The sequence below is a fragment of the Stenotrophomonas sp. YJH_SMC_101-4 genome (genome assembly GCF_059370395.1).
Genome location: NZ_JCAFTP010000005.1, coordinates 1 through 111,756, shown reverse-complemented (window position 1 = coordinate 111,756; position 111,756 = coordinate 1). Strand labels below are relative to the sequence as shown.

Annotated in this window: 100 protein-coding genes, 1 rRNA gene and 2 pseudogenes (1 of these 103 only partly in view); 45 read left to right on the top strand and 58 right to left on the bottom strand. The window is 66.1% G+C overall.

What is annotated here, in order from left to right; translation table 11 throughout:
• Positions 1–1,678, bottom strand: the 5' portion of a protein-coding gene (locus AC5P8D_RS17050) for an NHL repeat-containing protein (protein WP_495203517.1). 404 nt of this gene lie to the left of the window's left edge; the window shows 1,678 of its 2,082 coding nt (coding positions 1–1,678); it begins with the start codon at positions 1,676–1,678; its stop codon lies beyond the left edge, outside the window.
• A gap of 165 nt (positions 1,679–1,843) precedes the next feature.
• Between AC5P8D_RS17050 and AC5P8D_RS17045 the strand changes: the two genes are divergently transcribed.
• Positions 1,844–3,364 carry a tetratricopeptide repeat protein gene (locus AC5P8D_RS17045; RefSeq protein WP_049454409.1) on the top strand — a complete coding sequence of 507 codons (1,521 nt, stop codon included), beginning with the start codon at positions 1,844–1,846 and terminating at the stop codon, positions 3,362–3,364.
• Between the two features lie 25 nt (positions 3,365–3,389).
• Here the strand turns inward: AC5P8D_RS17045 and AC5P8D_RS17040 are convergent, their stop codons facing one another.
• Together AC5P8D_RS17040 and cycA are read right to left on the bottom strand one after the other, a co-directional pair.
• Positions 3,390–4,166 (bottom strand): lytic transglycosylase domain-containing protein, encoded by a 777-nt coding sequence (locus AC5P8D_RS17040; RefSeq protein ID WP_495203516.1) that lies wholly within the window; start codon positions 4,164–4,166, stop codon positions 3,390–3,392.
• A 465-nt stretch (positions 4,167–4,631) separates the two neighbouring features.
• The gene (gene cycA, locus AC5P8D_RS17035) at positions 4,632–6,005 is read right to left on the bottom strand and encodes a D-serine/D-alanine/glycine transporter (RefSeq protein ID WP_019336286.1); all 1,374 of its coding nucleotides are present in this window, start codon (positions 6,003–6,005) and stop codon (positions 4,632–4,634) included.
• Between the two features lie 230 nt (positions 6,006–6,235).
• On the opposite strand from cycA, the gene AC5P8D_RS17030 reads away from it, so the two are divergent.
• Positions 6,236–7,852 carry an EAL domain-containing protein gene (locus AC5P8D_RS17030; RefSeq protein WP_010484153.1) on the top strand — a complete coding sequence of 539 codons (1,617 nt, stop codon included), beginning with the start codon at positions 6,236–6,238 and terminating at the stop codon, positions 7,850–7,852.
• A 320-nt stretch (positions 7,853–8,172) separates the two neighbouring features.
• On the opposite strand, the gene AC5P8D_RS17025 is transcribed toward AC5P8D_RS17030, so the two are convergent.
• Together AC5P8D_RS17025 and AC5P8D_RS17020 are read right to left on the bottom strand one after the other, a co-directional pair.
• Positions 8,173–9,357, bottom strand: coding sequence for an MFS transporter (locus AC5P8D_RS17025; RefSeq protein WP_260363981.1), 1,185 nt, complete (start codon positions 9,355–9,357; stop codon positions 8,173–8,175).
• Positions 9,354–10,532: a serine hydrolase domain-containing protein gene (locus AC5P8D_RS17020; protein ID WP_414614715.1), complete on the bottom strand. Its 1,179-nt coding sequence runs from the start codon at positions 10,530–10,532 to the stop codon at positions 9,354–9,356. Before AC5P8D_RS17020 ends, AC5P8D_RS17025 begins: the two co-directional genes overlap by 4 nt.
• 228 nt (positions 10,533–10,760) lie before the next feature.
• Here AC5P8D_RS17020 and AC5P8D_RS17015 point away from each other — a divergent pair, with 228 nt between their 5' ends.
• Complete coding sequence (locus AC5P8D_RS17015) at positions 10,761–11,660, top strand: LysR family transcriptional regulator (RefSeq protein WP_010484156.1); 900 nt, start codon at positions 10,761–10,763, stop codon at positions 11,658–11,660.
• Positions 11,661–11,958: 298 nt separating this feature from the next.
• Positions 11,959–13,566, top strand: a complete 1,608-nt coding sequence (locus AC5P8D_RS17010) for an ATP-binding cassette domain-containing protein (RefSeq protein WP_159359731.1) — start codon at positions 11,959–11,961, stop codon at positions 13,564–13,566.
• Positions 13,567–13,750: 184 nt separating this feature from the next.
• Here the strand turns inward: AC5P8D_RS17010 and AC5P8D_RS17005 are convergent, their stop codons facing one another.
• Positions 13,751–15,076 carry a GTP-binding protein gene (locus tag AC5P8D_RS17005; RefSeq protein ID WP_159359730.1) on the bottom strand — a complete coding sequence of 442 codons (1,326 nt, stop codon included), beginning with the start codon at positions 15,074–15,076 and terminating at the stop codon, positions 13,751–13,753.
• 69 nt (positions 15,077–15,145) lie between these two features.
• Between AC5P8D_RS17005 and AC5P8D_RS17000 the strand changes: the two genes are divergently transcribed.
• Entirely contained in the window at positions 15,146–15,520 is a 375-nt protein-coding gene (locus tag AC5P8D_RS17000; RefSeq protein WP_241875267.1) for a MerC domain-containing protein, read from the top strand.
• A 95-nt stretch (positions 15,521–15,615) separates the two neighbouring features.
• On the opposite strand, the gene AC5P8D_RS16995 is transcribed toward AC5P8D_RS17000, so the two are convergent.
• Positions 15,616–15,900 carry a metal-sensing transcriptional repressor gene (locus AC5P8D_RS16995; RefSeq protein ID WP_010484160.1) on the bottom strand — a complete coding sequence of 95 codons (285 nt, stop codon included), beginning with the start codon at positions 15,898–15,900 and terminating at the stop codon, positions 15,616–15,618.
• A 53-nt stretch (positions 15,901–15,953) separates the two neighbouring features.
• Between AC5P8D_RS16995 and dmeF the strand changes: the two genes are divergently transcribed.
• Positions 15,954–16,928: a CDF family Co(II)/Ni(II) efflux transporter DmeF gene (dmeF, locus tag AC5P8D_RS16990; RefSeq protein WP_049480246.1), complete on the top strand. Its 975-nt coding sequence runs from the start codon at positions 15,954–15,956 to the stop codon at positions 16,926–16,928.
• A 123-nt stretch (positions 16,929–17,051) separates the two neighbouring features.
• Here dmeF and AC5P8D_RS16985 read toward each other — a convergent pair whose 3' ends face one another.
• Complete coding sequence (locus AC5P8D_RS16985) at positions 17,052–17,336, bottom strand: hypothetical protein (RefSeq protein ID WP_495203515.1); 285 nt, start codon at positions 17,334–17,336, stop codon at positions 17,052–17,054.
• Positions 17,337–17,426: 90 nt separating this feature from the next.
• On the opposite strand from AC5P8D_RS16985, the gene AC5P8D_RS16980 reads away from it, so the two are divergent.
• From AC5P8D_RS16980 to AC5P8D_RS16970, 3 genes are all read left to right on the top strand, one after another.
• On the top strand, positions 17,427–17,843 hold the full coding sequence (locus AC5P8D_RS16980; protein WP_159359727.1) for a hypothetical protein: 417 nt from the start codon (positions 17,427–17,429) through the stop codon (positions 17,841–17,843).
• A 69-nt stretch (positions 17,844–17,912) separates the two neighbouring features.
• Positions 17,913–18,293, top strand: a complete 381-nt coding sequence (locus AC5P8D_RS16975) for a hypothetical protein (RefSeq protein WP_100447538.1) — start codon at positions 17,913–17,915, stop codon at positions 18,291–18,293.
• Positions 18,274–19,200: a class I SAM-dependent methyltransferase gene (locus AC5P8D_RS16970; protein ID WP_425541603.1), complete on the top strand. Its 927-nt coding sequence runs from the start codon at positions 18,274–18,276 to the stop codon at positions 19,198–19,200. The genes AC5P8D_RS16975 and AC5P8D_RS16970 overlap by 20 nt, the downstream gene beginning before the upstream one ends.
• 3 nt (positions 19,201–19,203) lie before the next feature.
• Here the strand turns inward: AC5P8D_RS16970 and AC5P8D_RS16965 are convergent, their stop codons facing one another.
• Positions 19,204–20,172: a polysaccharide deacetylase family protein gene (locus AC5P8D_RS16965; RefSeq protein WP_164193595.1), complete on the bottom strand. Its 969-nt coding sequence runs from the start codon at positions 20,170–20,172 to the stop codon at positions 19,204–19,206.
• Between the two features lie 70 nt (positions 20,173–20,242).
• A complete protein-coding gene (locus AC5P8D_RS16960) occupies positions 20,243–20,902 on the bottom strand; it encodes a hypothetical protein (RefSeq protein WP_043399894.1) in 660 nt (219 codons plus the stop codon).
• Between the two features lie 133 nt (positions 20,903–21,035).
• On the opposite strand from AC5P8D_RS16960, the gene AC5P8D_RS16955 reads away from it, so the two are divergent.
• Entirely contained in the window at positions 21,036–21,716 is a 681-nt protein-coding gene (locus AC5P8D_RS16955) for a hypothetical protein (RefSeq protein ID WP_433897236.1), read from the top strand.
• A 91-nt stretch (positions 21,717–21,807) separates the two neighbouring features.
• Here AC5P8D_RS16955 and AC5P8D_RS16950 read toward each other — a convergent pair whose 3' ends face one another.
• Together AC5P8D_RS16950 and AC5P8D_RS16945 are read right to left on the bottom strand one after the other, a co-directional pair.
• Complete coding sequence (locus AC5P8D_RS16950; protein WP_005412082.1) at positions 21,808–21,981, bottom strand: hypothetical protein; 174 nt, start codon at positions 21,979–21,981, stop codon at positions 21,808–21,810.
• Positions 21,982–21,990: 9 nt separating this feature from the next.
• Positions 21,991–22,803: an alpha/beta fold hydrolase gene (locus AC5P8D_RS16945; protein WP_495203514.1), complete on the bottom strand. Its 813-nt coding sequence runs from the start codon at positions 22,801–22,803 to the stop codon at positions 21,991–21,993.
• 221 nt (positions 22,804–23,024) lie between these two features.
• On the opposite strand from AC5P8D_RS16945, the gene AC5P8D_RS16940 reads away from it, so the two are divergent.
• Positions 23,025–23,504 (top strand): nuclear transport factor 2 family protein, encoded by a 480-nt coding sequence (locus AC5P8D_RS16940; RefSeq protein WP_495203513.1) that lies wholly within the window; start codon positions 23,025–23,027, stop codon positions 23,502–23,504.
• A 76-nt stretch (positions 23,505–23,580) separates the two neighbouring features.
• Positions 23,581–23,997 (top strand): XVIPCD domain-containing protein, encoded by a 417-nt coding sequence (locus AC5P8D_RS16935; protein ID WP_495203512.1) that lies wholly within the window; start codon positions 23,581–23,583, stop codon positions 23,995–23,997.
• Between the two features lie 62 nt (positions 23,998–24,059).
• Here AC5P8D_RS16935 and AC5P8D_RS16930 read toward each other — a convergent pair whose 3' ends face one another.
• From AC5P8D_RS16930 to AC5P8D_RS16915, 4 genes are all read right to left on the bottom strand, one after another.
• On the bottom strand, positions 24,060–25,130 hold the full coding sequence (locus tag AC5P8D_RS16930; RefSeq protein WP_495203511.1) for an XVIPCD domain-containing protein: 1,071 nt from the start codon (positions 25,128–25,130) through the stop codon (positions 24,060–24,062).
• A gap of 35 nt (positions 25,131–25,165) precedes the next feature.
• Positions 25,166–25,741 carry a hypothetical protein gene (locus AC5P8D_RS16925; protein ID WP_010484173.1) on the bottom strand — a complete coding sequence of 192 codons (576 nt, stop codon included), beginning with the start codon at positions 25,739–25,741 and terminating at the stop codon, positions 25,166–25,168.
• Positions 25,742–25,884: 143 nt separating this feature from the next.
• Positions 25,885–27,030, bottom strand: coding sequence for a YncE family protein (locus tag AC5P8D_RS16920; RefSeq protein ID WP_171953760.1), 1,146 nt, complete (start codon positions 27,028–27,030; stop codon positions 25,885–25,887).
• A gap of 168 nt (positions 27,031–27,198) precedes the next feature.
• Entirely contained in the window at positions 27,199–28,125 is a 927-nt protein-coding gene (locus AC5P8D_RS16915) for an XVIPCD domain-containing protein (RefSeq protein WP_043399915.1), read from the bottom strand.
• Between the two features lie 215 nt (positions 28,126–28,340).
• Here AC5P8D_RS16915 and AC5P8D_RS16910 point away from each other — a divergent pair, with 215 nt between their 5' ends.
• A complete protein-coding gene (locus tag AC5P8D_RS16910; RefSeq protein WP_043399917.1) occupies positions 28,341–29,210 on the top strand; it encodes a hypothetical protein in 870 nt (289 codons plus the stop codon).
• 218 nt (positions 29,211–29,428) lie between these two features.
• Here AC5P8D_RS16910 and AC5P8D_RS16905 read toward each other — a convergent pair whose 3' ends face one another.
• The 4 genes from AC5P8D_RS16905 to AC5P8D_RS16890 all read right to left on the bottom strand — a co-directional run bounded on the left by AC5P8D_RS16905 (position 29,429) and on the right by AC5P8D_RS16890 (position 34,699).
• Positions 29,429–30,067, bottom strand: coding sequence for a hypothetical protein (locus AC5P8D_RS16905; protein ID WP_152609496.1), 639 nt, complete (start codon positions 30,065–30,067; stop codon positions 29,429–29,431).
• Positions 30,068–30,111: 44 nt separating this feature from the next.
• Entirely contained in the window at positions 30,112–33,456 is a 3,345-nt protein-coding gene (locus AC5P8D_RS16900) for an XVIPCD domain-containing protein (protein ID WP_495203510.1), read from the bottom strand.
• Positions 33,457–33,490: 34 nt separating this feature from the next.
• Positions 33,491–34,135, bottom strand: a complete 645-nt coding sequence (locus AC5P8D_RS16895; protein ID WP_080112533.1) for a DUF1629 domain-containing protein — start codon at positions 34,133–34,135, stop codon at positions 33,491–33,493.
• Between the two features lie 186 nt (positions 34,136–34,321).
• Positions 34,322–34,699, bottom strand: coding sequence for a hypothetical protein (locus tag AC5P8D_RS16890; protein WP_180880364.1), 378 nt, complete (start codon positions 34,697–34,699; stop codon positions 34,322–34,324).
• A gap of 167 nt (positions 34,700–34,866) precedes the next feature.
• Between AC5P8D_RS16890 and AC5P8D_RS16885 the strand changes: the two genes are divergently transcribed.
• The 3 genes from AC5P8D_RS16885 to AC5P8D_RS16875 all read left to right on the top strand — a co-directional run bounded on the left by AC5P8D_RS16885 (position 34,867) and on the right by AC5P8D_RS16875 (position 36,415).
• Positions 34,867–35,076: a hypothetical protein gene (locus AC5P8D_RS16885; RefSeq protein ID WP_313208592.1), complete on the top strand. Its 210-nt coding sequence runs from the start codon at positions 34,867–34,869 to the stop codon at positions 35,074–35,076.
• Positions 35,077–35,167: 91 nt separating this feature from the next.
• Positions 35,168–35,593, top strand: a complete 426-nt coding sequence (locus AC5P8D_RS16880; protein WP_019660859.1) for an energy transducer TonB — start codon at positions 35,168–35,170, stop codon at positions 35,591–35,593.
• 453 nt (positions 35,594–36,046) lie between these two features.
• Positions 36,047–36,415 carry a hypothetical protein gene (locus tag AC5P8D_RS16875; protein WP_019660858.1) on the top strand — a complete coding sequence of 123 codons (369 nt, stop codon included), beginning with the start codon at positions 36,047–36,049 and terminating at the stop codon, positions 36,413–36,415.
• Positions 36,416–36,446: 31 nt separating this feature from the next.
• Here the strand turns inward: AC5P8D_RS16875 and AC5P8D_RS16870 are convergent, their stop codons facing one another.
• From AC5P8D_RS16870 to aceE, 4 genes are all read right to left on the bottom strand, one after another.
• Entirely contained in the window at positions 36,447–37,784 is a 1,338-nt protein-coding gene (locus tag AC5P8D_RS16870) for an McrC family protein (RefSeq protein ID WP_109814305.1), read from the bottom strand.
• A gap of 3 nt (positions 37,785–37,787) precedes the next feature.
• Positions 37,788–40,427 (bottom strand): AAA family ATPase, encoded by a 2,640-nt coding sequence (locus tag AC5P8D_RS16865; protein WP_019660856.1) that lies wholly within the window; start codon positions 40,425–40,427, stop codon positions 37,788–37,790.
• Between the two features lie 269 nt (positions 40,428–40,696).
• Entirely contained in the window at positions 40,697–42,247 is a 1,551-nt protein-coding gene (locus AC5P8D_RS16860; RefSeq protein WP_026347113.1) for an SIR2 family protein, read from the bottom strand.
• 62 nt (positions 42,248–42,309) lie between these two features.
• Positions 42,310–44,997: a pyruvate dehydrogenase (acetyl-transferring), homodimeric type gene (aceE, locus tag AC5P8D_RS16855; RefSeq protein WP_495203509.1), complete on the bottom strand. Its 2,688-nt coding sequence runs from the start codon at positions 44,995–44,997 to the stop codon at positions 42,310–42,312.
• A gap of 545 nt (positions 44,998–45,542) precedes the next feature.
• On the opposite strand from aceE, the gene AC5P8D_RS16850 reads away from it, so the two are divergent.
• Both AC5P8D_RS16850 and AC5P8D_RS16845 read left to right on the top strand, forming a co-directional pair.
• Positions 45,543–46,103, top strand: coding sequence for a PadR family transcriptional regulator (locus tag AC5P8D_RS16850; protein WP_049437044.1), 561 nt, complete (start codon positions 45,543–45,545; stop codon positions 46,101–46,103).
• Between the two features lie 59 nt (positions 46,104–46,162).
• A complete protein-coding gene (locus AC5P8D_RS16845; RefSeq protein WP_049454464.1) occupies positions 46,163–46,960 on the top strand; it encodes a siderophore-interacting protein in 798 nt (265 codons plus the stop codon).
• 159 nt (positions 46,961–47,119) lie between these two features.
• On the opposite strand, the pseudogene AC5P8D_RS16840 reads toward AC5P8D_RS16845, so the two are convergent.
• Positions 47,120–47,446 (bottom strand): annotated as a pseudogene (locus AC5P8D_RS16840) (hypothetical protein); the annotation flags it as partial.
• Positions 47,447–47,643: 197 nt separating this feature from the next.
• On the opposite strand from AC5P8D_RS16840, the gene AC5P8D_RS16835 reads away from it, so the two are divergent.
• The gene (locus AC5P8D_RS16835) at positions 47,644–48,045 is read left to right on the top strand and encodes a hypothetical protein (protein WP_159359705.1); all 402 of its coding nucleotides are present in this window, start codon (positions 47,644–47,646) and stop codon (positions 48,043–48,045) included.
• A gap of 260 nt (positions 48,046–48,305) precedes the next feature.
• Here AC5P8D_RS16835 and AC5P8D_RS16830 read toward each other — a convergent pair whose 3' ends face one another.
• Both AC5P8D_RS16830 and AC5P8D_RS16825 read right to left on the bottom strand, forming a co-directional pair.
• On the bottom strand, positions 48,306–49,013 hold the full coding sequence (locus AC5P8D_RS16830) for a YceI family protein (RefSeq protein ID WP_005407837.1): 708 nt from the start codon (positions 49,011–49,013) through the stop codon (positions 48,306–48,308).
• 86 nt (positions 49,014–49,099) lie between these two features.
• Positions 49,100–49,690 carry a malonic semialdehyde reductase gene (locus AC5P8D_RS16825; RefSeq protein ID WP_010484192.1) on the bottom strand — a complete coding sequence of 197 codons (591 nt, stop codon included), beginning with the start codon at positions 49,688–49,690 and terminating at the stop codon, positions 49,100–49,102.
• Between the two features lie 126 nt (positions 49,691–49,816).
• Between AC5P8D_RS16825 and AC5P8D_RS16820 the strand changes: the two genes are divergently transcribed.
• The 6 genes from AC5P8D_RS16820 (at position 49,817) to AC5P8D_RS16795 (ending at position 53,742) form a co-directional block, all read left to right on the top strand.
• Positions 49,817–50,776: a mitochondrial fission ELM1 family protein gene (locus AC5P8D_RS16820; RefSeq protein WP_010484193.1), complete on the top strand. Its 960-nt coding sequence runs from the start codon at positions 49,817–49,819 to the stop codon at positions 50,774–50,776.
• A 128-nt stretch (positions 50,777–50,904) separates the two neighbouring features.
• Positions 50,905–51,135 (top strand): hypothetical protein, encoded by a 231-nt coding sequence (locus AC5P8D_RS16815; RefSeq protein WP_010484194.1) that lies wholly within the window; start codon positions 50,905–50,907, stop codon positions 51,133–51,135.
• Positions 51,136–51,183: 48 nt separating this feature from the next.
• Positions 51,184–52,035, top strand: a complete 852-nt coding sequence (locus AC5P8D_RS16810) for a DUF2145 domain-containing protein (RefSeq protein WP_071306533.1) — start codon at positions 51,184–51,186, stop codon at positions 52,033–52,035.
• 19 nt (positions 52,036–52,054) lie between these two features.
• A complete protein-coding gene (locus AC5P8D_RS16805) occupies positions 52,055–52,558 on the top strand; it encodes a hypothetical protein (protein WP_029379931.1) in 504 nt (167 codons plus the stop codon).
• Positions 52,559–52,590: 32 nt separating this feature from the next.
• On the top strand, positions 52,591–53,106 hold the full coding sequence (locus tag AC5P8D_RS16800; RefSeq protein ID WP_049412249.1) for a hypothetical protein: 516 nt from the start codon (positions 52,591–52,593) through the stop codon (positions 53,104–53,106).
• A gap of 75 nt (positions 53,107–53,181) precedes the next feature.
• Complete coding sequence (locus AC5P8D_RS16795; protein ID WP_010484198.1) at positions 53,182–53,742, top strand: queuosine precursor transporter; 561 nt, start codon at positions 53,182–53,184, stop codon at positions 53,740–53,742.
• 142 nt (positions 53,743–53,884) lie between these two features.
• On the opposite strand, the gene glnE is transcribed toward AC5P8D_RS16795, so the two are convergent.
• The gene (gene glnE, locus AC5P8D_RS16790) at positions 53,885–56,680 is read right to left on the bottom strand and encodes a bifunctional [glutamate--ammonia ligase]-adenylyl-L-tyrosine phosphorylase/[glutamate--ammonia-ligase] adenylyltransferase (protein ID WP_495203508.1); all 2,796 of its coding nucleotides are present in this window, start codon (positions 56,678–56,680) and stop codon (positions 53,885–53,887) included.
• A 387-nt stretch (positions 56,681–57,067) separates the two neighbouring features.
• Between glnE and scpC the strand changes: the two are divergent.
• A pseudogene (gene scpC, locus AC5P8D_RS16785) lies at positions 57,068–58,579 on the top strand (succinyl-CoA:acetate CoA-transferase ScpC); the annotation flags it as partial.
• 98 nt (positions 58,580–58,677) lie between these two features.
• On the opposite strand, the gene hglS reads toward scpC, so the two are convergent.
• The 9 genes from hglS to AC5P8D_RS16740 all read right to left on the bottom strand — a co-directional run bounded on the left by hglS (position 58,678) and on the right by AC5P8D_RS16740 (position 69,908).
• Complete coding sequence (gene hglS, locus AC5P8D_RS16780) at positions 58,678–60,039, bottom strand: 2-oxoadipate dioxygenase/decarboxylase HglS (protein WP_010484201.1); 1,362 nt, start codon at positions 60,037–60,039, stop codon at positions 58,678–58,680.
• A gap of 160 nt (positions 60,040–60,199) precedes the next feature.
• Positions 60,200–60,688, bottom strand: a complete 489-nt coding sequence (locus AC5P8D_RS16775) for a hypothetical protein (protein ID WP_495203507.1) — start codon at positions 60,686–60,688, stop codon at positions 60,200–60,202.
• Positions 60,689–60,719: 31 nt separating this feature from the next.
• Complete coding sequence (locus tag AC5P8D_RS16770) at positions 60,720–61,472, bottom strand: HAD family hydrolase (RefSeq protein ID WP_010484203.1); 753 nt, start codon at positions 61,470–61,472, stop codon at positions 60,720–60,722.
• Positions 61,473–61,567: 95 nt separating this feature from the next.
• Complete coding sequence (locus AC5P8D_RS16765) at positions 61,568–61,978, bottom strand: EF-hand domain-containing protein (protein WP_004139214.1); 411 nt, start codon at positions 61,976–61,978, stop codon at positions 61,568–61,570.
• 232 nt (positions 61,979–62,210) lie between these two features.
• Positions 62,211–62,582, bottom strand: a complete 372-nt coding sequence (locus AC5P8D_RS16760; RefSeq protein ID WP_010484205.1) for a hypothetical protein — start codon at positions 62,580–62,582, stop codon at positions 62,211–62,213.
• Between the two features lie 520 nt (positions 62,583–63,102).
• Complete coding sequence (locus AC5P8D_RS16755) at positions 63,103–63,816, bottom strand: M15 family metallopeptidase (protein ID WP_032952565.1); 714 nt, start codon at positions 63,814–63,816, stop codon at positions 63,103–63,105.
• Positions 63,749–65,305, bottom strand: coding sequence for a serine hydrolase domain-containing protein (locus AC5P8D_RS16750; RefSeq protein ID WP_197654663.1), 1,557 nt, complete (start codon positions 65,303–65,305; stop codon positions 63,749–63,751). Before AC5P8D_RS16750 ends, AC5P8D_RS16755 begins: the two co-directional genes overlap by 68 nt.
• 55 nt (positions 65,306–65,360) lie before the next feature.
• Complete coding sequence (locus AC5P8D_RS16745) at positions 65,361–68,384, bottom strand: TonB-dependent receptor (protein ID WP_043399995.1); 3,024 nt, start codon at positions 68,382–68,384, stop codon at positions 65,361–65,363.
• Between the two features lie 51 nt (positions 68,385–68,435).
• Positions 68,436–69,908 (bottom strand): transglutaminase-like domain-containing protein, encoded by a 1,473-nt coding sequence (locus AC5P8D_RS16740; protein ID WP_191850523.1) that lies wholly within the window; start codon positions 69,906–69,908, stop codon positions 68,436–68,438.
• 132 nt (positions 69,909–70,040) lie between these two features.
• Here AC5P8D_RS16740 and AC5P8D_RS16735 point away from each other — a divergent pair, with 132 nt between their 5' ends.
• The 6 genes from AC5P8D_RS16735 to AC5P8D_RS16710 all read left to right on the top strand — a co-directional run bounded on the left by AC5P8D_RS16735 (position 70,041) and on the right by AC5P8D_RS16710 (position 76,542).
• Positions 70,041–71,480 carry an SH3 domain-containing protein gene (locus tag AC5P8D_RS16735; RefSeq protein ID WP_191850521.1) on the top strand — a complete coding sequence of 480 codons (1,440 nt, stop codon included), beginning with the start codon at positions 70,041–70,043 and terminating at the stop codon, positions 71,478–71,480.
• On the top strand, positions 71,477–72,571 hold the full coding sequence (locus tag AC5P8D_RS16730; protein ID WP_012478950.1) for a dipeptide epimerase: 1,095 nt from the start codon (positions 71,477–71,479) through the stop codon (positions 72,569–72,571). The genes AC5P8D_RS16735 and AC5P8D_RS16730 overlap by 4 nt, the downstream gene beginning before the upstream one ends.
• Before the next feature lie 613 nt (positions 72,572–73,184).
• Positions 73,185–74,033, top strand: a complete 849-nt coding sequence (locus tag AC5P8D_RS16725; RefSeq protein ID WP_010484212.1) for a MurR/RpiR family transcriptional regulator — start codon at positions 73,185–73,187, stop codon at positions 74,031–74,033.
• A gap of 15 nt (positions 74,034–74,048) precedes the next feature.
• Positions 74,049–74,810: a L,D-transpeptidase family protein gene (locus AC5P8D_RS16720; protein ID WP_197579477.1), complete on the top strand. Its 762-nt coding sequence runs from the start codon at positions 74,049–74,051 to the stop codon at positions 74,808–74,810.
• The gene (locus tag AC5P8D_RS16715) at positions 74,807–76,108 is read left to right on the top strand and encodes an APC family permease (protein ID WP_495203506.1); all 1,302 of its coding nucleotides are present in this window, start codon (positions 74,807–74,809) and stop codon (positions 76,106–76,108) included. The genes AC5P8D_RS16720 and AC5P8D_RS16715 overlap by 4 nt, the downstream gene beginning before the upstream one ends.
• A gap of 110 nt (positions 76,109–76,218) precedes the next feature.
• Positions 76,219–76,542 (top strand): hypothetical protein, encoded by a 324-nt coding sequence (locus tag AC5P8D_RS16710; RefSeq protein ID WP_019336755.1) that lies wholly within the window; start codon positions 76,219–76,221, stop codon positions 76,540–76,542.
• Between the two features lie 107 nt (positions 76,543–76,649).
• On the opposite strand, the gene yiaA is transcribed toward AC5P8D_RS16710, so the two are convergent.
• Entirely contained in the window at positions 76,650–77,105 is a 456-nt protein-coding gene (gene yiaA, locus AC5P8D_RS16705; RefSeq protein WP_010484216.1) for an inner membrane protein YiaA, read from the bottom strand.
• A 170-nt stretch (positions 77,106–77,275) separates the two neighbouring features.
• Here yiaA and AC5P8D_RS16700 point away from each other — a divergent pair, with 170 nt between their 5' ends.
• On the top strand, positions 77,276–78,436 hold the full coding sequence (locus AC5P8D_RS16700) for a PQQ-dependent sugar dehydrogenase (protein WP_197645755.1): 1,161 nt from the start codon (positions 77,276–77,278) through the stop codon (positions 78,434–78,436).
• 46 nt (positions 78,437–78,482) lie between these two features.
• Here AC5P8D_RS16700 and AC5P8D_RS16695 read toward each other — a convergent pair whose 3' ends face one another.
• From AC5P8D_RS16695 to folB, 4 genes are all read right to left on the bottom strand, one after another.
• Positions 78,483–79,025 carry a hypothetical protein gene (locus tag AC5P8D_RS16695; RefSeq protein ID WP_197579474.1) on the bottom strand — a complete coding sequence of 181 codons (543 nt, stop codon included), beginning with the start codon at positions 79,023–79,025 and terminating at the stop codon, positions 78,483–78,485.
• Between the two features lie 128 nt (positions 79,026–79,153).
• Positions 79,154–81,328: a glycoside hydrolase family 3 N-terminal domain-containing protein gene (locus tag AC5P8D_RS16690; protein ID WP_495203505.1), complete on the bottom strand. Its 2,175-nt coding sequence runs from the start codon at positions 81,326–81,328 to the stop codon at positions 79,154–79,156.
• 128 nt (positions 81,329–81,456) lie between these two features.
• A complete protein-coding gene (locus AC5P8D_RS16685) occupies positions 81,457–82,728 on the bottom strand; it encodes a mechanosensitive ion channel family protein (protein ID WP_495203504.1) in 1,272 nt (423 codons plus the stop codon).
• 59 nt (positions 82,729–82,787) lie between these two features.
• Entirely contained in the window at positions 82,788–83,141 is a 354-nt protein-coding gene (gene folB, locus AC5P8D_RS16680; protein WP_010484221.1) for a dihydroneopterin aldolase, read from the bottom strand.
• Between the two features lie 359 nt (positions 83,142–83,500).
• Here folB and AC5P8D_RS16675 point away from each other — a divergent pair, with 359 nt between their 5' ends.
• Positions 83,501–84,154, top strand: coding sequence for a hypothetical protein (locus tag AC5P8D_RS16675; RefSeq protein WP_197579472.1), 654 nt, complete (start codon positions 83,501–83,503; stop codon positions 84,152–84,154).
• A 33-nt stretch (positions 84,155–84,187) separates the two neighbouring features.
• On the opposite strand, the gene tsaD is transcribed toward AC5P8D_RS16675, so the two are convergent.
• Positions 84,188–85,213 (bottom strand): tRNA (adenosine(37)-N6)-threonylcarbamoyltransferase complex transferase subunit TsaD, encoded by a 1,026-nt coding sequence (tsaD, locus tag AC5P8D_RS16670; protein ID WP_021202939.1) that lies wholly within the window; start codon positions 85,211–85,213, stop codon positions 84,188–84,190.
• Positions 85,214–85,379: 166 nt separating this feature from the next.
• Between tsaD and rpsU the strand changes: the two genes are divergently transcribed.
• The 6 genes from rpsU to AC5P8D_RS16640 all read left to right on the top strand — a co-directional run bounded on the left by rpsU (position 85,380) and on the right by AC5P8D_RS16640 (position 90,549).
• On the top strand, positions 85,380–85,595 hold the full coding sequence (rpsU, locus tag AC5P8D_RS16665; protein ID WP_002808376.1) for a 30S ribosomal protein S21: 216 nt from the start codon (positions 85,380–85,382) through the stop codon (positions 85,593–85,595).
• Positions 85,596–85,728: 133 nt separating this feature from the next.
• Positions 85,729–86,172, top strand: coding sequence for a GatB/YqeY domain-containing protein (locus AC5P8D_RS16660; protein WP_043400028.1), 444 nt, complete (start codon positions 85,729–85,731; stop codon positions 86,170–86,172).
• Between the two features lie 103 nt (positions 86,173–86,275).
• A complete protein-coding gene (locus AC5P8D_RS16655) occupies positions 86,276–87,220 on the top strand; it encodes a YihY/virulence factor BrkB family protein (RefSeq protein ID WP_495203503.1) in 945 nt (314 codons plus the stop codon).
• Positions 87,221–87,280: 60 nt separating this feature from the next.
• Positions 87,281–89,020, top strand: a complete 1,740-nt coding sequence (dnaG, locus tag AC5P8D_RS16650; protein ID WP_043400033.1) for a DNA primase — start codon at positions 87,281–87,283, stop codon at positions 89,018–89,020.
• A 28-nt stretch (positions 89,021–89,048) separates the two neighbouring features.
• Positions 89,049–89,549 (top strand): protein tyrosine phosphatase family protein, encoded by a 501-nt coding sequence (locus tag AC5P8D_RS16645; protein ID WP_329766237.1) that lies wholly within the window; start codon positions 89,049–89,051, stop codon positions 89,547–89,549.
• 28 nt (positions 89,550–89,577) lie between these two features.
• On the top strand, positions 89,578–90,549 hold the full coding sequence (locus AC5P8D_RS16640) for a bile acid:sodium symporter family protein (RefSeq protein ID WP_043400036.1): 972 nt from the start codon (positions 89,578–89,580) through the stop codon (positions 90,547–90,549).
• A 116-nt stretch (positions 90,550–90,665) separates the two neighbouring features.
• Here the strand turns inward: AC5P8D_RS16640 and cyoE are convergent, their stop codons facing one another.
• From cyoE to AC5P8D_RS16620, 4 genes are read right to left on the bottom strand one after another with little or no spacing between them, the layout of a single operon-like run.
• Positions 90,666–91,559 carry a heme o synthase gene (gene cyoE / locus AC5P8D_RS16635; RefSeq protein WP_241874456.1) on the bottom strand — a complete coding sequence of 298 codons (894 nt, stop codon included), beginning with the start codon at positions 91,557–91,559 and terminating at the stop codon, positions 90,666–90,668.
• A 4-nt stretch (positions 91,560–91,563) separates the two neighbouring features.
• The gene (locus tag AC5P8D_RS16630; protein ID WP_019336365.1) at positions 91,564–92,727 is read right to left on the bottom strand and encodes a COX15/CtaA family protein; all 1,164 of its coding nucleotides are present in this window, start codon (positions 92,725–92,727) and stop codon (positions 91,564–91,566) included.
• Between the two features lie 10 nt (positions 92,728–92,737).
• Entirely contained in the window at positions 92,738–93,307 is a 570-nt protein-coding gene (locus tag AC5P8D_RS16625; protein ID WP_197579468.1) for a redox-active disulfide-containing membrane protein, read from the bottom strand.
• Between the two features lie 13 nt (positions 93,308–93,320).
• Positions 93,321–94,058 (bottom strand): SURF1 family protein, encoded by a 738-nt coding sequence (locus tag AC5P8D_RS16620; protein ID WP_414614859.1) that lies wholly within the window; start codon positions 94,056–94,058, stop codon positions 93,321–93,323.
• A 57-nt stretch (positions 94,059–94,115) separates the two neighbouring features.
• Here AC5P8D_RS16620 and AC5P8D_RS16615 point away from each other — a divergent pair, with 57 nt between their 5' ends.
• Positions 94,116–94,334 (top strand): twin transmembrane helix small protein, encoded by a 219-nt coding sequence (locus tag AC5P8D_RS16615; protein ID WP_010484233.1) that lies wholly within the window; start codon positions 94,116–94,118, stop codon positions 94,332–94,334.
• A gap of 20 nt (positions 94,335–94,354) precedes the next feature.
• Here AC5P8D_RS16615 and AC5P8D_RS16610 read toward each other — a convergent pair whose 3' ends face one another.
• From AC5P8D_RS16610 to AC5P8D_RS16585, 6 genes are read right to left on the bottom strand one after another with little or no spacing between them, the layout of a single operon-like run.
• The gene (locus tag AC5P8D_RS16610) at positions 94,355–95,230 is read right to left on the bottom strand and encodes a cytochrome c oxidase subunit 3 (protein ID WP_005412024.1); all 876 of its coding nucleotides are present in this window, start codon (positions 95,228–95,230) and stop codon (positions 94,355–94,357) included.
• A 13-nt stretch (positions 95,231–95,243) separates the two neighbouring features.
• Positions 95,244–95,834, bottom strand: a complete 591-nt coding sequence (locus AC5P8D_RS16605) for a cytochrome c oxidase assembly protein (protein WP_019336368.1) — start codon at positions 95,832–95,834, stop codon at positions 95,244–95,246.
• On the bottom strand, positions 95,831–96,082 hold the full coding sequence (locus tag AC5P8D_RS16600) for a hypothetical protein (RefSeq protein ID WP_414614860.1): 252 nt from the start codon (positions 96,080–96,082) through the stop codon (positions 95,831–95,833). Before AC5P8D_RS16600 ends, AC5P8D_RS16605 begins: the two co-directional genes overlap by 4 nt.
• A gap of 8 nt (positions 96,083–96,090) precedes the next feature.
• Entirely contained in the window at positions 96,091–97,698 is a 1,608-nt protein-coding gene (gene ctaD, locus AC5P8D_RS16595) for a cytochrome c oxidase subunit I (protein WP_005407790.1), read from the bottom strand.
• 59 nt (positions 97,699–97,757) lie between these two features.
• Positions 97,758–98,714: a cytochrome c oxidase subunit II gene (coxB, locus tag AC5P8D_RS16590; RefSeq protein ID WP_029379934.1), complete on the bottom strand. Its 957-nt coding sequence runs from the start codon at positions 98,712–98,714 to the stop codon at positions 97,758–97,760.
• Between the two features lie 11 nt (positions 98,715–98,725).
• Positions 98,726–99,202, bottom strand: a complete 477-nt coding sequence (locus tag AC5P8D_RS16585) for a DUF2244 domain-containing protein (RefSeq protein ID WP_004153894.1) — start codon at positions 99,200–99,202, stop codon at positions 98,726–98,728.
• Positions 99,203–99,476: 274 nt separating this feature from the next.
• On the opposite strand from AC5P8D_RS16585, the gene putA reads away from it, so the two are divergent.
• Entirely contained in the window at positions 99,477–102,695 is a 3,219-nt protein-coding gene (gene putA / locus AC5P8D_RS16580) for a bifunctional proline dehydrogenase/L-glutamate gamma-semialdehyde dehydrogenase PutA (RefSeq protein WP_019338980.1), read from the top strand.
• Between the two features lie 88 nt (positions 102,696–102,783).
• On the opposite strand, the gene pnuC is transcribed toward putA, so the two are convergent.
• Both pnuC and AC5P8D_RS16570 read right to left on the bottom strand, forming a co-directional pair.
• Positions 102,784–103,356, bottom strand: coding sequence for a nicotinamide riboside transporter PnuC (pnuC, locus tag AC5P8D_RS16575; protein ID WP_019338979.1), 573 nt, complete (start codon positions 103,354–103,356; stop codon positions 102,784–102,786).
• A 112-nt stretch (positions 103,357–103,468) separates the two neighbouring features.
• On the bottom strand, positions 103,469–104,836 hold the full coding sequence (locus AC5P8D_RS16570; protein ID WP_171953720.1) for an outer membrane protein transport protein: 1,368 nt from the start codon (positions 104,834–104,836) through the stop codon (positions 103,469–103,471).
• Positions 104,837–105,064: 228 nt separating this feature from the next.
• On the opposite strand from AC5P8D_RS16570, the gene AC5P8D_RS16565 reads away from it, so the two are divergent.
• Complete coding sequence (locus tag AC5P8D_RS16565; protein WP_010484241.1) at positions 105,065–105,757, top strand: rhomboid family intramembrane serine protease; 693 nt, start codon at positions 105,065–105,067, stop codon at positions 105,755–105,757.
• Positions 105,758–105,841: 84 nt separating this feature from the next.
• Here the strand turns inward: AC5P8D_RS16565 and AC5P8D_RS16560 are convergent, their stop codons facing one another.
• Complete coding sequence (locus AC5P8D_RS16560; protein WP_495203502.1) at positions 105,842–107,416, bottom strand: S41 family peptidase; 1,575 nt, start codon at positions 107,414–107,416, stop codon at positions 105,842–105,844.
• A 108-nt stretch (positions 107,417–107,524) separates the two neighbouring features.
• Positions 107,525–108,823 carry a murein hydrolase activator EnvC family protein gene (locus AC5P8D_RS16555; RefSeq protein ID WP_197654676.1) on the bottom strand — a complete coding sequence of 433 codons (1,299 nt, stop codon included), beginning with the start codon at positions 108,821–108,823 and terminating at the stop codon, positions 107,525–107,527.
• Between the two features lie 95 nt (positions 108,824–108,918).
• Between AC5P8D_RS16555 and AC5P8D_RS16550 the strand changes: the two genes are divergently transcribed.
• Together AC5P8D_RS16550 and AC5P8D_RS16545 are read left to right on the top strand one after the other, a co-directional pair.
• Positions 108,919–109,581, top strand: coding sequence for a DUF4097 family beta strand repeat-containing protein (locus tag AC5P8D_RS16550; protein ID WP_019338882.1), 663 nt, complete (start codon positions 108,919–108,921; stop codon positions 109,579–109,581).
• An 86-nt stretch (positions 109,582–109,667) separates the two neighbouring features.
• Positions 109,668–111,377: a M28 family metallopeptidase gene (locus AC5P8D_RS16545; protein ID WP_317613867.1), complete on the top strand. Its 1,710-nt coding sequence runs from the start codon at positions 109,668–109,670 to the stop codon at positions 111,375–111,377.
• Between the two features lie 280 nt (positions 111,378–111,657).
• Here the strand turns inward: AC5P8D_RS16545 and rrf are convergent.
• Positions 111,658–111,756 (bottom strand): 5S ribosomal RNA (rrf, locus tag AC5P8D_RS16540); the annotation flags it as partial.

The following is a 111,756-nucleotide window of genomic DNA, read 5'->3' as shown; positions in this document are numbered from 1 at the left end:
CACGCCCCTGCCGCGCCACCATCACCACGCCGTCGCTGCCGGCGGCCATGGGCTGGTCGGTGTCGTCCAGCAGCGCCACATCGGTGATGCGCGGTGCGAAGTGGTCGGCGTAGTTCTGGAAGCCCAGTGCCACGGCGTTGGTCTCGAAACCACCGGTACCCACGGCCAGGTGCACATGCGCCTGGTTGTTGATGCTGCCCAGGCGATCGCCGACGTGGATACGCATGCCGCGGCGTACGCGCATCCGCTCCAGCTTGCCCTGCTCGTCGTACAACGCCTGCCAGCGCGCGTCGTAGGGTTCGTCACGCGGGGTGCGGCCGACCCGCATGTGGATGTACTTGAGGCGATCCACGGCCAGGCCCTCGGCCTGCTCGCCCAGGCTCCAGGCCGCCATCGGGCTGCTGATCTTGCCATCGGCGATCGCCAGCACGGTCTGGCCCACATCACCGCGCACGTCGAAGCCACCGTGCAGGTGATGGCGACTCTCGCCCTTGAAGTTGCCGCGCACTTCACCCAGTGTGCCGACTACTTCGTGCCAGCCATCCTGCGGCGCCAACGGCCAGCGCCCGCCGGTATCGGGCAGGGCGGCATCGGCGGCCGGGCCGACCAGTGCCGGCGCGGGCAGGTCGCCTACCGGCAGTGGGCGCAGGCGATGCAGACGGTAGCTGGCGGCGTCGGCCACCAGCACGCTGCCATCGGCATCCATCGCCAATCCGCTGGGGCGGGCCAGGCGCGGCAGACGACCATTGCCGACCAGCGCGATCTGGTGGCCCTGCGGCGTCACCTGCACGATGCGGCCATCAAGATCACCCACGTACAGCACGCCGTCGTGGGTGGTGGCCAGCGACAGCGGCCCATTGATCACGCCACCGGCGGCGACCACGGTGCTGACCGTGCCATCAGCGCCTATGCGGCGTACCGCGTTGTTGAACAGATCGGCCACCAGCAGCGCGCCGTGCGCATCGAAGGCCAGTGCCACCGGCGTATCGAAGCGCGCCGCAGCGCCCACGCCATCGGCCATTCCCGGGCGCTCACCACCGGCCAGGGTGCGCACCGTGCCGTCGGTGCCGATCACCCGGATACGGTCGTTGTAGGTATCGGCCACGTAGACCTGGCCCTGCGCGTCCACCGCGATGCCCATCGGCGCATCAAAGCGCGCCTGCGCGGCCGGCCCATCGGCATAGCCCTGTTCACCACCCGCCAGCGTGGTCACCTGCCCATCGGTGCCGATCCGGCGGATCGCATGGTTGCCGGTGTCGGCCACATACAGGTTGCCCTGCGCGTCGGCGGCAATGCCCGAGGGCGTATTGAAACTGGCCTGCAGTGCCGGGCCGTCAACGCGCCCCTCGCCGTGCCCGGCCACCGTTTCAACACGGCCATCGGGAAGGCGGCGACGGATCCGGTTGTTGTCGCCGGCATCGGTGAAATAGACGCTGCCATCGGCACTGCGCAGCAACGCGTACGGATCGGCGAAACGTGCCTGCGCGGCGGCGCCGTCGCGGTTACCCGGGTGGCCATCGCCGGCCAGCGGTTCGATCTGCGCGGTCCACGCCAGCGGCGTTGGAACCGGACCCACCGTTTCAGCCAGCGTATGCAGCGGTGTCTCCCACCAGGTCGCAGCCAATGCCACCACCGTCGCCAACGCTACGCCTGCCGCCATCCATTGCCACCGTGCCATCGTGCTGCGCTGCCTGCCTGCTGCCTGAAGAGGCACCGACAATAGACGCTGAACGCACGATCCGCCATGGCCAATCGTACGGCCAAACGCCAGAGTTCCATCCATCGCGCTTGTTCTCGCTGGCTGCAGCGGGTTCAATGCGGTTCCCACGGATGGAGATCCTCCATGCCCCGCATCCTCCCCCTCGCCGCCCTGCTGATTGCCGCATTGGCCAGTTCATCCGCCACCGCCTCGATCACGGTGGTGCCACAGAAGCCGTCCGTCACCGCCGATGCAATGCACCAGGCCTATGCCACGCGATGGGATGAGGCCATCCAGCAGTCGCGCAGTGGCAACACGCTGGGCGCGCTGATCGCGATGGAACGGCTGATGGAAGATCCGATGCTGGATGACTTCGATGCCGAACATCGCGGCCGCGCCGCGCAGGTGGCCGGCTGGACCGCGATGGTGCAGAAGAAGCCGGATCAGGCCCGCCGCTACCTGCAGCGCGCTCAGGAAGCACTGCCGGACGATGCGCAGATCCTGCTGACCCTGGTCTCGGTGGAACTGTCCGAGAACCAACCAGCGCCCGCCACGAAGCACCTGGTGCAGGCACTGAAGCATGCCGACGCGCCGTTGCCGGTGGACCGCCACGCGATCAACTACCTGCAGTTCCGCCTGCGGGACCAGCCGCAGCAGCGCATGGAACTGCTGCAGGCGCTGTTCGACAACGGCTGGAAGAGCGGCGGCCTGGAACCCACCGGACTGTGGCTGGCACTGGCCACGCTGCAGGCCGACAACGGTCGTGGCGACGATATTCCCGCCACGCTGGCGCGCATCACCGGTCCCGCCGAAATCATCCGCCTGCGCAGTGACAAGCGGTTTGACCGCTATGTCGACCGCGCCGATGCCCGCTTCGATCCGGTGCAGGCCGCACAGAAGCACCTCGACGAACTGCGGGTTTCCGGCCTGCTCGACCGGGCGCTGGATGCACGCATGGCCGAGTTCAGCAGCACGCTGCTGATGCTGGACCGCAACGAGGAAGTGCTGGCACTGACCGATGGCATGGCCAGTGCGGCGGCCGAGGGCGAGTCGCCCTCGGCGGCGGAAGCCGAATGGGTGGCGTGGCTGCTCAACAGCCGGCTTACGGCGCTGCGCCGGCTGGGCCGTACCGATGATGCGCTGGCGGCAGCCAAACTGGCCGCACGCATCGGCGCACTGGGCCCGGATGGTGCCGAGCACCAGTTCAACGTCGGCTTCGTGTTCAGTTCGCTGGGCCGCATGCAGGATGCCGCCACCGCGGTGAATGACATGCCGGGCCTGGCCGGATACGGCAAGGCGGCCCAGGCACTGCTGCAGTTCGTTGCCGCCCGTGAACGTGGCGATGCCAAGGCCGAACAGGCCGCGCGTGCAGCGATCCTGGCCCAGGGCGATGACGCGCGCCTGTTCCAGCGCGAGATGCTGCTGGACGAGGGCAATCTCGACGGCGCCGCTGCCGTGCTGATCGAACAGCTGCGCTCACCCGTCGAGCGCGGCGAGACACTGGCCTCCCTGCAGGACATGCGCACCTATCCGTCGCTGCCCGGTGACGTGAAGATCGATGCGGCCTGGCGTGCGCTGAAGCAACGCGCCGACGTGCAGGCCGAGGTTGCCCGCCTGGGCCGCATCGAACGCTACGAACTGGTCAGCACCTCCACCTCGCGCTGAGGAGCTTTTGTGTAGCGCCACTGGCCTAGCGCGCCGGCACCTCGGTACGGATGCCCATCGCCTCGCGGTAGCGCGCGTACAGCGCCATCACCTTGTCCACATAGGCCAGGGTTTCGGCATAGGGCGGCACGCCCTTGTAGCGGGTGACCGCGCCGATGCCGGCGTTGTACGCAGCCGCCGCCAGCGGCCGATCACCGTTGTAGCGACGCAGCAGCGCGCGCATGTAGCGGGCGCCGCCATCGATCGACTGCTGGGGCGAGAACGGATCATTCACGCCGTACTCCTGCGCGGTGTCCGGCATCAACTGCATCACGCCCTGTGCGCCCTTGCTGGACACCGCCAGCGCATCGAAGTTGCTTTCAGCATGGGCAATCGCGCGCAGCCACGCGTCATCGACGCCCGTAGCCTTGGCCGCGGCCCTGAACTGTTTGGCGTGCTGCGCCAGCTGCGGCTTGCCGACCTTGCCCAGGCCTTCGTGGGCCGGCTCGCCCGGCGGCGTGGCCATGGTGAACTTCAGGAACACCCGCGAGCCGGGCAGGTTGCGGGTGGAGTAGACCAGCGCGCCATCCTGCTCGCGCTCGTACAGCACGCCGCTGAACACGCCCATGTTGCCCCACAGGTTCGGGGTCTGGATGGCGTTGTCGTCGATTTCCTTCGGGGTACAGCGTGAACCGGGTTCCGGCGCGGTGGCCAGGCTGACGGTGTTGCCCTGCACGCAGCGGTAGACGGTGCGCGCGGCAGCCAGCCCGGGCCACAGGCTGGGCAGCAGCAACAGCGCTAGCAGGAGAGGGAGACGGGGCATGGCGGCCGGATCATCCGGCCGCGCCCGCTAATGTCGGGTGAATGGGGGCCGGCAGGGCTGCGCCCTGCACCTGCAGAGGCCAGATCAAGAGCAACAGCAGTTGAAGGATGGCGGGGTGGGTCCGGCTGTGGGGGACGCTGCAAGTCCCCCTCCGGGGCCCGGCCCAGCCGCTGGCGGCTGTGCGTTCGGGCGCTTGCGAAGCGGTGCTTCGCAAGCAAAGCGCCCTCACCCATGTAAGCTCGGTCGCCGCTTGCTCGTGTGCGCAATCCTGCGCACACGGCAAGACCGGGGTTGGGCGTCCTGCCCAACCCGCCCGAGGCATGCCTCGGGCCCATGCGGCTCACGCCCCCACAACCGGACCCACCCCGCCTTCGACAGTTCCCAGCAGCGGGCGGTAGATCCACGCCATGCGTGGATGAAGCTCTCTGGAGACGATGGGTCAATGGATGGAACGAAGACGTTGGATCACTTCGCGGTCTTCCGACGCACCCAATACCCCACGCCAAGCAGCACGAACCACACCGGGCTGGCGATCAATGCCTGGCGGGTGTCGGGCTGCAGGCTCAACAGCACCAGCACGGCCGCGAAGAACACCAGGCAGGCCCAGCACATGGCAACCCCGCCGGGCATCTTGAAGATCGACGCAGCGTGGCGTTCCGGGTAGCGGCGGCGATAGGCCATGTAGGCCACCAGGATCAGCGACCACACGAAGATGAACAGCACCGTCGCCAGCGTCGTGACCAGGGTGAAGGCGGTCACCAGGTTCGGAATCAGGTAGATCAGCAGCGTGCCACCGAGCAGGCACAGGCACGAGAACAGCAGGCCACGGGCCGGCACGGCGGCGCGTGACAGTTTCGACAACCCGCGCGGGGCGTGGCCCTCTTCGGCCAGGCCGTACAGCATGCGGCTGGTGGAGAAGATGCCGCTGTTGGCCGAGGACGTGGCAGAGGTCAGCACCACGAAGTTGATCAGGCTGGCCGCGGCCGGAATACCGGCCAGCACGAACAGCTGCACGAACGGGCTCTTGTCCGGCACCACCTGGCGCCACGGGGTGACGGCCATGATCGCGATCAGCGCCAGTACGTAGAAGATGATGATGCGCACCGGAATCGAATTGATCGCCTTGGGCAGGTTGCGCTCGGGGTCGGCGGTTTCGGCGGCGGTGGTGCCGACCAGCTCGATGCCGACGAAAGCGAACACTGCAATCTGGAAGCCGGCGAAGAAGCCGACCAGGCCCATCGGGAACATGCCGCCGTCATTCCACAGGTTCGACAGCGCCGCGGTATGGCCACTGGGCGAGGTGAAGCCCCAGGCCACCAGCCCGGCGCCGGTAATGATCAGCGCGCAGATCGCCACGATCTTGATCAGCGCGAACCAGAATTCCATCTCGCCAAACAGCTTCACCGTCACCAGGTTCAACGACAGCAGCAGCATCACGCAGGCCAGCGCCGGCTTCCAGGCTTCAAGCCCGGGGAACCAGAATTGTGCGTAGGCAGCGATCGCGATCACATCGGCGATGGCGGTGACGATCCAGCAGAACCAGTAGGTCCATCCACAGAAGAAGCCGGCCCAGGGGCCGAGCAGATCGGTGGAAAAATCGATGAAGGATTTGTACTGCAGGTTGGACAGCAACAGTTCGCCCATCGCGCGCATCACGAAGAACAGCATCGCGCCGATGATCAGGTAGACGAAGACGATGGACGGGCCGGCCAGGCTGATGGTCTTGCCCGACCCCATGAACAGGCCGGTGCCGATGGCACCGCCAATGGCGATCAACTGCAGGTGGCGGTTGGACAGGCTGCGGCGCAGGTGCTCGGGGGGCGTTGCGGGCTCGGTCATGGGCGCGGGCAAAAGGGCGGGCGAAGCGTTCGACGGTAGTCCTCCTCAGGCAGGAGCGCCAGCGCCGGATGAGCCAATCCCGTCAAACTTGGCCGCTTTCATCACAATGTGACCAAATACCGGATTCATCCCATTCCGCCCGGCCCGGCGCCATGCTCAGATAGCCGCACCTGCCCAAGGATCGGCCCGACCATGCGCCCTGCCCTGCCCGCCCCGCTGGAGCCCCGGCCATGAGCCGGCTGCGCGTCATCATTGGTGGCACCGCACTGGCGCTGCTGGCCGCGGCCGTGCCGATCGCGGTGATGGCCTATGCCACCTGGGACCGTGCGGTCAGCGTCGAGCAGCAACGCCTGCGCGACATTGCCGGCCGTGCCCTGCGCCGCGCCGACCAGTCCTACCAGGAAGCACTGGCGGCACTGCAGTCGGCCGAGGTCGGCGCCCACAACGCCTGCGGGCCCGACCATATCCGGCGCATGCAGACGCTGGTGATGACCTCGCCGTCGGTCGACCAGATGGGCTACTTCGAGGGTGGCAAGCTACGCTGTACGTCGTGGGGGCCGTTCCTGTCCGACGTCAACCAGCCCAAGTCCGACCACGTCACCAGTGATGGCGCCGGCATCGCCGTGGATGTGCGCCCCGAGGCAAGCGGACGGCGCCAGGTCCTGTCGATCCTGTACGGCAACTACGACGTGCTGGTCGATCCGCGCCGCTTCGTCGATGTCATCGCCGACCCGAACGTGCGCCTTGCCCTGGCCAGCCCGGACGGCCGCCTCCTGGCCAGGCAGGACGGCATGGATCCGGCATTGCTGGAGACCCTGCTGCGCGCGCCTGGTGAAGGCCTGGACCACAACACCCTGTACGCCACCGCCCGCAACGAAGAGTGGCTGGCGATCGCGACCACACCGCGTACCGCGCTCGCCGCGACCTTCCGCCAGCAGGCGTGGCTGTTCGTGCCCATCGGCGTTCTGCTGGCCGCTGTCGGTGCCGGCCTGGTGATCTGGCTGTCGCGTCGCCGCCTGTCGCTGCGCGGCGAGCTGGCCACGGCGATCCGCCGCCGCGAGCTGTACCTGCACTACCAGCCCATCATCGAACTGGATACCGGCATCTGCGTCGGCGCCGAAGCGCTGGTGCGCTGGCAGCGCCCGGATGGCACCCAGGTGCGGCCGGACCTGTTCATTCCGCTGGCCGAAGAGGCCGGCATGATCGGCGCGGTCACCGATCTGGTGATCGAGAACGTGGTGCGCGACATGCGCGAGCTGCTGGTGGCCGACCGCAGCGCGCACATCGCGATCAACCTGGCCGCCGAAGACATCAGCAGCGGCCGCGCGCTGAAGATGATCTCCAAGCACATGGCCGGCAGCGGCATCCTGCCGCAGCAGATCTGGATGGAGGCCACCGAGCGCGGCTTCCTCGACCTGGACCGCGCCCGCACGATGCTGGCACAGGCACGTCGGGCCGGGCACAGCGTGGCCATTGACGATTTCGGCGTCGGCTTCTCCAGCCTGCAGTACCTGGAACAGCTGCCGCTGGACGCGCTGAAGATCGACAAGTCGTTCATCGATGCGATCGGCACCGAGAGTGCGACCAGCCCGGTGACGCCGCACATCATCGACATGGCCAAGGAGCTGGGCCTGTGGGTGGTGGCCGAGGGCGTTGAAACCGAGGCACAGCTGGCGTATCTGCATACCCGCAAGGTCGAGTTCGCGCAGGGCTGGCTGTTCTCGCGGCCGCTGCCACGGGATGAGTTCGTGGTGTTCCATCACAAGCGGCAGCAGCGCTATGGCGCGGCGCGGGAGCACATGCAGAATCCGCGCAGCGTGCCGATCGAGCGTGAGGGAGTGGAGTAGGACGGCGAACGGCGGAGCCCCTCGTGGTGGGTCGCGTACTGCTATCCCCGGGGCGGCCGGGACGGTCGGGTTCGCGGGGGACGCCGTAAACCCGTCCATGGGGGCTTGGCCGCGGCATCCATGCCGCGGACACCCCCGCGAACCCGACCGCCCCGGCCTCTGACAGGTTCCGGCGGCGTCCCGCCACGGAATCAACGGAAGAAGGCAAAAGCAAAGGCAGACGCAGGTCGCTGCGCTCGGTAGATCCACGCCATCCGTCGATGGTGTGGACCACGGTAGTGCCGGCCGCTGGCCGGCACCGCGCCATCACTGGTCGCCGCCTACGCCCAGGCCTTCGGCCGTGCCAGCAGCCACGCCACGCTCACCGACAGCAGCAGCAGCGGCAGCCATCCCAACTGGTTCGGGCCGCCCGCCTGCAGCAGCACACCCCCTGCAACACCTCCGGCGGCGATGGCCAGGTTCCAACCGGTCACCAGCATCGACTGCGCCAGATCCGCGGCGGCACCGGCACGCCGCGCCAATGCGGTCTGGAACAACGTAGGTACCGCGCCGAAGGCAACGCCCCACAGGATCGTCGCCAGCAGCAGCGCGATCGCGTCGCCCGGCCACAACAGCAGGGTCAGCACCGGCACGATGAAACCGATCACCGCGGCCCACACCAGCGTGCGCAGATGACGGTCCACACCCCAGCCGGCAATGCCAATGCCGGCGATGGCGGCCAGGCCGAAGGCCAGCAGCAGGCGGTCCAGCCACGGGCCGGCACCGGCCTCCACCGCCAGTGGTTCGATGTAGGTGTAGAGCACGTTGTGCGCCAGCACGTACAGCACCATCACCGCCAACGCACTGCGCACGCCCGGCATGCGCCACACCGTAGCCAACGACGTACGCTGACCGGCCGCCGCCGCCGGCAACGCGGGCAATGCCCAGCGCGCGTAGGCCAGCAGCACGACTGCCAGCACGCTCATCAGCGCGAATGCCCAGCGCCAGCCGATCTGCTGGCCCAGCAACGTGCCGGCCGGTACGCCCAGCGACAGCGCCAACGGCGATCCGACCATCGCCACCGCAATCGCCCGGCCCTGCAGCGAGGGCACCACCATGCGCGCGGCGTAGCCGGCCACCAGCGACCACAGCAGGCCACCACACACGCCGGCCAGGAAGCGCGCGGCCAGGATCAGCGGGTAGCTGCTGCTCAATGCGGTCAGCGTATTGACCACCACGAAGCCGGCAATCGCGGCGAGCAGCAAGGGACGTCGCGGCAGGCGCTGGGTCAGTGCGGTCATCGGCAGTGCGGCCATCACCGAGCCGAGCGCGTACACGCTGACCAGCTGGCCAACCGCCGCGTCGCTCACACCGAGGCTTTCGCCCATCGGCCGCAGGACGCCGGCCGGCAGGGTCTCGGTCAGCAGAGTGATGAAGCCGCCACCGGCCAGCGCCAGCAGTCCCGCCCACGGCAGGCGCGTGGCTTCACCGGCCGGGCCAGCCGCATCGATGGCATGGCCGCTCATCGCGCGGTCTCCAGATCGGCATAGACCGCATCGCGCAGCTCATTGACGAAGGCACCGTCCATGCCTTCGTACAGGGTGTTGGTCAGCGCCACCACGCTCAGCCCGCGCGCAGGATCGACAAACCAGCTGTGCCCGTAGGCACCGCCCCAACGCCATGTACCTGCGCTCTGCGGCGTACCGCTGGCGGCCGCATCGCGCAGCACCGCAAAGCCAAGGCCAAAGCCCCAGCCGGCCGGTTCCGGCGGCCCCTGTTCGCCCATCTGCGGGCTGGCCATCTCCGCTGCCAGTGCGGGCGGCAACAGGCCTGAACGCTGCACATCACGCAAGGCTTCCAGCACCGCCATCACTTCATCGGCGCTACCGACCAGGCCTGCCCCGGCCGAGGGGAAACGGCTGGCATCGGTGGCACGCGCGAGGCTGTACTCGATACCGACGGTACCCTCGAACGGAGCGACCACCTCGCCTTCGCGCAGGCGGTGCGGCTGCGGTGTGTCGCTCACATAGGGCGTGGCCAGCCGTGCCGCGTTGCGCGCAGCGAAGGCGGTGTCCCGCAGGCCCAGGGGTGCGGCCAGCAAGCGCTCGAACAGTGCCTGCAGGGATTCACCGGTCGCTGCTTCAGCCACGGCACCGGCAACGTCCACGCCCAGCGAGTACAGCCACTGGCTGCCCGGCGCGAACAGCAGGGGGGCCTGCGCGATGCGGCGCACGTTGTCGGCCAGAGAGAGCGGGTTCGCGTCCATGCCATCGCTGACGCCAGCGCGTGCGTAGGGACCCTTCGCATCGGCTTCGAGAAAGCGATAGCCCAGCCCGCTGCTGTGGCTGAGCAGCTGGCGCAGGCTGATCGCTGGCGTGCTGCCATCAGCCAGCGCCGGGCGGAAGTCCCGCAGCCAGCGCTGCACCGGTGCATCCAGGTCGAGCACGCCCTCGGCCACCAGGCCCAGGATCACCGTGCTCAGCAGCGGCTTGCTCACCGAGGCCAGCCGGAACAGCTGGTCGCGCTGCATCGGCGTGGCCGACTCGCGATCCGCCAGGCCCGTGGCGCTGGCATGGCGCAGCGCGCCGTGCTCGCGCACCAGCACCACCGCACCGACCAGGCGCTGCGGGTGGACCTGCTGCAGCAGCTGCTGCACCGAAGGCAGTGTCGGCGCAGGTTCGAAGGAAGGAGCGGCATTCATCGCGGTGATCCGTGGGGGAGAGGCCGCCACGTTAGGCAGCGGGCGTCCGCGCAAAAAGCCGGTTGCCGCTCCGGGCATCATGGACCGTGTAGTCCGCAATCGGCATGATGGCCGGAACCGCAAGGCCGCAACGGTCTCCACGCCACCCCGCACCACAGTGTTGCGATGGCGGAGCCGCCCGCTACAGCCGCGCCGGCCTACCCTGCCGCTTTCATTGCCCGCACGCCCATGTCAGTCCTGGACAACCTCGCCAACCTGCAGACCTTCGTGCATGCCGCCGACACCCGCAGCTTTGTCGAGACCGGGCGCCTGCAGGGCATATCCGCCTCGGCAGCGGGCAAGTGCGTGGCGCGGCTGGAGCACGCACTGGGCGTGCGCCTGTTCCACCGCAGCACGCGCAGCATCACGCTCACCGCCGAGGGTCAGCTGTTCCTGGCGCGTTGCCGGCGCATCCTCGACGAGCGCGATGCCGCCCGCACCGAACTGGCACAGCCGCACGCCTCGCCCCGTGGCACCCTGCGCATCAGCCTGCCGCTGGTGGGCGACCTCACCCTGCCGTTGATGGCCGAATTCATGGCCGCGTATCCGGATATCCGCCTGGACCTGGACTTCAGTGACCGCCTGGTTGATGTCATCGAGGAGGGCTTCGATGCGGTGCTGCGCGTCGGCGAACCCAGCGACTCGCGGATGAACGCACGCCGGCTGGGGGTATTCCCGCGGCGTGTCGTTGCCTCGCCGGGCTACCTGCAGCGCTGCGGCGTTCCGCGCACGCCGGCAGGCTTGATGCAGCACACGCTGCTGCACTATCGCTTCCCCACCACCGGCAAGCTGGAACCGTGGCCGATCCACTGGCCCGACGATGAAACGCCGCAGGAGCTTCCGGTGCACATGGTGGCCAACACCATCGAAGCGCGGGTAGCGCTCGCACTGCGCGATATCGGCCTGGCCTTCGTGCCGGTGCACTCGGTGCGCGATGCCCTGGCCGACGGCCGCCTGGTCACGGTGCTGGACGAACACGTGCATTCCTGCGGCACCTTCCATCTGCTGTGGCCGTCGGGCCGACACGTACTGCCGAAGCTGCGGGTGTTCATCGACTTCGTCGGCGCCCGCCTGGGTACCGTGCCGTAGCCGCGAGCAATCCACCCATGCCCGGCCCACAGTAGATCCACGCCATGCGTGGATGCTTCTCGCGGCGAAAGGAAGCCGAGCATCGGCTCGGCTCTACAGAACCGCCCGACCATCGGTAGCGCCGGGCCATGCCCGGCGGCCGCGCACCCGACCATTCAGCCACTGCCGCTATACTGGCCGCTCATTCCTCCAAGAGGCTCGCGACCAATGCGCCATTGATGCCGCCGTCTTCCCACTAGACGGCCTGACTCTTCCCGCCCCTGCGCGCAGGGGAGAACCCGGCATCCATGGAGGTCGCATGACCCCGCATTCCCTCACGCTCGATCGCGTGTCGTATCGATTGGCCGACGGCCGCCCGCTGTTTTCCGATCTGACGTTTTCCTTCGAACCGGTCGCCACCGGCCTCGTCGGTGCCAATGGCGCCGGCAAGAGCGTGCTCGCACGCCTGCTGGCCGGCCGGCTGCTGCCCGACAACGGCCAGGTTCGCGGCAGTGGCCGCGTGTTCCTGTTGCCGACGCCCGGCTATCCACCCGCCGGCACGGTCGGTGAACTGGCCGGTGTCGGCGCGGAACTGGCCGCACTGCAACGCATCGAAGCCGGCAGCGTGGACGAGGCCGACTTCGCCCGCGTCGGCGACCGCTGGGATCTGCGCGAACGCCTGCAGCAGCAATGGCGTACGCTGCAGCTACCCGACGACCTCGATCCGGCCCAGCCGGCCGCGCGCCTCAGTGGTGGCCAGGCCATGCAGGTGGCGCTGTCCGGTGCCTGGGCCAGCGGGGCCGACTGGCTGATCCTGGACGAACCCAGCAACCACCTCGACGCACGCCATCGCCAACAGTTGTATGAACAGCTGCAGCAATGGCGTGGCGGCCTGCTGGCGATCAGCCATGATCGCGAGCTGCTTGGGCACATGCAGCAGATCGTCGAACTGGACGTGCGCGGGCTGCATCGCTATGGCGGACCGTGGCAGCACTACGCCGACGCGCGCGCCGCCGAACGTGAAGCCGCCGCCGCCCAGCTTGACCATGCACGTGCACAGCACCGGCAGCAGCAACGCAGCGCGCGCGAACAACACGAACGCCAGCAGCAGCGCCAGGCACGTGGCAACCGTGATGCGAAGCAGGCCAACCAGGCCCCGATCCTGCTCGGCCGGCAGAAGCAGCGCGCCGAGGCCAGCCACGGCCGCGCACAGCAGGTGCAGGCCGTGCGCCTGCACGCCAGCGCAGAGCAGCTGCGCGCAGCGGCATCCGCGGTGCATGCGGCGCCGGAACTGGCGCTGTTTGCCGGTGCGGGCGAGCGTGGCAGCGCGCGTCTGCTGGAGGCCGAGGCGCTGGTGCTGCCACATGGCTGCAGCGCCCCGCTGCAGCTGGAGATCCGCCGGGGGCAGCGCATCGCCGTGGTCGGTGACAACGGCAGCGGCAAATCGACCCTGCTGCGTGTGTTGGCCGGCCAGCTGCCTGCATGCAGTGGCACCGTGCAACGGCATGCACCACTGGCCCTGCTCGACCAGCAGTTGCTGGGGCTGTCCGGCGCGCGCAGCATCCTTGACACCGTGCAGGCCGCCAACCCGCGCGCGGACCCAGGCGAGCTGCGCACGCGGCTGGCCCTGCTCGGGCTGGATGCACAGCGCATCCAGCGGGCGGCCCACAGCCTCAGTGATGGCGAGCGGGTGAAGGGTGCGCTGGCCAGCGTGCTGTATGCCGATCCCGCGCCCCAACTGTTGCTGCTGGACGAACCCGGTAATGCGCTGGATCTGAGCGCATTGCAGGCGCTGGAGGAACTGCTTGCGGCGTGGCCGGGCGCGCTGGTGATGGTCAGCCACGACCGGCACCTGCTGCAGGCATTGCGACCGACCCACGTGCTGCAGGTGAACCCCGAGGGTTGGCAGTGGCGAGATGCCTTGTAGATCCACGCCATGCGTGGATTCGATTTTGTAGAGCCGAGCCCACGCTCGGCTGCAATTGCAGTAGATCCACGCCATGCGCGGATGGAATGATCCGCCAGCCGAGCGTGGGCTCGGCTCTACAAGGCGGGCAAAGACCGGTTGAACCGCCATCCACGCATGGCGTGGATCTACAGGAGCCGTCAGCTCAGCGCTTCCACACCGGGAATGCCTGCGGCAACTGCTGCCACAGCAATGGCCCCGCACGCAGCTCCTGGTCGTTGAGCAGGCACGCATCCAGCTCCGCACGCACCGCGCGCTCATCCATGTGCACGCCAATCACCACCAGTTCCTGGCGACGGTCGCCCCACAAGGGATGCCACAGCCGTTGCATCGCCGCGTGCGCGACCGAATCCGGGAATTCTTCCGGTCCCGGCAACGGCGCGCTCCAGCAGTCGGCCTGCTGGCGCGCCCATCCGAGGTCGCTGTACGGCAGCGGTGTCGGCGGCAACAGCGGTGTGGTGTCCTCGATGCCCGCACGCACGCGATCGCGCGCGGCGTACCAGAAGCCCGCCGCCTGCGTCCGCGTCGCGGCACCCACGGTGTTCAGCTCGCCCACCCAGTCCATGCGGTTGGCCAGCCAGAACCAGCCCTTGCTGCGGATCACGCCAGGCATCCCCGACTGCAGCGCGCGTGCGAATCGCGCGGGATGGAACGGACGTCGCGAGCGGTAGACGAAGCTACCGATGCCGTACTCCTCGGTTTCCGGTGTGTGCTCGCCCCGCAGTTCCTTCACCCAGCCCGGCGCACGTTGCGCACGCTCCATGTCGAAGCGACCGGTATCCAGCAGCTCGGCCAGCGGCACATTGCCGAAGCTGGACAGCAGCAGCTTCGCGTCGCGGTTCAGGCCACGCAGCACGGCCAGCGTGTCCTGCAGCACTTCGTCATCCACCTGGTCCACCTTGCTGACCACGATCACGTCGGCAAACTCCACCTGCTCGCACAGCAGGTCAACCACGCCGCGATCGTCCTCCGGGCCGGCCTGCTGGCCGCGCTCGGCCAGTCGCGACGTCGAGCCGAAGTCGGCAAGGAACGCGCTGCCGTCGACCACCGTCACCATCGTGTCCAGCCGCGCGATGTCACTCAGGCTGAAGCCGTGCTCGTCGCGCACCGCGAAGGTGGCCGCCACCGGCATCGGCTCGCCGATGCCCGTCGATTCGATCAGCAGATAGTCATAGCGGCCCGCATCGGCCAGGCGCCGCACTTCCTGCAGCAGGTCATCGCGCAGTGTGCAGCAGATGCAGCCGTTGCTGAACTCCACCAGCGTCTCTTCGGTGCGGCGCAGTTCGGCCCCACCTTCGCGCACCAGCTGCGCATCGATGTTGACCTCGCTCATGTCGTTGACGATGACCGCCACGCGCAGGCCCTCGCGGTTGCGCAGGATCTGGTTGAGCAGGGTGGTCTTGCCGGCCCCCAGGAAGCCGGACAGCACGGTGACCGGAAGGCGACGGTCGGCGCGGGAAACAGTGTTCATGTCGGAGCGGGTTGGCTGCGGAACGGAAATGTTACTGTATAACAATTGTTGCGCAAGGAAACTCCCCCGATGAAGTCGCCTTCTGCCGCCCTGCTTGATGCCGGCGCGGTCGCCCTGTCCAGCCTGTGCCTGCTGCACTGCCTGGCGCTGCCCCTGCTTGCCGCCGCGCTGCCGCTGTTCGGCACCTGGGCCGAAGCGGAATGGGTCCATCTGCTGTTCGTGGCCATCGCCCTGCCGTTGACCGGCTATGCACTGTGGCGGGCCGAGCGCCGTCACCCGCTGCCGGTGCTGGCCTGGGCTACCGCCGGCGTCGGTCTGGGCCTGTTGCTGGCCGGCGCGCTGGCGCTGCCCACGCATGATTGGGAAACGCCGATGACCGTCGCCGGCAGCCTGCTGCTGGCCGCCACGCACATCTGGAACGCACGGCACCGGCACGCAGGGTAGAGTCGACTGTTAGTCGACTCTCGCGCGAAGCGCGGGATCTCATGCCGCCTGGGCGAAGAGCAGTCGACTAACAGTCGACTCTACCGCCCCTCGGCCTATTTGCCGTAGCGGCGAAGCAGCTCGACCAGCACCGCGGCCTCGTCCGCCCGCTGCTGCGGGTCGTCGGCAGCCACCACATGTTCCTGCAGGTGCTCGTGCAGCAGCTCCATCAACAGGCTGTGGGCTGCACCGCGCACGGCGGCGACCTGCACCAGCACGTCCGCGCAGTCGCCCGCCTCGCCCTCGGGCTTGTCCAGCGCCTGCTCCAACGCCGCCACCTGACCCGCGATACGGCGCACCCGGGTCAGCAGCTGCTTTCGATTCTTGTGTACATGGGCCATGACTGGATCCTATACCCTATGGGGGTATCCACTCTACCCCCCTTGGTCCCCCCATGCACCTGGACGCCCTCGCCGCCGCCCGCCGCCACGAACACCGCTTCGACGACGGCAATCCGCTGGCCGAACGCAATACCCGCCGCGCCCTGTGGCTCACCGTCGGCATGATGCTGGTGGAGATCATCGGCGGCTGGTGGTTCAACTCCATGGCCGTGCTCGCCGATGGCTGGCACATGAGTTCGCACGCGCTGGCGCTGGGCCTGGCGGTGTTCGCGTACCGCTGCGCGCGCCGCTACGCGCACGATCCGCGCTTCGCCTTTGGCACCTGGAAGATCGAGATCCTGGCCGGCTACACCAGCGCCATCGCCCTGCTCGGCGTCGCCGCGCTGATGGCCGTGCAGTCATTGGAGCGGCTGTGGGTACCGGCACCGATCCACTACAACGAAGCCATCGCCATCGCTGCGGTGGGCCTGGGCGTGAACCTGCTCTGCGCATGGTGGCTGCACGACAGCCCGGGCCACGCGCATCACCACCACGGGCATGACCATGGCCATCATCACGGGCATGACCATGACCATGACCACGATCACGGCCACGCGCACGGTCACGACCTCAATCTGCGCTCGGCCTACGTGCACGTGCTGGCCGACGCCGCCACTTCGGTGCTTGCCATCGTCGCCCTGCTCGGCGGCAAGCTGCTGGGCCTGACCTGGCTGGACCCGGTGATGGGCCTGGTCGGCGCCGTGCTGGTCACGGTGTGGGCAATGGGCCTGCTGCGCGACAGCGGCCGCATCCTGCTCGACGCGCAGATGGACGCGCCGGTGGTGGCCGAAGTGCGCGAGGTGATCGAACAAGGCCCGTGGCCGGCGCGCCTGGCCGACCTGCACGTCTGGCAGGTCGGCCGCGGCAAGTACGCGGTCAGTGCCAGCGTGGTCACCAGCGACGCAGGTCTGGATGCCGATACCGTGCGCAACGCGCTGGCGATCCATGAGGAGCTGGTGCATGTAACGGTGGAGATCCACCGCAGCTGATCCTGCGCGACTGCGGTCGAATCTGTAGAGCCGAGCCCATGCTCGGCTTGCCGTTGCCTTTGCAGCGCCGAGCCATGCTCGGCTGTCGCAGGCCATCAGCCGAGCACGGGCTCGGCTCTACAGTCAGAGCTTCAGCATCATCCGCAGCAGGTACATCAGCAGCGGCAGCGCACTCAGCACCGCACCACCGATGCCGATCCACGGCCAGCGCTCGCCGCGCACGCGCGACGCCACCGCCAGACCGCCGCCCACCAGTGCCGCACCCAGCACGCCCACGCCCAGCCCGGCGGCCATGCCATTGCCGCCTGCGGCCACCGCCGCCTGCGCAGCCAACGTGCCCGCGCCCCAACCCACAGCGATCCCCAGCCAACTGACCATGCCGCACCACGGTGCCTTGCCTTGCGCCATCCGAAAACCCCTTTGTTCTTGCCGAATTTCTGTACGGGCGACGCCCGAATGCTGCCTACACTAGCCGCACCTGCCCCGTAGGGACATCCCATGCGCACGCTCCGCCTGCTGCTGCCCGGTGCCCTCCTGCTGCTCACCGCCTGCAGTGGCGACGCCGGGCTTCCTTTCAGCGCCGACCCGTTGCAGGGCTGCTTCGCCACCGGCGCGCGCAAACCGGCCGATTTCCGCATCGACAGGGAAGGCGGCCAGTACTTCGTCTCCTTCAGCCGCGGCGACCAGTGGCAGCGCGAGCCGAATGCTCTGCACAAGGCCACCCGCAGCGAGATCAGCCGCTACTTCCGCGATGACGCCGAGCAGATCGACAGCGCGCTGATCCGCATGGCCGGCGGCTTCGGCATCTTCCACTTCAACAAGGGCGCGACGCTGAAGGGCAAGGCCAGTGATAGTGACTACATGGCGCTGATGCTGATCGGGGCTGGGCCGGTGTATGCGGTGAAGTGCCCGTAAGACGCAATGATTCTGATGGCGACTCAGGGCACTATGGGCGCATCCTGTCTTCTTTAAGGAGCGATGCCAATGCTGCTGTTTCTGCTGCTTGCGGTAAGCGCGCCGAAGACCCAGGGTGCCTATGACGAAGTCCGGCAGCTGCCCGATGGCCAGATCCTGATAATGCGCACTCTGGATTGGGACCTCGGCGATGGCACGAAGGAGCGCGTCATCGTGCACTGGCTGCTGCAGGAGGACGGCCGCATGCGCTACGACTTCGATCGGCAGCCACCGCAAACCCAGGAGGCCCATCGTCGATCGTGCGCGCGGCAGGGCATGCAGCCGTCGCGTGGCGTCGGCATGATCGCGGGGGAAGGGACCACACACGGTTACAGCTGCACCAGCGCTAGCGTCGGGCCCACGCCCGACTCCTCCCTGCCTGCATCCACGCATGGCGTGGACCTACTTTGACATCGGCTTGGCTCTACAACAGCTGCGGTACCATGCCCTCCCCCGAACCGCCCCGGTACCCGCCGTGCCCCATTACACCGGCCCCCTGCTGACCCGCGACAGCGCTGACACCCTGCGCCGTGCCCATGACAAGGGCGCTGCCGACTGGCAGGGTTCGCTCGACCTCGGCCGCAGCGAGGACAGCGTGGCGCTGGATGCCGACGGCTTCCGCTTCCGTGGCCAGCCCTACCCGTGGCCGGGCAAGCTGAAGGACCGCACGCTGTACTACTGGGACGGCGAGGAATTCGCGCCGATCTCGCGTTACAGCGGTTCGCTGATCAAGCTGGTGCCGACCGAATGGGGCGCACCGACCTTCGAGATCGACGGCATCAAGATGCTGCCGACCTCCAAGCTGTCACCCTTCGAGGATGCGCGCCGCAAGGTGGAGCTGGTCGCCCCGGCCGGCAAGGTCATCCTCGATACCTGCGGCGGCCTGGGCTACTTCGCCGCCTGCGCGCTGGAGGCCGGCGTCGGCCAGATCCGCTCGTTCGAGAAGAATGCCGACGTGATGTGGATGCGCACGCTCAACCCGTGGTCGCCGGATCCAGACTCGGCTGCCGCAGGTGGCCGCCTGCAGTTCAGCCACGGCGATGTCTCGCAGCAGATCGAACAGGTGGCCAGCAACAGTGTCGACGCGATCCTGCACGACCCGCCGCGCTTTGGCATCGCCGGCGAGTTGTACTCGCAGGTGTTCTACGACCACCTCGCCCGCGTCATCCGCAAGGGTGGCCGCCTGTTCCACTACACCGGTGCGCCGAACAAGCTGACCAGCGGCCGCGATGTGCCGCGTGAAGTGGCCAAGCGCCTGGAAAAGGCCGGTTTCAAGGCCGAGCTGGCGCTTGACGGCGTGCTGGCCGTCAAACGCTGAGCCTCACTCCGAATCCACCTTGGCCAGCTTCATCACCCACGCCGGCACCTCGGGTTCACCGGCGTAGAACTCCTTCGGTTTCTTCTCCGCCATCGCCCAGCGGTGCAACCAGCTCGGGCCGTAACGGCCGCTGTAGCCTTCGGCACCACGTGCATAGGCCGGGTCACGCATCGCTTCATCCAGTGAGATGAAGCGATAGCCGCGGCGCTTCGTCGCCGCCACCAGTTCGGCAAACGTGGCTGCATTGAGTTCGTTGGCGTGCATCAGCCAGACCTGTGGCAGCGCGTAGCCCAGCAGTGCCTGCGACTGCTTCTCGTAGTAGTCCAGCTTGTTCAGCATGTACGGCACGTAGCCCTTGCGCAGCTGTGCCAGCGTCGCCTCGCGCGCCGGTGAATCCGGCTGCTCGTTCATCACGTTGGCGTAGGCGAACGCCCACACCCACTCGCCGTTGTCGACCGTCACCGGTGCCACGCGGTAGCCATGCTGCTTGAAGAACGCGTCCATCTCCGCGCGTTCTTCCGGCGTGCGCCCGGCACGCAGATAGGGGTGACGCATCCACTGCGGCTTCAGCCCACGCTCGGCCAGCAACGGCCGCAGCACCGTCTCGCCACGCAGGAAATCCTGCTGGAACGCAGGCACGCCCTTGGCATTCAGGTCCATGTGCGAGTAGGTGTGGTTGCCCAGCGCATAACCGGCGTCCAGCCAGTCGCGCAGCATCTGCGCCCGCGCCGGCTGCACCTGCCCGTCGATCTCAAGCTTGTTCCCGTTGACGAAGCCGACTACCGGCACACCCGCCTGGTGCAGCTGCGCCATCAGCGCTTCATGCCGCGACTGCAGGTCCGGCGGAACGATCTGGTCCACCCGCGCCCACGGCAGGTCGTCGATGGTCACCGCAATCCGGCGATCCACTTCGGCGGCGTGCACCGCCAACGAACACAGCAGCAATGGCACAGCACGCAGCAACCAACGCATCAGCACATCCTTGCAGGAGCGAAGTGCTGACTTTAGCGCGATTGTGGATGCATGGTCGGCCACGCACCCGCTATGGGCTGCGCGACTGCACCTGACGCTCGCGCACGATCGCCCGCCACAGCATGAATCCCGCAGCCATCGCCATCAGCATCAACGCGACCAGCACCAGGGCAAGGTCATCGGGATTGCGCAGCAGCGGCGCGTGCTCGCGGGTGAGGATGCCGAATACCACCTGTTGCGCCTGTGCCAGCGGCAGCCGGCCCTGCTCGCCCAGTTCCACCAGGCACGCCGCTGGGGACAGTTTGGCTACGCTGATCCACGCCATGTCGTACAGATGCAATGCCCTGACGGCCAGCGCCAGGATCGCGGCGTGCAGCGCCATCACGCCCCAGTTGGCGCGTCGCAGGCGTTCCGACAAGCGGCCCAGGCGGTAGACACTGATCGACATCGCGCCCAGCAGCGCCAGTGCCACGCCTGCCATCGGAATCCACTGCAACGGTTGCCATGGTGCAAGCGCAGTGGACCGCGCCAGCAGCTGTTCGGCCACCTGCATGCGCGCGACCGGGTCAGGCCCACCGCATGCGTCATCCACCGGCTCCAGCAGCAGTCCCACGCGGTAGTGGAAGAAGCCGGCTGCAAGCGCTACCGCCAGCAGCGCCACCACCTGCAGTGCCAGCAGGATCGGGCCAGGACCACAGATACGAGAGAAGCGGGTAGCAGCAGAGACCATCGGTTCATCCGTGACAACAAAGGACCATCCTAACCAAGCGCCCTGTGCTTGTCGGCTGGCGGATACGACAACCGTCGCGTGGTCCCGGTAGGATGTGGATGAGCATGGATGGTCGTATGTAGAGGTGTTGTGGATGGTCACGCTGTATCTGTGGGTGAGAACGCTGCTTCCGCTGCTGGCATTCGTGATCGCGTGGATGCTGCTGTCGCGCCTGATCAAGGCCCGCGTGGCGCGCCTTCCACGGGTTCCCTTGAACCTGCCCGAGCACAGCACCAGCCCGCGCCGGAAGGACCGGCGCATCTACGCACGCAAACTGCGGCGCAGACCCAGCCTGCGCACCGCAACGCGCCCGGCCACCGCGCCACGCAGCTGGAACCTCGCGGCGGTGTTCGTCTCGTTCTCCGCATTGATCGCCACCGTGCTGGTCATGCCGGATGGCGCGCGCTTCCAGGTCATGGTCGAGAGCCTCACTGGCTACCCGGCCACGATTGCAGAAGTACAGGTTCCCGCTGCCGGGCAGCCTCTCGTGCTGCAGGCGTGGCAGCCCGCACTGGCGCAGCTGTCGCGGCCGGTAGCGATGCGCTACCCGATCGGGCGCACCGGCGGCGAGCATGAGGCACGCGCCACGCTACCGGTACAGGTGAGGCATCAGGGTGATCGGCTGCAGGTGGCTACGGCCGTGCCGGTGGATTCCGATGTGCTGCATACAGAGCTTGCGCGCCTGGCGGGGCTTCCGGTTGAGGCCATCACCGTCCGCCAGAAAAAGATCGCGCCCTGGCTGGAACCCGGCTGGACGCCGCTGGCCAACCTGTAGAGCCGAGCCCACGCTCGGCTGCTTTTGCAGTAGATCCACGCCATGCGTGGATGGATGCAGAGCGGAGTCGAGCATGGCTCAACTCTACAGATCACGATCCGCGCGGCAGCTTCGCCGCCCACATGTTGTCCACCAGATTCGGGTAACGCCGTCCATTCTCTTCCGCCCGCTGTCGCGCCGCCTCTTTCTGCGCAGGCGACAGCGGCTGCGAGGTCTGGCCCTTGGGGTTGGGCTTCTTCCACGGGGGTGTCTTGGTCTGGCGCATGGCCGCAGCTTACCGCTTCAGGAAGTTCAGCAGCGCCAGATTGAAGTGGTCCGCATGGCTGGTATTGCACCCATGTGGTGCGCCTTCCAGGATCACCACTTCGCTGCCCGGAATGGTCCGGTGCGTGCGCTGCCCGGAACCTTCGAACGGCACGATCGCGTCGCTGTCACCGTGCAGGATCAGGGTTGGCACCGTGATCTTCTTCAGATCGTCGCGGAAGTCGGTAGTCGCGAACGCGTGCATGCAACCCAGCGCCGCCGTCTGATCGGATTGATGGCACAGCGCGATGGCCGCCTGACGCGTCTCTTCGGTCACCATCAGCTGGCCATTGGCACTGAAGAAATCGCGGGTGAAGCCATCGAAGAAGGCTTCGCGGTCCTTCTCCAGACCGCTGCGCATTTCATCGGCCTTCTCCTGGGTGAGTGGACCTTCCGGATTGTCCTCGCCGCGCAGCAGATACGGCGGCACGGCGGCTGCAAACACCACGCTGTGCAGGCGCTCCTGCCCGTGATTGGCCACATAGCGCGCCACCTCACCGCCGCCCATCGAGAAGCCGACCAGGGTGACGTCGCGCAGGTCACGTTCCTCGATCACCCCGGCCAGATCCGCCGCCAGCGTGTCGTAGTCGTAACCTTCTGCCGGCTTGTCAGAACGGCCGAAGCCACGACGGTCGTAGCTGAGCACCCGGTGCTGGGCGTCGCGCAGGATCGACACCTGCGTCTTCCAGGCATCGGCGGACAGCGGCCAACCGTGAATCAGAATGACCGGGCGGCCATCGCCACCGGTGTCTTCAACGTGCAGGCGGACGCGGGAAGCAGGCATGGGAGCTCCTGTGGAAGGGGAGGCTTTCAGGCTATGGGTCGGCTCCTATCGCGACTGTGATGGAATCGCCGGCCGCCATGACACCACCTGCACAGGCCACGCCACCCGGCCAATCCATAGATGCGGGCATTCACTCCCTGGAAATCCCGTTTCGTCGCAGGGCGGCTGCGGCCCCCGGAGCGCCGTGCGAGCCTGCGTGAATCCCGTCCTGGAGCCTCGCCATGCTGCTGCTCACCCTGCCCCTGCTTGCTGCCGGCCTGGCCGCCGCCCCGAGCGCTAACGAAACCCTGCGCGAGCAGATCCGCCAGGCCGACGCGCAGCTGTTCGCCGCCGCGTTCGACGACTGCGACCCCGACAAGGCCGCGACCATGACCACTGAAGACATGGAGTTCTTCCATGACAAGGCGGGCAAGTCCGCCAGCAAGCGTGACGACTTCCGCCGCAGCGTGGTCGCCCTGTGCGAGAGCACCCGCGCCAACCACATCCATCTGCGCCGCGAACTGGTGGAAAGCTCGCTGCAGGTGTTTCCGCTGCACGACGATCGCGCCCTGGAGATCGGCGACCACCGCTTCCACGAGCGCGATGCAAACAGCATCGAGCACTGGACCGGCCAGGCCCGCTTCATCCAGGTCTGGCGCCGCGTGGACGGGCGCTGGCTGGCCGAGCGGGTGATCAGCTACGATCATCGGCCGGCGGACTGATCACCGCGATGCGGTGGTTCACGGACCGGTTCTATACTGCCCAGGTCCATCACGACCTACCGCTGCAGATCGCCCCATGGCAGAGATCACCCCCAACCATCCCGAGTACGGCCTCAACCAACAGATCCGCCAGGGCGTGGCCGCCCTGGACGCGCAGCATGGCCGCCCGTTCGATCAGACCAGCGAGCGTCTGGCCGCCAGCCTGACCGTGCTCGCCCGCGAGCAGGGCCTGCAGCAGGTCGACCACGTGCTGGTCAGCAACGCCACGGCCAACCAGCCGGCGGGACACAACATCTTCGTGGTACAGGGCGACCCGGCCAATCCGGCGCACCTGCGGGCGATGATGCCGACCGCAGTGGCCGCGCAGACGCCGGTGGAGCAGTCGATGCAGAAGCTCGGCATTGCCCCGCAGCAGCCGGCCATCGGGCAGCTGCCCGAGCAGCAGGTCCGTGAGCAGGAACAACAGCAGAACCCGGCACACCGCCTGGGCTGAGCCGCCTCCAGCGTTACCGGCGGCCCACCGCGAGAACGTCGACTCGCCGTGCGCTTGCTGCCCTAGGCCATGCGCGGCCCGGACTGCTCCTGCACCTGGCGCTGCTGCAGTTCATCCTGCGTGCGCGCCTGCCCAGACTGCGACAGCTGCTCAGCGCGCTCGAACGAGGTTTCTGCCGGTGTCTGCGCGGCCACCGCCGTTGGCATGCTGGCCCGCAACTGTGCCGGGTCGTTGCGCTCCCCCTGGACGATGAAGATGCTCTGCGCCACATCGGCCTGCGCGGTGCGATCGCTCAACAGCACATGGTCGACCTGGGTCAGGCCATTGGCCTTGGCCAGCGCGTACAGGCTGGCACTGATGTTCTCGCTGGTGGCATCGAAGGCACGGCCCCGCTCTGCATCGAGCCGGGCCACGCCCTGGTGGATCTGCGAGAGCAGCGGGTCGTTGCTGTGCCAGCCCAGACGATCACCGCTTCGTTCGCCCATGCCCTCGGCATCACTCAGCATGTGTTGCTTGAGACTGCGCTCCGGCAGGGGATTGGTTTTCCTCTGGTTGAGCTCGCTGTCCGGAAACGGCGGATCAATGCTGTCCACACCGTGGATGTTGCGCAGCGGTCGGAATGCATCCTTGCCTGCCCCCTTGATGTCAAGAGGAATGCGAACATCCGGAAGAAGCTGGCCGGCGGGACCACCCAACGCGTTCACGTCGATGCTGCTTTTCCGCTGGATGCCCGCGTGATTCAGCGCTTCCCAAGTGAAGTCCACGCAGTTGTGGCGAACATCCTGATAGTGCTTGCTGAAACCGAATTTCTCCGGGTCCGAGCCGAACTGCTGGAGCTTCCTGTACTGATCTTCGCTGATCTCGAGGGTACGGGTGTAGCGCGGGTCTCTATAGACCGTTGCGTCATCCTCCATGATGGCGCCAGGACCATTCATGCTTCCGTGCTCCTTGGGAGCAAATCCATAGCTCTTCGCAGGCACGCCGGGTGCATGCAGGACGTAGAACATATGTCCTGGGGCGGACGTCTGCGGAACACCCTCAGTGTCGACGGCCGGCTTGTGCGTCCTGGGGTCGATCAGCGGTGTGCCAGGTGCAGCAATAACGATCTCTACGGTATAGCGCGGCTTGTCCATAAGGTGATTCTTTCGTTCCTTCCAGTGGTAAGTGATTACTTGCCTGGCGGCCGGGCTGCGTGTACCCGCAACTGAGCCGAGTAGTGCTGCAGTTCCGGCGAGGCCTGCGCAGTGCGAACCTGTACGCGATAGCGGGTATCAAGCTCCAGTGGCAGAGCAACCAGGCTCAGCGTGTATTGGCCGTCACTGCCCATGTGCGGCGACGTATACCGCCATTCGCTGGATGCATGCCATTCCGGAAGCTGTTCACCTGCATTGAGCACCCCGGCCTGATAGCTGTCGTAGGTGGGAACATCCTTCCAGGCATCAGTGCCCCATTGCTGCAGGGTCACCTCGAACGGGACCCTTGATGTGCCCACGTCAGGCTCGTCCGGCCTTCGTGTCCCTTGGCGCTGCAACTCCAGCTCCAGCGCATACGTGCGACCCGGCTTGAAGTTGCGGGCATTCGTCTCGAACTCGAACCGCACCGCCTGGCCGGGCTCGGCAACGATAATTGGCTTGACCAGATCCAGTGGCTCCGGCGCATCCGGTACGCGGCTGCTGCAGGCGCCGAGTGCGCCCGCCAGCGTGAAGACCAGGCCGGCGCGCAGCCAGCGGTGGATACCCAGCATGATTCAGATCCTTTGGCTCCCTGCCATGAGGTTCAACCCTAGCCGCCGGCTGCTGGCGCCGCAACCGGCCAATGAAAAAGGCAGGGTCTTCACCCTGCCTTCTTCACGCGGCTCGCCGCCGGGCGTGCCCCGGCGTCACCCCATTACAGCTGAATCCGTGCCACGCTCTCGTCAGCGCCCTTGTCATCCTTCTCGCCGTTCTTGATGCTCACGAACAACACGTTGTTCTTCGCATCCAGCGCCAAGCTGTTCGGGTGGGTCGGCACCTTGTAGGTCGCCACCTTCTGGTAGCTGTCACTGTTGTAGGCGGTCACCGTACCGGCTTCGCGGTTGGTCACGTACAGGCGCTTGCGCGGTGCATCCAGCAGGATGCCCAGCGGGCCGGCGTCGGTCGGGATGCTGGCCAGTTCCTTGCCGGTGCTGCGGTCGAGCACCAGCACGCGCTGGCCCGGATGCTTGCTGACCAGCCCGCTGCTCTTGGCCTGGTAGCCACGCAGGAATTCCGAGCCCTGGTCGGTCACGAACAGGCGCTTGCCGGCCGGGTCCAGCGCGATGTTCATCGGCTGCTCGGCGGCGATCCTGTGCTGCGCCACCACCTTGTTCGAATCGGTGCCCACCACCACCAGGTCGGCCAGCAGGTTGCTGGTGTAGACGCGCTTGTTGGCCGCATCCAGCGCCAGGCCCGGCGCCTTGGCATTGCCCAGGCCGTCGATGGTGTTGATCACCTTCAGCGTGGTGGTATCGATCACGAACAGCACGCTGCTCACGTCCGGCTGGCTGCTGTGGCCGGTCACGTACAGGCGGTTGGCCGCACTGTCGACCACCAGCTCGCGCAGGTCGTGGGTGTAGGCGGCCTTGCCGTCCTTGCCGGTCTTCTTTTCCATCAACTGGATGGTGCCGACGGCCTTGTTCTGCGCGGTGTCGACCACCGTCACCGACAGGTCCACGGTGTTGCCCACGTACAGGCGGTTGTGGGCGTCATCCAACACCACGCCGAACGCCTTGCGCTCCAGCGGGATGCGGGTTTCCACGGCCAGCGTGGCCGGGTTCAGGCGCAGCACCTGGGCCGGGCCGGCGTCATCGCCGAAGCCGCCGGACGAGGCCACGAACACGGCGTTCTGCTTCGGGCTGTAGGCCAGCTCGTACAGGCCCTTGGCCACGGCCTGGCGCTGTACGGCGGCGGTGGCACTGGCGGCGGGTGCGTTGTCGGCGAACGCCGAGGGCACGCCGAGGCTGAGCGAAACGGCAACGGCCAGGGCGGCCGAGCGGAAGAGAGGATTACGGAACATGCGAGCGTCCTTGAATGGGCACGGGAAGGTGTCCTGGCTCGCTGGGCCGTACTGCGACGGCCCGCCCCGCATCTGTCTGCGCGGGGTGGGCTGGCTGGGGTTGGCGGGGGAATGGTAGCAGGTGGGGGGGCGTGGCGTGCGCCTGCACACGTATGGCAGGCGCGCGGGTTACTGCTCCTTCAACCGCAGCGAATCGGCCACATCGGTCTTGGCCGCCACTTCGGTGGCGATGCTGGCGCGGCGGTGCCCCGGGTCATTACGATCGCCCTGCACGATGAAGATGCTCTCTGCCGCATGGCTGCTCTTCGTTGGCTGGCTGAGCAGCACGTGGTCCACGCGCGAGAGATTGTTCTGCTTGGCCAGCACCAGCAGGCTGGCGCTGATGCGCTGGCTGGCGGCATCGAAGGGGCGCCCGTGCGCGGCATCCAGTTCGGCCACTTTCTGGATCAGCTGCGAGAACAGGCGATGGTCCGGATGCGAGGGGTCCAGCAGCGTGCCGGCCACTTCAATCGGCGTCGGCGGCGGCTCATCGCTGGCACGGTCGCCCTCACGATGATGTTCGGCCTCGCGCTCGGGCATCGCGTGGTGGGTTTCGGCATTCAGATCGCTGCCCGGGAACGGCGCGGCAATGCACTGGATTTCCGGCAGGTTGAACAGCACCGCGAACTCGCCCAGGTTGCTGCCGCCATCCAGCGGCGCCGGCAGCGGATGCAGGCCGGCGTAGTGCAGCGCCGCCCAGACGAAATCGCTGCAGCGGTTGATGGTGGCCGGGCGATCCACGTCGAATTCGAACTCGGCCGGCTCCTCGGCGAAATCACGCAGGCAGCCGTAGTGCTCCTCGGTGATTTCCACGGTGCGGCTGTAGTACGGGTCCAGATGTTCGTCGGCATCATCGTGGCGCACCTGCGCGTACTGCGCGCCGGTGGCGGCTTCGCCCGGCGCGTGGCGCGGTGGTGCGAAGCCGTAGCTGTGGGCCTCGTCGCCCGCGGCTACCTGCAGGTACATATGGCCGCGCGGCGAGATACCTCCACTCTTCAGTGGAGTGCCGGGCGCGGCCAGGTACAGCGTTGCGGTGTAGCGTGTTGCCTGCTCCATGCCTGTTCAGCCTTGATGGGTACTGCGGTCCTGGCTGGATGATGGCATAGGTGGGATAGGGGGTAGGTGGAGGAATAGAGGCGACCGATCGCGGCTTGCTGAATATGTGAGCCAGCGTGCAGTAATGGACCCGGGCGCGAGCAAGGTCGCCGCAGCGACTGGAGCTTGCCATTCCACCGACCTATAGTCGTTTCGATCATGCAAGGGAATCGCCCATGAGCAGAGCACCGGCTTTCCGGCTTGCCTCTTTCGCCCTGGTGGCCGTGCTGAGCACCACCGCCTGCGCCAAGGGCCCATCGACGGAAAAGGCCCTGAGCGGAACCCCCATGTCCGAAACCGCAACCAGCCCACGTACGGTGAGCGGACAGACCTACAAGACGCAGCCGGTAGAGGCTCGGCTTGGCCCGCACCGCTTCATGTTCCCGGCCAACCTCTACTACAACCAGACGGGCCCCCTGGCCGATGGGGGCGTCATGCTCACGGTGTTCTGGCCGGATTTCGATGCAGCGCCGCCCGGTGATCGCCCGGTGCGCAGCACGCAGGACAGCCGGCGGCAGGTGCTGGTCGAGCTTAGATACATCGATCGCGTTCCCATCCAGAACTATCTGGCGCGTCGGTCCAGTAGTGAAGCCACCAGCGCGCCGGGATCACTGGAGCGAAGGGACCCGGTAGAGAACCTCGCGCTGCGCGTTGCACAACCCGAACGCTGGGGTCTGACGCCGTATGCGATTGACCCATCGTTGATGGCAGCCTATGCAAAGGACTCGGAGGCTGCGCTGGGCAGGCCTTACGTGCACAACCCGGGTATGGAGCCAGACTGGTATGTGGCCCGCTCGGTGGAGGGCCAACTGACAACGTTCATCAGCTGCGACCCGGCAGATCGGATTCCTGACGGACTTGTAGCTCAGGGAAAGACACTTAAACGCGCAGGAGAAGGCCAGATCGCAATGTGCCGCCATTCCATCGTGGATGTTGGCGACAGCATCGCCATCGAGATGAACTATGCACGCGTCATGCTGAGCGACTGGCAGCGCCTGGAAACCAGCGTGCGTGATCTTCTGAGCCGCTATCGCGTTCAGTCGTAAACGCTGGAGATCCGGGCGCTCGGCTTCAACCCAGACAGGCACCCGCCGAGGGTCATCACAGCCAAAGACGCTTCTGCGCAGATCTCCTCCATCATGAGCCTGCGTCTACGCCAGTCCAGTTCGGAGAGGGAGACCGATGAATACGATCCCCGTCTATCGGCAGAATGGCGAGCTCACTTACCCGTGACACTCAGCGTGCCGGCGGTGGCGAGGCTGCCTTATTTGGGCCTGCGCAGGTAAGCAACCAGCAGTTCCGGGTGGAACGGCTCAAGCTGCGGCAAGGGCGAATGCAGTTGCACTTCAACCCGGTATCGGCCCGGCGAGGGATTGCGTGCCCATGCGAAGGCCAGCTGTGCGTAGGTATCACCGGGTCGTTCCAGCCCAGCATTCTGCAGCGCCAGTACGTCAGCATCGTCCAGCCACGCGCTGGTTACTCGACCATCGGCGGGGATGGGAATCGTCCGGGCAGGTTCCCCGATGATCGACTCCAGCCGGAGCAACGGCACGTCCTTCCATCCACCCGATTCCAGGCGCGCCATGAAGACGTTGGCCTGGAGCCCGGATGCCTGAACATCGACCAGTGCCTCCAGTGCCGCGACGTCGTCCGTACGATTGACCCGAATGCCGATCATGAGCGTTGGAGAGGAATTCCTGCTGGGAACATCCACATCGAATTCCACTGCCAATGGCTCATCCATTGGCGAGGTGGGCATGGCGCGCACAAGCGGCACCAGATCCGGACGATGGGCCTCTGCTATCGAGCCTGCGTCGCGAGCCGCCTCGGGTCGGCACCCCGTAGCCAGAAGAACGAGCAGTCCAGCGAGCATGCAGATCCGGCGCTTTCCTTGTGGCTTCATCTTCGGTCCTTTTCGCAGGTCGCCCAGTGCAGCTCACACGTTGATCATCCCGCGCTGGCCGCACGAATCTGGATGTCGTGCTGCACCCGCTGGTCTTCCAGCTGCTGATCCATCTGATTCGCAAGCGCACGCTGATGCGCTTCACGGCTGACAGAGTCGAACTGTTGCAGTGACTCTTCAACTGATGTCTGCGCCGCCAGCTCCGTCGGCATCGCAGCGCGCTGATGGGCCGGATTGCTGGGCTCACCCTGCACCACGAACAGCGTGTGCCCGGCCGGGTGTTCGCGCGTAGCGTTGCTCACCAGCACATGGTCCACCCGTTCCAGGTCGTTGTCCTTGGCCAGTACCAGAAGGCTGGCCGTCATGCGTTCGCTGACTTCATCGAAGCTGCGGCCGTGCTTGGCGTCCAGCGCTTCCACGCCCTCGCGGATCTGCTGATACAGCGCGTGATCGGGGTGGCCGGGCTGCGAAGGGTTCTGCAGCGCCAAGTTCGGGGCCGATGCCTCATCCGGTGCGGGCGCGACTGGCTCAGGGCTTGGCGCTATCGTGGGCTCGGCAGGAACGGTGACAGCCGCAGTGACAGGCTGGAGGTCATCCGATAGAGCCGGTTCGGGCTCTGGCACGTGTTGTGCCGCTTCCTGCTCCAAAGGCCATGGATCGCGCGAAGGCTCAGCAGGCAGCGGCTCCTTGAAGGGCAACGGTTCACTCTCCTGCACTATCATGTCCTGCTCTGGAGTGGGAGCAACCGCAGGTGCGACCATCTGCTCCGGCTCCGATGCCTGCTCTGTGCGCTGCGTGGGCATCATCTGCGTTGCCGCATCCAGGGGCGCGGCGACATGTGGCGTCGCGCGCTCAGGTGCGGCCGGGTGCGCCTGCATCGGCCCAGCCGGCTCCGGCGTCTGTGAGGCGGTACGGTTTTCGGTGGGCGCCTCGCTATTTGGATGGGGCTGAGGTTGCGGCTCCGCCTCACGCCGCGGCGGATCGCGCTGCTCGGCGTGCCGCTGAGGCTCAGGCTTGTCCTGTGGGGTGGGCGTAGGTGGTGGTGCGACCGTTATCGCTGGCGACGCTGCCGCAACCGCCGCAGGCGCGATGGGTTGCGCAGTCGCCGGCTCTTGAGGCCGCACTTCCATGTTCTCATCCTGCTCGGATGGCTTGTCGCCATGTGCAACCTGCGCGGCTGCTCGTGCAGCCTGTCCAGCATCCACCTGCGCAGCACCTTGCCGATTGGCCTCCTGCAGTGCCTGCCGGTAAGCCTCCTGCTCACCCGCCGACAGCGCAGCAATGCGCAGCTCGGGCGAGTCCGGCAACGGCGCTTGTTCATTGGCACGCGCGCGCACCTCATTCCATGCGGCCTGCAGCTCCTGCGTGCTGGTGGTAGCGACGGCGCGCGCCACGCCATCCTGACCTACCTGATAGTGCGTGATGGGCCGGGAGGCACCGGCGTTGCCCTCGGCTACAGGCCCCAGCTCCTGAAGCGTGGCCCCGGTTATGCCGTGCTGCTCGCGCGTGCGCGCCGTGGCCAGCGCAATCGCTTGCTCCCACGCCGGGGTCAGCGCAACGCCCGCAGCGTAGTAGCTGTGACGCAGCTCGTTCTGGTTCACTTCCGCCGCAGACGGCAATGGCCGCGCGTCCCATGCGGCGATGGTCTGGTTGAACTGATCGAGCGACGGCTGCTGGATGGTGCGGGTCAGTTCCAGCTCCAGCGCCATGTTCCCCTGCGCAATCTGGCCCGCATGGTTCCACTGCCCTGCTTCATCGCGCTGGTAGAGCTGGTTGTCCGAGCCCCGGATGGCGTCGGGCCTGGCACGCGCCTGCTCCACCGCTTCCGGCACCAGCGGCACGAAGTCGCTGGAACGGGTAGCAGCACGGGTCTCCAGGTAGCTGGCGGCAATCGCGGCCTTGCCGTTGGCGATGTTGTTCTCGATGCGCTGCACCGCCTCGCGATTCAACTCGTCGGCGCGCTCGGGGGTGGCGGTCTGCGTCTCGTACACCCCCCGGTCGTTAGCGCCGGACACGCCAATCTTGACCTGCCGCGTCCACTGCTCGGTCTGCGCATCGCGGTACCAGTTGGGATTGTCCAGACGGCCCTCGCCGTCCTTCGCCGGGATGCTGAAAGGATCCTGCGGCGGCGGCGCCTTGCCCAGCGCCAGCTCTACCGCTTTTACGTGGGCGTACGCACCCAGCTCGCGGGCCTTCTCGTAACTGGCGCCCACACTGCGCTCAGCCGGATTGCCCAGGCCGTCGCCTGCGCTGTCCATGACCGCCTGGCGCTGCCAGTTCAGGCCATTGAACTGCCACGTGACGCCGGCCTTGTCGGTCTGCCGGTAAATGGCGCGGTTGTCGAGCAGATCGGCGCCCTTGTCGAACGCCTTACTCATCAGCAGCGCATCGCCCGCGACGATGGCCGCAGGGACGAAGCTGGACGTGCCGATCACCGACGCGGTGGCCATGCCACCGACCCAGCCACCGCCGTTGCGTGCCAGAGCGTGGGTGAGCTCGGACTGGGCGGCGGCGCCGTTGCCTTCTTCCAGCAGCTGCGAGGTGCGACGGGCGGTGATGACAGCGTCGGCGCCAGAGGCGAGCAGGCCGCCGGATCGGATCAGTTGGCTGGTGGAGGCTTCGCCGAGGAGGAGGTCCATGGTGATGCCGCCTTGCTGCAAGCGAGGCGCACGAATGCGATAGGCAGCCTCCTCACCCAGCACACGCTCCACTTTCAGGATGCCGGGCTCCGACATGACAATCCGACCAGACTGTTGCGCTTCGGAGATTGCCGCCGACAAGCTGTTCTTCTGAAGCTCAAGATCACTTCCTTTAGTCAGCTTGGCGCCGAACTGATCATGGACATCCAGCAAAGCCACAATGCGCGATTCAGTCCTGGTCACTAGAAGATGCATTCGCTCGTCTGGACTCATGCCAGTCAACGCACCGTACTGCAAGGAGTGGACCTGCGCGTAGTGATCGACACTCCCGAAGAATGCCTGCGTTCGCGGCCTGATGGCATCTGAATCCATGCCAAGAGGGGCGTTCGTGTAAAGATCACCATTGACCAGGCCAATCGTCATTGTGTCGCGAAGGCCGTTGACCTGAGCTGCCACGCGCTGCATCGCAGCCACGTCACCGCGAAGCGCAGCTTGGCCGTCTGGTGATGCCTCGATCAGCTCCAGAGAAAAGGTGATTCCGTTCTGATAGTCCTTGATCGGCCCCCCGCCATGAGGGGACACCCCCATGGCAGCAGCGAGCTTCTTGTCTGCCGGCATGTAGAGCAGGTTCTCGAACACGTCCTTCTCAACGAGCTCTGCGTCCACCAATGCCTGCAGAAAATCGTTGTTATTGAAGGTTTGTTGCTCAAGCACATGGTGCTTCTGAAGAATCGGACTGTTGCGCGGCATAGAGCGACCTCTTCCTTGAGTTCAATCAGCGGACTCAGATATCAGCTGCGTCCGTAAACGATAGTCCTCGCGACTCGCCCCTACCACCGATGCCGGCGGCCAGAACCGCATCGCGCAAAGCGCTGTCACAGAAAACCAGGTTCCCTGAGTAAGGCGTTCTGAATATGTGCGCCTGGCTGATGACATCCTTTCGGAACGCCAAGGAACTCCCACCCCTGAGGTCGTAAAACTTGCCTCCGGGATAGCCCTCGTCGCGAACAATGCGGAGCTTTGACGCAGCTTCATCGACCGCATCGATCACTCGGGTCACATCGCAGAGGAAGTAGCGCGGCCCTTCAGATCCATTGGCGAGGCGGTATTCGCTCTCCGCAAACTCGAATCCGTTGGGATCGACAGAGACGAACGCGTTGCGCAAGCGCTCCGAGACGAGCCAGTAACCGCTCATTCCTCCTTCAAGATCTTCCGGAAGCCCCCCCTTCTTGGGCGAGTGAACCAACAGTGGTTTCTCTGCCAAAGGTGGAAATCCCCCCCCTTCAGGACGCAGGATCAACCGTGGAGGTGTGCGAAGTTTCTTCATATTCTCGAACACTACCCCGTGCCCCTTTCCCCCTCGCGTGGTATCCGGCATCAAGAGGAAGAATTCCCCATGTCTGGGCTGAGTTGACTCCATTTGCTCCATGATATTCATCCCTTACAAAATCCTAATTGCTAGCCTAGAGCCAACCTGAAGGAGAGGAAAGTGACCTCCTTTCATTTAAGTGAAAGCTGGCGCCACGCTGCCGCACGTTGCCCTGCGTGACATAGCTGTCGTACGTTCCCAACGCACCGAAGCTCCAAGAGCTGGCACTCCCCAGCTTCAGCTCCGCTAGGCCAACACCAGATCCCCATTGATCAGCGCCACCTTCACCGTGTCCTGCAGCACCCTCACGGCCTCCACTGCCCGAACGATAGAACCTAGGTCGCCTTCAAGCGCCCCCTGCCCGTCCGGCGAGGCCTCGATGGTAGCCAACTGCCGCAACATGCCCTGTGAGTAGGCATCAATCGGCTCCTGCACATAGCGCGAGCATCCCAGCTCATCTGCGAACGCCTGCTCAATGGGCAGGTACAGCCAATTGTGTGCAGAGTTGATGTCGAACTCGCCCGCCGCCTGCAGATGGCGAAGCAGGTTGCTTCCCGCAACGATCGTGGGACCGATGATCAACTGAGAATCGAACAGCGCGTCATTGTCTTCGATGGCAGCCATGGGTCTCCTTTCCTATGGGTGTTGCGATGGGTAACTACGGTCCTCTTTTACTCTGGCATGCATTGGTACGCAATCGGACCACAATCAAATTTTTCGGACCGCCGACGGCGCGTCCCGCCGTGTGAGACCCATCGCAGCCACACTCCTCTTCTCACTGGAGGATGCCCATGATCAGAATCGACCCCACATGGCTGGAAGCCTTCGACAACGAGCTCCTCCACCTGTTCGCCATCGACCATCGCGATGCCGGCATGGATGAGTACCTGCTGGGTTGCTACGCAGATCTGCCTCCGCGCGAGGCCGCACTGGCGTTCGGCAACGACTACGACCTGGAGCGCGACGATGCGCTGTGGCCACGGCCTGGCATGCCAGTGTGAACCGTGCAGCCGTCCGGCGCGCCGGCATTCAAGGCAAGCCATGCCAGAGGATGGCCGCTATGCTGGCAGCGCACCGGAATGGAAACCACGTATGCCCCGTTTGAACACCACCCTGGCACTGAACCTCGTTCTGATGCTGCTGGGCGCTACACCTGCCATGGCCATGGCGGCAGACCCGCAGGTTTCCACTGAAGTGTTCGTAGAGCGCGGTGACAACCCCACCTTCGAGCTGCAGCAGGCGCCTGCCGTTGTGTATTCAACGGCCCCTGCCACCCCGCCCGATACCTTGCTGCAGATGCCCATGGCGGTGCTGTTGGTTGCTCAGCTGGATGAGCTGGGCCAGGTTTCCAACGTGATGGTGGTGCGGTCCAGCGGACTGCGGGAGCTTGATCGTGCGGCCTTTACCGCAGTGGACCAGTGGCGCTTCGAACCGGTCGTGGTTGAGGGCGTCGCGCGGCATGCGCGGGTTCGGGTGCGTTTGAGCTTCGTGCCTCCGGCCGAGGCGCCGCCCGGCTGAACCGCTGGTTCAATCTGTCGCGATTGGCCCTACGCCATGGCCCAGACTGCGAGCAGTTCTGCACTTGGGGCCAATAACGCCAAGCCCTCCAAGACCGTTGCGGCGCAATCGCTTGCCGGCTTAACACCGTGTGCGACAATGCCGAAAGCGTCAGGACTGGCAATCGCCGGTTCTGCAGTTTCTTGGCATTTGGTAGCTGTACGGGTATCTCTTGGCGTGCCACCGGAAAAGGGTGGCGCGGGACTCGAAAACCCGTCTGAATACCCAGTGCTTTACGCTTGCCAGTCGGCGTCATCTTCGGATGGCGCCGGCTGGCAATCCGTTCGCGTTCCATGGCGGGCGGTGCGTGGGGGCCTTCGGGCCCGCCGGCTTGGGTATTCACCGGTTTTCGAGCCCGCACCGTCCGCCACCTTTATCGGTGGCGCTGCTATCTGTCCTGTACGGAGCATTGCCATGAACACATCGGACTTCCGTTCCCTGCACGCGCACTACGATCCGGACAACGCCGTGACCGAGCGCGAACCCTCACCCGATCCAAACTCCTTCGTCGCCACGCTGCACCGCATCGGCACCGGTGCGGCGGCGGATGGCCAGCCGTGGCCGGAGCGGCATCAACTGCCTGGGCGCTGCCTTCAGTTGGCAGATGCAGATTGCGCGCTGGCGGGGCTGCGCGTGGTGGCGGAGCTGATGCTGGCTGCGGAGCGGACTCGGCAGAACGGCGCGCCCGAGGAGTACCTGGGGGATCGGGTGATGGAGGGGTTGAAGATGGCTTGTGTGGCGTTGACTGCGCAGGTGAGTGAGCGGTTGCACGTGCGGGAGTAGCACGTGTGCATGAGCGGCCGGCTCCGATAGTTCAGGGAACCCAGCTACTGAGCTCGCTGCTATGCGCAGCGGGTGGGTTCACTTGAGGAGGGATGTTGCCATTCGGCCGCCAGTGTTCCGGCGTCACCAGCAATCCACGCTCTAAATCAAAGGGCAACACCCAAAGCTGTAGTTCGGCGCTGAAATCAAATGCGGGAAGGGGCTGCGTGAATCCCGCGTGCTGCGGATAGACCAGCGCCAACTGCCCTGCTCCACCCAGGTAGCGCTGCCCGTAGGCAAACATCTGGTAGAAGTCGGATTGTTTGAGCCCATACTTCTCACGCGCATCGCTGGCCGTCGCATCCAGCACCTTCCACTTCGTATCAAGTACGCGGAGCTCATCGCCTCGTCGCAGCAGAAAATCTGGAATCAGATTGAACCAGCTTGCCCCGCCATGGCTGCACAGGTACTCCGACGCTGCACCGCCAACCCGCCACTCCGGCGCGAACTGGCGCGCTAGGCAAGCGCCCACGTAGCGCTCAAACAGCCGCTCCATGGGGAACATCATGCTTGGGCTGCGCCAATCGCCCGCCAATGCCAAGGGGCTCTGGCCCGACAAGATCAGCTCGCATAGCGGACGGACTTCACGATAGTGGGCCATCAGCCGGTCGCTGCCCCAAGCGCGCAGATCGTTAGCCACCTGGGTACTTCGTGGCACGCTGGCCATACGCGTAGACAACTCCTGGGCAAGTCTCCAGGTTCCCGCGTTGCGCGTACGTGCACACACGCGATCCAGGGCGACGCGCAGTAGCCGGTTCTCAGGCCTGTCCTCGCTAAACACATCGTGCTCGATGTTGAAGACGTGGGCACGAGTGGGCGACTGACGGAGCTGACGCGAAATATCCAAGCGACCACGCAGGAACAACTGCTCCTCGCGGACCCGTGTGTAGTCGAAGCGAAGTCCGCGCTTTAGTAGTTCATCCAGCGCGCCGATGAATCGCCCCATGACCCATTCATTTAATGGCGTATCGAATAGAGTCACGTCGGCAGGACTACCTTCCCTCGGTGAGATGTCTAGCACGGTGCATAGCATGCGGCGCAGCAACCGCCTCGCGCCGAGCGCATCATCTACATGTGCAACGTGCTTCGGCAGCACCTCCAATGTGGTGCCGTCGGGACATTCCACTACACCTACATACTGGTCCAGACGCAGCCAGCGTGCGCCATCGCGCTGCATGAGCGCCGCTCCGCCCGCGCGCAAGCGCTCGAACTCACCACAGAGCCAGTCAAAGGACGCCTGCGGGAAGAAGGCGGCATCCAGCCCCTCCTGCTGCGGACCGCCTTCTGAAACGCCGATCCGCGCATACTCGCGCACAGTCAGCACAGCCATCGGTCAGTCTGCCTGGCCGACGAGAATTCCCCTGTAACTGGCTGCCTGCTCGAACGCTGACTCATGGATATACCAATTGGCGGTGTCAGGTGCGAGCTGTGCCTCCGGGGCAAACAGGCGGTTCAACTGCAGCTCGCGCTGGCGCAAGAAGCGCTCACCCTGCGGCTTAGCATCATCGTTCAGCACCCAAGCGATACGACGCCAGTCTTCGAAGAAGTACTCCTGCAGCAACGGCAGAATGCGCAGGCGGAACGCCTCAGCCAGCCCAGGCAGATCTTTGGCGCCCATCAAGTACGCATGGCCGATGAGGTGATCCCGGCCGAGCAGAACTTCGATGCGACTGTTTAGGGTGCTTAACAGTTCACCCATGCGAATACCGTCGACGTCCCAATCAAGCAGCTCCGGCTGGGGCGGCATTTCGATGAACCGGAAGCGTCGGCGCAGTGCTACGTCCATCGCAGCCAGCGAGCGGTCCGCAGTATTCATTGTGCCAATGATGTGCAAGTTGGCTGGCACCGCAAAATCTTGCTTGGAGTACGGCAAGCGAACGGACAACGCTTCATCCATCCCCTGCCGCTTGCTGGGCTCAATGAGGGTAATGAGCTCGCCGAAGATGCGGGCGATGTTTCCCCGATTAATCTCGTCGATGATGAGTACGTATGGCAGGTCGCTGTGCTGCGCATCGATGCAAAGCTCGAGGAAGACACCGTTCTCAACGCCATACTCGAGCGCACCGCTTGCACCTGCACGAGCCTTCAGGCCCTCCACGAAGTCCTCATAAGCGAAGCTCTGGTGGAAGGTGACGAAGCGGATGCGTCCTTCTTCATGCAGCGCATCGAAGCGTTGCTTGAGCACGGCTCGCGCACCAGCCCCCTGACCCTTGATGGCGGCCAGCAACTCCGGATCGAGGATCTCCAGAGCCTTATCCACCACACCATAGGTCTTGCCGGTACCGGGTGGGCCATAGAGGATGGTGTTGGAGGGAGCGTGCATCACCTGCATATCGTCATCCTGTTCCACAGCTTCATCTTCTTGCTCCTCAGCCTCTGCACCGTCGCCCTGCTCATAGGCGATGGCCACCCAGAGGAAGGACTGAACGTCGATCATGTCTGAGGGCGGCCAGCCGTCATCTGACAGTCGATCGGCGAGGCGGCTCGAGAGCGCACGAATGCGCTCCCATTCTTCGACGGTCATGCCGCCCTTGCGGAAGTCGAAGGTCGGGTCGAGCAGACCCAAGGCACGGCGCATCTGGCCGGTCTTGATGAAAAAGTAGCGAGTCGGATCTTTTAGAGTAAGCAGAAGGCTTGAAAGCGACCGTTGGCCGGCAGGCTGTAGCGGTGCGCTCAGCTTGTACAAGGACTCATTGAAGGCCTCAAGTGCAACGTTGTCGTCCCGCCTCCTAAGCAGTGAGAGGACCGCCCTACCCAGCGCTACTCGATCGTCCTCTGGCAACTCGGCCAATTGCGCGACAATTCGCCAACCAACAATGTTCTGAGGTTGCACGTTCTCTACGCCAACGCGAACCTTAAGCAGCTTGAGCAGCGCAGACCAAATTTCCTCTGGCTGTCCGCTCCTGAGCGCCGGACGCATGATCGCGGGGTACTGCTCTACCAACTGCCGCTTGTAGCTGGTTTCCCGCAACAAGCGCTGATCTTTAGAGAAGCCGGTGAATCCGGGGAATCGTGCGAGGAAGCGTTCGCGCAGACGTACGTAGCCGAGCTCAAACGTGTCTCGGCTGCCCTTGCGTGCCTCAATTCGATACTGCCCGTTTGTCTCTTGAATGATGAGCAGCGAATCGCCCGCTGTTACCCCAAGGCGCCTAAACGCGGGCGCAACACGTGCGCGGATGCGAGCTGAGCCTGGTCCATTGGGCCGCAAATCGGAGGTGATCTGATAGCCATTCGGGAACGTAAAGGTAGCTTCTCTTCCTGACGCTACGTCTGGAAGGCCCAGCATGGCTGCATCGAAGCCTGACCAACTGGGGTCAACTGAGATGTAGCCGTTGCGTATGGCGCCATCGGTGAGCACGACTTCCCAGATCAACGGGCCACTCGCCACAGCGGGCGTAGGAGTAGCGAAGGACTTTGTGGTTGCTGGCGGCAGAATCTTTCCGTCACCCTTCAGTCGCAGCTGGCGCGCAGAGAACTCGGTTGGGGAGACGCTAGGACGCCACTGCAGGATCTCAGCCAGGCTGTCGCTATGACCGGTTCCAATGTCGACCGCATCGAACAGGCACGTAACAGGGTGCTCCCCGTCCATCGCCACGAAGTCGAGCTTGCCGCAGTAGATGAATGGGACCGCATTGGAGGCGCCGCGAAACTTTGCCCTCATCCGCGCGAACAGATAGGTGGGCGAACCGCCTGAGATCCTGCGGATGATCGGGGAGCTTTGACTGTTCCTATTCTGGCTTTCCCAGTAGAAGTCGGTGCCGTCGAAAACGTCGAGGTAGTCGGCTTCCCCTTCCTTCTCGAGTGTTACGAACAGCAACACAGCGTTCTCGAGTTCTAGGATGCCGTCGGCCCAGGCAGTGCCATAAATTTCCGTTGGAACAGGCAATCCGCCCAGATGTGCGACATCTTGACGAGAGTACTCGGAACCGATCCGAAACCCATCCAGTCCGATCGGTGAGTTGATGCGTCCCATGCATGACTCATAAAAATTGGCCCAGTACTAATCCTAATGGAACAATGCCAATTACGTCACCAAGTAGCGGTTGGCAGCTTGACTGCTCTCACGTAGAGACAATCAAGCCTCACAGTCCCTCAGACCAGAACATTCCAGGAGAGTCATCGACTCCTCTCTTGTAATACCTCAATGAATCCGCGTACCACGAGATCCTTCTCGCTCGTCATTCAGCCCAATTCGAAAGAAAACGCAAGGAAGATCGCATGCGATTGGGAGAAAAGGCGTCGTCAAAAACGCCAGCCCCATCGAAGCCGATCATAGAAGCAGGCAAGCTTTCTATAGTAGCTCACGTAGCCAGTCGATCCCGCCTTGAAAATATCAAAATTGTCTTCAAGAAAACCTCGAAGAACTTCGAGATCGATCTTGTCGGCAGAAAGGAATGGAATGTATGCGGCCGCGACCTCCGGGGTAAATTCATCGATCACATCCTGAATATCCATATCCTTACACTTCTTAGCGAAAGACTTCTTGTAAACGTTGGAACGGAACTCATCGATCCTCCGCTCAACCCATTTCTTAAGATCATACTCCGACTTGTTAAAATCAGCCTTTGTCGTAATTCCGGCAGCATTCAAATACTTGAAAACCGGAACATTACTGGTATTTCTTCCGACACTCTTAATGACACTCTTGAGTATCATATCAGCGCTGTACTGACGATCCTGAATTACCAGATCAGAGAGCAAATCCACTAACTGGATTGACTCATAACCGACCGCGGAGAGGCCCTTAGCAATTACTCCAACGCCTACCAAGAATTCAACATCATCCGTTTTAGTGATGTTCTCGATGTCGATGACGCTTATTTTCTTATCCGGGTCACCGCTCTTGACAATTTCATACATCTGATCCTTACAAAAACGCAATATACGAGCAGGAACTTTTCTCTTGGTTTTCTCAAGCGCAGCATAAACCTTCGAGAAATCTTGTGTTTTTACGAGAACAATTGGAATCTGCTCTGCATCCAAAGCGTAATAGGATTCCGAAATTGAATCACCCTCTTCTTCCTCAGGCCTCTGCAAGAATATTAAGTTCTTTCTCAACTTGCTAACATTCTTACTGCCTATGCATGAGCTAATAGATCTAAGTATCGACTGAATATTCGGATCAGATAGCGAATACCCAATAAACACGACGGGATGTTCAACAAATACCGTAATTAGCTTGGCAGCCAAGTACGGATTCCGGCTTGCGAATAGTGCGTAGTCGTCAGAGGTCAGGACCAGCGATTCAGGATCCGAGCACCCGCCGTGGATTTTATATATCTCACCAACCTCTTGCGGGTTAGCGAACAGCAAGTCCCCCTGTCCTACGTAGACCTTATAATCAGGGAAAAGATGCTCGGCAAAACAATCCCAATTAGTGGTAATAACACCATCGACATTGAGCCTGCGAACTATCTCAACCTCTTCACCAAGAAGCACACCATCCGGGAATTTATCAGTAAGTGAGGACAGATATCTGCAGATCTCAACCCTTAGGGCTGATGAACTGGTAGATACGCTCTGACCATAATGAGCGCGACTTTCCTCAAACTCGGGATCGGACCACCATCTTTCGTTAAAATCGACAGACAGGAGCTTTGCCGCTTCTGGATAGTCGCCATCAACTCGGGAAAGATAGTATTCGAACTTCTTCCCTGGAGCACAGAAGCGCTGCAAAAGCCCCTTCCAGTCTTCCAAGCCGATGTAGCGCCTGGAAAAACCGGAGCCAAGGAACAGAAAAGCCCCGGATGTCTTCTCTTTGAATAGATCGGTCAGATAGCCTTCAATATCCATATTCAAGCCCTAAAAAATGGGCGACCCACGGGTCGCCCATTTAATGAAAGATAACTACCTAATCAAACCCCAACAGGATTAGCCTTCTCCGGATCAATCTTGTACTGCTTGATCGCCCGGGCCACATCCTTCGCGGTCATCTTCCCTTCCTTCGCCAACGCCGCAATCGCGGCATGCGCGATGTAGTACCGGTCAACCTCAAAGAACCGGCGCAGGTTCGCACGCGTATCCGAACGACCAAACCCATCGGTACCCAGCACCGTGTACGACATCGGCACGAACGCACGGATCTGATCCGCATACGCACGCACGTAATCGGTGGCGGCAATCGCCGGGCCCTGGCGGCCTTCCAGCAGCTCGGTCACGTAGGCCTTGCGCTGCTCACCTTCCGGATGCAGGCGGTTGGCACGTTCCACGTCGAAACCATCGCGACGCAGTTCGTTGAAGCTCGGGCAGCTCCAGATGTCGGCAGTCACGCCGAAGTCCTTGTCCAGCAGCTCGGCGGCAGCAATGGCTTCGCGCAGGATGGTGCCCGAACCCAGCAGCTGCACGCGCAGCTCGCCCTTCTTCGGCTTGCCGGCGTCGGTCAACAGGTACATGCCCTTGACGATGCCTTCGGCCGCACCTTCCGGCATTTCCGGGTGGGTGTAGTTTTCGTTCATCAGGGTGACGTAGTAATACTCGTCCACCTGGTCTTCCATCATGCGCTTGGTGCCGTGCTGCAGGATCACCGTCACTTCGAAGCCGAAGGTCGGGTCGTAGCTGCGCACGTTCGGGATGCCACCGGCCACCAGATGGCTGAAGCCATCCTCGTGCTGCAGGCCTTCACCGTTCAGCGTGGTGCGGCCGGCGGTGCCACCCAGCAGGAAGCCGCGGGTACGCATGTCGGCGGCCTGCCAGGCGATGTCGCCCACGCGCTGGAAGCCGAACATCGAGTAGTAGATGTAGAACGGCAGCATCGGCACGTTGCTGACCGAGTAGCTGGTACCGGCGGCCATCCACGAGCTGATCGCACCCGGCTCGCTGATGCCCTGCTGCAGCACCTGGCCGCTCTGGTCTTCGCGGTAGAACATCAGCTGGTCGGCGTCGACCGGCTTGTACTTCTGGCCGAACGGCGCGTAGATGCCGATCTGGCGGAACAGGCCTTCCATACCGAAGGTACGGGCTTCGTCGGCCACGATCGGCACGATGTGCGGGCCCAGTTCCTTGTCACGCAGGGTGATGTTCAGGCTCTGCACGAACGCCATGGTGGTGGAGTAGCTGCGCTCGCCGCTGCTCTTCAGCAGGCGGTCGTAGGCTTCCAGCTTCGGCGCCACGAAGGTTTTGTCAGCCTTGCGGCGGCGCTGCGGCAGGTAGCCGCCCAGCGCGGCACGGCGTTCCTGCAGGTACTGCACTTCCGGCGAATCCGGGCCCGGGTGGTAGAACGGCACTTGGCCGTCGGCCAGCTGCGCGTCGGTCACCGGAATGTTGAAGCGGTCGCGGAAGTGGCGCACCGCTTCGTCGTCCAGCTTCTTGGTCTGGTGGGTCGGGTTCAGCGCTTCACCGGCGCTGCCCATGCCGTAACCCTTCACGGTCTTGGCCAGGATGACGGTCGGCATGCCCTTGGTGTTCACGGCCTGGTGGTAGGCGGCGTACACCTTGTGCGGGTCGTGGCCACCACGGTTCAGGCGCCAGATGTCGTCGTCGCTCAGGCCGGCCACCATCGCGGCGGTTTCCGGGTACTTGCCGAAGAAATGCTCGCGGGTATACGCGCCGCCGAAGGCCTTGCAGTTCTGGTATTCGCCGTCGACGGTTTCCATCATCAGCTTCTTCAGGACGCCATTGGTGTCCTTGGCCAGCAGGGCATCCCAGTAACCGCCCCACAGCAGCTTGATCACGTTCCAGCCGCCGCCACGGAACACGCCTTCCAGTTCCTGGATGATCTTGCCGTTGCCGCGCACCGGACCGTCCAGGCGCTGCAGGTTGCAGTTCACCACGAAGATCAGGTTGTCCAGGCCTTCACGGCCGGCCAGGGCGATGGCACCCAGGGTTTCCGGCTCGTCGCTCTCGCCGTCGCCGATGAAGCACCACACCTTGCGGTCGGACTTCTCGATCAGGCCACGGTTTTCCAGGTAGCGCATGAACTGCGCCTGGTAGATGGCGGCCAGCGGGCCCAGGCCCATCGACACGGTAGGGGTCTGCCAGTAGTCCGGCATCAGCCACGGGTGCGGGTACGAGGACAGGCCGCCGCCGTCCACTTCCATGCGGAACTTGTCCAGCTGATCTTCGCTGATGCGGCCTTCCAGGAAGGAACGCGCGTAGATGCCCGGGGCGCTGTGGCCCTGGATGAACAGCAGGTCGCCCGGGTGGTTCTCGCTCGGGGCGCGCCAGAAGTGGTTGAAGCCCACGTCGTACAGGGTGGCGCCGGAGGCGAACGAGGCGATGTGGCCGCCCAGGTCACCCGGCTTGCGGTTGGCGCGGACCACGGTGGCCATCGCGTTCCAGCGGATGATCGAACGGATGCGCCATTCCAGCTCGGCATTGCCCGGGCTCTTGGCCTCGAGCTGCGGCTCGATGGTGTTGACGTACTCGGTGGTGGGAGAGAACGGCAGGTAGGCGCCCGAACGACGGGTCAGTTCCACCATGCCTTCCAGCAGCTGATGCGCGCGCTCGGAGCCCTCGACATCAATAACGGCCTTCAACGACTCGATCCACTCCTGGGTTTCCACAGGATTCGGGTCGTTGTTCAGCACCTCGTTCAACCAGTTCATTAGCGCTCCCATAACCGCACGCACGCGCGCGACTGTTGTATAGATTTCTAGACCGCAAAGTGTAGCGCACCAAGGGCTTTCGTCACTTGGCTACGCAGGCGTATGGATGCAACCGGCCAGTGTCCGCAAGGGGCTTGCAAGCGCCCTTGACGGCCCTGCGGCGGGCCTTGGCGGCTGCGCGGGCTGTCGCTTGCGGGCCGCTGCGCCCATGTGCAGGACGCAGTGTTACCGCTGCCGATGACGGTTGTAGGGCAGCGCCGGGGCCACGGTGGGCGCCGTTCGGGCTTCGGCACTGAACCGGCGACAACGTGTCGCACCTGCCTCTGGATTGCCGCTGGCCGTGGGCCCAAGGTGGTCCGTGAGTGATGGGCCCGGTGGCCCTGCTCCCTTCCACAGCATCGCCGGGGCGCCTCGCAAGGGGCGCCCCTTTTGCTGTGGGTGGGGCTGGCCGTGGCCCAAATTGCACCTGCTTGTGGCCGGATCGGGTGTTGTCGCTTTCGACATATCGATATATCGTTTGCACACTCGTTTACCGATATATCGAAATGAGCCGAAGCCCCTCTCCCAGAGCCCGTTCCACCGATTCGGCGGTGCCCCGTCGCAACGGTCAGCCGCGCGTGCTCAGCCGCGGCGACCTGCGCCTGCTGGTGCTGGCCCTGATCGGCGAGCAGCCGCGCCATGGCTACGAGCTGATGCAGCTGATCAGCAACCAGTTCATGCAGGCCTATACGCCCAGCGCCGGCACCATGTACCCGCTGCTGGCCAGCTTCGAGCAGGCCGGCTGGATCGAGGCCGAGGAAGTGGATGGCAAGCGGATCTTCCGCATCACCGCCGCCGGCGAGTTCGAGCTGAAGGTGCAGCGCACCCAGGTGCGCCTAGCGCAGCGACGTGCTTTCGACCGCGCCCGCGAGATCACCAAGGCCTCGCTGCCGCCGCCGCTGGCCTGCGCCCTGCGCGAGTTCAAGCGGGCACTGGTGCACCACCACGGCCGCTGGGCCGAGGGCGAGGCGGACGAAGTGGCGGCGCTGCTGACGCGGGCGTCTGCCCTGCTCAACGGTACCGCCGGTAGCGAGGCATCACCGCTTTCAACGACCCAGCCAGACTGAATCCAGCCAGGTCTCCCCTACGCCGCGCGCCCCCGCGCGACACCTTTACAGGTAACCCCATGACCGAACATAACAACACGCGCCTGCGCCTGGATGTGCGCTTCCGTGAACTGACCGTGCTGCGCACTGAAGAGGTCACCCCGCACATGCGCCGCATCGTGCTGGGTGGCGACGCGCTGGCCGGCTTCGATTCGCCCGGCGCCGACGACCACATCAAGCTGTTCTTCCCCAACGCTGCGGGCGAGATGGTGCTGCCGGTGCTGACCGCCGAAGGCCGCAGCTACCCGGACGGCAAGGAGCCCTCGCCCGCCCGCGACTACACCCCGCGCTGGTGGGACCACGAGACCGGCGAGCTGGCCATCGACTTCGTGCTGCACGACCAGGGCATTGCCGGGCCGTGGGCCGAGCGCGCGCAGCCGGGCGACGTGCTGGTAATCGGTGGCCCGCGCGGTTCGTTCGTGGTGGCCGACACCTACGACGCCTATGTGCTGATCGGCGATGAGACTGCGTTGCCAGCCATCGCCCGCTGGCTGGACGTGCTGCCGGAGGATGCCGAGGTGCAGGCCTTCATCGAAGTGAGCGATGAAGCCGAGCGCCAGGACCTGCCGCAGTACGAGAACGTGCGCATCCACTGGCTGGAACGCAACGGCTTCCCGGCGGCCAGCAGCACGCTGCTGGAAGACATGCTGACCGACTTCGAGGCCCCGGAAGGTGATGTCTTCTACTGGATCGCCACCGAATCGCGCCGCGCGCGGATGATGCGCAAGTTCATCGAAGGCCACCTGGGCGTGCCACGCGACTGGATCCGCTCGACCGGCTACTGGAAGGCCCACCCGGACGAAACCGACGGCGATTGACCGGGCAGCCGGTGGGTGCGGACCCTGCTTGGTGGGTGCGGACCGTTGGTCCGCACGCCTTTGACGCACCTTCCTGGGTGGGTGCGGACCGTTGGTCCGCACGCCCTTGACCATGTAGAGCCGAGCCCACGCTCGGCTGCTTTTCGATTCACCCTCGCGCTACGCGCGATGAGCCGAGCGTGGGCTCGGCTCTACAAGAGCACTGGGCGCCCCCTGCCGCGTCCACCCGAACCGCTTCGCGGCCCATATTTCCAGCGCCACCAGCAGGGCGATGATCAGCACCGGCAGCAGCAGCCCGAAGTACACGCCGGGCATCATGCCGTTGATCTGCGCCTTCACCAGCCGCAGCACGCCACGGGTGTGCAGCAGCTCATCCACGTGCATGGTCAGCGCCTCGCGCACCACTTCCGGTTCCAGGCCGAGGGTACCGGCCCGTTCCACCAGCGTGTCTTCCACCATGCCGCACAGCAGACCTTCGCGCACTTCCGTGGGTGATACAGCGGGCCATTGTAGAGCCGAGCCAATGCTCGGCTGCTCTTCGTTCCGCGATCGGCGAACCCTCGCGCTACGCGCGATGAGCCGAGCGTGGGCTCGGCTCTACAGGTATTCCGCCGCCCGGTTCAACGCATCAGCCGCCAAGCAATGCGACAATCGCGCTCCTTTCCTGCAGCAACGAGGCCCACATGGCCAAACTGACCCTGGCCAGCGTGGACGCGCTGCGTACCCGCTTTGCCGATGACGCCGCCTGCGATGCGGCGCTGGCCGCCTTCGCCGACACCAAAGCCCTGCGCACGCCGCTGCGCGAGCTGGTGGAAGCACAGCACCGCTACCTGCAGGCCGAGTTCGAAGTGGCGCAGGTGGCCGATGTGCTGCGCCGCGACCAGAAGTACGCACCGGTGGGCCGGCCGTCGGTGCACATCGTGCAGCTGCGCAAGCAGCAGGCCGCGACCAAGCAGGCCGCGTTGATCGCCCGCCAGGTAGTGGCGCAGGCAGCGCAGACCTTCGTGCGCGTGAGCGGGATGACGGTGAAGGCCAAGCAGAGCCCGAGCGAAACGTGCGTGGCATGGTTGGGCGCGCTGCGCTGAGCGCGCCGCGCACGATGTGATGGAACCGACCAGCGCGTGATGGAACCGGCCAGCGGTAGAGTCGACTGTTAGTCGACTCGCGCGCGCAGCGCGGGGTTTTGGCATCCCGCGGAGAGCAGTCGACTAACAGTCGACTCTACCAAAGCGGCTTTCCGCGCAGTGCGGAGTTTCCGGGCGCCATCGACGCGGATCGCATTCGCAAAAAGAAGGCCCGCTTTTCAGCGGGCCTTCTGCCTTCTCACGACGAGTGAGTTGGGGCATCAAGCCGCCGGCTTTTCGCCGGTGGCTTCGGTGGTGATGCGGATCTTCACTTCATCGCTGACGTTCGGGGCATACGCGCCGACGCCGAAATCGCTGCGCTTCAGGGTGGTGGTGGCATCGAAGCCGGCGGCCGGAACCTTGGCCATCGGGTGCTCGCCGCCGCCGTTGACGGTGACGTCCAGGGTGACCGGCTTGGTGATGCCCTTGATGGTCAGGTCGCCGGTGACGGTCAGCTTGTTGGTGCCGGCCGCTTCCACCTTGGTGCTCTTGAAGGTGGCATCGGCGAACTTGGCGGCGTCGAAGAAGTCGGCGCTCTTCAGGTGCTCGTCGAACTTGGCGGTGAAGCTGTTCAGGCCGCTCAGCGGCAGCTTCACTTCCACGGTGGACTTGGTCACGTCTTCGGCGTTGTACACCAGGGTGCCTTCAACGTTGCCGAAGTGCGCGCTCGGGTTGGAGAAGCCGAAGTGGCTCCACTGGGCCAGCACGTCGGTGTGGGTCGGGTCCAGCTTGTAGGTGCCCGAGGCGATCTTGATCGCTTCGGCGGCCGGCGCAGCGGCGGCGGCATCGGCAGCCGGGGTGGCGGCCTGCTCGGTGGTGGCCGGGGCGGCGGCATCGGCGGCCGGGGCAGCGGTGTCGGCCGGCTTGGAGCAGGCGGCGATGGCCAGGGTCAGGGCCAGCGGCAGCAGCAGTTTACGGGTGGCGCTCATCTCAGGAACTCTCCGGATCGTAGGGTGGGTACACGGTGCAGCAAGAGCCCGCCGCGGGACGGCGGGCCCGAAACCGATACAACGACTTACGCGATGCGCGCCGCTTCGTCGAACGACAGGCGCGGCAGACGCGGGAACAAGCCCGCCGAGTCACCGTAACCCAGGTTGACCAGGAAATTCGACTTGATGGAGGTGCCGGCGAAGAAGGCTTCGTCCACCTTGGCCGGGTCGAAGCCCGACATCGGGCCGGCATCCAGGCCCAGCGCGCGTGCGGCCAGGATCAGGTAGGCGCCCTGCAGGCTGCCGTTGCGGATGGCGGCTTCGTGGCGGCCTTCCTGCGGGCCATCGAACCAGGCCTTGGCATCGGTGTGCGGGAACAGGTACGGCAGCTTCTCGTGGAAGTCCAGGTCGAAGCCGATGATGACGGTGACCGGGGCGGCCATGGTCTTGGCCAGGTTGCCTTCGGACAGGGCCGGGGCCAGCTTGTCCTTGGCTTCCTTCGAGGTGACGAAGACGAAGCGGGCCGGCGTGGTGTTGGCGGCGGTCGGGCCCCACTTCACCAGGTCGTACAGTTCCTTCAACAGGCTCTCAGGAACCGGCTTGTCGAGAAAGGCGTTCTGGGTACGGGCAGTACGGAACAGCTGATCGAGGGCAGCAGCGTCGAGCGCGTGGGACATCGGTGGATCTCCAGGGCGGCGAAAGGAAGTCAGTGCCCGCGGGCGGCGCGGGGCGAATCGACGAGCCGCAGTGTAGAGTGTCGCGACTGTTGCAACACCCAGCAGGGCTGAAACGAATTAATGCCAATGGTGAAACGATCGAGCGCGCCTTGGACGGTCACGGACGGCCGCGCAGGCAATGTCCGCCAGGCGGTTGCGCTGGCCTCGGCGCTGCGCCAGGGCACCCATCGGCCGCTGGTCCTGCAGCCCCGCGCGCCCTGGCGCTGGCTGTCGCCGCGTCGCCTGCCCGGCGATGTGAATGGCTACGGCGAGGCCTTCGCGACGCTGGCTGCCGATGCCCCGGCGCTGGCGATCGGTTGTGGCCGCCAGGCCGCTGGCGCCCTGCGCGTGCTGCGCGCCCGTGGCAGCCAGGTGGTGCAGATCCTCGACCCGCGCATCAACGCTCGCCATTGGGATGTGGTGGTGGTGCCCGAACACGACGCCCTGCGCGGCAGCAACGTGCTGACCCTGCTCGGCAGCCTCAACCCGGTGGACGATGACTGGCTGGCCTGGGGCCGCGCCGCGTTCGCCGGCTTCAGCACCCTGCCCGGCCCGCGCACCGCGCTGCTGGTGGGTGGACCGACGCCGCTGGCGCCGTGGGATGAAACGTCGATGGTCGGTGTGTTCCGCGCGCTGGCCGACCAGATCCACAGCGAGGGCGGCAGCCTGCTGGCCACCACCTCGCGACGCACGCCGCCCGCCTTGGCCGAGATCCTGCGCGCGACCTTCGCGGACCTGCCGCACGTGATCTGGGGCGACGGCGGCGACGGCACCAATCCCTATGGCGGCCTGCTCGGCTGGGCCAACCGCGTGGTGGTGTCGCCCGATTCGGTGAACCTGCTGTCTGAAGCCTGCGCCACGCGCATGCCGGTGATGGTGGCGCTGGCCGATACCGCGCAGGGTCGGCTTGCGCGCTTCCAGCAGCAGCTGCGCGAGCGCGGGCGGTTGCAGGCGCACTGGCTGGACTGGCAGTACGACCGCATCGAGCCGCTGCGCGAGACCGCTCGGGTAGCGGCAGAAGTGAAGCAGCGCCTGGCATTGGGGTAGTGCCGGCCGCTGGCCGGCAATCCTGGGCGCCCGGCATCACGGTGGTGCCGGGTGCGCAGCGATTTCTGAACATTTCGATCCGCCCGCACCGTTAGAGTCCAGCTTCCCCCATCACGCTGAACGTCTTCATGCGCACCCTGCTCCTGCTGCCCCTGACCCTGCTCGCTGCCTGCTCCACCGCGCCCACCGAACTGGACCCGATTTCCTACCAGTGCCAGCAGCAGCTGGACGCGTATCGCGAACAACCGGCCTTGCGCGATCCGAAGACTGGCGAGCGCCCGCCGCTGCCGATCGCGCCGATCAGCGATGCCTGCGACAGGGAACTCAAGCGCAAGGGCGTGGACCGCCCGCTGCGCTGAGCGGCGTATGATCGGCGCGCGGGCCTGCCCGCCGTTGAAGGTATCGACATGGATCGTTTCTCCCGCCTGCCCCGCGCCGCCCTGCTGATCGCCAGCCTGCTGGCGACCGCACCGGCATGGGCCAACAGCACCGAGTGCCGCGAGCGCTACCCGAGCGTGGCGTCGCAGGCGGCGATGCTGGACGTGGCCTGGACCACCGCCGAGCGCCTGGATGCGCTGCCCGATGTGGACGTGGTGGTCGCCGCACGCGGTGGCCAGGATCTGAGCCGCTATGGCCTGCGACACAGCCACCTGGCCTTCCTGCTGCGCGAGGACGATGGCCGCTGGCGCGCGATGCACCTGCTCAACCGCTGCAAGACCGACAGCTCGCAGCTGTACCACGAAGGGCTGGGCAACTTCGTCGGCGAGAGCGGCGGCCATACCGACCTGCGCATCGGCGTGCCGGCGGCGCCGCTGCGTGCCGCGTTGAAGGCGATGCTGGTGTCGCCCTCGATCCAGCCCAAGGCGCTGCACGAGACCAGGTACAACGTGGTCGCCTACCCGTTCGCCACCGACTACCAGAACTCCAACCAGTGGGTGCTGGAGGTGCTGGCCGCGGCAATGGCGCAGGCCGAAGGCGCGCCGGCCATCGTCAAGCGCGAACAGGCCCAGCAGTGGCTGCGCCAGCAGAAGTACCAGCCCAGCGTGCTGCATATCGGCCTCGGCAAGCGCGTGGGTGCGCGCCTGTTCGTGGCCAACGCCACCACCACCGACCATCCGGCCGGCGAACGCATCTCCGGCAACTATTCGGTGGTGACGGTGGAATCGGTATTCGACTTCCTGCACCAGCGCAGCCAACTGCAGCAGGAACTGGTGATCCCCCATGTGCCGGTGGCCGGTGCTGCCGCCGCCACGCCCTGAATCCAGCAAGGAGAACGACATGCGCACCCTGCCTGCCTTCCTGATGCCGATGCTGATCGTCGCGAGCCTGGCCTGGTCCACGGCCGCTCATGCAGAGCGCCGCATCGTGATCATCCATGACCCGGGTCCGCAGGGGCCGAGCCTGGAGATGTCCTCGCAGATGGTGAACTCGGCCCGTGCGGCGGCGGCGAAGGAAGCCCAGGATGCCGCCGATGCTGGCCAGCCGCTGGCGCGCCCGCAGCAGATCAAGCTGCCGCAGATGCAGGTGAGCGCCATCGCCACCACCGTCGACGGCCGCCGCGAAGTGCTGCTGCGTGATGCCAACGACCCGCAGAACACCGCGTCGATGCAGTACCCGCGCGGCATCGGCGATCCGGCCGTGCAGTTCACCGTGGGCCAGACCGTGAACTTCGAGCCCACTGGCAACGACCAGGGCTGGCAGCTGAAGGACAACCAGGGCCGCCCGCTGGAATACCTGCCCGAGGCCACCGGCCCGCGCGACATCTTCGATACCCGGCGCTGAGCCGCCGTCCCCACCCTGACCAGGAGGTCTCCATGTTCCGTTGCCTGCGCGTTCCCGCCACTGCCCTGCTGCTTTCGGCGCTGGTGGTGCCCACCGTCCATGCCGGCGCCGCGCCACAGTTGAACAGCGGCCAGACCAGCGTGCTGGTCACGTCGCTGATCGTGCTGTCGATTCCGTTGGCCACGTCGATGGGATTGGCCGAACTGTCCAAGGCCCCGTTCAAGGCCAGCGAGCGCAACGGCAAGGTCGCCGCACGCACACCGGCGGTTCCGCTGCCGCCGATGGAGGTGAAGCAGGTCGCCACCACGCCAGCGGGTGATCGCCAGGTGCACCTGCAGGTACCTGGCAAGGCCGACCAGACCGCAACGCTGCAATGGCCGGCGGCTGCAGGCGATGACCCGGTCGCCGGCTTCGTCGTTGGCCAGCAGGTGCGCTTCGACCCGACCGACGCCGGTGCCGGCTGGACCGTGAAGAGCGCGCAGGGCCAGGCGCTGGCCTATGTGCCGACCGCCTACGCCGCCGGCGACGTGATGAGCGAGGTGCTGTAAAGCTGAACGACCGGTTTTGGCTTTGCCGCGGGCCGGGCGGATAATGGGCGATCCCCTTTGTCCCCCTGGCTCGCCATGTCCGTGCGTCCTGCCCCTGTGTTTGCCCCGCTGACCCCGCGCGCCCTGGTGCTGGCGGTGCTGGCGATGGGCGCAGTGGTGCTGCTGTCCAACGTACTGGTGCAGTACCCGATCAATGACTGGCTGACCTGGGGTGCCTTCAGCTATCCGGTGGCGTTCCTGGTCAGCAACCTGATCAACCGCCGCTTCGGCCCGGGCCCGGCGCGCCGCGTGGCGTGGATCGGTTTCGCGGTGGCGGTACTGCTGTCGATCTGGGTGGCCACGCCGCGCATTGCTATTGCCTCGTGCTCGGCGTTCATCGTGGCGCAGCTGCTGGACATCACCGTGTTCGACCGCCTGCGCCGTGGCAGCTGGTGGCGCGCGCCGATGGTGGCCACCACCTGCAGTGCGACGGTGGATACCACCATTTTCTGGTCGATCGCGTTTGCCGGCTCCGCCCTGCCGTGGGTGAGCTGGGCCGCCGGCGACCTGGCGGTGAAGCTGGCGATCGGCGTGTGCCTGCTGGCCCCGTTCCGCGCGCTGTTGTGGAAGATGGCGCCGCTGCGCGCCACCAGCTGACCGCACATGCTCTGGTAGGTACCGACCGTTGGTCGGCACGCTCCATCAGAGTTCATCACCGCTGACAGATTGTGCCGACCAACGGTCGGCACCTACCAACAGCGGATCATCCCCGGGCAATTGCGCTAATGGGTGCACCCACTCACCCGAACGGCAACTCCGCGGCTCTGCACGCTGCCGTAATCGCGGCACACGCCTCTTCAATCGCGGGCGTGGTCGGTGCCAGTCGCGGACGTCGATCCAGCGTGCAGGCCAGGCCTACGTCCAGCAACGTGGCATGTGCGCCATGCAGCGCCTCTGCGGTGTCTTCCGGCAGGAAACCGACAACCGCCAACGCGTCGATCAACGACGGCGTATCGCGTGGTTGCAGCAGCGCCCCATGCTGCGCGCTGCGCGCCAGCACGCCGGTCTGCAGCAGGAACTCCAGGTCCACTACGCCACCGGCACCCTGCTTCAGGTCCAGCCGCGCGGCATCGCTGCGGTCCAGCTCGGTGCGCATGCGTCCACGCATCTTCAGCACATCGGCATACAGCGTGGCCGGATCGCGCTCACGTCCCAGCGTCTGCGCACGCACCTGTTCGAAGTCGGCCAGCAGGCTGGCATCACCGGCCACGCCGCGTGCGCGCACCAAGGCCTGGTGTTCCCAGGTCCATGCGCGTTCGCGCTGGTATTCGGTGTAGCTGGCCAACGAAGACACCAGCGAACCCTTGCCACCGTCCGGGCGCAGGCGCACGTCGATGTCGTACAGGCGGCCCGCAGCAGTGACCGCACCGAGCAGCGCCATCACCTTCTGCGCCAGGCGCGCATACCAGCGCCCCGGCTCCAGCGGACGCGCGCCGTCGCTGGCGTCCACGCCGGCCGGATTGTCGTGCAGGAACACCAGGTCCAGATCGGAGCCGAAGCCCAGTTCCAGGCCACCCAGGCTGCCGTAGCCGATGACCGCGAAGCGGCCACCGGGAATCTCGCCGTGTGCGGCGCGCATGTCCGCCTCGGCCATTGCCAGCACGGTGACCACCACCGCCTGTGCCAGCTCGGCCAGTTGCCGGGTGCTGTCCACCGCCCCCTGGCGCCCGTCCAGCGTGGCCATCGCCATGCGGAAGCTGAGCGCCAGCCGCGTCTCGTTGAGCCAGCGCAGCGCAGATTCGGGATCTTCCACCGCCAGCACCTGCTGGCACTCGGCCAGCATGCCGGCGGCATCGGGCATCGGCCCGGACACGCGCACGTCCAGCAGTTCGTCCAACAGCAGCGGATACGCCGCCAGGCGTTCGGCCAGCAGCGCACTGCGCGCCAGCACATCGACCAAGCGCGCCAATGCACTCGGTTGTTCGTCCAGCAGCGCGAGATAACTGGTCCGGCGCAGCACCGCCTGCAGCAGGCCAAGCACGCGCTTGAGCGCGGCATCCGGCTGCGGTGAACGCGTGGCGGCATGCAGCAGCGCCGGCAGCACACGGTCCAGGCGTGCGCGCGCTGCGTCGGACAACGACTTCACGCCGGTGCTTTGAGCGAAATCGCGCAGCGACTGGTCAGCGCCGTTGGCATCGAGGAAGCCGGCTTCGGCCAGCAGCGGTGCGTTGCTGCCGTCGGGCAAGCTGCGCCAGTAGTTGGCCAGTGCATCGGGCGCGGCCTGGCCCTTGCGCGGCGCCAGCAGCGCGGCGAACTCGGTACTGACCCGTGCCTGCTGCACGGCCAGCGCCGCGCACAGCACGTCCCAGTCCGGATAGCCGAGGCCGACGGCGATGCGCTCGCGATCCAGCGCATCGCTGGGCAGCACGTGGGTCTGTGTATCGCGCAGCATCTGCAGGCGGTTTTCCAGCCGGCGCAGGAACAGGTAGGCCTCGCGCAGCGCGCTGCCATCTTCGGGGGCGATCTGCCCGGCGGCGACCAGCGCGTCCAGCGCCACCAGCAGGCGGCGTTCGCGCAGTGCCGGTTCGCGACCACCGCGGATCAGCTGCAGCGCCTGGCACAGGAACTCGATTTCGCGGATGCCACCGGCGCCACGCTTGATGTCGTCGTGCAGTTCGCGGCGCGCGACTTCGGCGGTGATTGCTGCCTTCATCTCCCGCAGGCCGTCCAGTGCGGTGAAATCCAGGTAGCGGCGGTACACGAACGGGCGCAGGGTCTGCAGCCACGCTTCACCGGCGGCGATGTCGCCGGCCACCGCGCGCGCCTTCAGCCAGGCATAACGTTCCCAGTCGCGGCCTTCGCGCTGGAAATACTGGTCCATCGCCGCGAACGACAGCGCGACGCGGCCGGCGCTGCCGAACGGGCGCAGGCGCAGGTCGACGCGGTGGCTGAAGCCGTCGACCGTGGTTTCGTCCAGCAGCTTGGCCAGGCGCTGGCCGAGGCGTGCGAAATACTCTTCGGCGGCCAGCGCGCGCGCGCCGTCGGATTCGCCGCCGTGCGGGTAGGCGTAGACCAGGTCCACATCGGAACTGAAGTTGAGCTCGCCACCGCCGAGCTTGCCGAGGCCGAACACCACCAGCTGCTGTGGGGTGCCTTCGCCATCGCGGACCACGCCGTGGCGTTGGGCGAATTCCTGCTGCAGGGCGTCCAGTGCCAGCCGCAGGCAGTCTTCGGCCAAAGCGGTGGCGCCGGCGAGGGTCTGCGGCACGTCGTCGAGGCCGGCCAGGTCGCGCCAGATCAGCCGCGTGGACATGGCGGTGCGCCAGCGCCGTATCTGCGCCGGCCAGTCGCTGGGCTGCAGCGGATCGAGCACCGGCGCCGGGATCGGCGGGCAACCGGGCGCGGCCAGCTGCGCCAGCAGCGCCGGTTGCCGCACGAGGGTGTCCAGCGCGAAGTCACTGGTCACCGCCAGCCGGGTCAGCAGCGGCAGCAGCTCGGCAGGAACGGGCTCGGGCAGGACCTGGGCCAGGCGCGTCAGGGCGCGGTCGACAACGGGCTGGAGGGCGGCGGACAGTTCGGCGGGGGCGAGGGTCATGCCCTGATTCTCGCGGGGTCGGATCCCTTTGCCAACGGCGAAGGGCTCTGCCCCCGAGATGCCGCCGCTTGATGCCGCGGGTGGGGTCAGAGCCTTTTGCCCTTGGCAAAAGGATCCGACCCTGAAGGGGTGCCGCGTATTCATACTGGATGACAGGCAATAAAAAAGCCCGCTTGCAGCGAACTGCCAGCGGGCTCTGCTCCCTCCCCCACGTCGGGATGCAGGGCCATCGTGCGGGCTGCGAAAGCACTTTGCACGCTGCACTGCAAAACAAAACCGGCGGGTATGGGTGAGCCCTCCGGTGAAAAGCCATTCCACGAAGGTAGAACCCCCCGTACGGATGAGGATGGCCGATAATCGGAATTCCCCCCAGCAACACGTGTCGTCATGTCTGTTGATCGCATCGCCAACGCGCGTCTCCGTGACCGCGTGGTCTCCGCAGAGGCCGCAGCCGCGCTGATCCAGCCCGGTGAAACCGTGGCCATGAGCGGCTTTACCGGCTCCGGGTATCCCAAGGCCGTTCCCGTGGAACTGGCCCGCCGCATCGAATCGGTGCATGCCCAGGGCCAGCCCTTCCAGATCAGCCTGATGACCGGCGCCTCCACCGCGCCGGAACTCGATGGCGCGCTGGCCAAGGCTGATGGCATCGCCATGCGCATGCCGTTCCAGAGCGACCCGGATGCACGCAACCGCATCAACGAGGGCAAGCTGGATTACATCGACATCCACCTCAGCCACGTGGCCCAGCACGTGTGGTTCGGCTTCTACGGCGAGATCGATACTGCGGTGATCGAAGTCTCGGCCATCCGCGAAGATGGCTCGCTGGTGCCCTCCACCTCGGTCGGCAACAACAAGACCTGGTTGGACCTGGCCAAGAAGGTGATCGTCGAGGTCAACGAATGGCAGCCGGCCGGCGTCGACGGCATGCACGACATCTACTACGGCACCGCGCTGCCGCCGCACCGCAAGCCGATTCCGCTGGTGAACGCCAACGACCGCATCGGCGACACCGCGCTGCGCTGCGACCCGGACAAGATCGTGGCCGTGGTGCGTACCAACGGCCCGGACCGCAACAGCCCGTTCAGCCCGATCGATGCAACCAGCGAACAGATCGCCTCGCACCTGATCGAGTTCCTCAAGCACGAGGTGAAGAAGGGCCGCCTGCCGCCGAACCTGCTGCCGCTGCAGTCGGGCGTGGGCAACATCCCCAACGCGGTGCTGGCCGGCCTGGCCAAGAGCGGTTTCCGCGACCTGGCTGCGTTCACCGAGGTGATCCAGGACGGCATGCTCGACCTGCTGCGCGACGGCGTGCTGAGCTATGCCTCGTGCACGGGTTTTGCGCTGAGCCCACAGGCCAACGAGACGTTCAAGGAGAACATCGATTTCTACCGCGAGCGCATCATCATGCGCACGCAGGAGATCTCCAACCACCCCGAACTGGTGCGCCGCCTGGGCTGCATCGGCATGAACGGCATGATCGAAGTGGACATCTATGGCAACGTCAATTCGACGCACGTGATAGGCACGAGGATCATGAACGGCATTGGCGGTTCGGGTGACTTTGCCCGCAACGGTTTCCTGTCGGCGTTCCTGAGCCCGTCCACTGCAAAGAACGGCACCATCTCGGCGATCGTGCCGATGGCCAGCCATGTCGATCACACCGAGCACGACGTGTCGGTGATCGTCACCGAACAGGGCCTGGCCGACCTGCGTGGCCTGACCCCGCGCAAGCGCGCGCAGGTGCTGATCGACAACTGCGCGCACCCGGATTTCCGCCCGCAGCTGCAGGATTACTTCGATCGTGCCAGCCGCGAAAGCTACGGCAAGCACACCCCGCACCTGCTGCCGGAAGCGCTGTCGTGGCACCAGCGCTGGCTGGATACCGGCACGATGAAGGGCTGCTTATTCTCGGTTCGCCGGGCATGGCCCGGCGCTACCAGCTTCCAGTGGGTGCGGACCTTGGTCCGCACCCACCACGCGCACCAAAGCGGTGCCGATCAGGCGCGCAGCGCCGCCAGCGATTCCGCCTGCAGCCGCTCGTAGATCTCGAACTCGTCATTCACCGCCACGCCCAGCGCCTGCTCGAAGGCCTCGCGGTTGGCGTGCGCGGCATACGCGCGCTGTTCTTCGCCGCCCAGGTTCGACTGGAAGATGCCCGCGGCGCTGACCGGCAGGAAATCCTCGTAGACGATCGGGTCGGCCGTCGCCAGGCCCGCGGCCACCAGCACTTCAGCCGGCAGATCCGCCACGCGCTCGGGCGCGGCACGGCCGGCGTCGGTCAGCTGGTAGCGGTAATAGCCCAGTCCTTCCTGGCGCAGCGTGTCATGGTCATCCGGGAAGCTGGCGAACACCGCCTGCAGGCGCTGGCCGTAGTCGCCGCCGGTGCTGCCTTCGCCACCGGCATCGCGTGCCTGCGACAGCAGCTGGTCGTACAGCGCGCGGCCCTTCGGGGTCAGCGCAAGGCCGCGCTGTTCGATCTCGCCGAAGCGCGCGGTATGCGTGCCGGCATCGCCACCTTCCGCGTCCGGGAAATGCACTGCCTCTTCCAGCGCCTTGAAGCTGGTCTGGCGCAGCAGGATCGGGCAGGCGCGGCGCGGCGGGCCTTCGATCACCGCCTTGGCCGCCATGCCGTGTTCGATCATCGCCGCCTGCGCAGCGTCGATGTCCAGCGTGCGCGGGGTCAGGTGATTGATGTGCGGGCCGCGGAAACTGACCACGTCGGCCACCAGCCGATGCGCGTTGTGCAGCGCGTGGTAGGTCGGCAGGTCGACCGTGGCATCGCCGTGCCAACGGAAGGTTTCCAGTGCTTGCTCGACGAAGCGCTCGGCATCGGCCTGCGCCAGGCCACCGTCACGCTCGGCCTGGTCGATCAGTGCCAGCGCGCCCTCGGTGAAGATGCGGCGGCGCGCAAGGATCTTCGCCGATTCGGCACGCAGCGCTTCGTCTTCGATCAGCTCCAGGCGCAGCAGCGAGGTGAACACGCGGAACGGGTTCTGCGCCAGCGCGGCGCCGGTAAGCGGGCGGAACGCGGTGGAATGCACCGGCACGCCCGCGACCGACAGGTCGTAGTAGCCGACCGGGTACATGCCCATCACGGCGAACAGGCGGCGCAGCGTCGCCAGTTCCTGCACGGTGCCGACGCGGATCGCGCCGTGGCGCTCTTCATCCAGGCGTGCGCGCTCGTCGTTGCGCTGCAGCTGCGCGGCCAGCGCCGGGTCCTGCTCCAGCACCTGCGCGTTGATCCGCTCCACCAGTTCCACCAGCGTGCCGTACAACGGCACTTCGGTGCGGTACATGCGGGACATGGCCTGTGCGAACAGGCGGCGGATCACATCAGGCGAAACGAAAGAGGCGCTCATCAGTCACTCGATTACGGGAACGGGGAACAGCTCGAACCCGTATTGTCGCCGGAGTGCGTGGCGGCGGCGATATGCAGAGCAACATGAAACATCGGTAGCGCCGGGCCATGCCCGGCGGATCCCAAGGCCGCGCTGCGCGCTCGCCGGGCTTGGCCCGGCGCTACCGCTTCAACTGGCGCCTGAGGGTGGCATCCAGGGTGATCGGCCGGTCCCAGTGCTGGTAGCTGGCCACGATGGCATGGCGCACGGCGCGGTAATGCAGGTTGTCCGGCGTGGTGGGCATGCGCTTCACCACCGCCTCCCAGCCGCCCTCCGGGTCCTGGCTGAAGGCGCGCACGCTCTCACGGCAGGTCTGGCCGCTGGCCTTGGCCCAGAAACAGGCGAAGTAGATATCCCCAGCCTGACAACCGTGGGTGGTGAACAGCGCGCTGATGTAGCCACGCGGCACGTCGGCATAGCGCGAGACCTCATCGAGAAAGGCATCCGGGTAGCGTTCGGCGTAATGGTTGATGTCCTGCAGCTGGGCATCAACCCAGCTGTCGCCGGTTGCCACCTCGTAGGCTGCCGAACGCTCGGCGGTCTGCTGGGCCAGCACGGTGGCCGGCACCAGCAGCAGGGACAACAGCAACACGCGCAGTCGGTAATTCATGCCCCGATTCTGCCGCAGCCGCCGGGCCCTGTCAGGCGGCCGCAGCGGCCTTGGCTTCGATCGCCGCCAGTGCGGCCGGCCAGTCGTGGGCGGTATCGGCGGTGACCATGCGCGGTTCATCGTCGGCCACGCCGTGCTGGGTCTCGTGTGCCCAGGTCACTGCATACGGGGTATGCACGCCCCAGCCACCGAGGGTGACCACCGGCTCGATGTCCGAACGCAGCGAGTTGCCGACCATCACGAAGCGCTGCATCGGCAGATCGAATTCGGCCAGCACGCGGGCGTAGGTTTCCGGGTCCTTCTCCGAGACGATCTCGATGCGCGGGAACAGCTCGCCCAGGTTGGCGACCTTGATCTTGGCTTCCTGGTGGAACAGGTCGCCCTTGGTGATCAGCACCACCGGGTAGTGCTCGGCGATGGCCGCCACGGCTTCGCGCACACCGTCGATCAGCTCGACCGGATGGCGCAGGGTGTCGTGGCCGATATCCAGAATGCGCTGGATGTCCTTGGCCCCGATACGCTGAGCGGTGATGTCGATGGCCGCTTCGATCATCGACAGGGTCATGCTCTTCACGCCGTAGCCGAAGGTGCCCAGGTGGCGCTGCTGCACTTCCAGCAGGTGGCGCGCGGTCTGGGTGTCATGCACGTCGACGTAGCGCGACAGCAGGTCAAGGTAATCCTGCTCGGCCTTGCGGTAGTAGTCCTCGCTCTTCCACAGCGTATCGTCACCGTCAAAACCGACCAGGCCGATGGCGCGCGACGGCGCAGGCGTGGAGGTGTTCATCGGCCAAGGATACAGGGGTGGCGATGACGAGAAAAACCCGGGCGGCCGCAGCCGCCCGGGTCCCCATGCACCGGTCTTCCCGAATCAGGTGTGGATCAGCGGCCCTGGGCCGCGCCAGCACCCGCACCGGCCTGCTGCGCGGCCACGTAGGCCTTGTACTCATCGGCGCTCAGTTCGCCGTCCTTGTTGGTATCGGCCTGGTCGAACACCTGGGCCAGGCCCGCGTTCACCTGTGCCTCGGTCTTGCTGATGGTGCCGTTGCCATCGGTATCGATGCTGGCCCAGGTCTGGCCACCGCCATTGGCCTGCGCCGATGCCGCGGCGGCCGCATTGGTCGCCTGGTCAGCCGCCTGCCCTGCCTGTGCCGCCGACTGCTGCGCCTGGGCGGCTTCGTTCTGTGCCTGCGCGGCCTGCTGCTTGGCCGACTGGGCCATCGCCGGAATGGCCAGCACGCTGCCGGCGGCGACGATCAGGGCGATCAGGGGCTTGCGGTTGCGAATAGTCATCAGGGGTGTCTCCTACCAATTGGGTGGTGTTGCGCGGCATGTTGTCTCCGCACAGCACCTACCCTGCCACCGCGTTTCTGAATCGATTTTGCCACGCGACCGGCGTCAACACGCACGATTAACCACTCGCCCCCATGCATGCTTTAGCGCGGTGGTTAGCAGCAAGTGAGCAGCTCATAAGATGCGCATTCAGCGCTGCCGGATTTAACCGGCAACCAACGAAAAACCTGCGTCAGTCGACGTTCTGTGCCGATGACCGCGAACTGAACAACACCCAGCCGAGGGCAACACCGGCGAGCGCGCCGGCGATTTCCAGCACCACGCGGCTGCCGAGTTCGTTCGGATCATGGATGGTGGCGAGGAACAGGCGCGCGTACAGTGGGGATTCCAGCCGCACGATGCCCATGTAGAACAGCTTCCATGCATCGATGCCGGCGGAGATGATCACGGCGATGACGCAGGACCAGCCGATCGCGTGGCCGACTGTCCAGTGCAGGAGCCGGCACAGCTGCGACCACAGGAAGTACACCAGCAGCCCGACCAGCAGGGCGATGGCGCCCGCTTCCAGGGTACCGAGCAGGCCGAAGTGCAGGGGAAGGTTCATCGGGTGGGCAGCGGTGGGATGGCGGCCAGTGTAAGGGATCTGCCCCGGACCCAATCCGGCAGCCACGGTAGATCCACGCCATGCGTGGGTGAATCTCTCGAAATCGAATATCTCGACGATTGAACAAAGAGCAGCCGAGCATGGGCTCGGCTCTACAACGGACCGCGCGGGGAATTGTCGAAGGCTGGGTGGGTCCGGTTGCGGGGGCGTGAGCCGCATGGGCCGGAGGCATGCCTCGGGCGGGTTGGGCAGGACGCCCAACCCTGGCCTTGCCGTGCGTGCAGGACTGCGCGCACGAGCAAGCGGCGACCGAGCTTACATGGGTGAGGGCGCTTTGCTTGCGAAGCACTGCTTCGCAAGCGCCCGAACGCACAGCCGCCAGCGGCTGGGCCGGACCCCGGAGGGGGACTTGCAGCGTCCCACGCAACCGGACCCACCCAGCCATCCCACGGAATGCCAGCTGTTGCTTCGGCCGTTGCAGTTGCCTCTGCAGGTGCAGGGCGCAGCCCTGCCGATACCCCTACCGCACTGGGACGTCGTACGCGGTGCCGGGATCCGGTTCGGGCTGGAACGTGTAGTGCCACCACTCCTGCGGATAGTTCACGAAACCACGCCGTGCCATTGCCTGCACCAGTTGCCGCCGGTTCGCCTGCTGCGTCTCACTCAGCCCGCTCGTCTGCGTATGCGCGCGTGGCCCGAAGAAATCGAAGTCGGTGCCCATGTCCAGCGGCGTACATGCTCTGCTGCGGCAATCCAGCAGGCCCAGATCCACCGTGGCACCGCGGCTGTGGCCGGAGCGTTCGGCGATGTAGCCATCGGCCAGCAGGCGCGGCTTGTCCAGGTCCGGATACTGCTGCGCCTTGCGCGAGAGCTCGCGCGGATCGTTCACCCAGGCCATGAAGGCCTGCACCGAACGCACCGGCCGATAGCAATCGTAGAGCCGCAGGCCGAAACCCTGAGCGCGCAGATCCTGTTCCACCTGCGCCAGCGCTTTCGCCACCGGCGCCAGCAGGTAGCAGGACGACGCCTCGTAGCCGGGCACGCGCGCGCCGGTGAAGTTATTGGCGCCGGCGTAGCGGATGTCCATGTCGATGCCTGGCGACAACGTGCGGATCTCCACCAAACCAGCGCTGGCCGCGTCGGTGGCCGGTGAAACACGCGGTGGCTCAGCGGCGCTGGCGGTCGCTGCCAGCGCAGTCGCCAGTACGAGTGAAATGCAGGTCCTGGAAGTCATAGCTGAAGTCGATGTCCGGATCGATGGCGCGCAGGTCCAGCGTCGGTACCGGGCCCTCGCCTGGCTGCAACCACGCCTGCGCTTCGTCGCCAAGCGTATCCCAGCGCAGCAGCCAGCGCCCCTGCAACTTCAGCACGGCCGCCTGCAGCGCTGGCGACTTGTCGACGCTGAAGCGCAGGCCGTCCTTGCCCGGGCACAGCGAGGCCGGGCCCAGCCAGGGATCGGTGTAGCGGCCCTGCCAGCGCTGCAGATCGGAAGCCGCGAGTCGCTGCGCAGATGAAGTCACAGGTCGCTGATGCCCGGTTGCCGCACGAGCGGCCTGGTCCGCCTTCAGTTCGGCCAGGTATTCCATCGCCGGGCGTGCATCGTCGGGTGCGGTGAAGCGCTTCAGCGTGGCCTGCATCAGCGCGGTGCGCGCATCCTCGCCTTCGCCGTTGATCAGCATCACCACGCCCACCCTGCGGTCGGGCAGCAGCGCCAGCGACGAATACATGCCCGACAGCGTGCCGGTGTGGGCCACCTTCCACTGCCCGTCCATGTCCGACACGCGCCAGCCATACCCATAACCGTAGAAATGCGCGTTGTCCCAGCGCCGCTGGCGCTCGCCCAGCGGCATGGGCATGTGCAGGGTCCACAGCGTGCGGCGCTGCTCAGCGCCCAGCCATTCCGGCACCAGCGCAGGATCCAGCAGCACCTGCATCCAGCGCGTCATGTCGCGCAACGAACAGCGGATGCCCCCAGCCGCCATCGAGGGTTGGTCCGGGCTGATCGCTCCATCGGCGTTCACCACTTTATTATTGCGATCACCGCGCCGGGCATGCGGCTGCGCCACGTTGCCCACGCGCTTCACCGACCACGCCCCCACCTGGCAGCGCGTCATGCCCAGTGGCTCGAACACCTGCTCGCGCATCAGCTGGTCATACGGCCTGCCACCCGCCGCCGCCGCCACTTCACCTGCCACCACATACATCAGGTTGTCGTAGGCGTAGTGGCTGCGAAAACTACTGACCGGCTTCAGGTGCGCCAGCCCGGCAATGATGTCGGCGCGGGTGAACGTGTTCGGTTCCGGCCACAGCATCAGGTCACCGGCGCCCAGGCCCAGGCCGCTGTTGTGGATCAGCAGGTCGCGCACCTGCATCTGCTCGCCCACCCACGCATCGTGCATGCGGAAGCCCGGCAGATGCCGCCGCACCGGATCCTCCCAGCGCAGCTTGCCCTGCTGCACCAGCCGCGCCAGCAGCGCGGCGGTCATCGCCTTGCTGTTGGAGGCGATCTTGAACAGCGTGTCCTGGTCGATATGGCCGCCATCGCCGCGCGCGCCCTCGGCATGCTGGTACACCACACGCCCCTGCTCGACCACCGCCATGGCCAGCCCAGGCAGGTGCTCGTGCTGGACCACGGCGGCGACGTCGGCATCGAGGGAGGCGATGTCGGTCGCCGAAGCGGACGGTGCGGCCAGTGCCGCCGCGACGATCAGCAGGTGGTACATGCGCGCAGCCCTTCCATTGCCCGCGCCGTCACGGTGGACGGCGCGGATCGTGGCCTCAGAAGTTCCAGGTCACCACCAGCTGGGTGTAGCGCGGGGCCTGCCAGCGCGTCCCGGTGCCGAACGTCGCCTCGCGGTACTGGCCGGGCTGCGCTTCATAGCGCTGGTGCACGTTGATGGTCTTCTGGTTGTTGAACAGGTTGTACACCGACAGCCGTGCACTGAGGTCGATGCCCTCCACCGGCAAACGCCAGGTCACATTGGCGCCCATGGTCCAGGTCCACGGCAGGCGACCGAACGCACCGCGTGGGCTGTACTCGAACTGCCGCTGGTTGTACGGACCGGAACAGTTGGCCACGCACAGCCAGCCGGTGCCACCACCGCTACCTTCGCTGGAGGTACTACCACCGGCGATGGAATCGTTTGGCCACATCACGCCGTAGGCCGTGATCGGACCACCGGACTGCACCTGCAGCGTGGTTCCGAACGACCATTGCTTGTTCAGCGCGTAAGCGGCACGCAGCTTGAACTGGTGGCGGAAGTCGTTGAACAGCACGCCATAGCGCTCGTTGGTGGCCGGATGGTCCCAGAACTGAACCATGCCCGTGTCGCCGTAGTTGGTATCGGAATTCACAGGGCCTTCGAAATTGCCCTCGCTCTTCGACCACAGGTAGGACGCGTTGAACATCCACTTCTCGTCCCATGCACGGTCGATCTGGAACTCCAGTGCCTTGTAGGTGCGCTTGGGCTTGGAGTAACCGATCACCTCGCCGCTGCCACCCTTGCGATAACCGCTGTTGGCGGTATCGATGGTGATCCAGCCCTCGTTGGCGCAGCCGATGCTCTTATCACCCCAGATCGTCAGGCTCTCGCCCGGGTTGGCGATCGGCCACAGCGTGCTCGGGGTCGGGCCGCACGGGGTGTAATTGATGCGGATGTCGTCCAGCGCACGGGTCATCCGTCGATAGGTGGCGTTGACGCCCCACGACCATGCCTGGTTGATCATGTTCTGGAAGCCCAGGATGTACTCGTCCTGGTAGACCGCCTTGAGGTCGCGATCCACACTCTGGCGCAGGTCGGCACCGCCGGTGTTCATGCGGGTGTCGGTCGGGCCGATCTGCTGGCCGACGATCGGTGCCATGTACGGTGAGCCTGTCGGCGAGGTTTTCCGCTCCCAGCCGTTGAGCACGTAGTAGCTGTATTCGTCAGTGAGGCCACCGGCGAAGTTCACGTTGATGTTGTTGGTGACCGGCAGGTAGTAGCGGCCAGCGTTGCCGAACAGCTTGGTGCTGCCGTCACCGCGCATGTCCCACGAGAAGCCGACACGTGGCGCGATCAGGTCGTCCATCTTGATGAACGCCTTGCCGGCGGCAGTGCGGTTTTCGAAACGGTCCCAGCGCACGCCGAGGTTGAGCATCAGGTTCGGCGTGATGTTCCAGATGTCCTCCACGTAGAAGGCATTGGCTTCAGTCTCGAACGTGCCGCCCGATTTGCGGTTTCGCGCACGCAGCATTTCGGTAACGCCCGCCGGCACGTAGGCGTTGGCGCCATCCCAGACTTCATCGCCCGGTCGCGCCACGTAGGCGGTATAGCTCAGTTCGGTCGGACCGGGGTAGCGTGTGGATTGCTTGGTGGTCATCAACTCGCGGTCGACACCGAAGCGCAGCAGGTGATCACCCAGCTGCCATTCGAAGTCCAGTCGCGCCACGTCACGGGTATCGTCACGCTCGGCCACCGCCGTACCGGTAGGATGGCAGCCGGCACGAAGACCCTGCAGCTTGCCCAGTCGCGGGCCATACGTACTGTCGGTGAACACCGGGCTGCAGGCCTGGTCCAACGACGAATTGGTGAACGCACGCTGGTTGTTCTGGCCGACCATGGCACGGGCGGTGAAGTTCTGGCCGAAGTGGCCGGTGTAGGTGGCCGACCAGTTGCGGCCGCCGGTCTCGGTGACCGAATCGCCGCCCCAGGCGCCGAGCTGGTCGGCGTTCCAGTTGTAGCCGTACGACGCATTGGTGACATCGCCCTCATCCGAGAACGCCAGCAGCGCCAGGCTGTGGTTGTCGTTGATGTTCCAGTCCAGCTTGGTGCCCCAGAAGCCGTTGCCGGAATCATTCTTGAACCAGGTGCTGCCATCGGACGAAGTGTTGTGTCCCTTGTCGCTGCGGTCTTCGTACATCGCGAACAGGAACAGCTTGTCTTTGATGATCGGGCCGGAGCCCCACACGTTGGTCTTCAGGAAGGAGTTGTTGTCGCGGCTGCCATAAGAATGCGGGGTTCCATCACGATGGAAGTGATCGCCGCCGCTGGAGCGCCATGCACTGGGTTCAGCGGTGACTTCCACGCCGCCTTCGAATTCGTTGCTGCCCGAACGGGTTACCGCATTGATCACGCCGCCGGTGGAGCGCCCGAACTCGACCGAGTAGCCACCGGTCTTGACCTGGAATTCCTTGAAGAACGCAAATGGCGCAGTGCTGAAGCCACGACGGGTGTACATGTCGGTGACATTCAGGCCGTTGATGAAGACCGCATTCTCGGCCACCGATGAACCGGCGAACGACAGGCCACCGAATGACGAGTTGCCGCCGACCACGCCCGGCGCCATCAGCGCGACCGCAGACAGGTCCTGCGCCACCGGCAACCGCGAGATTTCCTGGCGGTTGATGTTGAAGGATGTCTCGGTGGAGTAGACGTCCACGCGGTTGACCACTCGGGTGCCGACCACCTGCAGGGCATCAAGATTGGTGACGCCGCCGCCACTGGCCAGGTTGACCGTGGTGGTACCACCTACCGCCACACTGACAGCAACCTGATCGCCCAGTTTCTGGCCATCGCGGCTGAGCTGCAGCTGGTAGTCACCTACCGGCAGCTGGCCGAGGCGGTAGCTGCCATCGGCGCCAACGGTGACGGTACGGGTCAGGCCGGTGCTGCTGCTGACCACGGTCACCTGGTCACCGGCGGTTGCACGGCCGGCGACTGCACCGCTCACGTTCTGTGCCATCGCGATGCCGGGCAGCACTACGCCCAGACACGCCCCGAGGGCGACGCACAACGCCGCCCGCTTGATGCTGTAAGCCTTCATCCCCTGCTCTCTCCTGCAAGAATTGAATGGTATGAGTTGCGATGTGTCGCGCTAGCGTTGCCCGGCTGGCAGTACCCGCCACTGGAAGTCGTAGCTCCATTGGTCGAAGTACAGGTTGCCGCCTGCCCACTCGGCCTCGCCGCGCTGCGAGTCGACCGTTTCCGAGCGGTAATGCTGCTTGGCCGGCACGAAGGGCTGGCCGAAATCGTCGTTGAAGGCGATGCGGTAGCCGTCGAGGCCACCCAGATAGAAATTGCGCAGTGCAGGCACATCGCTGGCGAGCGCGCCGGTGGTCACGTCCATCGGCAACCAGCCGTAGGGCGCCAGGTAGACCTGCCCCCAATCATGCAGGTTGTTGTAGCCACTGCCATCGTCGGAGAACACCATCCCCGACTGCCAGCGCGCGGGAATGCCGTTCATGCGTAGCAATGCGATCAGCAGCAGGGTCTGCTGGCCGCAGTCGGCATGGCCAGCGCGCAGGGCGTAATCGCTGATGTTGCTGAGCGTGGAGTATTCGCGCGCGCCCGCCCATGGAATGCGATCGACCGCTGCGAACAGCTTGCGCACTACTTCATACGGGCGCGCCTCGCCCTGCAGCACCTGGTCGGAGAACAGCTTCAGCGCGGGGGTGAAGCGCACATGCGGCAGCTGTTCAGCCAGGTAGGGCTTCAATGCGGGATCGTTCGGTGTGGCCTGCACCTTGGCGGGATCGATCGCGGTATGCCGCGCGAAGATCGTCACCGCGTAGCGGATCTCGAAGCGGGTCGGCTGCCCGGCCACCGCTTTGGCTTCCAGATAAGCGGTGCGCTGCAGGGTGCTGGCTGGCGCCATGCGTGCCTTACCGGGCGCGCTGCCCAGCCACTGCACCTGCTCCTGCTGGCCCGGAATCTCGCGCGGGTACGGAATCCAGGCGCGCACGGTTTCGCCGGCCGGTACGGCCTCGGCTTTCACCGTGAGCGACTGGGTGAATTCAATGCGCTGCGGCAGTACCGACGCCTGCCCACTCTGCTGGGCCGCGGCAAGCACGTGCGCGTGATGTGCATTGAGCACCTCGTTCGGGCCCGGCGCCGGCACCGGTGCATCCGCGCGGCGGCGCGCGCGTGCCTCATCGCTGAGCAGGAACAGGTTCGACGGTGCGCGCTTGAAGTACCAGCGCGTGCCGTCGATATCGAGGTGTTCAATCAGGCCGAGCTGGTCCCAGCGCGCGAATTCCTCGTCGGTGAGGCCGGGAATCCAGCGGCGCACGGCGGCCTTCGCGGCGGTTTCGTCGAGGGAAAAATCCAGGCGGATGCGGCGCATGCGCTCGCGCTGGAACGGCTCGTCTGTGGCGGCGGGTGCAGTGGCCAGCAACGCATCGGCGTCGCGGAAACGGCCGCTGTCGACCAGGTCGATCACCTGCACTCCTCGCGCGCGCTGCTGGCTGCTGCGCTCGTCTGCTGCGTGCGCGGCCGACACCCACAGCAGCAGCGCGGCACAGAGACCGGCGGCGGCAGGCAGACACGGTTTGCGAACGGCAGACTCCACAGCGACACTTCCCCAGCGCGGGTGGTAACGGCTGTGTAACACGGGCCGGGATGCTGGTCAATAATTTATTCTTGATTTCGAAGCCAAAAGGAATAAATATTCCAACAGGCATTCGAGGAGGGTGTGCACCGCATGAGCCTGGCTTCCCGCGAACCGCGCCGGCGTTGGCCGCGCCGGTTGACCCTGGCCCTGTGCCTGCTGGCCGCCCCGGCCTTTGCACAGCCTCCCGTGGCACCCGATCCCGGCGCACCGCTGCCCTATGTGATCGGCCTGCACGAGGCCTACCTGACCCCGCAATACTGGGCCGCGCGCCTGGACAACGCCGATGCGCCGATCCTGAATCGCGCGCAGATCGAAGCACAGAACGCGCGGATGCGGGCACAGGACAGCCACATCCAGGACATCGCCGCACTGCCCGCCCAGCTTGATGCAGCGACGGTGCGTGCCAGCATCACCGCGCTGTCGAGTTGGCCCACCCGCGCCCTCTACAACGACAAGGGCCAGGCGATCGCGACCGCACTGCGCAGCGCGATCGAAGCCAACCTCGGCCTCGATGCGATTCCTGCCCAGGTGGCACCGGCCTACGGGCTGGTGGTGAAGCGCGCGGCACTGCGTACCTTCCCCACCCGCGAGCGGGTCTTCAGCACTGCCGGTGACACCGACATCGACCGCTTCCAGGAATCGGCACTGTTCCCCGGCGACAAGGTCGCGGTGGTCCATCGCAGTACCGATGGCCGTTGGCTGTTCGTGCACAGCGAGCGCTACAGCGCATGGATCGAGGCCGATGCCATCGCCAGCGGCGACAAGGCCACGGTGCTCGGCTATGGCACGAAGGGCCCGTACCGCATCGTCACCGGCGCCACCGCGCAGACCGCCTACACCCCGGAGGAACCGCGCGTCTCGCGCCTGCAGCTGGACATGGGCGTGCGCCTGCCGGTGCTGGCCGACTGGCCCGCTTCAGAACCCGTGAACGGCCAGCAGGCGCACGCGTCGTGGGTGGTGCAGCTGCCGGTGCGCGAGGCCAACGGGCGCCTGAAGCTGGTGCCGGCGCTGCTGCCGCGCTCGCAGGACACCGCCGCCGACTACCTGCCGCTGACCCCGCGCCTGCTGCTGCAGCAGGCCTTCAAGTTCCTGGGCGAACGCTACGGATGGGGCCACGACTACGACACCCGCGACTGCAGCGGGTTCGTTTCCGAGATCTACCGCAGCTTCGGCGTGCTGCTGCCGCGCAATACCAGTGCACAGGCGGTCAGCCCCGCGCTGGATCGCCTGCCCTTCACCGGCAAGGACGGCAAAGCGGTACGCGACCGCGCCGTCACCGACCTGCAGGTGGGCGACCTCGTCTACATTCCCGGGCACGTGATGATGGCCATCGGCCATGTCGACGGCCGCACCTGGGTGATCCACGATACGGCGGGCGGCAGCTGGTTCGGTACCGACGGCACGCGCGTACAGGCCCACCTCAATGGTGTTTCGGTCACGCCGCTGGAGCCGATGATGGCCAGCGATACCGTCCGCTACATCGACCGCATCACCAACATCCAGCGCCTGCGGGCCAAGACTCCTGAATGAAGATCACTGCCATCGAACTGGGCATGCTGCGCGTGCCGCTGAAGACGCCGTTCAAGACTGCCCTGCGCACGGTGGAAACCGTGGAAGACGTGGTGGTTCTGATCCGCACCGACACCGGCCACACCGGTTACGGTGAAGCCCCGGCCACTGCGGTGATCACCGGCGATACGCACGGCTCGATCATCGAAGCGATCCGCCACTTCATCGCCCCGCGCCTGATCGGCCAGGACGTGGTCAACCTCAACCATCTGTGCACGCTGGTGCAGACCGCGATGGAGCGCAACACCAGCGCCAAGGCCGCGGTGGAAATCGCGCTGTACGACCTGTGGGCGCAGCTGCACGGTGCGCCGCTGTACCAGATGCTCGGTGGCGGCGACCCGGTGATTACTACCGACATCACCATCAGCGTGGACTACATCGACAAGATGGTGGCCGACTCGCTTTCAGCGATCGAACGCGGCTTCGAGTCGCTGAAAATCAAAGTCGGCAAGGACATCGGCCTGGACATCGAACGGGTCAAGGCGATCCATGCGGCGGTGGAAGGCCGCGCCCTGCTGCGCCTGGACGCCAACCAGGGCTGGACCGCCAAGCAGGCGGTGCATGCGATGCGCACGCTGGAAGAGGCCGGCGTGGTACTGGAGCTGCTGGAGCAGCCGGTGAAGGCGGCGGACATCAGTGGCCTGAAGTACGTCACCGACCGCGTCAACACGCCGGTGATGGCCGACGAAAGCGTGTTCAGCCCCAGCCAGGTGATGGACCTGATCCAGCAGCGCGCGGCCGACATCATCAACATCAAGCTGATGAAGACCGGCGGCCTGTCCAACGCGATCCGCATCGCCGACATCGCCGGCATCTACGGCGTGCCGTGCATGATCGGCTGCATGATTGAATCCAGCATCAGCGTCGCCGCCGCCGTGCACCTGGCGGTGGCCAAGAGCGATGTGATCACCAAGGTCGACCTCGACGGCCCCTCGCTGGGCCAGTTCGACCCGGTCAGCGGCGGCGTGCATTTCAACGAATCGGAGATCAGCATCAGCGACGTGCCGGGGTTGGGCATCACCGAAGTGCGTGGGCTGGAGATGCTGGGGTGACTTCTGCCTTGCGGCTGGCCTGGCCTGCCACTGACGTTGGGTCGGGCGTTACTTTTCTTTTCGCGAAAAGAAAAGTAACCAGAAGAAACGCTCCGCCGGCTGCGAGCCGGTGCTATGCACCGGTTCCCTGCGCTCCTCGGCCCGTCGAGGGACGGCGCAGGAACTCGCTACGCTCAGACACCCGCGCCTCTTCGCCCTCGCCGGACCTGCGGTGCTCGGCTCGCTTGAAGGCGGACTCAACGTTAAAGGCAACAACTGCATCCTGTAGATCCACGCCATGCGTGGATGCTTTTGCTCTTGCTTCTGCTCTACCCCGTATTCCCTTCGCGGCTGGCACGCGCGCGATCTGTTCGGGGTCGGGCGGGTGGGGCTTGCAGGGGTGTCCGCGCCATGGGCCCGAGGCATGCCTCGGGCGGGTTGGGCAGGACGCCCAACCCCGGTCTTGCCGTTTGCGCAGGACAGCGCAAACGAGCAAGCGCGGCCAAGCCTCCATGGACGGATTCACGGCGTCCCCTGCAAACCCCACCCGCCCGACCCACTCCATGACCTGCTCTACGCTGCCAACCGCAACGCGTTCCCCTATGCTCCAACGCACGCCCCTCGGACACCCCGCATGCCGCCCCTGCTGAAGATTCGCTCCGAGCGCGGGCAGATGTCGGCCATCGAGCGCCGCATCGCCGACTTCATCCTCGACAACGCCCACCTGCTGCGCGACTACTCGTCCCAGCAGCTGGCCAGCGCGTTGGGCATCAGCCAGTCCAGCGTGGTGAAGTTCAGCCAGAAGCTCGGCTTCAAGGGCTACCCGGACCTGAAGTACTCGATCGGCCAGGACGTGGCTCGCGCCGGTGCCAATCCACAACAGGCCCCCAGCGAACCCGACAGCGGCGATGACTACCTGCGCCTGGGCGACGCCCTGCGCCGCAGCAAGGCGCAGGCCGAAGAGGAAACCCGCCAGGCCAACCCACGCGAGGAAATCGAGCGCATCGTGCAGCTGCTCGACGGCGCACCGAAGCTGTTCGTCCATGGCCTGGGTGACGATGGCCTGTTCGCCCGCGAGTTCGCCATGCGGCTGTCACTGCTCGGCCTGCTGGTAGTGCCGCATACCGACCCGATCCTGATGCTGGCCAATCTGTCGGCCGCACGCCCGGGCGATGCGCTGCTGATGTTCTCCGAGTTCGGCAACCTGCCCCAGCTTTCGCAGCTGTCACGGCAATTCCAGGACATGGGTGGCAAGGTGATTTCCATCACCCGCCACACCGCCAACCCGCTGCGCGCGCATGCTGATGCTGCGCTGGTGGTGTGTGCGCACGATCGCACGCCGCAGGTCGCGCAGCTGCTGTACCGTAGCGCCATGCACGCCCTGCTCGATTTCCTGTTCGTGCTGCTCTGCCACACCAATCCGGATCGCCAGCAGCAGCTGGCGGTGAACCTGGAGCGGATCGACCACCTGCTGGATTCCTGACCGGAGCACCTGTTGATGAAATCGCTGGTTCGCCTCGCTACCGCTGCGCTGCTGCTTGCTGCGGCGGTGTCCGTCCACGCCGCGCCGCTGGATGGTGCGCGCCAGCTGATCGTGGTCACCAGCGATGGCTGGGACAGCACCCAGGGCCAGCTGCAGGCCTATGTGCGCGATGGCAAGGGCTGGCACGCGCATGGACAGGCGTTCCCGGTGGCGCTCGGCCGCACTGGCAGTGCCTGGGGCCTGGGCCTGCACCCGGCGCAGGCCGACGGCCCGCAGAAACAGGAAGGCGATGGCCGCAGCCCTGCGGGCGTGTTCGCGCTCGGCAGTGCGTTCGGCTATGCCGTCACCCGCCCGGGTACCGCAATGCCCTACCAGCCGATGCTGGACAGCAGCTACTGCATGGACGTACCCGGTTCACCGTTCTACAACCGCATCGTCGATGAGAAGAAGGTCGGCAGTGCAGCGGTCAAGGGCTCCACCGAGCCCATGCGGCTGGACCTGCACAACAAGGGCGACGTGCGTTACCAGGAAGGCTTCGTGATCGCCCACAACCCGGACAACCAGCCCGGCAAAGGCAGCTGCATCTTCGCCCACCTGTGGCGCCAGCCCGGCGAGGCCACAGCCGGCTGCACCGCCATGCCGCAGGTGCGCATGCAGGCCCTGCTGAACTGGCTGCGGCCGCAGGATGCGCCGCGCTTCGTCCTGCTGCCGCGTGCCGAGTACACGCGCCTGCAGGCCCAGTGGCAACTGCCCGCACTGAGTGGAGACGCCCGTTGAGCGCGCAGGACGAACCGCAGCTGCAGCGCGCGGTCAGCCGCTGGCAGATCGTCGGCCTGTCGATCAACGATGTGATCGGCAGCGGCATCTACCTGCTGCCGGCCGCCACCGTCGCCCTGCTCGGTCCCTTCAGCCTGTGGGGCGTGGTCGCCGCCGGCATCGTGGTCGCGCTGCTGGTGCTGTGCTACGCGCAGGCCGCCAGCTACTTCGATGAACCCGGTGGCAGCTACCTGTATGCACGCGAGGCGTTCGGGCGATTCGCCGGGTTCGAGATCGGCTGGATGATCTGGTTGACCCGCATCAGTTCGGCGGCCGCACTGAGTAATGCACTGGCCGATGCGGTCGCGCGCTTCTGGCTGTGGGCCGGCGCCGGCATGGGCCGCATCGCGGTGATCGTGGTGTCGCTGGGCTTCCTCACCGGCGTCAACATCATCGGCGTGCGCTCGGCCGCGCGTACCGGCGTGGTGCTGGTGATCGGCAAAATGCTGCCGCTGCTGCTGTTCGTGGCCATCGGCGCGTTCTATATCGACCCACAGCTGGCGTTCTCCGGCCAGCGCCCGGACCCGCATGACCTGCAGCGCATGGGCGAAGCCGCGCTCCTGTTGCTGTATGCCTACGCGGGCTTCGAGAACATCCCGGCCGCGGCCGGCGAGTACCGCAATCCGCGCCGCGACATTCCGTTCGCGCTGATCACCATGATCATCACCGTCACCGTCATCTACGGCGCGGTGCAGGTGGTGGCGCAGGGCACGCTGGCCGGCCTGTCCAGCTCGGCCACGCCGCTGGCCGATGCCGCTGCCGGCTTCGGTGGCGAAGCGCTTGCGCTGATCCTGACGGTCGGCGCCACCATCTCCATCCTCGGCACCAACAGCAACACGATGATGATGGGCCCGCGCTTCCTGTTCGCGCTGGCCCGCGATGGCTATGGGCCGAAGATCCTGGCGCAGGTGCACCCACGCTTCCACACCCCGGCCGCCTCGATCCTCTGCCAGGGCCTGATCGCGCTCGGCCTTGCCCTGTCCGGTTCGTTCGTGCAGCTGGCCCTGCTGTCGATGACCACGCGCTTGTTCGCCTACATCGGCACTGCCGCGGCAGTACTGGTGCTGGCCAAGCGCTACGCCGACCGGCCAGGTGCGCTGAAGCTGCCGGGTGGCCCGCTTATTCCGGTGCTGGCGCTGCTGCTGTGCCTGGCGCTGTTCGCCAGTGCCAGCTGGCAGAACATCGCCGCAGCACTGGTGGCGTTTGTCATCGGCGCGGTGATCTACAAGCTGCCGCGCAAGGATGCCGACGCCGGGTGATCGGTAACGCCGCGGCATGCCCGGCGGATTGATCTGGTTATCACGCTGCCGGACCGGGCCGTTAACCGCCACGCAGGCACGATCGGGCTTCGTCCACAACGGAGCCTTCCATGACCGAGTACCAGATCCCCGGCCGCGTACCGGACGACAGCACCCCGCGCGATGCGGTCAGCAACTACTGGCGCGAACGCTACACGGCCGAGCCGTACTACGACGACCAGTTGTTCTTCGAGGACTACGAGCCTGCCTACCGTATCGGACATGCGGCTCGCGCACAGGACATGATCCGCGCCTACGAGGAAGTGGAGCGCGAACTGGAATCACGCTGGGCCAGCGAGCGTGGCCGCAGCCGGCTGGAATGGGCGCAGGCGCGCGGTGCGGTGCGTCGTGGCTGGGAGGATGCACAGCTGGCGGATCCGCGGTTGAAGCGATAACGCCATGCTTTTGTAGAGCCGAGCCCACGCTCGGCTCTCGCACCACGTCTGTAGAGTCGAGCCATGCTCGACTGAGCCGAGCATGGCTCGGCTCTACACCGGATCGATCACTCCTGTTCCGGCAGCGGCGGCACGCCTGCGCTGCGCTTGCTCTCACCGCCACCGGCGGCGATCAGGTCGCGGGTGTTCTTCTGCACCGCCACCGCACCGAACAGCGACAGCGCGTAGGCCATGCCATAGAAGCCCTTCTCGCTCGATGCCAGGGTGGCATTCCACAGCCCAACCAGCAGCAGCATCAGCGCCGACAGCAGCGCGAACCAGCACAACGCGTAGTACAAACCACTCACCGGAATACCCTCGACGCGGTCACGCACACTCTTCTGCAGCGACACCGCCGCGAACAGGCCGAACAGCAGCAGGGTCAGGTAGTAGCCCTTCTCGTTGAGCGCCATCGTGGCGGCATTGAACAGGCCGATCAGGTAGGCCGCCGCGCCCAGCAACAGGGCCACCCACGAGGCGGCGATGAAGGCGGTGGACGGCTTGTGGGGCATGGCAGTGTTCATTGCAGATCCTTGGCAGGCAGTCGGGCACGCGTTGCCCGGGCGTGCCCACCCTAGACGATCCCGCCGCCGTCGCACAGGGGGGGCGCAGGACCTTCGGGCCACGACGATCACGCCTCCAGTGGTATACAAGGGACAGCCCGGCCATCCGCATCCCCGCCCTGGAGATACCCATGACCCGCATGCCCCTGCTGCTCGCCCTCGGCCTGGTGCCGATCCTCGCCACCTCCGCCTGCAATGCCGCCGACCCGGCCGCCAACGGCGCCCAGGCCACGGCATCCGCCGCCGCCGACCAGCGCCCGTTCACCGCCACCGAAGTCAGCCGTTTTGACCAGCCGTGGGCGATGACCTTCCTGCCCGACGGCAGCCTGCTGGTCACCGAGAAGCGCGGCAAGCTGCAGCACCTGGACCTGGCCAGCGGCCAGAAGCATGAGATCACCGGCGTTCCCAAGGTCGCCTATGGCGGCCAGGGCGGTTTCGGTGACGTGATCCTGCACCCGCAGTTCGCAAGCAACCACGTGATCTATCTCAGCTACGCCGAGGAAGGCACGCTGGACACCCGCGGTGCTGCCGTGGCCCGTGCCACGCTGGCGCTGGACGCCAACGGCGCCGGTCAGCTCAAGGACCTGAAGGTGATCTGGCGGCAGAGCCCCAAGGTCAGCGGTGAGGGCCACTACGGCCACCGCCTCGCTTTCGGCCCGGACGGCAAGCTGTGGATCAGCTCCAGCGAGCGGCAGAAGTTCGATCCGGCGCAGGACATGGGCGGCAACCTCGGCAAGATCATCCGCCTCAACGATGACGGCAGCCTGCCGGCCGACAACCCGTTCGCCTCGCAGGGCGGCGTGGCCGCGCAGGTGTGGTCGCTGGGCCACCGCAACATCCTCGGCATGGCCTTCGACGCCAACGGCAAGCTGTGGGCACACGAGATGGGCCCGGCCGGCGGCGACGAACTGAACCTGATCGTGCGCGGCGCCAACTACGGTTACCCGATCGTCTCCAACGGCGACCATTACGACGGCCGACCGATTCCTGACCACGACACGCGTCCGGAATTCGCCGCCCCGAAGGTGACCTGGACGCCGGTGATCTCGCCGGCCGGCTTCGTGATCTACAGCGGCAGCCTGTTCCCGCAGTGGAAGGGCAGCGGCTTCATCGGTGGGCTGTCGTCGACCTCGCTGGTGCGTGTGGCGTTCGACGGCGACAGCGCGCGCGAGGCCGAACGCTTCAACATGGGCGAGCGCATCCGCGAAGTGGAACAGGGTCCGGATGGCGCGCTGTGGCTGCTGGAAGATGGCAGCAAGGCGCGCCTGTTGAAGCTGACGCCGAAGGCCTGATCGGCACCTTTTCCCGGAACGGCCCCGCATGCGGGGCCGTTTCCGTTTACTGGATGGTGATGACCTTCACCTCGGTCTTCGTGCAGGCCTGGTCCAGGCACTGCCCGTTCAACCACACCTGTCCATCGCCAATCATCACGCCCTGCTGGTTGACGAAGACCTTGCCGAAGTCCTGTTCGGACACCGCCTTGACCACCGCCGGGGTGATGATCTTCTCGTAGTTGCGCTGGAACTCACCGGGGCCGGTGATCTTCTTTCCGCCGCTGATGTTCAACGGGAAGTGCACTTCCTCGACCACGGCAGCGCGATCTCCGCCGACCACCGCGGTCTTGAACGCGTTGAAGACCTTTTCGTACTGCGCCGCATCGCCAAGCAGCGACTCGATGCGCGCGCGTGCGTCTTCGGCGGGCGCTTCCGCTTCGGACGCGGCCGGTGCGGCGGCGGTGGGCTCAGCGGGGGGTGCCGCAGGCGCTGCCGGGGCGCTGGCCTCCATCGGCGGCGGCGCATCCGCTGCAGGCTCGGCCGGCGGCGCCGGCTGCGAACAGGCCGCCAGCAGCAGGGCGGGAATCAGACAAGCCATCCGGCGCATGCGCGCACTCCATCGAAACAGGAAGCCCGATGGTAGCGCCGCCGCAGTGAGGACAACAAAAAGGGGACGGAGGGGATTAAGTCGTTAGTGCCACAAACGACTTAATCCCCTCCGTCCCCTTTTTTCGATCAGGCCTTCAGCAGCTCGAACTGCACGGCTTCACCCGCCGCCGACGAGGCGCAGACCCACAGGTCGAACTGGCCCGGCTCGGCACGCAGCACGCCGTCGCGGCCGGTGAACGCCAGCTGCTCACGGCTGAGGGTGAACACCACTTCGGTGGACTCGCCCGGCTGCAATGCCACCTTGCGGAAGTCCTTCAGTTCGCGCACCGGACGCACACGGCTGGCCACGCGGTCGTGGATGTACAGCTGCACCACTTCCTCGCCAGCCACATTGCCGCTGTTGGTCAGCGTGGTGGTGATGATCAGGGTGTCGTCCCAGCCGAGCTGTGCCGTGCTCAGCTGCGGCACACCGTAGGCGAAGGTGGTGTAGCCGATGCCATGGCCGAACGGGTACAGCGGTTCGTTCGGAATCTCTCGCCAGCGGGCCTTGAACTCCGACATGGTCGGCAGTTCCGGGCGGCCGGTGCGCGGGTGGTTGTAGAAGTACGGCTGCTGGCCGGATACCTGCGGGAAGCTGACCGGCAGGCGGCCGGACGGACTGTAGTCGCCGAACAGCACATCGGCCACCGCATGGCCGGTCTGCGTGCCCAGGTACCAGGTCACCGCCACCGCCTGTGCATTGCGCACCGCGCCCTGCAGCGCCAGCGCGCGGCCATTGCGCAGCAGCACCACCAGCGGCTTGCCGGTCATCGCCACGGCCTCGGCCAGCGCCTGCTGGGCCGGCGGCAGGGTGATCTCCACGCGCGACTGCGCTTCACCGCTGTAGCGCTGCGGTTCGCCCAGCGCCAGCACCACCACGTCGGCGCGCAGAGCGGCAGCCACGGCTGCTTCGGTGCCGCCCGGAATGGCAGTTTCCAGTTCGCAGCCCGGCACGATCTCCAGCAGCGCTTCGTCACCGATGGCGGCACGGACGCCGGTTTCCAGATCCACGTAGCGCTGCTTGTCACCGAACAGCGTCCAGCAGCCTTCAATGTTCTCGCGGTCCTGCACGAACGGGCCGATCAGCGCGATTTTCTGCCCGGTCTTCTGCAGCGGCAGCACGTTGTCGCGGTTGTTCAGCAGCACGATCGAACGGCGCGCGGCGTCGCGCGACAGTTCGTCATGCGCGGCGAGGTGCGAGGTATCCGCTTCGCGCGCCGGGTCCAGCGAACGGTACGGGTCGTCGAACAGGCCGATGGTTTCCTTCAGCCACAGGATGCGGCGCACGCCCTCATCCAGCACCGCCATTGGCACCTCGCCGCTCTCGACCAGGCCCGGCAGGTGCTCGGCGTAGAAGCCGCTCTGCATGCTCAGGTCCAGGCCGGCGGTGAACGCCTTGGCGGTGGCATCGCGGTCGTCGGCGGCATAGCCGTGCGCGACCAGTTCCATGTCGGCGGTGTAATCGGAGATCACCACGCCCGGGAACTTCCATTCGCCGCGCAGGATGTCGGTCAGCAGTTCGGCATTGGCGCTGGCCGGCACGCCGTTGATGTCGTTGAACGAGGACATCACGGTGATCGCGCCGGCGTCGAAGGCGGCCTTGAACGGCGGCAGGTGCACGTCGCGCAGGGTCTGCGGCGAGATGTCCACCATGTTGTATTCCATGCCGGCCATCACCGCGCCATAGGCGGCGAAGTGCTTCGGCGTGGCCAGCAGCGAATCGGCGGCGCGCAGGTCGCTGCCCTGGAAGCCGCGCACGCGGGCGGCGGCGAACGCACAGCCCAGCACCACGTCCTCACCGGCACCTTCGGCGCCACGGCCCCAGCGCTGGTCGCGGGCGATGTCCACGGCCGGGGCATAGGTCCAGTGCAGGCCGGCAGCGGTGGCTTCGATGGCGGTGGCGCGCGCGGTGCGCTCGGCCAGGTCCGGTTCGAAGCTGGCAGCCTCGCCCAGCGGGATCGGGAACACGGTACGCATGCCGTGGATGACGTCGGCAGCCAGGATCACCGGGATGCCCAGGCGGCTCTCCTCGGTGGCGACCTGCTGGATGCGGCGGCCCAGTTCGGCGCCCACGCCGTTGAACAGGGAACCGACCTTGCCCTCGCGCACCTGCTGCAGCACCTGGTCGGCATTGCGCACGTTGGCTTCCGGGTTCACGTCCGGGGCGAACGGGCGGACCATGTCTGCGAAGACACCCAGCTGGCCGACCTTTTCCTCGACGGTCATCTGGGCAATGAGGGATTCGATGCGATCGGAGGCCACCGGCAGTCCTTGATGAAAACGTTTACAAGCCCGGCATTCTAGCGATCCCGAGCCGTTTGGCGAGAGGTTTCTTCATTCAGTTTCAGGCTCCAGCCGGATCCGTACGGTCCGGCTGGAGGCATCGCAGCTTACTCCGAGCCGGCCAGCTGGCGCTGCCCGGCCATCAACATGGCGTCGCTGGAGGCCTGGAACACGCGCAGGCCGAAGGCCGGCAGGATCGCCAGCAGGTGGTCGAAGATGTCCGACTGCACCGCCTCGTACTCGCCCCAGGCAGTGCTGCGGGTGAAGCAGTACAGCTCCAGCGGCAGGCCCTCGGTGGTCGGCTGCAGCTGCCGCACCAGCAGGGTCATGTCGGTATGGATGCCCGGGTGGCTGCGCAGGTAGCGCTCCACGTAGGCGCGGAAGGTGCCCAGGTTGGTCACGCGGCGGCTGTTGACCTCGGCCACGCCCTGCTCGCGCAGGCGCCCGTTCCACTGCCCCAGCTCCTGTTCCTTCTCACGCAGGTAGTCGCGCAGCAGCGCGAACTGGCCGAGGAAGGCCAGGTCGCCCTCGTCCAGGAAGCCGACGCTGTGCTGGTCCAGGTACAGCGCGCGCTTGATGCGGCGGCCACCGGCTTCCTGCATGCCGCGCCAGTTCTTGAACGACTCGGTCACCAGCTTCTTGGTCGGGATGGTGGTGATGGTCTTGTCGAAGTTCTGCACGGTGATGGTGTGCAGGGCGATGTCGATCACATCACCGTCGGCGTTCTGGCTGGGCATCTCGATCCAGTCGCCGATGCGCACACGACCATCGCCGCTGATCTGCACACTGGCCACCAGTGACAGGATGGTGTCCTGGAAGATCAGCATCAGCACCGCCGTGGCCGCGCCGAGGCCGGTGACCAGCGGGCCCAGCGCTACGCCCAGCAGGGTGGCGATGATCGACAGACCGGCGGCCACGAACACCACGATCTTGACCACCTGCAGGTAGCCCTTGATCGGCTTGTTGCGCGCATCGGGCTTGCGCTCGTACAGGCTGTTGGCCGCGTCCAGCGCATGCGAAAACGCCATCGACACCGTCAGTACGGCCCACACGATGCACAGCTTGATGATGATGTTGACCAGGCCGGGCGGCAGATCGGGGATGAGGGTGATGCCCGAGGCGATCACCTGGCTGGGCACCACGTTGGACAGGCGCGAAATGACCCGCATCAAATGGCTGCCACGCCCGGACTCGGCACCCGGAAGGCGCTGCAGCAGGCGTCGCAGGCCACGCACCAGGATGCGCTTGGTCACCCAGTTGGCCAGGCCGGCTGCGATCAGCAGCGCCGAGATCATCAACGCCAGGTAGGCGCCGGGATAGGGTTCCAGTGTGTTCTGCAGCTTTTCCAGCCACTGTACCGCCACCACCGCGTCCACCATCAGTTGTCTCCTTTCTTCATTGCTGTTGAGGTTGCCGGCCAGCGGCCGGCATGACCGGGTCAGTCCCGCGTGCGCTCGATGATCACGCCCACCGCGCGCGCGCCGCGCACCGCACCGGGCTTGCTCAGCTTCAGGCGCAGCCACTTCACGTCGAACTCCTCCAGTACGATCTGCGCGCAACGCTCGGCCAGGGTCTCGACCAGACCGAATTCCGATTCGCGCACGAACTGCTCCAGGCGCTTGCTCACCGCCTTGTAGTTCAGGGTGTGGGCGATGTCATCGGTAGCCGCAGGGCGACGGTTGTCGAAGCCCATTTCCAGGTCGAACACCAGGTCCTGGCGGATCCGTCGCTCCCAATCGTAGATACCGATCAGGGCGTCGATCGTCAGCCCCTCGATGAAAACCTTGTCCATTGCGCTTACCCGCCCGAATACAGGGGGCCATGGTAACGGCACGGCGGTGACCCTGCCCGGAACGGGCGATGGGTGGCCGGCACGGGGCGCAGCTCCAGAAAAGACAAAGGGCCCTGCTAGCGGGGCCCTTTGGTACCTCTCAACGTCCCCGGGGGGAGCTGGAATCCAGCCGCGAGTCCCGGAGCACACGCTGCAGATCATGACGTTCATTCCCTCTACGGTCCAGAGTCAATCGCGACATGCTGGAGGAAGCCCAAGGCGATACAGGGATTCTGCTGCCTGACGCGGCGGCGTTATCCGATATCAAGCCTGCGGCAGCCAGCGCAAGCTGATGATCCGCCATGTGGTCCCGTATTTCGATGAGAGAGCAACGAATCCTGCAGGCAGCGCTGTCACGCCCACGGTGGGCGACGTACAAACGTATCGCGGACCGGCACTCTTTGGACGCCGCCTCGCTTTACGTATGGAACATGCAGATGTGCGGCGCGCTGCTATCCCCCCTGCACGTCTGTGAAATCGTAATCCGCAACGCGGCGGCCGCGGCGCTGGCGCATGCCTTCGGGCCACGCTGGCCCTGGCATCCTGCACTGCTGCAGCGGATGCCAGCAGATGGCGCGTTGTCGGCCTTGCAGAATATCCATAGACAGGCAGGTCGTCGGATGGACACTCAGGAGATCATCGCCAGCCTTCGCTTCGCGTTCTGGCAACAGCTTTTCACGCGGCGCTTCGAGGGAGCCATCTGGACGCGGGGCTTGAAGATCGCACTGCCGAACGCGCCACAGAGTGCTCTCAGCGTGGTCCGCACGAACATCCATGCCGACCTCGACCGCATCCGCCACCTGCGCAACCGGATCGCGCACCACGAACCCATCCTGGAACGCGACCTCGGTGCCGACCTGGCCGCGATCGGGCGGCTGATCCACGCCCGCTGCCCGCACACCCTGGGCTGGCTGCAGCGCCATGAGCGGGCGACGACCGTGTTGGCGGCGTCGCCGTTGGCAGTGCGTCGGTAATACGTCCGCCCGGCGTGGCCCGGCGCTGCCGGATCAGACCGCCGGCAGGGTCGCCATGTCCCAGCGCGGGGTCACATCCACCTTCGGCGGGCTGTGCTGGCCGGCCTGCAGGCGCAGCGCGCCAGCGAAGGCGATCATCGCGCCGTTGTCGGTGCACAGCGCGGGGCGCGGGAAACAGGCGCGGCCGCCCAGGCGCTCGGCCATCTGCTGCAGGCGCGCGCGCAGGCGCTTGTTGGCGCCGACGCCGCCGGCCACCACGATCACGTTGGTCCCGGCCGCTTCCAGCGCGCGCTCGCACTTGATCGACAGGGTCTCGACCACGGCATCTTCAAAGCCACGGGCGATGTCGGCGCGGGTCTGCTCGCTCTGGTCGCTGTCGCGCCAGGCCATCAGCACCTGGGTCTTCAGGCCGGAGAAACTGAAATCCAGCCCCGGGCGGTCGGTCATCGGTCGCGCGAAGCGGTACGCGCCCGGCGTCCCCTGCTCGGCCAGCCTGGCCAGCTGGGGACCACCCGGGTACGGCAGGCCCATCAGCTTGGCGGTCTTGTCGAAGGCCTCGCCGGCCGCATCGTCCAGGGTCTCGCCCAGCAGCCGGTACTGGCCGATGGCGTCCACGGCCACCAGCTGGGTATGGCCGCCGGACACCAGCAGCGCCACGAACGGCGCTTCCGGCGGATCGTCTTCCATCAGCGGGGCCAGCAGGTGGCCTTCCATATGGTGTACGCCTACCGCCGGCACCTCCAGCGCCCAGGCCAGCGAGCGGGCTACGCCGGCGCCCACCAGCAGCGCGCCGACCAAGCCCGGACCCGCCGTATAGGCCACCCCGTCGATGTCGCCCACGCCCAGACCGGCGTCGGCCAGGGTCTGGCGCACCAGCGGCAGCAGCTTGCGGACGTGGTCGCGGCTGGCCAGCTCGGGCACTACACCGCCGTACTCGGCATGCAGGGCGATCTGGCTGTAGACCGCGTGGGCGCGCAGGGCCGCGCTGCCGGCCAGGTCGGTGTCATACACCGCCACGCCGGTCTCATCACAGGAAGATTCGATGCCAAGGACTCGCATGCCTGCTATTATGACGCCCCTGCCGCCCCCTCGGGGGATGTGCAGATCTCACTGCTTTCGAACTTCCGGCCCGTATTCAGGGTTGGCCGCTTGCAGTTTGTCTATTCGCCGCTATAATGTGCGGCTCGCCGGGCGTGACCCGGTTCTACTGTGTCCCGGAGATTCCATGCCCAGCGTCAAAGTCCGCGAGAACGAGCCCTTCGAGTTTGCTCTTCGCCGCTTCAAGCGCACTTGCGAAAAGGCCGGTGTGCTGGCCGAAACCCGCAAGCGCGAGTTCTACGAAAAGCCGACCCAGGAGCGCAAGCGCAAGGCTGCCGCTGCTGTGAAGCGTCAGCTGCGCCGCTCGTCGCGCGACGTCACCAAGCGTCAGCGCCTGTACTGATCGGACGCATCTTCATTGCGGCGGGCTTGCCTGTCGCGATGGAGCCGAAGCCGGCACGCGCGAGCGTCGCCGGCTTTTTGCGTTTCCGGGTTCGGGCATCCGCCCCGCCCCACCTACCACCACGAGGTTCCTCATGAGCATGAAGCAGCAGCTCACCGAAGACATGAAGGCCGCCATGAAGGCGGGCGAGAAGCACAAGCTGGGCGTGATCCGCCTGATCAATGCCGCCATCAAGCAGCGCGAAGTGGACGAGCGCATTGAACTGGATGACACCGCCGTGATCGCCGTGCTCGACAAGATGGTCAAGCAGCGCAAGGACTCGGTCAACCAGTACGAGGCCGCCAACCGCGAGGACCTGGCCGAGATCGAGCGCGCCGAGATCGTGGTCATCGAAGCCTACCTGCCGGCGAAGATGGGCGAGGCCGAGATCGTGGCCGCCATCCAGGCCGCCATTGCCGAGACCGGCGCCTCCGGCCCGGCCGACATGGGCAAGCTGATGGGTGCGCTGAAGCCCAAGCTCGCCGGCCAGGCCGACATGGGCCTGGTATCCAAGCTGGTCAAGCAGCTGCTGGCATAAGCCATTGCCGGGGTCGGATCCCTTTCGCATCGCGGAAGGGCTCTGACCCCATTGATGCATCCGCTTCACCGCACCTTCGACCCCCGGCTGCTACAACATCCCCATGGTCGAGCAATCCAACGCCCCCACCGGCTCGCGTCCCCACGGCTTCCCCGCACGGCTTCGCCACTACGCTGACCGCCTGCAGGACAGCTTCCCGATGGCGGTCGCCAAGCGCTTCGTCGAAATCGACGTGCTGACCCAGGCCGCTTCGGTCTCCTTCTACGCCCTGCTGTCGATGGCACCGCTGCTGGTGCTGCTGTTGTGGCTGACTGCCTCGCTGTACCCGCCTGCACAACAGACGTTGATCAGCCAGATCGGCTCGGTGGCCGGCAGCAGCGTGGCCAGCGTCGCTGACACCGTGCTGCACAACGCCAACAGCCAGCCCAGCGTCGGTTCGCTGGCCGGGCTGTGGAGCACGCTGCTGCTGTTCGTGGGTGCCACCGCCGTGTTCGCCCAGCTGCAGAACGCGCTGAACCGGATCTTCCACACCAGCGGCCAGCGCCTGGAAGGCGTCAAGGCCTGGCTGCGCAAGCGCGTGTTCTCGTTCGGCGTGGTGCTGGCACTGGGCTTCCTGCTGATCCTCTCGATGACCGCCACCACTGCACTGCAGGTGGTGTTCGCGCAGCTGCCCTCGGTGCTGCCGGCAATCGGCTACCTGACCTCGCTGCTGCTCTACACGCTGGCCTTCGCCTTCCTCTACCACTACCTGCCGGACCGCCGCGTGGCGTGGCGCCAGGCCTTCATCGGCGGCGCCATCACCTCGGTGCTGTTCACCCTGGGCCGGTATGGCATCGGCGTCTACATCGCCACCGTGGCCCCGGGCAGCGCTTACGGCTCGATGGGTGCGCTGGTGATCGCACTGGTGTGGATCTACTACGCCACCGCCGTGTTCTTCGTCGGCGCGCTGATGACCGCGGTGATCGACGAGCGCCTGCATGCACGGGCTCAGCTGGCCAAGGCCGGGGTCGAGGCCGAACAGGCCAGTCCCGGCGTCGCCAGCGAGTAAACTAGGGGAACCTGCCGCCCCTGCTGCGCGCCCTGGCGGCCGCGCCCCGTTCTGTTGCCCATGGCCCGTATCCCCGACGCTTTCATCGACGATCTGCTCGCCCGCTCCGACATCGTCGAGGTGGTGGGCAGCCGCGTGCCGTTGAAGCGACAGGGCAAGGAATATGCAGCGCGCTGCCCGTTCCATGACGAGCGCTCGGCGTCGTTCACGGTCTCGCCCACCAAGCAGTTCTATCACTGCTTCGGTTGCGGCGCACACGGCACCGCGATCAGCTTCCTGATGAACTACGACCGCCTCGAGTTCCTCGACGCGGTGGATGAACTGGCCAAGCGCGCAGGCATGGAAGTGCCGCGCAGCGAGAACCCACGCAGCCCCCAGCAGCAGGACGACAGCCGCGAGCTGTATTCGGCGCTTGAGGCGGCCACGAAGTTCTTCCAGAGCAACCTGCAGGGCAGCGAAAAGGCACGCAGCTACCTGGATGGGCGTGGCGTGGACGAAGAGAACCGCGCACGCTTCCAGATCGGCTACGCGCCGGATGGCTACAGCGGCCTGCGCGATGCGCTGGGCAAGGACGAGCGGCGCATGAAACTGCTCGACCGCGCCGGCCTGTTCTCCAAGAACGACCGCGGCCACGTCTACGACAAGTTCCGCGACCGGGTGATGTTCCCGATCTTCGACCGCCGTGGCCGGGTGATCGCCTTCGGCGGCCGCGTGTTCGAGAAGGACGACGGCCCCAAGTACCTCAACTCGCCCGAGACCGCGCTGTTCCACAAGGGCCGCGAGCTGTACGGCCTGTGGCAGGTGCGCCAGGCCAACCAGAAGATCGAGCGGCTGATCGTGGTCGAGGGCTACATGGACGTGGTCTCGCTGTTCCAGTTCGGCGTCACCCAGGCAGTTGCCACGCTGGGCACGGCCACCACGCCGGACCATGCCGAGCTGCTGTTCCGCAACGCGCCGGACGTGTTCTTCTGCTTCGACGGCGACGCCGCCGGCCGCCGTGCCGGCTGGAAGGCGCTGGAGTCGGTGCTGCCGCGCATGAAGGATGGCCGTCAGGCCTTCTTCCTGTTCCTGCCCGATGGCGAGGACCCGGACACCATCGTGCGCAAGGAAGGCGCCGAGGCCTTCAACGAACGCCTGAAGCAGGCCACGCCGCTGTCGCAGTTCTTCTTCGACGAGCTGACCCGCGAGATCAACCTGGGCACGCTGGACGGCAAGGCGCGCCTGGCCGAGCGGGCCAAGCCGATGCTGGCGCAGATTCCCGACGGTGCCTTCGGCGACCTGATGAAGCAGCAGCTGGCGCAGCTGACCGGCCTCGGCGGCAACGCCCAGGCTGCACGCGCTTCGATGCCTCAGCGCCAGCCGGCACGCACTATTCAACCGGTGGCCAAGCGCAGCCTGGTGCGCGGCGCGATCGCCGTGCTGCTGCAGCAGCCGTCGCTGGCGCTGACCCTGGGCGGCAAGCACCACTTCCAGGGCCTGCGCCTGCCCGGCGTGGAGCTGCTGCTGGAGCTGCTGGGGCTGGTCGAACAGCGCCCGGACATCAGCACCGGCGCCCTGTTGGAACACTTCGACGGCCGCGAGGAACAGGCCTCGTTGCATACGCTGGCGGCACAGACGCTGCCCGGCACCGAGGCCAGCTGGACCCAGGAACTGCATGACGCGGTGGCCCAGCTGGAAAAACAGCTGCTGGTGCAACGTCTGGAGGAGTTGTTGGCAAAACAGCGCCAGCAGGGTCTGGACGATACTGACAAATACGAACTGCGCGAGCTGCTGAAGGCCCGCGCCGGGCTGCGCCTGTAGAGGGGCAGACGCTTTCACGGAGAGGACCATGCTGCTGCGCCTGACCTGCCTGCTGTTGTTGTCGCTCTGCCTGCCGCTGGCCGTCCTGGCCGCGGATACCCCGCTCAATGAAGTCCGCCCCGGCCTGTATGCCGGCGGCCAGCCCAGTGCCGCACAGCTGCGCGAACTGGCTGCACGGGGTGTGCGCACGGTGATCGACCTGCGCCAGCCCGACGAAGACCGCGGTTTCGATGAAACCCACGTGGCCGAATCGCTGGGCCTGCGCTATGTGCGCATTCCGGTGGCCGGCGCAGAGGGGCTGGATGCGGCCAATGTGCGCGCCGTGCATCAGGCCCTGCGGCAAAGCCAGGGACCGGTGCTGCTGCACTGCGCCTCCGGCAACCGTGCCGGTGCCGTGCTCGGCTTGGTCAATGCACGTTACGAACACGCCAGCCCGGAACAGGCCCTGCAGCTCGGCCAGCGTGCCGGCCTGAAGTCGCTGGAAGCCGCCACCCGCCAGCGCCTGGCCACGCCATCCATTTCGCCCTGACTCCACCGCACCAAGGACTCTGCCCACCATGACCCGCTGGTGGTCGCGCCTGCGACCGGACAATTTCACCCTCGCCCTGCTGTGCACGGTTGGCCTGGCCTCGCTGCTGCCGATGAAGGGCGCCGCCGCCATCGTCCTTGATGACGTCACCACCGTCGCCATCGCGGCGTTGTTCTTCCTGCACGGCGCGCGCCTGCCACGTGAGTCCATCATCGGCGGCATGCTGCACTGGCGGCTGCACCTGACCATCCTCGCATGCACCTTCATCCTGTTCCCGCTGCTGGGGCTGATGTTCAAGCCACTGTCGGGCTGGCTGCTGACCCCGGAGCTGTACCTGGGCGTGCTGTTCCTGTGCACCCTGCCCTCCACCGTGCAGTCGTCCATCGCGTTCACCTCGATGGCGCATGGCAACGTGCCCGCAGCAGTGTGCAGTGCCTCGCTGTCGAGCATCCTCGGCGTGTTCCTCACCCCGCTGCTGCTGACCGCGTTGGCTGGCACCTCCGGCGGCGTGCACGATCCGCTGCATGCGATCGGCGGCATCATGCTGCAGTTGCTGGTGCCGTTCGTGGCCGGCCATCTGCTGCGGCCGTGGATTGCCGGCTGGGTGGAGAAGCAGCGTGCACTGCTGCGCTACACCGACCAGGCCACCATCCTGCTGGTGGTGTACTCGGCCTTCGGCGAAGCCGTCACCGAGGGCCTGTGGAGCAAGACGCCGCTGCTGTCACTGCTGGCCGTGGCCGTCGTGGCCGCGGTGCTGCTGGGCATCGCCATGCCGCTGATCACCTTCATCGCCCGCCGCCTGCGCTTCAACCGCGAGGACGAGATCGCCATCGTGTTCTGCGGCTCGAAGAAGAGCCTGGCCACGGGCGTGCCGATCGCCAAGGTGTTGTTCGCTGGTGGCAGCCTCGGTGCCATCGTGCTGCCGGTGATGATCTACCACCAGATCCAGCTGATCGTCTGCGGCGTGATCGCACAGCGGTATGCGCGGCGCAAGCCCTGACGCGACGAGGAGAACATCCACGCATGGTGTGGATCTACTGTAGAGCCGAGCCCACGCTCGGCTGCTCTTCCAACCACCCCTCAGCCGAGCATGGGCTCGGCTCTACAGGTGGCGCTTTACAACCAGGGCAGGATCCAGTGGTCCACCAGCAGGAAGGCGAACAGCGCCATCAGGTAGACGATGGAGTAATAGAACATCTTCATCGAGAACAGTTCGTCCGGCGGGTTCAGCATGCGCCAGGCGTACCAGAGGAACACGGCGTTGAGCACGATCGCGCCGCCCAGGTAGAACGCGCCGCTCATGCCCACCAGGTACGGCAGCAGGCAGACCAGGGCCAGCACCACTGAATACACCATGATCTGCTTGCGGGTGTGCACCACGCCATGGGTCACCGGCAGCATCGGAATTTCCGCCTTGGCGTAGTCCTCGCGGCGGAAGATCGCCAGCGCCCAGAAGTGCGGCGGCGTCCAGATGAAGATGATCAGCACCAGCAGCGACGAGTACGCCCAGTCCGACGAACCCTGCATGCCGGTCACCGCGGCCCAGCCCAGCATCGGCGGCATCGCGCCGGCCAGGCCGCCGATGACGATGTTCTGCGAGGTCGCGCGCTTGAGGTACACGGTGTAGATCACCGCATAACCGATCAGCGAGGCGAAGGTCAGCACCGCAGTGATCAGGTTCACCCACAGCACCAGGATGGTCATCGACAGCACGATCAGCAGGCCGGCGAACACCAGCACCTGCCACGGCTTGACCTTGCCCACCACCAGCGGACGCCACGAAGTGCGCGCCATCTGCGCATCGATGTGCGCATCCAGCAGCTGGTTGATCGCGGCCGCGGCCGAGGCCGCCAGCCAGATGCCGAGGAAACCGAGCACGCCGGCGCGCACCTGCTCCCAGCTGGGCACGCCGGGGATGGCCAGGACCATGCCGACCAGGGCAGTGAAGACAATGAGGGCGACGACCTTGGGTTTGGTCAGGTCCCAGTACTGGCGGTAATTGGAAAACATGGAATCAGTCCGGGGCACGCAGGCGGGCCAGCAGGCTGACCAGCACGAACAACAGGGCAACGGCCACGCCGTTGTGGGCCACCGCCACTTCCAGCGGCAGCGCCAGCTTCACATTGAGGATGCCGAGGGTGACCTGCAGCACCAGCAGCGCGATCAGCGCACTGGCCCAGCCACGCATGCTCGGCAGGCGGAACAGGCGTACGCCCAGCCACAGCAGGTAGACCGCCACCACCACCGCGAACAGGCGGTGCGCCATCTGGATGGCGATACGCGAGGCGCCATCCAGCACGCCGCCTTCGTAGTCCACGCCGATGCCACGCCACAGGGTGAAGCCTTCGACGAAGTTGTGCTGCGGCCACCACTGGTTGGCGCAGCGCGGGAAGTTGTCCAGCGAGGCGCTTCCGCCGCCGCAGGCCAGCGCCGCGTAGTTGGCACTGACCCAGCCCCCCAGTGCGATCTGGGTGACCAGCACCGCCACACCGATGCGCAGCATCCACTTCAGCTTCGGTGCTTCGGCCAGGGTGATCGGCATGTGCGTTGCGCGCCAGGCCATCCACACCAGCAGCGCGAACATCAGCATGCCGCCCAGCAGGTGGCCCATCACCACGATGGGTTTCAGCAGCAGGGTCACCGTCCACATGCCCAGCAGGGCCTGGAAGATCACCACCGCCAGGGTCAGCAGGGCAGCGCGCGCCAGGTCGATGTTGCTCCAGCGCAGCGCCGCGATCAGCAGGATCGCCTCGCCTATCAGGGCCAAGGCGCTGGCGGTGCCGTGCCAGCCCATCATGTACAGCGGTATGCCGGCGGCCACCAGTACGCAGGCGGTCACCACCGCCGTGCTTCCGAATCGCCGCTTGCGCGTGGCCAGCAGCGCCAGGGTCAGGATCTCGATGCCCAGCGCGCCGGCCAGGAAGCGATGCACCTGCTCACGCCAGGCCTTGTGGGTTTCCAGCGGGCGGATCTCCGCCGCGGGGTGGCCGATGGTCTCTTCCACGTGCTGCGGCCAGGTGGCCTGGCCATAGCAGGTGGGCCAGTCCGGGCAGCTCAGGCCGGCATCGGACAGGCGCACGAAGGCACCGAACATGATCGTGCTCGCGGTCATGATCATGGCGAACCACGCCAGGCGGTGGAAATTGCGGTGCAGCGCCGGACGCGCGGAAAGGCTCATCAAACGGGACTCACTTCAGTTTCAGCAACGTGGCCATGTCCTTGCGCAGGCCACCCAGGTCGGTGCCCGGGGCATGACGCATGATCACGAAGCCGTTCGGATCGATCACGTAGACCGGCAATCCCGCCGGATCATCGACGCCAGGCAGCGCCGCGCGCAGTGCTGGCGACGGAGCCAGCGGCCGCAGCGCGGGCAGCGAGGCGATCGACGCCGGTGGCGTTCCCAGCCACAGGATTTCGACATTATCGGCGTTATGGCCGAACAGCTGCCACACCTTGCCCAGTCCCTGCGACAAAGTGACGCACTGCGCGTCGCAGACTCCGGCCGGCGCCACCAGCAGGCGCCAGGTCCGGGCCTCCGGGTTCCACGGGTAGGCTTGGCCAGTGGCCAGGGTCGGGCTCTGCTGGCGCAGATCCACCGGCGGCTTCAGCAGCTGGCCGGCATTGCGGTGCCCGGTGGGCTGCCAGCCGGAGAAGCGCAGCACGGCGGCCAGCGCCATCGCCCCGAAGAACACGGCAAACAGCAGTACCAGGGTCCGGCGGCCGGAGCCGCGCGCCTGCGGGGACGTAGCAGTGTTCATGCGGGGCATTTTCTCATGGTTGGGTACGGGATGCCGGTCGTGCCACGGCGCGCCTCCTGCGCCACTCCAACACCAGCGCAACGACGAGCACGGTCAGGCCCAGGCCGAACCACTGCACGGCGTAGCCCAGGTGACGCTGCGGTGGCAGCGTGTTCGGCAACAGGTCCAGATCACGTTCGTCGCCGAAGGGCAGCGCCGGGTCCAGGCGCAGTACACGATCGGGAAGTGACTGCACCCCCAGCGCGCGGGCCAGGCCTTCGGCCGGCAATCGGCTGGCCAGCCAGCGGCCCGCTTCCCCCGTGGCGGAGAATGCGGGACCGAGTGCCAATCCGGCCGACGGCGGCGGCGCCAGCAACCCACGTACGGCCACCGGAGAAGGGGGTGCCGGCACATCCGGCAGGGTGCGATCCGGCGGCAGCGCGCGCCATCCCAGATCGACCAGCAGCACGCTGCCCTCGTCACTGCGGAACGGGCGGTAGATCTTCACGCCCGCGCGGCCGTGCCGGGTCTGATTGTCCAGCAGCACCAGGCCGGGAAGGAAGCGACCGTGGTCGGCCACGCCATGCAACGCACCGGGCGCTGCCAGCGCCTGCGCCAACGACAGTACCTGCGCTGCGGCTGGACCCTGTGCATCCAACATTGCCTGTTTGGCATGCATGCGCTGCAGCTGCCACAGCCCCAATGCGGTGAAACCGGCCATTGCCAGCACGGCCAGCAGCCATCCGAGCACGCGCGTGTGCTGGCGCATCATGACAAGTCCGCGCAAACGCGGTCAGATAGGCCCATCCACCCTGCCCTCGAGCCGCGCATGAGTGATTCGCTGAAGACCCTGCTGGTAATCGCGTTTCTGATCGTCATTGTCTGGAATCTGGGCGCCGGCCTGTATTACCTGCTGGTCGACCGCGGCCAGACCAAGCGCACGGTCAACGCACTGACACGCCGCATCGGGGTGTCGGTGGCCTTGATCGTACTGGTGATCGTGAGCATCTACATGGGCTGGATCAAACCGCACGGCATCGGCGGCTGAGGCCACCGATGCGTGCGCGGTCAAAGCACGTAGACGAACATGAAGAGCATCAGCCACACCACGTCGACGAAGTGCCAGTACCATGCGGCGGCTTCGAAACCGAAATGGTTGTCGCGGGTGAAGTGTCCCTTGGCCGAACGCAGCCACATCACGATCAGCATGATCGTGCCCAGCAGCACGTGGGCGCCGTGGAAGCCGGTCAGCATGAAGAACGTCGAACCGTAGATACCCGAGCCGAGCGTCAGGTTCAGTTCCTTGTAGGCGTGGATGTACTCCTCCGCCTGCAGGGTCAGGAAGCCGAGGCCGAGCACCACGGTCAGGCCCAGCCAGATCAGCAGCTGGCGGCGGTTGCCGGCCTTCAGTGCATGGTGGGCGATGGTCAGGGTCACGCCGGAGGTGAGCAGGATCAGCGTGTTGATCAGCGGCAGGCCCCAGGCCGGGATGGTCTGGAACGCACCGCCGATCGCCGCCGGGCCATTGGTCGGCCATCCTGCCGAATAGCCCTGCCAGAGCAGTTCGTTGGTCATCACCCCGCGGCCTTCGCCGCTGAGCCACGACAGGCCCAGGTTGCGGGTGTAGAACAGCGCGCCGAAGAAGGCGCCGAAGAACATCACCTCGGAGAAGATGAACCAGATCATCCCCATCCGGAACGAACCATCGACCTGGTGGTTGTAGTTGCCGGCCTGCGACTCGCGCACCACGTCGCTGAACCACCAGAACAGGGTCAGCACCAGCATCGCGATGCCGATGTAGAACGTCCAGCGTCCCCAGCTGGCATCGTTGAGCCAGCTGGCCACGCCCACCATGGTCACCATCATCGCGATGGAACCCACGAACGGCCATTTGCTCTGGGCCGGGACGAAGTACACGTTGGCGTCGGTCGGTGTCTGGGCCATGTCGGTATCCGGGTCAGGGTGCGGCGTGCGCGCCTTCCGAGGTGGCGGCCGGGGCCAGCCGATCGGACAGCGCGTCGTTGCGGTAGAAGGTGTAGGACAAGGTGATCGTCCTGATCTCCGGCGGCAGGTCCGGATCGACGATGAAGCGCACCGGCATGTCGCGCTTCTCGCCAGCCTGCAGCGTCTGCGCGGTGAAACAGAAACATTCGGTCTTGCTGAAGAAGCCCGAGGCACGCGCCGGTGCCACCGAAGGCACCGCACTGCCCACCACCGCCTGCTGGCTGTCGTTGCGTGCGAAGTACAACGCTTCGTTGAGTTCGCCGGGCACCACGTCCATGGTCAGCTGCTCGGGGTGGAACGACCACGGCAGGCGCGAGTTGACGCCGCCATCGAACTCCACCCGTACGGTGCGCTTGCCGGACGCCGCACCCGCACTGGCTTCGCTGCCGGGGCCGCGCTCCAGGCGCACACCGAACACCTTCTCGCAGGCGATGCGGTACAGCGGCACCAGCGAGAACGTCAGCAGGAACACCGCCACCGCCACGCCGATCAGGCGCGGCAGCCCGGCACTGCGTGAGGTCGCGGTGGCCGGTGCGTCGCTCATCGGCCGATCACCCCACTGAGGATGAAGCCGACGTAGACCAGCACGGCGATGACGCCGACCCACATCGCCGTGCGCCTGGCACGCTGGCGTTGCAGTTCGATGCCGTTTTCCGGGGCGTCGCCCGGGCTGTTGTAGAGCCGAGCCATGCTCGGCTGCTTTTCGTCAGTCGGGCATGGCTCGACTCTACCCAAGGCGTCAGCCGAGCATGGCTCGACTCTACAGATCTGCAGCGGGCTCTCGTTATGCATGCCCCACCTCAGTGCGTGATGTCGTCATGCGCCAGATCCCCCGGACGGATGGTCGGCGGCGTGGTGAAGGTGTGCGCCGGTGCCGGCGATGGCAGCGTCCACTCCAGCCCACGTGCGCCTTCCCAGGAACGCGCCTCGGCCTTCTCGCCATTGCGCAGCGAGGACAGCAGGATCGCGGCCATCATGAACGGCGTGACGAACATGCCGAACGCACCGATCGAGCTGATCAGGTTCCAGTCGGCGAAGGCCACGCTGTAATCGGGAATACGGCGCGGCATGCCGGCCAGGCCGAGGAAGTGCTGCGGGAAGAACAGCAGGTTGACGAACACGATCGACCACCAGAAGTGCACCTTGGCCCACTTCTCGCTGTACATGCGCCCGGTCCACTTCGGCCACCAGTAGTACACCGCGGCAATCAGCGCGAACACCGCGCCGGTCACCAGCACGTAGTGGAAGTGGGCGACCACGAAGTAGGTGTCGTGATACTGGAAGTCGGCGGCAACGATCGCCAGCATCAGGCCGGAGAAGCCGCCGATGGTGAACAGGATGACGAAGGCCACCGACCACAGCATCGGCGCTTCGAACGTCAGCGAGCCGCGCCACATGGTGCTGACCCAGTTGAACACCTTCACGCCGGTCGGGATCGAGATCAGCATGGTGGCGAACATGAAGTAGATCTCGCCACCCAGCGGCATGCCCACGGTGAACATGTGGTGGGCCCAGACGATGAACGACAGGAACGCGATCGCGGCGGTGGCGTACACCATCGCCTGGTAGCCGAACAGCGGCTTGCGGCTGAAGGTCGGGATGATCTCGCTGACCACGCCGAAGGCGGGCAGGATCATGATGTAGACCTCGGGGTGCCCGAAGAACCAGAAGATGTGCTGGTACATCACCGGGTCACCGCCACCGGCGGCATTGAAGAAGCTGGTGCCGAAGAACTTGTCGGTCAGCAGCATGGTCACCGCACCGGCCAGCACCGGCATCACCGCAATCAGCAGGAAGGCGGTGATCAGCCAGGCCCAGCAGAAGATCGGCATCTTCAGCAGGTCGATGCCCGGCGCACGCATGTTGAGCACGGTGGCGATGATGTTGATCGCGCCCATGATCGAACTGATGCCGGCCACGTGGATGGCGAACACGCTGAAGGCGACGTTGTAGCCACCCTGCAGCGACAGCGGCGGGTACAGCGTCCAGCCACCGGCCGGTGCACCACCGGGCAGGAACAGGGTCAGCAGCAGCAGGCTGAAGGCCACCGGCAGCAGCCAGAACGACCAGTTGTTCATGCGCGGCAGCGCCATGTCCGGCGCGCCGATCTGCAGCGGGATCATCCAGTTGGCCAGGCCCACGAAGGCCGGCATCACGCCACCGAAGATCATCACCAGCGCATGCACGGTGGTCATCTGGTTGAAGAACTCGGGCTTGACGAACTGCAGGCCCGGCTGCGCCAGCTCGGCGCGGATCACCACGCTCATCGCCGCACCGATGATGAACATGATGAAGCTGAAACCGAGGTACAGCGTGCCGATGTCCTTGTGGTTGGTCGAGAAGAACCAACGCTCGAAGAAGCTCTGGTGGTGATGGTGATCGTCGTGCCCAACTGCCGAGTGCGCCATTGCAAAACACCTCTCAGAATCGGTTGTCACCACGGCCGCGAGCGGCCGCGGGCTTTACATCACGCGCCGCTGGCTGCGGTGGCAGGTGCGCTGCCCGCTTCTGCAGCAGCAGGCGCAGCCGGTGCTTCGCCCGCCGGTGCAGTCGGTTCGGCCGGTGCCGCAGGTGCCGCCGGCGTGGCAGGCGCCGCAGGCTTGCGCTGCGCCAGCCACTGCTTGAAGTCTTCCTTGGACACCGCCTCGACCACGATCGGCATGAAGCCGTGGTCCTTGCCGCACAGCTCTGCGCACTGCCCGCGGTACACGCCGGGCTGCTCGATGCTGGTCCAGGCTTCGTTGATGAAGCCGGGGATGGCGTCCTGCTTCCAGCCCAGCGCCGGTACCCACCAGGCGTGGATCACATCGTCGGAGGTGATGACGAAACGCACCTTGGTATCGACCGGCAGCACCAGGCGGTTGTCGACATCCAGCAGGTAGTGCGGATGGCTCTCGCGGGTCGGCACGACGCCGCTCTGCCGCACACGGTCGGACTCGCGGTCCAGCCGGCTGGTGAAGGTGACGTTCTCGCCGAGGTATTCGTACTTCCACATCCACTGGTAGCCGGTGACCTTCACCGTCATCTCGGCATCGCGGGTGTCGTACATCTTGATCAGGTTGGCCGTGGCCGGCCAGGCCATCACGATCAGGATGATCACCGGGATCACCGTCCAGATCACCTCGGCCTTGGTGTTGTGGCTGAAGGTGGCGGCGACCGCGCCCTTGGATTTGCGGAACTTGAACATGGCGTAGGCCATCGCCCCGAACACGATGACGCCGATCACCGTGCAGATGATCAACGACAGGTTGTTCGATTCCCAGGCCAGGCGCGAGGTCTGGGTCACCCCCTTGCCCATGTTCAGCTGCCACGGCTTGGGATCGGCCGCCTGGGCCCAGGCCAACGCCGGCATCAGTCCCCCGGTCGCCAGCACTGCGGCAACCGCGTTCACGCACTTCGTGCCCCACCTGCTGCTTTGCTTCATTGCCTAGACCCTTAGCGTCGTCGGTTGCCGCCATCGCTGGCGGCGAGCAAGCTTTCAAGTGTCTCTGCAAGCGTCTGACGTTCGGCCGGCGCGAGGAAACTCCCCACCTCCACCTGCCGGCCGCTGGATGCCAGCCGGACCCTCTCATCGTCGGTGAGCAGGCGCACCCAGTGGGGGTGGGCCCGGAACACCGGCGATCCACCGGGTACGGGAATGACCTCCACGTACGCCGGCACTACCCGGATCTCCTCCTGCCGTTCTCCGCTGCGCCACAAGGCACGCAGCGCCGCCGCCAGCACCAGGCTGTACAGCAGCGCGAACAGGGGGGCGAATGCATTGCCGGCCAACCACCCGAGGGCGGACACCAGCCACATCGCACCCGACAACACGGTGAACAACAGGACGAACTGCCGGGCATCGAGCGCCCGTGGGGGACGCAGCCGCAGCTGCGTACCTGACCCATCCGGAGCTGGAAGCACCTCGATCATGTCGCAACCGCGTTCCTGCCGCGGGAAACGTCTCGATGGTAGCCCCGCCCTCTCGCCGGTAGCAAGGGTGCATTCACACTTTTTCCCATGCTGCAACACAGCATGAGGTCGGCGACACAAATGACGAATTCAGCACAAATTCTTCCGAGCTTGCTGAACACGCTGAATCCACCGCAGCTAGGGGCTATCAGCACTTCATCAAGGTGGCTGCGGGGCACTTCCGGAACCCGCAAAAATGATTAAAATCGCCAAGTTTTCCACTGGCCGGACCGGCATGAACGCACCTTCCTCCTCCCCTGCCGCCCACGACGCTCCGCGTCCCGGCGCGCTGCTGTCGCCGGAACTGCCGGCGCCCCCCAACCCGTTCCGCCAGGCCATCACCGATGCCTGGTTGAAGGACGAGGCCAGCCATGTGCGCGAGCTGCTGGCGCAGGCCCGCCTGCCCGCCGAGGAACAGGCCAGGGTGCAGGCGCTGGCCGCCGACCTGGTCGGCCGCGTGCGCGTGCGTGCCAAGGACCAGGGCGCCATCGAAGCCTTCATGCGCCAGTACGACCTGGGCAGCGAGGAAGGCGTGCTGCTGATGTGCGTGGCCGAGGCGCTGCTGCGCATTCCGGACCAGGACACCGCCGACAAGCTGATCCGCGACAAGCTGGCCGATGCCGACTGGGAAAAGCACCTGGGCGGCAGCGACTCGGTGCTGGTCAACGCCTCCACCTGGGGCCTGATGCTGACCGGCAAGCTGGTGCAGATGAACGATGCCACCCGCGCCGATGCGCCCAGCGCGTTCAAGCGCCTGGTCGGCCGCGTGGGTGAGCCGGTGGTGCGCCTGGCCGTGCGCCAGGCGATGAAGATCATGGGCCACCAGTTCGTCATGGGCCGTACCATCAGCGAAGCGCTGTCGCGCTCGCACAAGGGCGACAACGCGAACTACCGCTACTCCTTCGACATGCTGGGCGAAGGCGCGCTGACCATGAAGGACGCGCTGCGCTACCTGGAAGACTACCGTCGTGCGATCCACGCCATCGGCGGCGATCACAAGGCACGCGGCGGCCGTCCGGACGGCGACGTCAACAACGCCCCGGGCATCTCGATCAAACTGTCGGCGCTGTACCCGCGCTACGAGCACGCCAAGCGCGAGCGCGTACTGAAGGACCTGGTGCCGGGCGTGCTGGAACTGGCACAGCTGGCCAAGAGCTACGGCATCGGCTGCACCGTCGACGCCGAAGAGTCCGACCGCCTGGAACTGTCGCTGGACATCATCGAGCAGGTCTTCTCCGATGCCTCGCTGTCCGGCTGGGATGGTTTCGGCGTGGTCGTGCAGGCCTACCAGAAGCGCACGCCGTACACGATCGACCACCTGGCCGACATGGCACGCCGCGCCGGTCGCCGCCTGCAGGTACGCCTGGTCAAGGGCGCCTACTGGGACGCCGAGATCAAGCGCGCGCAGATCGAAGGCTATCCGGGCTACCCGGTGTTCACCCGCAAGCAGAACACCGACGTGTCCTACCTGGCCTGCGCAAAGCGCCTGTTCACGCATGCCGATGCGATCTACCCGATGTTCGCCACGCACAACGCGCACACCATCGCCGCAGTGCGCAGCATCGCCAATGGCGGCGTGTACGAGCACCAGAAGCTGCACGGCATGGGTGACGATCTGTACGCCGAAGTGGTGCCGGCCGATCGCTTGAACCTGCCCTGCCGCGTGTACGCCCCGGTCGGTTCACATGAAGACCTGCTGCCGTACCTGGTGCGCCGCCTGCTGGAAAACGGCGCCAACTCCAGCTTCGTCAACCGCATCACCGACGAGCGCGTGCCGATCGCCGACCTGATCCGCGATCCGGTCGAGATGGTGTCCTCGTTCGAATCGATTCCGCATCCCAAGATCCCGCTGCCGGTTGACCTGCTGCGCAGCCAGAACCACGACAGGAAGAACTCCATGGGCGCCAATCTCGCCAACGACAACGAACTGCGCGCCCTGGCCGAGCAGATCAACGCGGCTGTGAAGCCCTGGCAGGCCGCGCCGCTGGTACCGGGTGCGAACCCGGCCGGCGCCGCGCTGCCGGTGACCAACCCGGCCGACACCCGCGAAGTGGTCGGCCAGTGGCTGGCCGCCGACGCTGCCACCGTGCAGAAGGCCCTGGCCAATGCCGTGGCCGCGCAGCCGGCCTGGAACCGCACCCCGGCCGCCAGCCGCGCCGCCATCCTCGAGCACGCCGCCGACCAGCTGGAAGCGCGCATGCCGGAGTTCATGGCGCTGTGCGTGAAGGAAGCCGGCAAGAGCCTGCCCGACAGCATCGCCGAAGTGCGCGAAGCGGTGGATTTCCTGCGCTACTACGCCAAGCAGGCACGCGAGCAGTTCAGCCACGCCGAGAAGCTGCCGAGCCCGACCGGTGAATCCAACGAGCTGCAGCTGCACGGCCGCGGCGTGTTCGTCTGCATCAGCCCGTGGAACTTCCCGCTGGCGATCTTCCTGGGCCAGGTGGCCGCTGCACTCGCCGCTGGCAACAGCGTGATCGCCAAGCCGGCCGAGCAGACCAACCTGATCGGCTACTACGCGGTGAAGCTGCTGCACGACGCCGGCGTGCCGGCCGAGGTGGTGCAGTTCCTGCCGGGCGACGGTGCCACCGTCGGTGCCGCGCTGACCGCCGACCCGCGCGTGGCCGGCGTGGCCTTCACCGGTTCCACCGACACCGCCCGTGCGATCAACCGCGCGATGGCCGCACGTGACGCCGCCATCGGTGTGCTGATTGCCGAGACCGGCGGCCAGAATGCCTTCATCGCCGATTCCTCGGCGCTGCCGGAACAGCTGGTCAAGGACGCGATCGGTTCGGCCTTCACCTCCGCCGGCCAGCGCTGCTCGGCCGCGCGCGTGCTGTTCGTGCAGGACGACATCGCCGACAAGGTGATGACCATGCTGGCCGGTGCGATGAAGGAGCTGAAGGTCGGCAACCCCGGCCTGCTGTCCACCGACGTCGGCCCGGTGATCGACGCCGATGCACTGAAGATCCTGCAGGACCACGCCGAACGCATGGACCGCGAAGCGCGCCTGATCGCTGCCGCCGAGCTGTCCGCCGAAGCCGCCAATGGCACCTTCTTCGCACCGCGCGCGTACGAACTGAAGGACCTGGGCCAGCTGCAGAAGGAAGTGTTCGGTCCGGTGCTGCACGTCATCCGCTGGAAGGGCGACCAGCTCGACGCGGTGATCGACCAGATCAACGCCACCGGCTACGGCCTGACCCTGGGCGTGCATTCGCGCATCGACGAAACCGTTGATCGCATCAGCAACGGCGTCCACGTCGGCAACGTCTACGTCAACCGCAACCAGATCGGTGCGGTGGTCGGCGTGCAGCCGTTCGGCGGCCAGGGCCTGTCCGGCACCGGTCCGAAGGCCGGCGGCCCGCACTACCTGCTGCGTTTCGCCACCGAGAAGACGGTGACGGTGAACACCACCGCCGCAGGCGGCAACGCTTCGCTGCTGACCCTGGGCGACTGATCGCCCGGTTGATGCGGCAAACGAGAAACCCCGCGAAAGCGGGGTTTTTTGTGCTTTTTTTCCTGTAGAGCCGAGCCCGTTCTCGGCTCTACACCCGCATCAGATTGCGCCAGTGGCGCAACGCCACCAGTGCGTTGATCCAGAAGCCCACGTACAGGATCGAGGTCAGATGCAGGCCACGGCTGTAGTACAGCGGCACCGCGACGGTATTCACCAGCAGCCACACCCACCACGATTCCAGCTTGCGCCGCATCATCAGGATCTGGGCGATCACGCTCAGCACCAGCACCGCCGAATCGATGTAGGGCGCGTAGGCGTTGGTCAGGCGGGTCAGCATCCAGCCGTAGCCGAAGGTCGCCACCACCGCCAGTGGTGCCAGCCACGCCCAGGCACGCGGTCGCAATGAGGTGATCGGCAGGGGTGCACCGTGGTCGCCGCGCAGCCACTGCCACCAGCCCAGCACGCTGATGGCGATGAAGAAGAACTGCAGCACCATGTCTGCATACAGGTGAGAGCGCTCGAACACCGCCGCGAACAGCGCGCAGCCGACGATGCCCAGCCACCAGGTGTGCACGTTGTTGCGGCCCGCCAGCAGGATCGAGCCGGCGACGGCGATGTTGGCGGCCAGCTCCAGCTGGAAATTCGGATCGGACAGGTTCATCGCCCTATTGTCGTGGATCCACGCCATGCGTGGATGCCCCAAACCAGCTCCGCAAAAAGAAGGCCCCGCTTGCGCGGGGCCTTCCGTGTACTGCGTCAGGCGTTGGCCCGAATCAGAACTTGTACTGGAACGAAGCGGCCAGCACGTCGCCACGGACCTTGTACTTGCCCGACAGCGAGTTGCCCTGGTTGGCGGTGGTCGCCGGCACGTTCACGTTCGGGTCGCTGGTGAACAGGTGGGTGTAGCCCAGGTTGTACTCGGTGTTCGCCGACGGGGTCCAGCCCACGCCCAGCGACAGCCACTTGCGGCTGGTGTCCGGCACGCGGACGTCGCGGTGGGCGTCGGTGGTCGGGGTCTGGTCCAGCGCAACACCACCGCGCAGGGTGACGGTATCGCTCAGCTTGTAGTCGGCGCCCAGCGACACGAAGGTGGTGTCGCGGTAGCCGAACTTCAGCTCCGAATTCGGCTGCGGCGAAGCGTAGTCGACGGTGACGCTGTCAAAGGCGGTCGACCAGGCGGTACGGGTCACGTCGCCCATCACGGTCCAGCGGTCGTTGACCTTGTGGGTCACGCTCAGGGTGGCCGAGGCCGGCATGGTGACGGTGGCACGGCCGCTGGTATCCATGAACCAGCCGCGGGTGTTCGGCGAGTTGGTGAGCAGGGCACGAGCGCGGTCGGCGCCGCTGAAGGTCGCATCACCACCGGTGATCTTGTGCTTGACCTTGGAACGGTAGCTCAGGCCGATGTGGGTGTTCTCGTCGATCGAGAACAGGCCACCGACGGTCCAGCCCACGGCATTGTTGTCGCCTTCGATCTTCAGGGTGCCATCCGAGCTGCCCGGGGCGAAGCCCGGAACGCCGGCACCGGCCAGGATGCTGCCGTAGTCGACGGCGTTGCTCAGTTCGATGGTCAGGTGCTCGACGAACACCGACGCGCCGAAGGACACGTACGGGTTGACGTCATACGACGCGGCGAAGCCCAGGTCGATGGCCTTCAGGTCGGTCTTCAGGCCGCTGTAGCGACCCACCCAACCGTTGTCGTATTCGGTCTTGAAGCCGAACGGGGCGGTCAGCGACACACCGAAATGGGCCTGTTCGCCGATCGGCATGTGGAAGTAGGCGGCCGGAACCGGAGCGATCATGCCGGCGTCGCCGCCGTTGCCGCCCTGGGCCGGGAAGCCGTTCGGGGTCCGCTGGCTCACGCCGGTACGGCCGGTGCCCTTGTACTTGGCACCGAAGCTGATGGCGCTGAGGTCGCCCTGGATCATGGTGCCTTCCAGCTGGCGCATGCCGGCCGGGTTGACGGCGATGATGGAGGCGTCGCCCTCGGCGCTGCCGGAACCGGCGAACGCGCGGCCGAGGCCCTTGGCGCTGTTTTCCTTCAGCTGGAAGGCGGCAGCGTTGGCGTCGGCGGCAGCCAGCGCACCGGCAACGCCGACGGCCAGCAGGGTCAGTCGGGCAATGGTGGAAGCGGTTTGCATCGTAGTTCTCTCTCTCCGGTAAGCGGTGATGGTGCTCTGAGTGCGCCTGCGCCCGGCAGGCCCTGGGGCCCTTCGGAGCGCGCCGGATTCCCCTCCCGACATACGACGCCGTATGCGAGTATTACCCAGAGCTGTTAATGAAACAATAACAGCGCAGGCGCTTTTTTCGTCTCAAAAGCTGAACAGGACAATCCCCGCCGTAAGCGCCCTCACGCTAGGCTAGTGCCCATGTTCGTCTCCCTCCCGTCGCGCAAGAAGGCAGCCCTGCGCTGGGCCACGCCCGTGCTGTTTGCGGCACTGTGGCTGGCGTTCCTGTGGTCGATCTCGCGTCCGGATGACGCCCGGGGCAGCCTCTGGCTGGACTGGGGCGCCCTGTCCACCGGCCTGACCCACCCGCTGGACTGGTGGGCGACCCTGCAGGACGGCAGCGTGCTGCGCCTGTTCACCGCCCTGTTCCTGCACGCGGACTGGTCACACCTGCTGGGCAATCTGGTGTTCCTGCTGATCTTCGGCCTGCCCGCCGAACGGGTGCTGGGCCCGTGGCGCCTGCTGCTGCTGTTCCTGGTCGGCGGTGCGGTGTCCAATCTGGTGGCCATCTACACCATGGGCAGCCCGGACCAGATCATCATCGGTGCCAGCGGTGCGGTGTCAGCGCTCATCGGCGCCTATCTGGCCCTGTTCCCGGGCGCCCGGCTGGGCGTGGTGATCCCGCTGGGCCTGTTCCTGGAGTTCGTGCGCGCCCCGGCCTACCTGCTGATCGGCGTCTGGGCGGCGCTGCAGGTGGTGTTCGCCCATATCGGCCCCAGCTTCGGCATGGTGGCCTGGTGGGCGCACATCGGTGGCTTCCTGTTCGGCCTGCTGTACGGCGTGTACGTGCGCGCCGCGATCGCACGCCGCCTGCGCAAGCGGCACGGCTTCTGAACCCCTGGTGGTGCCGGCCGCTGGCCGGCGTCACGCTCACCCGCTCGTTCGTAGATCAGTCGAGCACGGCTCGACGCTACAGAATCAGGGCTTGGCCGGAGCCGGTGCGGGCTTTGCTTCCGGCTTTGCTTCCGGCTTTGCTTCCGGCTTTGCTTCCGGCTTTGCTTCCGGTGCTTCCGGTGCTTCCGGCTTTGCTTCCGGCTTCGCTTCCGGCTTCGCTTCCGGCTTCGCTTCCGGCTTCGCTTCCGGCTTCGCTTCCGGCTTCGGTTCTACCTTCGCCTCCGGCTTCGCAGCTGCGGCCTTCGCGGCCTTCGCCGCATCCGCTTTCGCCGCTTCGGCCTTCAACCGTGCAGCCACCGAACCCGGATTCTTCAGCTCGGCCAGCGCGTCGTTGATCGGGCCATCGCCCGGCAGTACGGCGCCGGCGTGGTAGCCCTCGGTGCCTTCGTCGTCACCGCGCAGATGGCCCGGCAGGGTCGCTTCGCTGTAATCGCTCAGGCTGGCCGGCAGCGCCTCGTCTTCCGGGCGCGCCGCAGGCTTCAGTTCGACCTCCGGCACGATGCCGGTGGCCTGGATCGACTTGCCGCTGGGCGTGTAATAACGCGCGGTGGTCAGCTTCACCGAATCACCGTTGTCCAGCGGCAGCACGGTCTGCACCGAGCCCTTGCCGAAGGTGCGGCTGCCGACCACGCGGGCGCGCTTGTTGTCGCGCAGTGCGCCGGCCAGCACTTCCGAGGCACTGGCCGAACCCGCGTCGACCAGCACCACCACCGGTGCGCCCTTCAACAGATCGCCCGGGGTCGCATCGAAGCGTGCATCGCTGATGCTGATGCGGCCGCGGGTACTGACGATGTTGCCCTTGTCGAGCAGGTCGTCGGCCACCTGCACGGCGGCGGTCAGCAGGCCACCCGGGTTGCTGCGCAGATCCAGCACCAGGCCCTTGAGCTGGCCACCGGACTGCTTCTGCAGCTGCTGCACGTGCTTCTGGAAGTCCGAACCGGTGTCGGCCTGGAACGTGCTCAGGCGGATGTAGCCATAGCCCGGTTCCAACAGGCGGCTGCGCACGCTGGTCACGCGGATGGTCTGGCGAGTGAGGCTGACATCGAAGGGTTTGGGCTTGCCTTCGCGCACGATGGTCAGCACCACCTTGCTGCCGGCCGGGCCGCGCAGCGGTTCGCTGGCATCGATCGCGCTGATCGGCTTGCCGTCGATGGCGATGATCAGGTCACCGGCGAGGATGCCGGCCTTCGCCGCCGGCGTGTCGTCGATTGGCGAAATCACCTTCATGCTGGCATTGTCGGGCTGCTGCTGCAGCTCCACGCCGATGCCTTCGTAGGCGCCGCTGGCCTGTTCGTCGAACGCCTGCGCGTCTTCCTTGTTGAAGTAGGTGCTGTGCGGGTCGAGGTCGAGCAGCAGGCCACGCACCGCGGCCTGCATCAGCTTCTTGTCATCGACCGGATCGACGTAGGCGGCCCGCACTGCGTTGTATACGGCCACGAAGCGGCGGATGTCCTCCAGCGGCACCTTCGAGGTCACCGCCTCCTCGCTGCTCGCTGCCTGCCCGCCGGTTTCCTGGCTCGGGGCGGGCGCGGTCTGCTGCGCCCAGGACAGCGCTGGCAACAGGGCCAGCAAGAGGGTGGCGGTACGGGCTGCGCGCATGGATCACTCCTGTCGACGGTGGCATGGTGCCCAAGGCACATGCACCGATTATGCGCGAAGCACAGCTAAATTCCCGTTGAATCCGGCCCGCATTCGGCGGGCCCGGATTCAGCGCCGCTGCAGCCAGCTGTCCGGATTCACCGGTTGCCCGCCACGACGCAGCTCGAAGTACAGCGCGGTGACACCTTGGCCGCCGGAATTGCCGACCTTGGCCACCGCATCGCCACGGCTGACGCGTGCACCGGCGTCCTTGAGCAGGGTGTCGTTGTGGGCGTACAGGCTCATGTAGCCGTTGCCGTGGTCGACGATCAGGATCATGCCGTAACCGGTCATCCAGTCGGAGAACACCACGGTACCATCGGCCACCGCAGTGACGGTGCTGCCGGCCGGTGCACCGATCAGCACGCCGCTGCTGGTACGCCCGTCAGGCAGCTTGCCGCCATAGCGGGCCAGCAGGTTGCCGGACAACGGCCAGCCCAGGCCCCCGACCTTCGGGGCCGGTGCAGACGCCACCGCCGGCGGAACCTTGGTGGGCGGCGGCGGCCGTCCCTGTGCCGCGGCCTGGCGTGCCGCGCGTTCGGCGGCGGCCTTCTCCGCAGCCGCACGGCGCGCAGCCGCGCGACGCTCGGCCTCGGCACGGGCGGCGGCCGCGCGCAGATTGGCCAGCAGTGTTTCCAGCGCCTTGGCGTCCTGGCCCAGCGCCTGTTCCTTCTCGCGCTGGTCCTTGAAGCGCTCGTCCAGCGAGGCAACGGTCTTGGCGCGATCGCGACGGTCGGCTTCCAGGGCCGCGGCCTGCTGCTTCTGGTCCTGCTGCGCACCCTGCAGCTTCTGCTTGCGCTCGGCGATCTGCGCCTGCAGCGCTTCCAGTTCCTTGAGGTCGGCGGTCAGCGTGGTGATGCGCTGCGCACGTTCGCGCTGCAGGTAACGATGGTAGGCCAGGGCGCGATTGGCATCGGCCACCGTGTCCTGCGACAGCAGCAGCTTCAGTGGTGCGTGGTTGCCCAGCTGGTAGGCCGCACGCAGCAGGCCGGCCAGCTCGCGATGCTGCTGGGCGAGGTTGGCCTGCAGCGTGCTGCGGCGTTGTTCGGCCTCGGCCAGGGCCCTTCCCTGCTCGCGCAGCGCGGTTTCCGTCTGCGCAAGCGCACGGCCGGTGCGGGCCACCTTCTCATCTGCCTCGCGCAGCTGCTGCGAGGCCTGGCCACGCTGGCCTTCGATCTGCCGGCGCTCCTGCGCCACGCCCTTCAGCTCACTGCGCAGTTTCTGCAGCTTGCGCTCGGTCTCGCGCGTGGTCTGCGCGGCACCCGGCAACGGCAACGCCAGTGCCAAGGCCAGCCCCAACAGCAGGCAGCGCCCGCCGCGGGCAGCGGCGATGTGATGTCGGCGTGATGGGAAGACGTTGTTGCGCAAGGGCTTTCCAGTGACTTCAGGCAGTTGCGGGGGATACCGGGGAATGGTGACATCTCCGCACGCGGCCTGCCAGCCGCACATCCATCGAGGTCCCCATGAAAGCTCTCTCCATTCCGCTGCTGTTGGGCGTACTGCTGGCCACCGGACCGGTCTGCGCCCAGGAGAACATCAGCAAGGTCAACGGCAGCATCAGCGCCGAACCCGGCCAGCGCTACGGCAAGCTGGACACCGTCAACGGCGGCATCCGCGTCGGCGAAGGCGTCGAGACCGGCAGCATCGACACCGTCAACGGCGGGGTGAAGGTCGCCGATCGCGCGCGCACCGGCAAGATCGAAACGGTCAACGGCGGTGTGCGCCTGGGCCGCGACGTGATCGCCCATGGCAACGTCAGCACCGTCAACGGCAGCATCTTCAGCGATCGCGGCAGCCAGATCGAAGGCGGCGTTGAAACCGTGAACGGTGGCATCGGGCTGGTCGAAAGCCGCGTCGGCAACGACGTGGAAACCGTCAACGGTGACATCACCGTGGGCATCGGTTCGCAGGTCAAGGGCGGTGTGCACGTGCGCAAGCCGAACTTCAGCGTCTCGCTGACCGCCAGCCGCAAGCCACGCGTGATCATCGGCCCGAATGCCGTGGTCGACGGCCCGTTGCAGTTCGAGCGCGAGGTGGTGCTGTACGTGCACCGCACGGCCCGCATCGGCCCGGTCACCGGCGCCGAGCCGATCCCGTTCGACACCGAAACCGCTCCGGCGGACTGAGCACACCGCGCCCATCGGTTCGGTGATACTCGCTGTTACCGGTCGTACACGAGGTACGGCCGCCCTTTGTTTTCCAGGAATCGACGATGCCCCGCAAACTCCTCCTGTGCCTGGCCGCTGCGGCCGCGCTCAGTGCCTGCAAAGGCGAAGACACGCCGGCGCCCGCGCCGGCCACCGACACCGCCGCTGCCAAGCCGGCGGCCCATGCGTTCTCCCCCGAGATCAACGCCGGCGACTTCGCCGAGATGGTCAAGACGCTGGCTTCGGATGAATTCGAAGGCCGCGCCCCGGGCAGCAAGGGCGAGGAACTGACGGTCAACTACATCCGCGACCAGATGCAGCGCATCGGCCTGCAGCCCGGCAACGGTGACAGCTGGTTCCAGGATGTGCCGATGACCGAGACCACGGCCGACGCGTCGACCGTGCTGAAGATCACCCAGGGCGGCAAGACCACCGAGCTGAAGTTCGGCACCGACATGGTGGTGGGTACCCGTACCGGCCAGGCCGAGGTGAAGGTCGATGCCAGCGACCTGGTGTTCGTCGGCTACGGCGTCGATGCGCCGGAGCAGAAGTGGAATGACTATGCCGGCCAGGATTGGAAGGGTAAGACGGTCGTGATGTTCGTCAACGACCCGGGCTTCCATGTCGATGACGCGAAGCTGTTCGACGGCAAGCGCATGACCTACTACGGCCGCTGGACCTACAAGTTCGAGGAGGCAGCGCGCAAGGGCGCCGCTGCCGCGCTGATCGTGCACGACACTGCCGGTGCCTCCTATGGCTGGGACGTGGTGAAGAACTCCTGGGCCGGGCCGCAGTACGACCTGCCGGCGAAGGATGACCCGGATGCCCGCATTCCGGTGCAGGGCTGGCTGAGCGCCGACGCCGCCAAGGCGCTGTTTGCCGGTGCCGGCCTGGACCTGGCGCAGGCTTACAAGGATGCGAGCAAGCGCGGCTTCAAGCCGGTGCCGCTGAAGGCCACCGCCGCGGTCGACCTGAAGAGCCAGATCGCGCAGAAGCAGTCGCGCAACGTGGTGGGCGTTTTGCCGGGCAGCAAGCGTGCCGACGAAGCCGTGCTGTACATGGCGCACTGGGATCACCTGGGCAAGCACGAGGGTGAAACCGGCGACAACATCTACAACGGTGCGGTCGACAACGCGACCGGCGTGGCCGGCATCCTCGAGGTGGCTGAAGCGATGGCCCACCAGGAGCCGAAGCCGGAACGTTCGGTGGTCTTCCTTGCGGTGACTCTGGAAGAGTCCGGCCTGCTGGGTTCGAAGTACTACGTCTCCCATCCGACCTTCCCGCTGGACAAGATCGCCGGTGTGATCAACATCGATGCGATGTCGGTAGCCGGCCGTGCCAAGGACGTGACCGTCACCGGCTTCGGCAGCTCGGAGCTGGAAGACATCCTCAAGCCGCTGGCTGCGGCCCAGGACCGCACGCTGCATGGTGAGACCTCGGTGCAGAGCGGCTTCTACTTCCGCTCGGATCACTTCAACTTCGCCAAGGCCGGTGTGCCGGCCCTGTACGCCGATGGCGGCGAGGACCTCCGCGAGGGTGGCGTGGAAGCGGGCCGCAAGGCCGCGGCGGACTACGGCGCCAACCGCTACCATGGCCCGAAGGACGAGTTCGACGCGGCCACCTGGAAGCTGGACGGTACGGTGGAAGACCTGCAGCTGATGTACGGCGTCGGCAAGGAACTGGCCGGTGGCGATCGTTGGCCGAACTGGTACGAGGGCAACCCGTTCAAGGCGGCTCGCGACGCGATGATGAAGGACAAGGCCCCGGCCAAGTAAGTCGGGCCATGCTCGACTGAACATCGTTGAGAGCAGAGCGGCGCCCCACGGGGCGCCGTTTTTTTGTGCGCTCCGCCATTGGTGGGTGCCAACCCTGGCCTGCTGTGTGTAGCGGCCAACCTTGGTTGGCGCCTTGGTTCCTTGCGGGGAGCATCCACGCATGGCGTGGATCTACCGCTGATCCCTCTGCTATCGGTAGTCGCCAACCGTGGTTGGCGCCGCCGCTCGCGGCGGTCAAAGAAAAACCCCGCTGCGTGAGCAGCGGGGTTTTGGGTGTAAACCCTGGCGATGACCTACTCTCGCATGGCTTGAGCCACACTACCATCGGCGCAGCTGCGTTTCACTTCCGAGTTCGGGATGGGATCGGGTGGTTCCACAG

Bases quoted from the DNA above. Each gene is read 5' to 3' on its own strand.
- AC5P8D_RS17045 (WP_049454409.1), top strand. From the start codon at position 1,844: ATGCCCCGCATCCTCCCCCTCGCCGCCCTGCTGATTGCCGCATTGGCC.
- AC5P8D_RS17040 (WP_495203516.1), bottom strand. From the start codon at position 4,166: ATGCCCCGTCTCCCTCTCCTGCTAGCGCTGTTGCTGCTGCCCAGCCTG.
- cycA (WP_019336286.1), bottom strand. From the start codon at position 6,005: ATGACCGAGCCCGCAACGCCCCCCGAGCACCTGCGCCGCAGCCTGTCC.
- AC5P8D_RS17030 (WP_010484153.1), top strand. From the start codon at position 6,236: ATGAGCCGGCTGCGCGTCATCATTGGTGGCACCGCACTGGCGCTGCTG.
- AC5P8D_RS17025 (WP_260363981.1), bottom strand. From the start codon at position 9,357: ATGAGCGGCCATGCCATCGATGCGGCTGGCCCGGCCGGTGAAGCCACG.
- AC5P8D_RS17020 (WP_414614715.1), bottom strand. From the start codon at position 10,532: ATGAATGCCGCTCCTTCCTTCGAACCTGCGCCGACACTGCCTTCGGTG.
- AC5P8D_RS17015 (WP_010484156.1), top strand. From the start codon at position 10,761: ATGTCAGTCCTGGACAACCTCGCCAACCTGCAGACCTTCGTGCATGCC.
- AC5P8D_RS17010 (WP_159359731.1), top strand. From the start codon at position 11,959: ATGACCCCGCATTCCCTCACGCTCGATCGCGTGTCGTATCGATTGGCC.
- AC5P8D_RS17005 (WP_159359730.1), bottom strand. From the start codon at position 15,076: ATGAACACTGTTTCCCGCGCCGACCGTCGCCTTCCGGTCACCGTGCTG.
- AC5P8D_RS17000 (WP_241875267.1), top strand. From the start codon at position 15,146: ATGAAGTCGCCTTCTGCCGCCCTGCTTGATGCCGGCGCGGTCGCCCTG.
- AC5P8D_RS16995 (WP_010484160.1), bottom strand. From the start codon at position 15,900: ATGGCCCATGTACACAAGAATCGAAAGCAGCTGCTGACCCGGGTGCGC.
- dmeF (WP_049480246.1), top strand. From the start codon at position 15,954: ATGCACCTGGACGCCCTCGCCGCCGCCCGCCGCCACGAACACCGCTTC.
- AC5P8D_RS16985 (WP_495203515.1), bottom strand. From the start codon at position 17,336: ATGGCGCAAGGCAAGGCACCGTGGTGCGGCATGGTCAGTTGGCTGGGG.
- AC5P8D_RS16980 (WP_159359727.1), top strand. From the start codon at position 17,427: ATGCGCACGCTCCGCCTGCTGCTGCCCGGTGCCCTCCTGCTGCTCACC.
- AC5P8D_RS16975 (WP_100447538.1), top strand. From the start codon at position 17,913: ATGCTGCTGTTTCTGCTGCTTGCGGTAAGCGCGCCGAAGACCCAGGGT.
- AC5P8D_RS16970 (WP_425541603.1), top strand. From the start codon at position 18,274: ATGGCGTGGACCTACTTTGACATCGGCTTGGCTCTACAACAGCTGCGG.
- AC5P8D_RS16965 (WP_164193595.1), bottom strand. From the start codon at position 20,172: ATGCGTTGGTTGCTGCGTGCTGTGCCATTGCTGCTGTGTTCGTTGGCG.
- AC5P8D_RS16960 (WP_043399894.1), bottom strand. From the start codon at position 20,902: ATGGTCTCTGCTGCTACCCGCTTCTCTCGTATCTGTGGTCCTGGCCCG.
- AC5P8D_RS16955 (WP_433897236.1), top strand. From the start codon at position 21,036: ATGGTCACGCTGTATCTGTGGGTGAGAACGCTGCTTCCGCTGCTGGCA.
- AC5P8D_RS16950 (WP_005412082.1), bottom strand. From the start codon at position 21,981: ATGCGCCAGACCAAGACACCCCCGTGGAAGAAGCCCAACCCCAAGGGC.
- AC5P8D_RS16945 (WP_495203514.1), bottom strand. From the start codon at position 22,803: ATGCCTGCTTCCCGCGTCCGCCTGCACGTTGAAGACACCGGTGGCGAT.
- AC5P8D_RS16940 (WP_495203513.1), top strand. From the start codon at position 23,025: ATGCTGCTGCTCACCCTGCCCCTGCTTGCTGCCGGCCTGGCCGCCGCC.
- AC5P8D_RS16935 (WP_495203512.1), top strand. From the start codon at position 23,581: ATGGCAGAGATCACCCCCAACCATCCCGAGTACGGCCTCAACCAACAG.
- AC5P8D_RS16930 (WP_495203511.1), bottom strand. From the start codon at position 25,130: ATGGACAAGCCGCGCTATACCGTAGAGATCGTTATTGCTGCACCTGGC.
- AC5P8D_RS16925 (WP_010484173.1), bottom strand. From the start codon at position 25,741: ATGCTGGGTATCCACCGCTGGCTGCGCGCCGGCCTGGTCTTCACGCTG.
- AC5P8D_RS16920 (WP_171953760.1), bottom strand. From the start codon at position 27,030: ATGTTCCGTAATCCTCTCTTCCGCTCGGCCGCCCTGGCCGTTGCCGTT.
- AC5P8D_RS16915 (WP_043399915.1), bottom strand. From the start codon at position 28,125: ATGGAGCAGGCAACACGCTACACCGCAACGCTGTACCTGGCCGCGCCC.
- AC5P8D_RS16910 (WP_043399917.1), top strand. From the start codon at position 28,341: ATGAGCAGAGCACCGGCTTTCCGGCTTGCCTCTTTCGCCCTGGTGGCC.
- AC5P8D_RS16905 (WP_152609496.1), bottom strand. From the start codon at position 30,067: ATGAAGCCACAAGGAAAGCGCCGGATCTGCATGCTCGCTGGACTGCTC.
- AC5P8D_RS16900 (WP_495203510.1), bottom strand. From the start codon at position 33,456: ATGCCGCGCAACAGTCCGATTCTTCAGAAGCACCATGTGCTTGAGCAA.
- AC5P8D_RS16895 (WP_080112533.1), bottom strand. From the start codon at position 34,135: ATGGAGCAAATGGAGTCAACTCAGCCCAGACATGGGGAATTCTTCCTC.
- AC5P8D_RS16890 (WP_180880364.1), bottom strand. From the start codon at position 34,699: ATGGCTGCCATCGAAGACAATGACGCGCTGTTCGATTCTCAGTTGATC.
- AC5P8D_RS16885 (WP_313208592.1), top strand. From the start codon at position 34,867: ATGATCAGAATCGACCCCACATGGCTGGAAGCCTTCGACAACGAGCTC.
- AC5P8D_RS16880 (WP_019660859.1), top strand. From the start codon at position 35,168: ATGCCCCGTTTGAACACCACCCTGGCACTGAACCTCGTTCTGATGCTG.
- AC5P8D_RS16875 (WP_019660858.1), top strand. From the start codon at position 36,047: ATGAACACATCGGACTTCCGTTCCCTGCACGCGCACTACGATCCGGAC.
- AC5P8D_RS16870 (WP_109814305.1), bottom strand. From the start codon at position 37,784: ATGGCTGTGCTGACTGTGCGCGAGTATGCGCGGATCGGCGTTTCAGAA.
- AC5P8D_RS16865 (WP_019660856.1), bottom strand. From the start codon at position 40,427: ATGGGACGCATCAACTCACCGATCGGACTGGATGGGTTTCGGATCGGT.
- AC5P8D_RS16860 (WP_026347113.1), bottom strand. From the start codon at position 42,247: ATGGATATTGAAGGCTATCTGACCGATCTATTCAAAGAGAAGACATCC.
- aceE (WP_495203509.1), bottom strand. From the start codon at position 44,997: ATGAACTGGTTGAACGAGGTGCTGAACAACGACCCGAATCCTGTGGAA.
- AC5P8D_RS16850 (WP_049437044.1), top strand. From the start codon at position 45,543: ATGAGCCGAAGCCCCTCTCCCAGAGCCCGTTCCACCGATTCGGCGGTG.
- AC5P8D_RS16845 (WP_049454464.1), top strand. From the start codon at position 46,163: ATGACCGAACATAACAACACGCGCCTGCGCCTGGATGTGCGCTTCCGT.
- AC5P8D_RS16835 (WP_159359705.1), top strand. From the start codon at position 47,644: ATGGCCAAACTGACCCTGGCCAGCGTGGACGCGCTGCGTACCCGCTTT.
- AC5P8D_RS16830 (WP_005407837.1), bottom strand. From the start codon at position 49,013: ATGAGCGCCACCCGTAAACTGCTGCTGCCGCTGGCCCTGACCCTGGCC.
- AC5P8D_RS16825 (WP_010484192.1), bottom strand. From the start codon at position 49,690: ATGTCCCACGCGCTCGACGCTGCTGCCCTCGATCAGCTGTTCCGTACT.
- AC5P8D_RS16820 (WP_010484193.1), top strand. From the start codon at position 49,817: ATGGTGAAACGATCGAGCGCGCCTTGGACGGTCACGGACGGCCGCGCA.
- AC5P8D_RS16815 (WP_010484194.1), top strand. From the start codon at position 50,905: ATGCGCACCCTGCTCCTGCTGCCCCTGACCCTGCTCGCTGCCTGCTCC.
- AC5P8D_RS16810 (WP_071306533.1), top strand. From the start codon at position 51,184: ATGGATCGTTTCTCCCGCCTGCCCCGCGCCGCCCTGCTGATCGCCAGC.
- AC5P8D_RS16805 (WP_029379931.1), top strand. From the start codon at position 52,055: ATGCGCACCCTGCCTGCCTTCCTGATGCCGATGCTGATCGTCGCGAGC.
- AC5P8D_RS16800 (WP_049412249.1), top strand. From the start codon at position 52,591: ATGTTCCGTTGCCTGCGCGTTCCCGCCACTGCCCTGCTGCTTTCGGCG.
- AC5P8D_RS16795 (WP_010484198.1), top strand. From the start codon at position 53,182: ATGTCCGTGCGTCCTGCCCCTGTGTTTGCCCCGCTGACCCCGCGCGCC.
- glnE (WP_495203508.1), bottom strand. From the start codon at position 56,680: ATGACCCTCGCCCCCGCCGAACTGTCCGCCGCCCTCCAGCCCGTTGTC.
- hglS (WP_010484201.1), bottom strand. From the start codon at position 60,039: ATGAGCGCCTCTTTCGTTTCGCCTGATGTGATCCGCCGCCTGTTCGCA.
- AC5P8D_RS16775 (WP_495203507.1), bottom strand. From the start codon at position 60,688: ATGAATTACCGACTGCGCGTGTTGCTGTTGTCCCTGCTGCTGGTGCCG.
- AC5P8D_RS16770 (WP_010484203.1), bottom strand. From the start codon at position 61,472: ATGAACACCTCCACGCCTGCGCCGTCGCGCGCCATCGGCCTGGTCGGT.
- AC5P8D_RS16765 (WP_004139214.1), bottom strand. From the start codon at position 61,978: ATGACTATTCGCAACCGCAAGCCCCTGATCGCCCTGATCGTCGCCGCC.
- AC5P8D_RS16760 (WP_010484205.1), bottom strand. From the start codon at position 62,582: ATGAACCTTCCCCTGCACTTCGGCCTGCTCGGTACCCTGGAAGCGGGC.
- AC5P8D_RS16755 (WP_032952565.1), bottom strand. From the start codon at position 63,816: ATGACTTCCAGGACCTGCATTTCACTCGTACTGGCGACTGCGCTGGCA.
- AC5P8D_RS16750 (WP_197654663.1), bottom strand. From the start codon at position 65,305: ATGTACCACCTGCTGATCGTCGCGGCGGCACTGGCCGCACCGTCCGCT.
- AC5P8D_RS16745 (WP_043399995.1), bottom strand. From the start codon at position 68,384: ATGAAGGCTTACAGCATCAAGCGGGCGGCGTTGTGCGTCGCCCTCGGG.
- AC5P8D_RS16735 (WP_191850521.1), top strand. From the start codon at position 70,041: ATGAGCCTGGCTTCCCGCGAACCGCGCCGGCGTTGGCCGCGCCGGTTG.
- AC5P8D_RS16730 (WP_012478950.1), top strand. From the start codon at position 71,477: ATGAAGATCACTGCCATCGAACTGGGCATGCTGCGCGTGCCGCTGAAG.
- AC5P8D_RS16725 (WP_010484212.1), top strand. From the start codon at position 73,185: ATGCCGCCCCTGCTGAAGATTCGCTCCGAGCGCGGGCAGATGTCGGCC.
- AC5P8D_RS16720 (WP_197579477.1), top strand. From the start codon at position 74,049: ATGAAATCGCTGGTTCGCCTCGCTACCGCTGCGCTGCTGCTTGCTGCG.
- AC5P8D_RS16710 (WP_019336755.1), top strand. From the start codon at position 76,219: ATGACCGAGTACCAGATCCCCGGCCGCGTACCGGACGACAGCACCCCG.
- yiaA (WP_010484216.1), bottom strand. From the start codon at position 77,105: ATGAACACTGCCATGCCCCACAAGCCGTCCACCGCCTTCATCGCCGCC.
- AC5P8D_RS16700 (WP_197645755.1), top strand. From the start codon at position 77,276: ATGACCCGCATGCCCCTGCTGCTCGCCCTCGGCCTGGTGCCGATCCTC.
- AC5P8D_RS16695 (WP_197579474.1), bottom strand. From the start codon at position 79,025: ATGCGCCGGATGGCTTGTCTGATTCCCGCCCTGCTGCTGGCGGCCTGT.
- AC5P8D_RS16685 (WP_495203504.1), bottom strand. From the start codon at position 82,728: ATGGTGGACGCGGTGGTGGCGGTACAGTGGCTGGAAAAGCTGCAGAAC.
- folB (WP_010484221.1), bottom strand. From the start codon at position 83,141: ATGGACAAGGTTTTCATCGAGGGGCTGACGATCGACGCCCTGATCGGT.
- AC5P8D_RS16675 (WP_197579472.1), top strand. From the start codon at position 83,501: ATGAGAGAGCAACGAATCCTGCAGGCAGCGCTGTCACGCCCACGGTGG.
- tsaD (WP_021202939.1), bottom strand. From the start codon at position 85,213: ATGCGAGTCCTTGGCATCGAATCTTCCTGTGATGAGACCGGCGTGGCG.
- rpsU (WP_002808376.1), top strand. From the start codon at position 85,380: ATGCCCAGCGTCAAAGTCCGCGAGAACGAGCCCTTCGAGTTTGCTCTT.
- AC5P8D_RS16660 (WP_043400028.1), top strand. From the start codon at position 85,729: ATGAGCATGAAGCAGCAGCTCACCGAAGACATGAAGGCCGCCATGAAG.
- AC5P8D_RS16655 (WP_495203503.1), top strand. From the start codon at position 86,276: ATGGTCGAGCAATCCAACGCCCCCACCGGCTCGCGTCCCCACGGCTTC.
- dnaG (WP_043400033.1), top strand. From the start codon at position 87,281: ATGGCCCGTATCCCCGACGCTTTCATCGACGATCTGCTCGCCCGCTCC.
- AC5P8D_RS16645 (WP_329766237.1), top strand. From the start codon at position 89,049: ATGCTGCTGCGCCTGACCTGCCTGCTGTTGTTGTCGCTCTGCCTGCCG.
- AC5P8D_RS16640 (WP_043400036.1), top strand. From the start codon at position 89,578: ATGACCCGCTGGTGGTCGCGCCTGCGACCGGACAATTTCACCCTCGCC.
- cyoE (WP_241874456.1), bottom strand. From the start codon at position 91,559: ATGTTTTCCAATTACCGCCAGTACTGGGACCTGACCAAACCCAAGGTC.
- AC5P8D_RS16630 (WP_019336365.1), bottom strand. From the start codon at position 92,727: ATGAGCCTTTCCGCGCGTCCGGCGCTGCACCGCAATTTCCACCGCCTG.
- AC5P8D_RS16625 (WP_197579468.1), bottom strand. From the start codon at position 93,307: ATGAACACTGCTACGTCCCCGCAGGCGCGCGGCTCCGGCCGCCGGACC.
- AC5P8D_RS16620 (WP_414614859.1), bottom strand. From the start codon at position 94,058: ATGATGCGCCAGCACACGCGCGTGCTCGGATGGCTGCTGGCCGTGCTG.
- AC5P8D_RS16615 (WP_010484233.1), top strand. From the start codon at position 94,116: ATGAGTGATTCGCTGAAGACCCTGCTGGTAATCGCGTTTCTGATCGTC.
- AC5P8D_RS16610 (WP_005412024.1), bottom strand. From the start codon at position 95,230: ATGGCCCAGACACCGACCGACGCCAACGTGTACTTCGTCCCGGCCCAG.
- AC5P8D_RS16605 (WP_019336368.1), bottom strand. From the start codon at position 95,834: ATGAGCGACGCACCGGCCACCGCGACCTCACGCAGTGCCGGGCTGCCG.
- AC5P8D_RS16600 (WP_414614860.1), bottom strand. From the start codon at position 96,082: ATGCATAACGAGAGCCCGCTGCAGATCTGTAGAGTCGAGCCATGCTCG.
- ctaD (WP_005407790.1), bottom strand. From the start codon at position 97,698: ATGGCGCACTCGGCAGTTGGGCACGACGATCACCATCACCACCAGAGC.
- coxB (WP_029379934.1), bottom strand. From the start codon at position 98,714: ATGAAGCAAAGCAGCAGGTGGGGCACGAAGTGCGTGAACGCGGTTGCC.
- AC5P8D_RS16585 (WP_004153894.1), bottom strand. From the start codon at position 99,202: ATGATCGAGGTGCTTCCAGCTCCGGATGGGTCAGGTACGCAGCTGCGG.
- putA (WP_019338980.1), top strand. From the start codon at position 99,477: ATGAACGCACCTTCCTCCTCCCCTGCCGCCCACGACGCTCCGCGTCCC.
- pnuC (WP_019338979.1), bottom strand. From the start codon at position 103,356: ATGAACCTGTCCGATCCGAATTTCCAGCTGGAGCTGGCCGCCAACATC.
- AC5P8D_RS16570 (WP_171953720.1), bottom strand. From the start codon at position 104,836: ATGCAAACCGCTTCCACCATTGCCCGACTGACCCTGCTGGCCGTCGGC.
- AC5P8D_RS16565 (WP_010484241.1), top strand. From the start codon at position 105,065: ATGTTCGTCTCCCTCCCGTCGCGCAAGAAGGCAGCCCTGCGCTGGGCC.
- AC5P8D_RS16560 (WP_495203502.1), bottom strand. From the start codon at position 107,416: ATGCGCGCAGCCCGTACCGCCACCCTCTTGCTGGCCCTGTTGCCAGCG.
- AC5P8D_RS16550 (WP_019338882.1), top strand. From the start codon at position 108,919: ATGAAAGCTCTCTCCATTCCGCTGCTGTTGGGCGTACTGCTGGCCACC.
- AC5P8D_RS16545 (WP_317613867.1), top strand. From the start codon at position 109,668: ATGCCCCGCAAACTCCTCCTGTGCCTGGCCGCTGCGGCCGCGCTCAGT.